The organism is Spongiactinospora sp. 9N601, assembly GCF_044326295.1.
Classification (GTDB): Bacteria; Actinomycetota; Actinomycetes; order Streptosporangiales; family Streptosporangiaceae; genus Spongiactinospora; species Spongiactinospora gelatinilytica.
On sequence record NZ_JBIRBB010000011.1, the window covers coordinates 226,839 to 321,409 of the forward strand.

Here is a 94,571-nt window from a genome sequence, read left to right on the forward strand (position 1 = left end):
TCGCCGTCCGGCGGGCCGAGGGTCACCTTCTCGGCGCGTACGCCGATCAGGACGTCGTCCCCCGCCCCGTCGAACACCGGGGCGAGCGCCGGGCCGGGCAGCAGGTTCATCGGCGGGCTGCCGACGAACCGGGCCACGAACGTGTTCGCCGGGGTCTCGTAGACCTCGCCGGGCGTGCCGTACTGCTGGATCATGCCGTCGTTGAGCACGATGACGCGCGTGGCCATGCTCATCGCCTCGTCCTGGTCATGGGTGACGTAGACGAAGCTCGTGCGCGTGGCGTGGTGGAGCGCGCCGATCTCGGCGCGCAACTGCGTGCGCAGCGGGCCGTCCAGGCCGGCCAGCGGCTCGTCCAGCAGGTAGAGCGACGGCTCGCGGATCAGCTCGCGGGCGAGGGCCACCCGGCGGCGCTGGCCGCCGGACAACGCCCGGGGGCGGCGGTCCAGGAACTCGGTGACCCGCATCGACGCGGCCGCCCGCTCGATCCGCCGGTTGACGTCGGCGTCGCGCAGGAAGGCCCGGTGCAGCGCGCGACCGGCCACCGGCAGGTGGTGGTACCAGCGGAAGCGGCCGACCAGCAGCGGGAAGGCGATGTTCGCCCGGACCGACAGGTGCGGATAGAGGGTGGCGGACTGGAAGACGAAGGCGACGTCGCGCTGGTCGGGGGCCAGGTCGTTCACCTTCCTTCCGTCGAACTCCAGGGTCCCGCCGGTGAGGCCGGTCAGCCCGGCGATCATCCTGAGCATGGTGGACTTGCCGCTGCCGGACGGGCCGAGGAGCACCAGGAACTCCCGGTCGGGGATCTCCGCGTCGAACCGTTTGATGACCGTGACGTCTCCGAACGACTTGGTGACCCCCGCGAAGCGAATCCTCGGCATCGCCGCGACCTCTATCCGTTGGATCGTTGGCTAGTGTGTTCAATCGATTGACAACTCGTCAATGGGGTTAACAGAATTTCTTCCAACGGATGTGAGGCCGGACGGTGAACCTGCCACACTGACCACAGGCGGCCGCTGGAGCCGCCGCCCCGGTCCGCAGAAGGAGTCGCGATGCCTGCCGAGCGTGCCCCCGGGCGCACCGCCGCCACCGGGCTCGATGACCTCGCGCCGATCCTGCGCCCGGTGATGAAGGCGGTCGCCGCCGCGGTGGGCCCGCACTGCGAGGTCGTGCTGCACGACCTGACCGGCCACGAGATGGAGAGCACCATCGCCGCGATCGAGAACGGCCACGTCACCGGCCGCTCGGTGGGCGGCCCGTCCACCAACCTCGGCCTTGAGACGCTGCGCACCGAGGAGGAGGACCACGACGAGTACGGCTACCGCGCCCGCACCGCCGACGGCCGCGACCTGCGATCGTCGTCGGTCTTCATCCGTGACGCCGACGGCCGGGTCATCGCGTCGCTGTGCGTCAACGTGGACATGACGCCTTTCCAGGCCGCCAGGGCGGGCATCGACGAGATCCTCGGGTCCGCCGACGCTCCCGCCCGCGAGGAGATCTTCGCCCAGGACATCTCCGAGGTGCTGGACAACCTCATCGAGTCGGCGATCGCCGCCACCGGCAAGACGGTGGCCCTGATGGGCCGCGAGGACAAGATCGCGGTCCTGCGCTTCCTCGACGACAAGGGCGCCTTCTTCGTCAAACGCTCGGTGGACCGCGTCGCCCGCCGGCTGGGCGTCTCCCGCGTCACCGCCTACAACTACCTCGACCAGATCCGCGCCAGGACGCCGTGACCGGCCACGACCACGCTCGGCCCGGCCCGAACAACAGGTCGGCGACGCTGCCGGGATCGTCGCTGAGGTAGAACTCACGGGCCGGCCTCCACAGTTCGGCGCGGCCGATCAGCCCGTCGCCGTCGCCGTGGCGATCGAACGTCCGCTCCGCCCCCGCCGCCTAGATCCCGAACGACGTGAGCGCCACGATGTACTCCGCGTACTTCGCCCTGGGCACCCGGCCGTCACCGTCCAGGCCGATCAGGCCGAAGACGGCGTCCACGACCGGGCCTGGCGCGGCGGCGAACCGCTCCCGGTCGATCGGCTCCGGTCCGCCCAGCGGCCCGGCCACCGGCTTCCAGAAGCGGATGCGCGAGCCCGGCCGGCTGTGGGGGGTCCGCCGGACGAGGGCCCGGCCGTCTCACACCGGGCTGGTGGACGGGCTCGCCGTCCGGCCGGCCACGGGGTCGATCCTGGTGAGCAGGTCGAGCATATGGTCGATCTGCGCGGACAGCCCCTGGCTGAGCTTGCGGGCCTGCTCGACCGTCGCGGGGTTGGCCCCGGTCGAGACCTCGGTGTTGGACATCTGCACGCCGTCGTCGTGGTGGGCGATCAGCATCTGCAGGAAGTCCCGGTCGAACTCGCCGGGGGGCGCCTTGCGCAGCTTGGCGATCGCCTTCTTGGCGATCTCCGGCATTCCGCCGTGTGCGGCGTGGGCGTCCTTGCCCACGGTGAGCGGCTGGTTCCAGCCGTACAGGCGCTCGCTCATGGCGAAGACCTCGGCCGCCTGGGTGACCGCGATGGCCTCGGCCATGGTCTTGACCGCCGGGTCGGCGGCCTGCTTGCCGGCCAGTCTGGCGATCTCGATGCTCTGCCGGTGATGCGGGATCATCATCTGCAGGAACATCACGTCGGCGGCGTTGACCGGGCCGGTGGCCTCCGCGCCGGACGTGGGCGCGGTGGGCTGCGCGGGCGAACCGGCCACCGCGCCGCCCGCACACCCGGCGAGCAGCAGTGTAGTGGCGGCGCTCAGCGCCGTGACCAGGCGCTTCATACAGGCTCCCGGGGGGTGGGGGCGGTGGGTCCCGGTCGGAGCGTCCGGGCGGGCGGGGAGGGGATCCGCCCGCCCGGACGGGTCAGAGGCGCTGCCAGAGGGTGGCGGCGTTCGGCGGTTCCCAGCCCACGAGGGCGGTGTGCGCCAGGCGGCACTGGTAGGTGAGCCCGCCATAGGTGACGCGGTCGCCCGACCGGTAGGCCGTGCCCGCCGCCCATGAGCCGCCCGGGTCGGTGACCGTCGGCGTGGGGGTGGGCGTGCTCGTCGGGGTGGGCGTCGGAGTCGGGGTCGGGGTGGGCGTCGGGGTCGGCGTGGGAGTGGGCTGCGCGCCACCGCCGAAGTCGACGTCCGAGCAGGTGTAGAACGCCTCCTGGCTGCCGAGGACGCGCTGCCAGATCGAGTAGACCAGGTGGCGGCCGGTGCGCTGCGGGAGGTTGATCGTCCAGTTGGTGAAGGTGGTCGGGTTCTGGTTGTTGAAGTTCTTGATGGGCACCAGGTCGGACCACCGCAGCGGCATCGTCGGGTTCCAGCCCTCACGGGTGATGTAGAACTCGAAGTTGCTGTTGGCGTGCGGCGCGGTCGCGTGGTAGGTGATCGTCAGCGGGCCGGGGGAGACGCGGGTGGCCGGCCAGTCGGCGCGGTTCAGGTCGAGCCCACGGTACTTCTCCCGCCCCGCACTGCACAGCTTCCCGTCCGGGATCAGCTCGCGGTGCCTGCCGCCGGCGGTGAGCAGGGAGACCTCGTGCCAGTCATAGAACGCCTGGGTGCCGCCCGCGGCGCGGGCGGCCTTGCACGCGTCCGACTTGGGGGTCTCCGGGCCCTCGGTCTTGCACACGTAGGCGCGGCTGGGAGGATTGGACATCGAGCCGTGCGCGGCGGCCGGGGTCGCCGGCAGCGCGACGGCGACGGCCACCAGGGGGACGGTGGTCGCCAGCGCGGTCTTCAGACGGACGTGCAATGGAGCTCCTGCGTGAATGGGGGGTGTGGAGCGCAGGTTATTAAAAGGAAACCTTACTAAGAATTAAACTAAACACAGCGGCCCGCCCTAGCGCAAGCGGTTCGGCGGGGTTGGCGGCGGTCGTCGTCCGATCGCGGGGCGCAGAGCCGCCCATCCGGGTGTCCAACCGGACAATCAGGACATCGCGCCACCACGCCGACTCCCGGGAACGGCCGATCGGCCCGAGGTACGGGACAGGACGGTGGAAAGACGGCAGACTGGTGCCATGGCTACCGGAGTTGTCGGGGTGACGGGCGCGAGCGGACAGCTCGGCGGGAGGATCGCCAGGAGACTGGCCGAGCGCGGCGAATCCACGCGGCTGGTGGTCAGGGACCCGGCGCGGGCCCCTTCGCTGCCGGGCGCCGAGGTGGCCGTCGCCTCCTACCAGGACCCGGCGGCGCTGCGCACGGCGCTGGACGGGGTGGGCACGCTGCTGCTGGTCTCGGCGACCGAGGCCGCCGACCGGCGCGAGCAGCACGTGGCCGCGGTGGACGCCGCCGTGGCGGCGGGTGTGACACGGATCGTCTACACCTCGTTCACCGGAGCCGCCCCCGACGCCACGTTCACCTTCGCCCGCGACCACTGGCACACCGAGGGCCACATCCGCGAGACCGGCGTCGGCTTCACGTTCCTGCGCGACAACCTCTACCTGGACGTGCTGCCCGCGTTCGCCGGTGAGGACGGCGTGATCCGCGGACCGGCCGGCCAGGGCCGGGCGGGCGTGGTGGCCAGGGACGACATCGCCGACGCGGCGGTGGCGGTGCTGCTCGGCGAGGGGCACGACGGCGAGACCTACGACCTCACCGGCCCGCAGGCGCTGACCATGGGCGAGGTGGCCGCCGAGATCACCCGCGTCACCGGCAGGAAGGTCACCTACCAGGCCGAGACCCTGGAGGAGGCGTACGCCTCGCGGGCGGGCTACGGCGCCCCCCAGTGGGAGGTGGACGGCTGGGTGACCTCCTACTCGGCCATCGCCGAAGGCGAGCTCGACCTGGTCACCGACGCGGTGGCCACGCTCACCGGGCACCCGCCGATCTCGCTGGCCGACCACCTCGCCGCGCACCGGGGTTAGCCCGCGCCGAGCGCGGCTCACACCGAGGCGGGGCGCTTGCCGTTGACCTCCATGGCGTGCTTGACCAGCGTGATCAGCACTTCCTTGCCCGACTCGCGGCGGCGCGCGTCGCACAGCAGGATCGGCAGCGGGGCCGGCAGCCCCAGGGCCAGCCTGACCTCGTCCACCTCGTACTGCCGCGCGCCGTCGAAGCAGTTGACCGCCACGATGAACGGCGTGCCCCGCCGCTCGAAGTAGTCCACGGCGGGGAAGCAGTCGGCCAGCCGCCTGGTGTCGGCCAGGATGACCGCGCCCAGCGCGCCCGCCGACAGCTCGTCCCACATGAACCAGAACCGCTCCTGGCCCGGCGTGCCGAAGAGGTAGAGCACGTAGTCCTCGCCGACGCTGATCCGGCCGAAGTCCATGGCGACCGTGGTGGTGTTCTTGGCCTCCACCCCCGCCACGTCGTCGATGCCGAGGCTCCGGTCGGTCAGCAGCTCCTCGGTCCGCAGCGGCCTGATCTCCGACACCGCACTGACAAGCGTCGTCTTGCCGACCCCGAAGCCCCCGGCGACCAGCAGTTTGATCGCGGTCGGGAGCTTCTTGGCGGATCGGCCGCGATCAGAGCGCTCGTAGTCCATCCAGCACCGCCTCGTACATTCTCCGGTCGCGCATGTCGACCTCGGGTTGTGGGTCCTGCACCGTGACGTAGCCCCGGTCCAGCAGGTCGCCGAGCAGCACCCTGATGGTGCCCGCGGGCAGGTCCAGGTGCGCCGCCACCTCCGCCACCGAGAGCGGTTCCTGGCAGAGCCGCACGATGGCCAGATGCTCGGGGTTGAGGCCGACCTCCTTGGCCCCGACCGGCCGGATCGAGGCGATCAGCGAGATCAGGTCGAAGTCGCCCCTGATCGGCTCGGTGCGTCCCCGCGTCATCACGTACGGGCGGACGATCGGCCCCGCCTGGTCGTCCAGCCAGGACTCCTCCGGCAGCTCGTCGTTGAAGTTCATCGTGAAGCGTCACCCCTGGCGGCGTCGCCGTTGCGCGCGGGGGAGACGAGGTACTGCCCGACGCGGGTCACCATCATCGCCATCTCGTAGGCGACCACGCCCACGTCGGCGTCCTGGCCGCACAGCACGGCCAGGCAGGTGCCCTGCCCGGCCACGGTGACCAGCAGGTACGCCTGGCGCATCTCGATGATGGTCTGCCGCACCGACCCGCCGCCGAACCGCTCGGCGACCCCCTTGGCCAGGCTCTGGATCCCGGCGGCCACCGCGGACAGGTGCTCGGCGTCGACCTGGCCCAGGTCGCGTGAGCAGGCCATCAGCAGGCCGTCGTTGGACAGCACGATTCCGTGTCTGGCCTCTCTGGTCCGATCCACCAGATCGTCGAGCAACCAGGCCAGGTCGGCGGGTGAAGCGGTCTTCTGGGACACTCGTCGTCCTCTTTCTGCTGGCTCGTGCGTTCCGCGGGTGCCGCGGCCGGTGGGGTTCGGGGATGAGGGGCTGGGTTCAGGGGGCGGGTCAGCGGGGATCGCCGGGGTCGCGTCCGTGCCGGGGGGCGCGGCCGGGATCCTCCACGTGGGCCTGTTCGGCGGCCATCCGGCCGCGCATGGTGCCCGCCTGGTAGGAGCCCATGATGCGGCGGATCTCCTCGGGCGAGCGCAGGTCCTCCTCCGGCTCCTCGGCGGGCTCGGGGGCCGGCTGCTCGGCGCGCAGCGCCGGGGCCAGGCTCGCCTGCGGCACCCGGAACGGCAGGCCGCCGGGGGTGAAGCCGGCCTCGTCGGGGAGCTCCTCCCGCACCGGGCCCGCGGCGAGCGGATCGTAACCGCGCGTGGGCGGGTCATCCTGGGGCAGCGCCCGCCGGCTCGCCGGCCGGCCGTTCACGTCCGGTACGGCGAGCGCGCCGTTCCTGCGCGGAAGAGGGGGGAGGCCGTTCGTGCCCGGCTCGGGCAGGGTGCCGCCACCGGTGGTCGCCGTCAGGGCGGGCTTCGCCGATGACTCCGACATGCTGCTTGTCTCTCCCAATACGGCCGCGGTCCTGCGTGCGATCTCCGGATCACCGCCCCACGGCTCGGCGGTGATGGCCGGCATCGGCCCGGATTCGATCTCCCGCCTGGCGGGGCCGTCCTCTTCGGCCAGCACGATGTCCGGCGGAAGCAGGATGACCGCGGTGGTGCCGCCGTAGGGGGAGCCCTTCAGCGACACCTTGATGCCGTGCCGTTCGGCGAGCCGGCTGACCACGAACAGGCCGAGCCGGGAGGTGTCCCTGAGGTCGAACTCGGGCGGGTCGACGATCCGGTCGTTGGCCGCGGCGAGGTCGGCGGCGCTCATGCCGAGGCCGCGGTCCTCGATCTCGATCACGTAGCCGTTGGCCACGATCTGACCGTGGACCTCCGCGGTGGTGTAGGGCGGGGAGTAGGAGACGGCGTTCTCGATCAGCTCGGCGAGCAGGTGGATGACGTCACCGACGGCCCGGCCGACCAGCGCGACCTCGCCCATCGGCGGGACGCTCACCCGCGTGTAGTCCTCCACCTCGGCCAGCGCGCCGCGCACCACGTCGATCATCGGGACCGGCCGCCGCCAGGACCGGGCGGGCGACGAGCCGGACAGCACGATCAGGTTCTCCGCGTTGCGGCGCATGCGGGTGGCGAGGTGGTCGACCCGGAACAGGTCCTTCAGGTCCGATGGGTCGCTCTCCCGGCGCTCCATGGTGTCCAGCAGCGCGAGCTGGCGGTGTACCAGCGACTGGGTGCGCCTGGCCAGGCTCAGCAGGATCTCCCTGATGCTGCGGCGCAGCTCCGCCTGCTCGACGGCGACGCGGATCGCGGTCTCCTGCACCTCGTTGAACGCCTGGCCGACCTGGCCGATCTGGTCGTCGCCGAACCGCAGCGGCGGCGCCTCGGTGGCGACGTCCACCTTCTCGCCGTGGCCGAGCCGTTCCACCACTCCGGGCAGCCGCTCCCTGGCGAGTTCGGTGGCCGAGGTCCGCAACCGGTCGAGCTGGCGCACGAGGTCGCGGGCGGTGGTGATGGACAGCACGATCGACGCGATGACCGCGAGCAGGCCGAGGCCGCCGGCCAGGGCCAGGCGGATGATGACTCCGGTCGCGATCGGCGTGGCCTGCTCGACGATCCGGTCGCCCGCGGCGTTGACCGTCTGCTCCAGCTCGGCCAGCGCCGGAGTCGTGGCCGAGCGCCACTGGTCTCCGCTGACCGGGAACGGCCGGGCGCCGTTGTTGGCGATGACGACGTCCTCCACCGTCTGGAGGCGGACGAGCGCCCCACTGTCGCTGAGGCTGTCGAAGGCGACCGGGTCCACCTCGCGCACCTCGGTGAGGGAGTTGCCCATCAGGTGCCGCCGGGCCCCGACGAGCTGGACGAGGGCGTCGCGCCGGTCGGGGTCGATGCGGCCTCCGGCGAGCATGCCCCCGAGCATCGCGTCCTCGCGGGCCAGCAGTTCACGCGCCCGGTTGAGGTTGATGATCGCCCAGGTCTTCTTCGCGAAGCCCTCGTCGTCGAGCGTCGCCATGGCGTCGTACATGCGAAACAGCGAGTCGATGACCTCTGAGTACATCCCCGCGGCGGTGTTCTGGTCGGTCATCCCGTCGCGGGCCGTCTTGCGCGACTTCTTCAGCGACTCCAGCCTGCGGAACGCCTCGTCGAGCCGGGCGAGCAGCGTGTCGCTGGCCGCCCAGCGGACGGTCGTGCTCCGGGCCTCCGTCTCGAACGCGGCGATCGCCGCGTCGGTGCGGGCCTGCTGGATGGTCAGCGCCTCGCGCTGGCGAGCGCCGGGCGCGCCCAGCCGGACGAGCGTGAGCCGCCGCTCGCGTTGCAACTCGGCGAGCAAGGGCTCGCTGGGCGCGGCGATGGCCTGGTCGAGCCGCGTCACCCACAGCAGGTTCAGGCCGTCGCGCATGGTCACCCAGGCGGCGAAGGCCCACAGTGCGGAGAGGGAGACCAACAGGGCGACGACCTTGGTGCCCAACCGGGTTTTGCGCAAACGCATACGTAGCCATTCTGCGGAGGACGGGCGGAAACCCGCAGCTCAGATCACGGTGATGCGAAATCACCGAAGGACCGGTCGAACGAGCACACGGCAGGCAGCCGACACCGGCCTCAGGAACCTTAGCAATCACGCTAAAGCTACTCAAGTCAACATTGCAGATGGCGGCTAATGTCCATTTATGTCGTTTTGCAGAAACCTTGGGTGGTAAGTCCCTTTACTGGGGGTTTGACGGTGAGTTGCGCCCGGAGCATGGAGGGCGGCCAGCGCCGCCGCGCGTATGATCGCGGGCGGCGCGTACAGGTCCTTGTCGTGCCACAGCGGAGTGTCGTCCGGCGAGTCCAGCCGCGCCCGGATGTACTCCCGCCCGCGCGCGGCGGCCACGGAGCCGCGGGCGTCCGGCACCGGACCGGTCATGGCCAGGGTCAGAACGGCGTAGGCGGTCTCCTCCACCGTCCCCGACCACCTGCCCCACGAGCCGTCGGGCCGCTGGGTCGCCATGACCCAGTCCGTCGCACGCCGTACCGCCCCGGCCGACCGCGCCCCGCCGAACCCGGCCAGGGCCAGGGCGCAACAGGCCGTCGCATAGTAGGGCGAGGCATGCCACCGGTCGGACCAGGCCCCTTCCGGACTCTGCTGTTCGCGCAGCCAGTTCGACACTTTCTCGATCGCGGCCCGGTATCGGCCGTGCGGTTCCGCCCTGCCTGTGACGTACGTGCCGAACGCGTCAAGGACATGCGCGTTAACGGTGGGCGAATCTCCCTCCTCGCCCTGCCAGGTACAGAAATGCGTGTCCGTCTCGTAGGCCCAAAGACCCGCCGGTTCATAGGACATGCCGAGCAGGGACAGCGAGTAGAGCGCGACGGCCGTGGTGTCGGCGTCGGCGGGCAGTCCCGGTCCCGCGGCGGTGCCGGCGTGCCCGCTGGCCGCGCCCAGGCTCCACAGCACCTCCTCCGGGATCTGTGGCCTGATCCCCGCCCGGACCAGGGAACTCAGCACCCATCCCCGCTCGAAGACGGTCACCGGCATCCCGCAGGGCACCGGCCCTCCGTGCCTGCGCACGACCGACTCCAGGTGCCGCCGGGCGGTGTCGCTGGGCTCGATGACGGGCTGCGCCGACAGCCAGGCGGCCGTCGCCGCCGGAGAGGCCCCGACCGACCCGATCGACGTGGGCCGCACGCCGAGGCCGCCCGCCGCCTCGCCCGCCACCTCCAGCGCGTGCAGCAGTTTCTCCGGCAGCGCGGGCCGCCCGGCCAGCGAATCGCGGAAGCGGGCGAGCCGGGCCAGGCTCGCCCGCGCGGGCGGGGCCAGGCTCGCTCCCCGCCAGCGCGCCAGGGGCGCTTCCGGACCGCCGCCCAGCCCGCTCAGGTGGCGGTCGAGACGTTCGACCAGCGAGGCCACGATCAGCTCGATCGCGGGCATGTCCGGGATCGGGAACGGATAGGAGGCGGCCGACCAGGCGAAGAGCAGCCGCAGCCCGCGGTCGATCGCCTCGGCCAGACGGCCGCCGCTGCCCCACCGCCCGGCCTCGGTCAGCAGCGCCTCGGTGGCGCCCAGCGTCGGCACGAGCGCGTAACCGCCGGGACCGCCCCACCCGCCGTCGGCCCGCTGGACCTCCAGCAGGTAGTCCACCCGTTCGGCGTGCCCGATCAGCCAGGGCGCGAGGGTCACCAGCCGGCTGGTCTCGTACACCGACGGCGAGACGCGGCCCCAGGGTTGGGTGACGAGTTCGGTGACGAGCTTGCCCGCCTCCGCGGCGAGGTCCATCCGGGGCGTCAAAGTCGCCCCCAGTAGTCGGCGAGCCGGTAGAACCCGGCGCAGAAGTCCATCTGGCGTTCCAGGTAGTCCGCCAGGTCGGGGCGGCAGGCCCGTACCGGGACCAGCAGTTCCCGGGCCCGGGCGGCCAGCTCGGCGGAAAGGGCCAGCACCTGCTCCCGGTCGCGGCCGAGCATCAGCGCGTTGAGGTCGCCCCAACTGGTGTCCCGCTCCTGGCTGCCCAGGTCGTTGAGGAGCCGGATGACCCGCTGCACGGCGGCGCTCGCCGTCCGCACGGCCTCGATCTCCGCCTGTGAGGGCGTGGCCGAAGGCGTGGTGGCGATCCAGTGCGTGGTGAAGACGAAGGAGAAGCCCAGATTGTCGGCATTGTCGAGATATTGGGGGAAGTCCGGGACGACGCCCTCGGTCTTCCAGGTGAGTTCCAAGGTCATCGCGTCGAGCATGTGCCGCAGGTCCTCGCGCCACACGTGATCGAGGGCGGCGAAGGCGGGCAGGCCCGTGAGTTCCGCCCGGATCCCGGCCAGGAAGCGGGCGAGGTCGTCGCCCGCGCCGGGCGGCGCCCCCTCCGCGACGGCCAGGCAGCGCCGCGTCGTCTCGCGGCCCTCCTCCGGCCCGGTGGCCAGGTAGTCCATCAGCCAGTCCAGCGCGAAGCACCACAGGCACGCCCGGTTGGCCATGCGCAGGTCGGCCGCCTGCGACCATGGGCCGCTGAACGCCGAGGCGAGGGTCAGCGTGCTGTACAGGGCCGCGTCGAACGGCTTGGCGGAGAACAGGCCGGGGTACTCCTCCGACCACGCGCGCATCTCGCGCTGGAGCATCCCGGCGACCGCGCACACCCGCCCGATCTCGGCGGAGTCCAGAGGGGCCGCCTGGAGGGCGCCAACGGCCTGCCCGCCCACCGGGGCGCTCACCGGGCCGCCCGCCGGGCGCCGTCCCGCCGGTGCAGGGTCATCCACACGCGCCCGCGGGTGCGCAGGGACGCGGCGGCGCGCGGGGTCACCCGATCCCCCTCCCGCAGCCGGGGGCGGAAACGGCTCAGCAGGCCGGCAACGATGAGCTGCGCCTCGATCTCGAAGACGTGCGTGCCCAGGCACTGGTGCGGGCCGCCGCCGAAGGGGAAGTACGCGTAGCGGTGCCGGGTCCCGGCGTGCGCCTCGGCGAACCGCTCGGGATCGAACCTCAGCGGGTCCTCCCAGAACTCCCCGAGCCGATGGGTGAGATAGGGGCTGATGAGCACGTTCGCCCCGGCCTGCAGGCGCACCCCGTCCATGACGTCGTCGGCCACCACCATCCGCGGGAGCAGCCAGCCGACCGGATACAGCCTCAGCAGTTCCTGCACGACCATCCGTGTGTAGCGCAGGGCGGGCAGGTGGTCCGGGGTCACGCGCTCGCCGCCGACCACCTCGTCGATCTCCTCGTGGAGCCGGGCGGCGATCTGCGGGTTCTCGGCGAGGACCGGCCACAACCAGGTCAGGGCGACGGAGGTGGTCTCCGTCCCGGCCGCGAACATCGCGACCATGTTGTCGCGAACCCACTGGTCGCCCAGTTCGCCGCCGCTCGCGTCCCGCGCCCGGCACAGTACGGCGAGGATGTCGTGACCCTCCGGCGGCGCGTCCGGGTGCCGGGCGACGAGCGGGCGCATCACGCTGTCGAACGTCCGCACCGCCTGGTGGAACGCCCGGTCACCGGGCAGCGGCACCTGGTGCGGCACCAGCGGCAGCAGCAGCCGCGAGACGATGGACAGAGCGATCTTGTCGTGCGCCGGGATGAGCCGGGTGCTCTCCTCGTCGGTGATCCTGCGGTCGAAGAAGGCCGCGATGACGGTCCGGTTGACCAGGTGCGCCATGAAGTCGCCCGCGTCGATCGTGGCGGGGGAGGCGGGGACCAGCTCGTCGATCGCCTCGGCCACCGTCGTGGCCATGAGCCCGGTGAGGGAGTCCACGTTGCGCGCGGTGAAGACGGGTTGCAGGACCTTCCTGCTGGTGTGCCACGCCGGGCCGTCGGACAGGACGCCGTTGCCGAACAGCCGGTGCAGTGGCCGCCAGAAGACCCCCTCGCGTGTGTAGTTCATCGCGTTTCCCCGGAAGACCTGCTGCACGTGGTCGGGATGGGTGACCAGATAGGGCCGGAACGTTCCGAGATCCAGCCGCACTATCTCGCCTGCCGCCTCGGCGGACATCGCTTCAAGGGCGGCGATCGGGTCGCGGACGAGGCGTGGCACGATGCGATGGAAGGGGAGCGTCCGGGCCGGGCGAGCGGGCCGCGTGGCAGAGGTCGGCATAGTCGGGAGTCCCTCACCTGGTGCGATTACGTGGCGTGCGAATATGGGCGCGCTTTGTGACTGAACCTGTGCGTGGAAATGCCGAAGAGGTGCTCGGGAGGCGGGGGTGGCAGGCGGCGGATGGGGCCGGGTCGTCCAGACCCTCACCCTCGACTGGTAGTTCACGGTTGTTTGCGTGAAGTATCACATGATCTACCAAAGTTAAACAAGATCTACCAAGCTGGTGTTCTGAGGCTAATAATCGGGATTAGGGTCTTTGATAACTGTGTGTAGCTATATGGCCACGCGCGCATATGCGGGGTACGTTGGGGATCTTCGGTAGCAGAGCGCACGTCGAACGTGAGGTTGCTTCGTGGCACTAGACGCCTCTCCGGCCTTTCCCGGGTCAGTCGCCCGAACCCAGGCCCTGGTGCGGCCGGCGCTGCGCGAGGCGGTACGCACTCTGCACCCGTGGCAGGCGGAGATCGCCTCCTACGCCTTCGGCTGGTCGGGCGAGGCGGAAGGACGGACCGGATCGGGCGGGAAGGGGCTGCGGCCCGCGCTCGTGGTGCTGTGCGCGCAGGGCGTCGGCGTGCCCGCGGCCACGGCCGTCCCCGCGGCGGTGGCCGTCGAACTGGTGCACGCCTTCTCGCTGATCCACGACGACATCATCGACGGCGACGAGCGCAGGCGGCACCGCGAGACGGTGTGGAAGGTGTACGGCGTCGGCCCCGCGCTGCTGGTGGGGGACGGCCTGCTGGCGCTGGCGATGCGGACCCTCGCGATGGCGCCCGGGTCCGAGCGGGCCACCCGCCACCTGTCCGCCGCGCTCATGGAGATCGTCCACGGGCAGGCCGACGACGTGCTGTTCGAGGAGCGCGCCTGGACCGGCGGGGAGGCGGTCAGCGTCGAGGAGTACGCCCGGATGGCGGGCAGCAAGTCCGGCGCCCTGTTCGCGTGCGCCGCGGCCCTGGGCGCGGTGCTCGGCGGCGTGCGGCCCGCCGTGGTGGAGCGGCTGACCGCGATGGGCCGGCATCTGGGCATCGCGCTGCAGATCGTGGACGACCTGCTCGGCATCTGGGGCGAGCAGGAGGTGCTGGGCAAGCCGGTGCTCAGCGACCTGCGGCGGCGTAAGAAGACCTTGCCGGTCGTGGCGGCGCTGACCGCGCCGGGCGCGCCCGCGCGGCGGCTCGCGGGCCTGCTGGACGACGCGCCGCGTGAGGGCGGTCAGGAAGCGCTGCGCGCCGCGGCGCGCCTGATCGAGCAGGCGGGCGGCAGGAGGCTGGCGGAACGGCAGGCCGACGAGCACGTCAGCGCCGCACTGCGGATCGCGGGCGAGGTGCTGAACCCCTCCGTGGCGGCCGACCTGCGAGCATACGCCGCGTACCTGGTACGTCGCGATAGGTAACGCAGCGTACAGGATTTCGGACATTTCACCCATCGCCGTCACTATGAGTAAATTCGGCAGTTTGTCCGGCTAGAAGTGTTTCCGCAGATCAGACAGAACTTCGTCAAGTTTTGTACGGACCCATGTGGTCATGGTTTATGATCCATCACTTATTGCGGCATTAGCCGCCGCGCCCGCAGCCTTACGAGGGGGGAGTGCGAGTGGGGCACGACACGCGAACGGACGACTGCAACCTGCCCGGATCACACGGAGAGCACGTGCTGCAGTCCTTGTTCGCCACCGGGGAACGGGCCGAGAACTTCTACCGCCGCCAGTTCACCGAGCGCCTGACGCACGAGATGCGGGAGTTCATCGCCCGCCAGGAGATGGCTTTCGTCGGCACCTCCGACGCGGCCGGCAACTGCGACACCACCTTCCGATCGGGCCCGGCCGGCTTCGTGCGGGTGCTCGACGACAGCACGCTCGTCTACCCCGAGTTCCGCGGCAACGGAGTGCTGGCCAGCCTCGGCAACATCCTGGAGAACCCGCACATCAGCCTGCTTTTCATCGACTTCTTCGACGACCTCGCCGGCCTGCACGTGAACGGCAGGGCCACCATCACCACCGCGCTGGACGCCGCCCGCCGCTACGGCCTCGCCGACGACGACCGCACCTCGCCGGGCCGCCGCGTCGAACGCTGGGTCAAGGTGGACGTGGAGGAGGCCTACATCCACTGCTCCAAACACATCCCCCGGCTGGCCAGGAAGGACCGCAAGGACGGCCCCCGGCCCGCGGCGGGCGACCACTTCGGAGTGGCGAGGGCGCGCGCCGGGGCGTCGCCGCGCGACGGAAACGGGCCGCACTGACGCCATGGCCATCGACACCGCCCTGATCCGCCGTAGCTGGTCCCTGGTCGAACCGCGCTCGGGCAAGGTCGCCGCCGACTTCTACGCCCTGCTGTTCTCCCGCTATCCGCAGGTCAGGGGCATGTTCCCGGCCGCGATGGACCTTCAGCGCGATCGTCTGCTGCACGCGCTCACCCGCGTGGTGCTGAGCCTCGGCGAGATCGAGGGGCTGACCACCTACCTGGGGCAACTCGGCCGCGATCATCGCAAGTACGGTGTGGTGCCCGAGCACTATCCGCTGCTCGGCGCCTGCCTGATCACCGCCATGCGGGTGAACGCGCAAGGGGTGTGGCTGCCCGCCTACGACCAGGCGTGGGCGGCGGCCTACGACCTCATCGCCCGGGTGATGAGCGAGGCGGCGGAGCGGGACTCGCACGCGTCCCCGCCGTACTGGACGGCGACCGTGGTCGGGCACGAGCTGCGCTCCCACGACCTCGCGGTGATCGTGCTGCGGCCGAGCCACCCGTACCTCTTCCAGGCCGGGCAGTACACCACCGTGCAGACCAGGCAGTGGCCCAGGGTGTGGCGGCCCTACTCGATCGCGAACCCGCCCCGCGAGGACAACCTGATCTCCCTGCACGTGCGGGTGGTCCCCGGCGGCTGGGTCAGCACCGCGCTCGCCCACCGCACCGCCGTGGGCGACACCGTGTTCCTCGGAGCGCCGCGCGGCTCGATGGTGCTCAGCAGGTCCACCGCCTCCCACCTGGTCTTCATCGCGGGCGGCACCGGCCTCGCGCCGCTCAAGGCGATCATCGAGGAGACCGCGTGGATGCACGAGCGGCCCTCGGTGGACCTCTTCCACGGCGTACGGCTGCGCAGCCAGGCGTACGACCTGCCCGACCTGCTGCGGCTGCGCGAGCAGCACGGCCGGATGAGGTTCGTGCTCGCGGTCTCCGACGATCCGGCCCACCCGCCGAGGGAGAGCGTCGCCGACACCGTGGCCAGGCACCGCCTCCCGGCCGACAGCGAGGTCTTCATCTGTGGTTCCCCCGGTATGGTCCAGGCGTGCACCGCGCGGCTGCTGCGCATGGGCGTATCGGGGCATAACGTGCATATGGAGGCTGTGGATGAGGGCGGGCTCGCGCTGCCCTGGGCCGCGCCGTCGGTCGGCCGCTAACGCACAGGTGCAGTTAACCCTCCGGTAACCGGCGCTTTCTACTCTGCATGGCCATGAGCTGGAAGCGTAAGGTCAACGCGACCCTGGAAGGGATCACCGGTTACAACCTCACGAGGGCCGAGCGCCTGGCGCGCAAGCCGCCGCCCGTCCCGCGGGTTCCCCGGTCGGCCCTGCTGCCGCCGCGGATGGCCGGCGACGAGGTGCGCGGACCGGCCGACGCCGCCGACCGGCTGATCCCCGACCCGGTGTTCGTGCTCTCCGCGGTCAGGTCCGGCTCGACCTTGCTGCGCGTCATGCTGAACAGCCACTCCCAGATCCACGCGCCGCACGAGATGCACGTGCGGCGGATCACCGTGAACCTCCCCACCGAGCCGGTCCAGCAGGCCATGCGCGCGCTCGGGCACACCCACAGCGACGTGGAGCACCTGGTCTGGGACCGCATGCTGCACCGCGAGCTGGCCAAGAGCGGCAAGCGCATCCTGGTGGAGAAGACGCCGAGCAACGTGTTCGCCTACCGGCGGCTGGCCGCCGCCTGGCCCGAGGCGAAGTTCATCTTCCTGCTGCGCCACCCGCTGTCCATCGCCACCTCCTGGCACGAGGCCGACCCGGAGGCCCGGCCGATGCCCGAGGCCGTCCGGCACACCTACCAGTACATGAAGTACCTGGAGGAGGCCATGGCCGAACTCCCCGGCCTGCGCCTGACCTACGAGCAGCTGACCGGCGACCCCGCGACCCACACCAGGCGCATCTGCGCCTTCCTCGGGGTGGAGTGGGAGCAGGGCATGCTGCACTACGGCGACCACACGCACGGCGACTTCGTCAAGGGCATCGGCGACTGGCGGGACAAGATCCGCAGCGGGACCGTGCAGCCGGGCCGCCCGCTGCCCGCCGAGGACGAGATCCCGCCCGAACTGATCGATGTGTGCCGGAGCTGGGGGTATCTCTCCGCGTAGCGGGAAATCGGGGTTACCCAGGCAACGCTCAGGATCCGTTGTTAACCTCCCCGTTCATGAATTGGAAGCGCAAGGTCAACGAAACCGTCGGTGGACTGACCGGTTTCCGCTTCAGCCGCGTCCAGGGCACGGCCGCGGCCGTCCCTGAGCACGCGGCGGCGACCCTGCCCGCACGGCCCGCCGCCGCGGCGGACGAGCTCGTGCGCCCGCCCGCCGATCCCGAGCACGACCGCCTGGTCGCGCCGGTGTTCGTGCTGTCGCCGGTCCGGTCGGGATCGACGCTGCTGCGGGTGATCCTGAACGCGCACACCCGGATTCACGCCCCGCACGAGCTGCACGTGCGGCGGCTGACCGTGGGGTTCGGCACCTCGCTCGCGGAGAAGGCCATGGACGCCCTCGGGCACAACCAGGCCGACCTGGAGCACCTGCTCTGGGACCGGCTGCTGCACCGCGAGCTGGTGCGCTCGGGCAAGAGCATCATCGTGGACAAGACCCCGGCCAACGCCTTCGCCTACAAGCGGCTGCGCGCCTGCTGGCCCGGGGCCCGGTTCATCTTCCTGCTGCGCCACCCGGTGTCCATCGCCACCTCCTGGCACGAGGCCGCCCCCGACCGGCGGGACATGGACGCCGCGATCGCCGATGCACTGCGCTACATGAAGGCGGTGCAGCGCGCCCGCACCGCGCTGACCGGCCTGACCGTGCGTTATGAGGACCTGACCGAGGACCCCGCGCGGGAGACCCGGCGCATCTGCGAGTTCCTGGACGTCGAATGGGAGGCCGGGATGCTCGAATACGGCGGGGAGACCCGGTTCGTCAAGGGCCTCGGCGACTGGAAGGACAAGATCCGCTCGGGCGCCGTGCAACCCGGGCGGGAGCTTCCCCGGCGGGAGGACGTCCCCGCCGCGCTGAAGGAGATCTGCCTCGCCTGGGGTTACGCCGCATGACCGAGCGCATGACCGAAGGGGACGAGCAGCCGGCCCCGCACGCCGAGGTGGAGCAGGTCTGGCCCGAGGACGGCGAGATCCGCGTGCTGGGCCACCTGCACGGACTGACCGCCGCCGCCCCGCAGCAGGGCTGGCTGGTGCAGTGCGCGCTGCGCGGGCCGCGCGGCCTGTCCCTGGAACACCCGGCGTCGGTGTCGGGGGAGACGTTCGAGGCCGTCGTGCCCATCGCCGCCCTGGCCCCGCCCGAGGCCCCCGGCAAGGGCGTCTGGGACCTCTACCTCGTCCACGGCGGCGAACGGCTGCGCGTGGGACGCCGGCTGGACGACATCCGCGCCAAGAACACGATCATGATCTACCCCGCGCAGACCTTCCCCGCGGACGGCGGGCGGGTCGAGGTGCGCCCCCGCTACACGGTGCACGAGAACCTGTCGGTCGACTATGAGCGGGTGACGGAGACCGCATGAAGATCCGATACCTGCTGCTGCACGCCTACGGGATGGGCGGCACCATCCGCACGGTGATCACCCAGGCCAACGCGATGGCCGCGGCCGGGCACGACGTCGAGGTGGTCAGCGTCGTACGGCGGCGCGAGGAGCCCCAGTTCGCGATCGACCCGCGGGTCCGGCTGGCGGCCCTGGTCGACCAGCGCGCGGGGGTGCGGGAGCCGAGCCTGGCCGCCCGGCTCGCGCGCAGGCTCCGTGGCGGGGCCGTGCCGAGGGGCGAGTTCGCCGCCCACTACTTCACCCCGGCCGTCGAACGTGCGGTCGCGTCCTATATCGCCGGGCTCACCGGCGGTGTGCTGGTCACCACCCGCCCGGCGCTCAACCTACTGTCGGCCAGGCACGCCGGCCGCGGCGTGGTACGGGTCGCCCAGGAGCACATGAACCTCTCCACGCACCGGCCCGCCGTACGGGACGCGGTGCTGCGCAACTACGCGAAGTTCGACGCGGTCGTGGTGCTCACCGAAGGCGACCGCAGGGAGTACCAGGAGGCCATCCCCGGCGCGCGGGTGGAGCGCATCCCCAACTCGGTGCACTCCCTGGAGCAGCCCTTCTCCGACCAGAGCGGCAAGATCGTGCTGGCCGCCGGCCGACTGTACCCGCAGAAGGGCTTCGACATGCTGCTGCCCGCCTGGGCCGAGGTCGTGCGCGACCACCCGGACTGGCAGTTGCGGATCTACGGCACCGGCCCGCGCAAGGACCGGCTGCGCGGCCAGATCGAGCAGCTCCGGCTCTACAACCACGCCTTCCTGATGGGCCGCTCGGAGCACTTCCACGACGAGTTGACCAAGGCGTCGGTGTTCGTGCTCAGCTCCCGGTTCGAGGGGCTGCCGATGGTGATGATCGAGGCCATGTCGCACGCGCTGCCGATCGTCAGCTTCGACTGCCCGACCGGCCCCGCCGACGTCGTCACCCACGGCGAGGAGGGCCTGCTGGTGCCGCCCAAGGACGTGCCCGGCCTGGCCGCGGCGCTGAAGACGGTGATCGGCGACCGGGCGCTGCGCGAGCGGATGGGCGCGCGCGCCGCCAAGACGGTCGCGGCTTACGCCCCGGCCTCGGTCATGCCACGCTGGGAGGCGTTGTTCTCCGAGCTGAGCGCGGCGCGATCCGGGCGGTGACCGCCGCGCCCCGGCCGTCACGGGGGTAGGTGCGCATGCTGACCGGCATCGACGTTTCCGACTGGCAGAGCGCGGTGGACTGGGCCGCGCACACGCGGGCGGGCGTCGCCTTCGCGTTCGCCCGGGCGAGCGAGGGCGCCGCCGTCACCGACAGGCGGTTCGCGGTCGAGTGGGCGGCGATGCGCGAGCACGGCCTGGTGCGCGGGGCCTACCACGTCGCCCGGCCCGATGCCGATCCGGCGGCCCAGGCCGGGCACTTCCTCGGCGTCGTGGCGGCGGCCGGCGGAGCGGCGCGAGGCGACCTGCTCGCCCTCGTCGTGGACCGCGCCGGCGGCGTCGAGCCCGCCGGGGTGTCCGCCTTCGCCCTGGAGTGGTGCCGCGCGGTGGAACGCGAGTGCGGCGTGCGTCCTTTCGTCCACACCCACGCCGCCTTCGCCAAGGAGGGCAACTGCGCCGGGCTCGGCGGCCACCCGCTGTGGATCTCCTCGCCCGGCAGGCCGCCGGGCGATCCGGAGGTCCCCGCGCCCTGGCGGGAGTGGCGGATCCACCAGTACGCGCACAGCCCGGTGGACCTGAACGTGTTCGCCGGTACCACGGACGACCTGACCGCGCTGGGTCTTCGCCACCGGTAACATGCGGTGTACTCAGTCGTCTCGAAGCGATCTAGGAGAAACCGTGTCTGCCGTGGCGCACCTTCGCATCACCCTCGCCGGAGCCGAGCGTGCGGTGGCGGCGGGCACGACGTACGGCGAGGCGCTGTCGGCCGACGGGACGACGGTGATCGCCGCCCGCGCCGACGGCGAGCTGAAGGACCTCGCCGCCGAGGTCGGTGACGGCGAGACCGTCGAGCCGGTGGAGATCGGCAGCGACGACGGCAGGGCGATCCTGCGCCACTCCACGGCGCACGTCATGGCCCAGGCCGTGCAAGACCTGTTCCCGCACGCCAGGCTGGGCATCGGCCCGCCGGTGGAAAACGGGTTCTACTACGACTTCGACGTCGAGCAGCCGTTCACCCCCGACGACCTCAAGCGCATCGAGAAGCGGATGCGCGAGATCGTCAAGCAGGGCCAGGCGTTCTCCCGGCGGCCGGTGACCGACGGCGACGCGCGCGAGGAACTGGCCGCCGAGCCGTACAAGCTGGAGCTCATCGGGCTCAAGGGCGGCGCGGCCGACGCGGGCGAGGGCGCGAGCGTGGAGGTCGGCGCGGGCGAGCTGACGATCTACGACAACCTCGACCCGAAGACCGGCGAGCGCCGCTGGCGCGACCTGTGCCGCGGCCCGCACCTGCCGACCACCCGGGTCATCCCCGCCTTCAAGCTGATGCGCACCGGCGGCGCCTACTGGCGCGGCAGCGAGAAGAACCCGCAGCTCCAGCGCATCTACGGCACCGCCTGGGAGTCCCGCGAGGCGCAGGACGCCTACCTGACCATGCTGGCCGAGGCCGAAAGGCGCGACCACCGCAAGCTGGGCACCGAGCTCGACCTGTTCAGCTTCCCCGCCGAGATCGGCGGCGGCCTGGCCGTGTGGCACCCCAAGGGCGGCCGGGTGCGGCGGGTGATGGAGGAATACTCCAGGGTGCGGCACGAGGAGGCGGGTTACGAGTTCGTGGTCACCCCGCACCTCACCAAGTCCTCGCTGTTCGAGACCTCCGGCCACCTGGAGTGGTACGCCGACGGGATGTACCCGCCCATGGAGATGGAGGGCGCGAAGTACTACCCCAAGCCGATGAACTGCCCGTTCCACATCACGATCTTCAAGGCCCGCGGGCGGTCCTACCGTGAGCTGCCGCTGCGGATGTTCGAGCTGGGCACCGTCTACCGCTTCGAGAAGTCCGGCGTGCTGCACGGCCTGACCAGGGCGCGCGGCTTCACCCAGGACGACGCGCACATCTTCGTCACCCCCGACCAGCTCGCCGACGAGCTGGCCTCGCTGCTGCAGTTCGTCATCGACCTGCTGCGCGACTACGGCCTGACCGAGTTCGAGGCGGAGCTGGCCACCCGGCCGGAGAAGTTCGTCGGCGACCCCGCCGAGTGGGACGAGGCGACCGCCGCGCTGCGGCACGCGCTGGACAAGTCCGGCGTGCCGTACATCGTGGCGGAGGGCGAGGGCGCGTTCTACGCACCCAAGATCGACGTCCACATCCGCGACGCCATCGGCCGCCGCTGGCAACTGTCCACCCTTCAGGTCGACTTCCAGCTCCCGCAGCGCTTCGACATGGAATACCAGGCCGCCGACGGCACCCGCAGGCGGCCCTACATGATCCACCGGGCGCTGTTCGGGTCGGTGGAGCGGTTCTTCGCGATCCTGCTGGAGCACTACGCGGGCGCGATGCCGCCGTGGCTGGCCCCCGTCCAGGTCGTCGGCATCCCCATCGCCGACGCCCACGTCCCGCACCTCAAGGCGGTCGCCGAGCAGCTCGCGGCCCGGGGCATCCGGGTCGAGGTCGACGAGGGCGACGAGCGCATGCAGAAGAAGATCCGCAACGCCCAGAAGGCCAAGGTCCCGTTCATGTTGCTGGCCGGTGACGACGACATCGCCGCGGGCGCGGTGTCCTTCCGCTACCGCAGCGGCGAGCAGAAGAACGGCGTGCCCGTGGACGAGGCGATCGAGGAGATCACCGACGCCGTGGCCCGGCGCGTCCAGGTCTGACACCCTCCCGGCCCGAGCCCCCGCCGGCACGCCCTATGCTGCTTGGCATGCACGACAGCGACCCGATCGAACAGGCGGGCGCGGGCGCCCCGGACGCCTTCCAGCGGCTGTGGACCCCGCACCGCATGGCCTATATCAAGGGCGAGGGCAAACCCGCGGGCACCGGGCCCGGCGACGGATGCCCGTTCTGCGAGATCCCCAAGCTGGACGACGCCGAGGGGCTCATCATCGCCCGCGGCGGGTCGGTGTTCGCGGTGCTCAACCTCTATCCGTACAACTCCGGCCACCTGATGGTCTGCCCCTACCGGCATGTCTCCGACTACGCCGACCTCGATGACCAGGAGACCGCCGAGCTGGCCGGCTTCACCAAGAACGCGCTGGTCGCGCTGCGCCGGGCGAGCGGCGCGCAGGGCTTCAACGTGGGCATGAACCTCGGCGGCGTGGCCGGCGCGGGGATCGCCGCCCACCTGCACCAGCACATGGTGCCCCGCTGGGGCGGCGACACCAACTTCATGCCGGTCGTCGGCCACACCAGGGTGCTGCCGCAACTCCTGGCCGACACGCGCGACATGCTGGCCCGGGCCTGGCCCACCGACGACGAGGGGGTCTGAGGCCCCCCGGGGCGCCCCAGACCGTCAGGGCCCGGCGACGGTACGGCATGATGGCCGCCCGGAGCGCAATCCCGGTGGCGGGACGGCCTTACGGCCGTCCGGAGCGCGACTCCCGGCGACGGTACGGCGTGATGGTCGCCCCGAGTGCGATCCCGGTGGCGGGGCGGCGTGGTGGTCGCCTGGAGCGCAATCCCGGTGGCGGGACGGCCTTACGGCCGCCTGGAGCGCGACCCCCGGCGGGCTGGGCGGCGTGATGGCCGCCCCGGAGCGCGACTCCCGGTGGCTGGGCGGCGTGATGGCCGCCCCGGAGCGCGACTCCCGGTGGGCTGGGCGTCGGGGGCCGCCCGGGTTTCAGGGGCCCGGCGGGGGCGGGTGCTAGGCCGGTTTGGGGGTGACGGGCGGCGTGGCCGGAAGTAGCGGGCCGGTGGTCTCCCGGCCGCCCGAGGGCAGCGCGGCCACCCCGGCGGCGATCACCAGTGGCACGGCCAGCGCCAGGGCCATCGACAGCACCGCCGCCCCCGAGTCGTTGACCAGCATGCCCACCACGCCGCTGACCAGCGTGCCCACCAGCCCGGCGCGCAGCGCGGGGGAGTGCTCGAAGGCGGCCGGCACCACGCCCGCGCTGGCCTGCCCCGGGTGGCGGACCGCGTACACCAGGAAGACCGCGGCGGCGATCAGGATCGGCATCAGGATCGGGTTGGCCATGGTGCCGATCATCGCGGCCAGCTTGCGCAGGATCACCTCGATCGCCTCGCCGGTCAGCACCTGGCCGACGAACCTGCCGAGGTGCGTCTGCGACGCGGGCGGGCGCAGGTAGTCCAGGAACGCGATGGCCATCACCACGACCCCGCCGATGACGCAGAACACCGCCAGCTTGACCAGCGAGACCCGGCGGCCGGCGATCATGAGCGCGGTCACCGCGATGCCCGGAATGAACGCGATCACCCCGCCGAAGTCGCTGCCGATGCCCGGCCAGCCGCCCAGGATCATCGCGATGCCGCCGAGCACCGCCACCGCCGCCACGGCCGCCGTCCGCCGGCCGCGCTCCAGCAGCCGGTGCGCCACCACGGTCGAGGTCAGCAGCACACCGGTGGCCAGCAGCGCGAACGGGATGTTGCCCAGGCCGTAGTAGCGCGAACCGACCACGGCGGTGTAGCCCATCACGCTGTTGAGCTGCAGGGAGGTGCCGGTGAGCAGGTCGGCGGCCAGGGCGCAGCCGGTGATCCCGGCCACCACCGCGAGCGGGCCGAGCGGGCTGCGCCGCCACGGGCCGGCCAGCGCGACCGCGGCGATCAGCGCGGCGATGGCGACGATCACGCCGACGTGCGCCAGCAGCGGGCTGCCCGCCGCCGACCAGGGAACGAGGTTCACCAGCAGGCTGGCCACCGGCACCGAGGACAGCGCGACCGCCGCGGTGCGGACCCGGCCGAGGGCCTTCCTGCGCCGCATCAGCACGAACGCCGCCAGGTAGAACGCCACCTGCAACACGGCCAGGCCGAAGAAGAAGCCGGTCAGCATGTTCCTGATGGTCTGCCCCGCCGCGTCGTCGTCCTCGAAGGCACCGGCGGCCTGCTGGACCGGCCCGGTGCCGTCCTGGCCGGGCGCCCAGGGGGTGCCCACCACGTTGGGCGGCGCGGCGACGCCCGCGGCGTGCAGCAGGGTGGCGGTGATGTCGGGGATGATCGTGACGTCGTCGAGCCGCGTGGAGGTCGTGCCCAGGGTGTGGCCCGCGGCCCCGGGAGCGCGCAGCATGGCGGCGCGCAGGTGGGGTACCGAGCCGTGGTCGGACAGGCCCGCCACCAGCACGGTGGCGCCGGGCGGCAGCGCGGCCAGCACGGCCCCGGCCTTGGCGTCGGCGGCCCGGACCGCGGCGGCGCGCGCCTCGGGCGCGACGGGCTCCGCCTCGCGCGGGATGTAGCCGCCCGCCATGTACGGCCGGGCGATGTCGTCGATGTCGGCGGCCACCACGGGACACCCGCCCAGCGAGGCGGTGGTGAGCCCGTCGGCCGACGGCAGGTAGACGTCCACCGCGCCGGAGCGGTCGGCGAGGGCCAGCGCCCCGCCGGGGCCGATCGCGGCGGTGCACCGCCCGGCCGCCCGCAGTGCCTCGCCCAGCGCGCCCGCATGCCGCTGCCCGGCGACGGCGTGCAGGTAGCCGTAGTCGGGGATGACCGCGCCCGCGCCGCGCCGCTCGGGCACCGGCGGCAGCCCGCACCGGTAGCCGACCGCCGAGCGGATGCCCGCCGAGACCGTCAGCCACCCGTCGTAGGGGCAGGTGACCGGGCCGACCGTGCGGATCGACAGCGATCCGAGCGCGCTTTCGGCGGCCACCTTCCAAAGATTCGGCGTCTCCCGCGCGCTCAGGTCGCTCCAGCGCAGCCCCGGAACCCCGAGCAACGCCACGACGCCCTGCGCCCCTTCGGCGGCGCTCTGGGCACCCGTGGCACCCGCATCGGTGGCCTGCGTGTCGGTGGCCGCCCATGCGGGAGCGGCCGTGCCCAAGACGAGCGACGCCAACAACGCGAGCAGTGTCCGCCTCACCAGAACCTCCCCCTTGCCGCACAACATTCTGCCGGGTCTGATCCGCGGCACTGTACGCTGACGGGCACGGTAGGGGAGGCTGGGGCCGCGCGTCCAGGATTCACCGGATTCTGTGGAAAACCCCGGCCCCGCAGTAGTTCATCGGTGGCTCAGTGTTGCCTCAGTGGTAGCTCAGACCTTGATCCGGGCGGCCTCGGACTCGTTGTGCAGGCGGTCCAGCGCGGTGACCAGGTAGGTGCCGGGCGTCTTGGCCGCGATGGCGTTGCCGTCGGAGACGACCGCGACGAGGTTGGTCGCGTCGGCCGTGGCGCAGCGGCCCGGTTCGCCGTCCACCCGGTAGACCGCGTACGCTCTGGCCCCCTGCGACGGCTTCCAGGTCAGCTCACCGCCGGAGACGCGCAGATCGGCCGGCACGGGCGGGGCCTCGCCGCCGCGGTCCTTGATCAATGGAAGCAGCGCCGGGCGCGTATAGTGCTCTGAGCCCAGCCGGCCGAGCACCCCGAGCGGGTCGGCCAGCAGTGACTTGGCGCTGAAGTAGACATCGCCGCTGATCTGCTTGTGCTTGCGGCCGAGCGTCAGGTGCGCGGGGAGCTCGCCCGGCTTGCGCCAGGCCCCCGTGGTGCCGACCTGGTAGAGCGCCTGCCCGATGTACAGGTGGACGCCGCTGCCCTTGACCTCCTCGGCCCACCACGGGGCGAGCGCCGAGTAGTCGGCGTTGGCCTGCCCGCGCGGCCAGTAGAGCTGCGGGATGATGTAGTCGACCGTGCCGTTCTTGATCCAGTGGCGGGAGTCGGCGAAGATCTGGTCGTAGGCCGACATGCCGCTGGTGCGCGACCCCGAGGCGTCCTGGGCCTTGTTGCGCCAGATGCCGAACGGGCTGATCCCGAACTTCACCTCGGGCCGCGCCTCGTGCACGGCGGCGTCGACCTCGGCGACCAGCTTGTTGACGTTGTCCCGCCGCCAGGCGGCCAGGCTCTTGCCCTTGCCGTACTTCCGGAACGCCGCCTCGTCGGCGAACCTCGTGCCCTGCCCCGGATAGGGGTAGAAGTAGTCGTCGAAGTGCACGCCGTCCACGTCGTAGCGGGTGGTGACGTCGGTGACGACCTTCACCACGTGCTCGCGGACCTGGGGCAGGCCGGGGTTGTAGTAGAGCCGGCCCTCGTGCCTGACCACCCAGTCGGGGTGCCGCCTGGCCGGGTGCGCGGCGGGCAGCTTGCCGCCCTTGTCGTCGGCCGCGCGGTAGGGGTTGAACCACGCATGGAACTCCAGGCCGCGCCTGTGCGCCTCGGAGATCAGGAAGGGCAGCGGGTCCCAGCCCGGGTCCTTGCCGGGGGTGCCGGTGAGGAAGCGCGACCACGGCTCGTGGGGCGACTTGTAGATCGCGTCGGAGGCGGGGCGGACCTGCACGAAGACCGCGTTGAACCGGCGCTTGGCGGCGTTGTCCAGGATGCGGGTGTACTCGGCCTTTTGCCGCTGCTGCGACAGGCCGCTCTTGGAGGGCCAGTCGAGGTTGTTGACGGTGGCGATCCACACCCCGCGAAGCTGGCGCTTGGGCCGGGCCTTGTCGACCTTGCAGTCGGGGGCGGAGGTCACGGCGTGCGCCTGACGGCCGGTCTCGCCCGTGGCGACGGACTCGGTGCCGGACCCTGGGCCGGATTTGACGGCGGTGCGTGCCTCGCCCGCCCGCTTGTCCCGCTGCCCGGCCTCCGCGTCGGGGCCGAACGCGTAGGCGGTGGCGGTGGCGGCCACGGCGACGACCGCTGAGGCGAGAAGCGCCTTCCGCATGACGCTGGTCTCCTGGTGTCCGGTACGCATGGTTCCCCAGTCTTACATCGTGGGCGGAATGCTTTGACCGGAAGAAAGAAATCGTTTCGTGATGCTTGTGTGATGAAAGTGAACCCCCGGGGCGGCGTCCGGGCGGGGCGCCGCCTGAGGGCGTTCGGGCCGGTGCGACGGGTGGTGCGGGAGTCAATCGTCGTGCTGGGCGGACACCACCTTGTCGGCGAGGTGCCCGGGCAGCGGCTCGTAGCGCAGGAAGGTGCGCTGGAAGGCGCCGGTGCCGTGGGACATCGACCTCAGGTCGATCGCGTAGCGGGTGATCTCCAGTTCCGGTACCTCGGCCCGGACGAGCGTGCGGCCGGCACCGACCGGCTCGGTGCCGAGCACCCGGCCGCGCCGCGAGGAGAGGTCGGACATCACCGACCCCACGTAGTCGTCGTCCACCAGCACGGAGATCTCATCGACGGGTTCCAGGAGCAGGGTGGCGACCTTGCCCGCGGCCTCCTTCAGCGCCAGCGAACCGGCGATCTGGAAGGCCATGTCGGAGGAGTCCACCGAGTGGGCCTTGCCGTCGTACAGGGTGACCTTGACGTCGACCATCGGGTATCCGGCGAGCACCCCGCGTTCCATCTGGGTGCGCACGCCCTTTTCCACCGACGGGATGAACTGCCGGGGCACGACGCCACCGACGATCTTGTCCACGAACTCGAACCCGCCGCCCGAGGGCAGCGGCTCCACCTCCAGGTGGCAGATGGCGTACTGGCCGTGCCCGCCGGTCTGCTTGACGTTGCGGCCCATGGCCTGGCACCGGCCGCCGAAGGTCTCGCGCAGCGGCACCCGAAGGTCCACCCGCTCGACCTCCACGCCGTACCGTTTGGCCAGACGGTCCAGCAGCACGTCGGCGTGCGCCTCGCCCATGCACCAAAGGACGAGCTGGCGGGTCTCGGCGTTGTTCTCCAGGCGCAGCGTCGGGTCCTCGGCGACCAGCCGGGCGAGGGCCTGGCTCAGCTTGTCCTCGTCGGCCTTGGATTTGGCGCGGATCGCCACCGGCAGCAGCGGGTCGGGCATCGTCCAGGACCGCATCAGCAGCGGGCGCTCCTTGTCGGACAGCGTGTCGCCGGTCTCGGCCCGGGACAGCTTGGCCACGGCGGTGATGTCGCCGGCCACGCACTTGCCGGCGAACCGCTGGGTCTTGCCGAGCGGGGAGGACAGCGTGCCGATCCGCTCGTCCACGTCGTGGTCCTCGTGACCGCGGTCGGCCAGCCCGTGCCCGGAGACGTGCACGGTCATGTCCGGCCGCAGTGTGCCGGAGAAGACCCGCACCAGGCTGATCCGGCCCACGTAGGGGTCGCTGGTGGTCTTGACCACCTCGGCCACGAGCGGGCCGTCGGGGTCGCAGGCGAGGTCGCGCACCGGCCCGCCGTCGATCGTGGTGACCTCGGGCAGCGGGTGCTCCGGCGGGGACGGGAACCCCTGTGTGATGATCTCCAGCAGCTCCTGCGCGCCGATCCCGGTGCCCGAGGCCAGCACGGGGTAGAAGCCGCCCCTGGCCACCGCCTTCTCAAGGTCCTCGATGAGGACCTTGGGGTCGATCTCCTCGCCCGACAGGTAGCGGTCCATCAGGGACTCGTCCTCGGATTCCTGGATGATCCCCTCGATGAGCATGCCGCGGTACTGCTCGATCGTGTCGAGCGTGTCGGGCGACGGGTCGCATACGGCGGGCGTGCCGCCGGAGTAGTCGATGAACCGCTGCGAGAGCAGCGCGATGAGCCCGCCGTCGTGCGGGAGGTACAGCGGCGCCACCCCGTCGCCGAAGGCGCTCTGGCAGGAGGTGAGCACCGCGTCGAAGTCGGCCCGCTGATGGTCGATCTTGGTGATCACCACGGCCCTGGGCATGCTCACCGACGCGCACTCCTCCCACAGCAGCTTGGTGAGGCCGTCGATGCCCTCGGTGGCGGAGACGACGAACAGCGCCGCGTCGGCGGCGCGCAGCCCCGCCCGCAGGTCGCCCACGAAGTCGGCGTAGCCGGGGGTGTCCAGGAGGTTGATCTTGATGCCGTTGTGCACCAGCGGGGCGAGGGTCAGGTTGACCGAGCGCTGCTGGCGCACCTCGACCTCGTCGAAGTCGCTGACGGTCGTCCCGTCCTCGACGCGTCCGGTGCGGGAGATGGTGCCGGTCGCCGCGAGCAGGGCCTCGACGAGCGTCGTCTTGCCCGCTCCGGAATGGCCGACCAGCACCACGTTGCGCACCATCTCAGGCAGGTCGGCCGCCGGTGCCCTGCCCGCGGCTCCCGCGGTCGCGCCGGCCGTCTTGTCAGCCATTTCGCCTCCAGCGTCGTCTCGTCCACCGCGGCGCAGGGCCGCGTCCGGTCCGCCACCGCGTTCTGACGCGCCGTTGTGCCGAACTTGCTGGGTCACCGACAAGACGCGGTGTGTTCACCAAATACCTAGACGCTAGACCAAAAGCCACCTGAAGGCCATGCAGGTGAACGACCTGCGAGCAAGACTGCCTCCCAAGATCATCAAGGCCGACGGATGACCTGCACGATCAAGCGCGCCGCCCGCGGCGGTGAGGACCGCTGGACCGGCAACTGGTACTTACCCCGGATCAGGACCGTTGAGCGTGCCGGACCCCTGGCCGCCCTCTCATCAGTAAGAGGGGTTCTTGCGAAGCAGGTGGCGGTGGTCGATGATCTCCGGCTGGTACACCAGCTCGTGCCACGACTGCGCCGGCACCGGCTCCAGCGCGATGGAGACCGCCCCTTCGTCGACTCCGAAGGCGCTGGTCACCGCGTCGGTGACCCTGGCGAGCAGCGTGTCCTCCTGCTCCTGGGTGAGGTCGGCGGGGAAGTGCTTGATGGAGATGTGCGGCATGGGAGACCTCCTGGAGATTCATGCGTTGGTGTGGTGGGGCTGGGCGAGTGCCGGATCGCGCAGTACCAGCCCGTCCATGAACCACGCCTCGACCTGGCGCAGCCGGGCGACGCAGGTCGCCCGGTCGGGCCCCGACACCAGCGTGGTGAGCAGGAAGTCCGCTGAGAAGGTGGCCGCGCGCATGGTCTGTCCCGGCTGGACGAAGACCTGGTACTTCTCGATCCACGGGAACGGCGGCGGGCCATCGGGCACCGAGACCACCCTGCCGGGCCGCTTCATCAGCACCAACTGCCCGGTCATCCGGGCGGGCCGGGGCCGTCCTGAGCCGGTCCCGGTGAGCGCCGCGGGCAGCGGGAGGCCGAGCTGCGCCCGTACCCAGGACTCGGTCGGATCGACACCGAACAGGATCCGGATGACGTCGCGGACCGAGGCGCCGCCGGTCCGGCAGGCGATCTCGCACAGCACCAGTTCGTCGCCGGGCGTGTGGAAGATCTCGGCGTGGAAGGCGAAGTCCCGGGGGCCGGGCAGAGCCTGGAGCGCCCGCTCGGTCAGCTCGACCAGGCGGCCGGTGAGCGGGTCGTCCACGTCGAGCGTGACATCCATCCTGCCGCCCCGATCCTCACGGAAGGACGACAGGGAGTAGAGATACTGCGACGGCCAGGCCAGCACCACCCGGCCGCCCACCACGAGCCCGTCCACATGGCACATCGGCCCCGGCACGAACCGCTCGGCGATCAGGTTGGGCGGATGCTCGCCGTACAGGTCCAGCTCGTCGGCCAGGTACGTCTCCAGCTCGCCCGCGGAGCGCAGGATCCGCAGCCCCACCGAGCCGGCGCTGTCGCGGGGCTTGACCACCACCGGGAAGCCGTGCTCCCCGGCGAAGGCGAGCAGGTCCGCGGCGCACTCGATCTCCCGGTACGGAGCCACCGGCAGGCCCGCGGCGATGAACCGCTCCTTCATGAGGACCTTGTCGCGGAACGGCAGCACGCCGTCCAGCCGCTGGCCGGGCAACCCGAGGATCTCCCGAAGCTGGGCGGCCCGCTCCAGATCCCGCTCCTGACAGGCCACGACGTGCCGGACGCCGTGCTCGCGGGCCAGGTCGAGGCAGAGGGCCTCGACCCGGCCGCCGGTCTCGTAGCCGGGCACCGCCGCCGCGTGCCGGTAGCCGGCGGCGGCCGGGGTGAGATTCTCCTCCTCGGCGGTGAGCAGCAGGACGTCGCCGCCGTACTCGGCGACCCACCGGTCATAGGGTGTCGCGGCGATCGAACCGCGGTAGTGCAGAACCAGGACGCTCATCGTGCGGCCTCCTGCGCGACGGCGGGCAGGGCCGCCTGGGCGCGTACCGCGGCCCGGGTGGACGCGCCGCGGGGATCGTAGTGGACGGTGTCGATCAGCCAGTCGCCGGTCGCGGTGCGTACCGCCTCGACGGCGCGCGGATGGCCCGGGGTGTCGGGTAGCAGGGCGAGGGCGGCGTCGGTCACGGCGATGCCGGGGCCGCGATGCCGCGCCCCGCCCACCGGGGACTCCACGGTCAGGTCGGGCACCAGGGAGGGGTCCTCCGGCAGCCGTCCTGCGGCGAAGGCGCGCAGCCCCGGCTCGTCGCGCAGTTCGGCGACGACCGGCCTGCCCGGCGCGCGGCGTCGCCGGACGAGCAGCGGGTAGCCCCAGCGATGGGCGTACCAGTACAGGTCGCACACCCGGCGCACCCCCGCCCGCCGTACGACGGGAATGCCGGCCCGCCGCAGCAGCGCCCGCGCCGCCACCGGGTCCGCCAGCGGCAGCGCCGCGTCCCGGGACTGACCCGGCAGGCCGAGCAGGTCGCGCAGGCCGCCCGCCCTGACCTGGTCGGCGGGATCGACCGCGACGATGGCCGTGATCTGGCCGCGTGCGGCCAGGTCGCGCACCGCCGTTTCCGCCGCGGCGAATCCGAGCCCGGTCAGGTACCGCAGGCCGCCGTAACCCGTGCCGTCCACGGACGACTCCGGCCGGCCGGTCAGCAGCACCGGCGCCGCGTCCAGCCACTGCGGATAGGGGAGCAGCGGCCGGCCGGGCCGGTCCAGGATGACGATGCTCACCGGTCGCCCTCCATCCTGACGGTCACCGTCTCGATCAGCTCCTCGCACAGCCGCACGGCCTTGTCGGTGTCAGAGGCGGCGACCGCGACCAGGCCCAGCCGGTCCCAGTTGTCGCGCATCCGGCGCACCACCGCCCCCGGCCGGGCGCTCACATCGACGGCGAGCACGTCCGGGTGCGCCCGCAGTTCCTCGACGCCCTCGACGGCGGCGATCCGGCCCGGCCTGCCGACCAGCCCGCGGGCGCACGCGGCGCCGATCGGCTCCGGCGGCCCCGGCAATGCGCTGACCAGGCCGAACGGCCAGGCGAGCGTGTAATGGGTCAGGTCGATGCCGTAGGCCGCCCGCACCAGTGCCCCGATGCGGCCTCCGCCGATCCGGTTGTGGGACTCGATGACAAGCGGGCCGCGCGGCGAGATCCGCAGCTCGGTGTGGGCCGGTCCGTCCGCGACCCCGATCACGTCAAGGAACTCGGCCGTCGCGGCCGTGATCGCGGCGGCGGTGCCGGCGTCCACCCGGGCGGGCATGGCGTGGCCGAGTTCGGCGAAGTGCGCCGCGCCGACCAGCTTCTCGGTGATCGCCACGACCACGTGCCGCCCGGCGAAGCTGAAGCTCTCCACGCTGTACTCGGGCCCGGAGATGTACTCCTCCATCAGGTAGTCCTGGACCTCGTACAGCGTGGTGCCCCGGTCCACCCCGTCCGCGCGCGTCTCCCGCACCCGCTCCCACACCGGTCCGGCGTCCTGCGGTCCGCGGACCAGCGAGATGCCGAAGCCGGCCGTCAGATCGGTGGGCTTGACCACGAAGGGGTAGCCGTGCCGGTCGCCGAACGCGCGCAGGTCCTCCCGCTCCCGCAGCGGCTCCGCGGCGACCGTGGGCGCGCCCGCCGCGGCCAGGTGCCGGCGCATGGCCAGCTTGTCGCGCAGCAGGTGGGCGGCCCGGTGGCCGGTGCCGCCGAGCCCGAACAGGTCGTTGATCCGGCCGGCGGGTTCCAGCCCGGGCTCGGTCAGCGACAGCGCGGCGGAGAAGTTCCAGATCCGGTGCGCCGCCTCGGCGAGCGGCCGGAGCACCGCCCAGTCGGTGTAGTCGGCGATCAGCGTGACGTCGGCCAGCTCGGCCTGCTCGGGCTGGAACTTGTCCTTGTGCTGGATGAGGATCACGTTCAGGCCCAGCGACTTGGCCAGCCGGATCGGCTCGGTGAGGTGGCCGATCAGCAGCAGGGTACGGGCCGGATCCGGCGTCGCCGCCGCGATCCGCCGCACCGCGTTGACCGGCGTGCCCTCGGGTTCCACCCACAGCAGCGCCTTGGCCTCGGCCGCCCGGTCGCGCGCCGCCTCGGGGGTCGGCCCCTCGGTGACGACGTAGCCGTGCCGGCTGCGCGAGTGCCGGGTGACCGGGAGCACGTCACCGGGCCCGAAGCGGAACTTCACCTCGCGCACGAAGGGCAGCGCGGCGATCTGCTCCACCCCGCCGGCCGCCGCGATCGGGCCGGGCGGCAACTGGAAGAAGGACACGCAGCCCGTCGCGCGCGCCGGTCCGGGCAGGGCCGGCCGCCCGGCGAGCGCCTCGAAGACGGCCGCCTCGATGTCGAACCCGGTGGCGATCCTGATCAGCGATGGGATGCGGTCGCCGCCCAGCCGGGCCTGCGACTCGACGATCCGGGGGCCGTCGCCGGTGAGGATGACCTCGGTGTGCGCGGGGCCGAAGGTGAGTCCGGCCGCGTCCAGGAAGGCGGTCACCAGGCCGGCGATGGCCGCCGCGTCCGCCTCCGGCAGCGGCGCCGGGAACACGTGCCCGGTCTCCACGAACAGCGGCGGCGGCATCGTCTCCTTGGCGGTGATGCCGATCACCTGGTGACGCCCGCCCGCGGACAGCGTCTCCACGCTGAACTCCGGGCCGCGCAGGTACTCCTCGGCCAGCACCGGGCCGTGGTAGCCGAGGGCGGCCAGTTCAGCGGTCCAGTCGGCCAGCTCGCCGGCGGCGTGCACCAGCCGTACCCCGGCGCTGCCCTGGAGGCCGCAGGGCTTGACGATCACCGGCAGGTCGAAGCCGGTCAGCAACGGGGCCAGCTCGCCGGGCGCGCCGGCCCGGACGGACCGCACCGGCGACAGGCCGTGCCCGGCCAGCAGCTCGCGGGTCGCGGCCTTGTCGTTGAGCGCGCGGATCGCCGCCGGGGTGTTGGGCGCGAGGCCGAGGGCGTGCGCCTCCTCGGCGACCGGCAGCATGGTCTGCTCCTTGCCCAGGTGCAGCACATGGGCCACGTCGCGGGCGACCGCCGTCTCGCGGACCAGCCGCCGCAGCTCCGCCACGTCGGAGAAGTCGGTCAGCAGCAGCTCGGCGGAGTGCTCGGCCACGTCCCGCAGGTACTCGGGGGTCTCCAGCGCGGGATCCCAGATGGAGTACACGGTGAAGCCGGCGGCGACCGCCTTCTGCACCAGCTGGCTGTACGGCTGCACCATCAGCAGCCTGTTGTCGTCAGTCACGGGACCGTGCTCCTTCCAGCAGTGCCGTGCGGTCGCCCAGGTCCCGGAAGAGCGATCGGTACAACTGGATGGCGGTGGCCCCGAAGACCACGTAGAGCGCGGCCATCCCCCAGGAGGGCAGCACCGACCCGAGCGACACGCACACCGAACCGACCACCAGGCCGAGCCGGATGGCCAGGCCGTACGCGGCCATGTACTTGGTGCGATCGGACGCGGGCACCAGGTTGGCCAGCAGGGTCTGCTTGACCGGCGCGTTCATCAGCTCGCCGACGGTGACCACCACGGCCGCCCCGATCAGCACCCAGACGTCCCCGCTCACCGCCCACACCGCGTATCCGGCGGTGAACACCACGATGCCGGCCATCAGCCGCCGCTCCTCGCTCAGCCGCCCGAACAGCCGGCCCGCGAACAGGCCCAGGCAGACGACCAGGAAGGTGTTGACGGCACGCAGGATGCCCAGCGTGTTGACGCCGTCCACGGTGAGGTGCCACGGGCCGATGTCCAGCAGCCGCTGCGGGGTGAAGTCGCTGCTCAGCCGTACCGCGATGTAGGTGGAGATCTGCACCTCGATCGCCCGGACCAGCAGCGCGGCCAGCACCAGCCGCAGGAAGATCCGGTCGCGGGCCACCGAGACGTAGCCGGCCAGCATGGCGGTCAGGCCACTGGCGGTGCCGCCGGGTGAGGTCTCGCCGATCGCGAGCAAGGTCACCAGGAAGATGCCCAGGTTCACCAGCGCCCCGGCCAGCAGCAGGTGGAAGAAGAAGCCGGTGTAGAGGAAACCGCCGGTCAGCGAGCCGAGCATGAAGGCCACGTTGATCGACCAGTACTTGAGCGTGTAGACCGTGGTCCGGTTCTCCGGGGTGGAGACGTCCACGATCATCGCCTCACCGGCCGGGAGGGCGATCGCCGCGCAGCCGGCCGCGCCCAGGTACAGCAGGTACGTGAGCACGCCCGAGCCGCCGCCCAGCGGCGAGTTCACCAGAGCCAGCCCGGCGAAGCAGAGCACGCCGCCGAGTTCCCCGAGCAGGAGTATCGGGCGGCGCCCGTGGACGTCCGCCAGATGGCCGCCGGCCAGGGTGCCGCCGATCGCGACGACCGCGGTCCCCAGGGTCATCAGGCCGGCCAGGGCCGCACCGTACAGGCCGGAGAAGTGGATGACCATCAGCGGGACCAGCATGATGTCCAGGAAGCGCTGGCAGAAGCCCACGCCCAGGCGCAGCTTGACGGTGCGGTGCAGTTCCCGGTAGCCCATCAGACCGGCCACCAGCTCAGGTACCGCTCACCGCTGTCCGGGAAGATCGTCACGACGGTCCGGCCCGACAGGTCGTGGCGGCGGGCGAGTTCGGCGCAGCCGTGCGCGGCGGCTCCCGAGGAGATGCCCACCAGCAGCCCGGTACGGGCGGCGATGGCCCGGGTCATCTGCGCCGCGGCCTCGTCCGGCACCGTGATCACCTCGTCGATGCAGCTGATATCGGTGACGGGGCTGGTGAAGCCGCCGTTCAGGCCCGGGATCCGGTGGGGTCCAGGAGAGCCGCCGGACAGCAGCGGCGAGCCCGCGGGCTCCACCGCCACGATCCGCAGGTCCGGGTTGCGCTCACGCAGGTAGCGGCCCGTGCCGGTGAGGGTGCCACCGGTGCCGACCCCGCACACCAGCACGTCCACCGTGCCACCGGTGTCCGCCCAGATCTCCGGGCCGGTGGTCGCGTAGTGCGCCCGTACGTTGTCCGGGTTCTCGTGCTGGCGGGCGTACCACGAGCCGGGGATGGCGGCGTGCAGTTCCTCCGCCCGTTCCACGCACCCCAGGAAGCCCAGGGCGTGATCGGTCAGCTCGACCCTGGCGCCCAGCATGCGCAGGGTGAGCACCCGCTCCCGCGACGCGTTGTCCGGCAGCACGATCACGCAGGGATGGCCACGGGCGGCTGCCAGCGAAGCCAGCGCGATGCCGGTGTTGCCCGAGGTGGACTCGACCACGGTGGCGCCGGGCGCCAGCGCCCCGGACTCCTCGGCCGCCCGCAGCATGTACGCCGCGGCGCGGTCCTTGACGCTGGACAGAGGGTTGGCCGCTTCCAGCTTGGCGAGCACGGTGGCGGCCGGCGGCACGCCATCGAGCCTGAGGCGGAGCAGCGGGGTCCCGCCGATGAGGTCCTCGACCGTCTCGACGCCGCCGGACCGGGCCGGCGGCGGAGCGGGGGGCGTGATGGGGAAATGCTCGACTGAGGTGTTCGGCATCGGAGGCCTCTCGGGGGATCTATGCGTTGGCGTGGGCAGGCTGGGCGAGTCGTGGACGGCGGACGGCGGGTAGGTCAGGACACCGCCGCCGACCGCCGGACCGGCGAAGGTCCACAGCGCGGCACGGGCCCCACGGGCCGATCAGCGGTCCCGGCAGAGCCACGGCGACTCATGCGACGAAGGAGCCGGACGTGCGGATGGGCGAATCCGCATGGGAAGGCCAATGGCGTACCTGGATGATCCGGCTTCGGGACCGGCCGGTGCAGCCGTTTCCCGGCGTGCCGCAGTGCTCAGGTGACACGCGGGTATTCGGCCCTACCGCCTCGGCTCGCCCGGCGCGGTTCGACGAACACCGCCCCCGGAGAGCCGGCGGCGCGTCGCCGCGGCTCGATTCGGGCGCAGGAGTTCCACGCGGAAAGAGTGACACTTTATTCATATGAGGGTCAACCCTTTTGCCGTATTTTTCGGGAGATATTCGTGCGGCCCGGGAAATGCAGGAAGCCCGCTCGACTTCAACGTCGATCGGGCGCACCCGGCATCGCCGGACTAACGTCTCATTGGCGTTCCGGGCGACGTCACGGTCGAGCCGCGAACGGAGACCGAGCCGGACTTCGTGGCCGGACCGTCCCAATCTTCGACCGAAGGGCTTTCTTCTCTCTTCTCGTTCGCTTTCCGATGGCGAGAAGCATGCGAGAAGCGGCGCCGTCGATATCCGCTTGCCCTTTGAGCCTGGATCGCTTTCGCGTTCTGAGTCAGGCCCGCCACGAAGCCCACGTCCATATGACCGGACCGGCGGGCCGCGCGGATGATCTCGGATGGGGGAGGGTAAAGCTCGGCTCACGTGCGTTCCAGGGCGGTCTTGGCGCCACGTGTCCTACGATCGGACCGCGATGCTCAAACTTCTGCGCCCCGCAGTCACCCGGATCCTGACCCCGCTGGGCACGGCGCTGGCCCGCCGTGGCGTCAGTCCGAACACGGTGACCGCCCTGGGCACCCTCGGCACGGCGGCCTCGGCCCTGTTCTTCTTCCCGCAAGGGATGCTCTTCCCCGGCACCCTGGTGATCACCTTCTTCGTGCTCGCCGACCTGCTCGACGGCGTGCTGGCCCGGCTGGGCGGCACCGGGGGCAGTACCTGGGGCGCTTTCCTGGACTCCACGCTGGACCGGGTCGGCGACGCGTCGATCTTCGCGGGCCTGACCTTCTGGTGCGTGCTCAGCGGCCAGATGGTGCTCGCGTGCGTGGCGATGTTCTGCCTCGTCGCCGGCGCGATGGTGTCCTACGTCAAGGCGCGGGCCGAAGGTCTCGGCCTGTCCTGCGACGTCGGGCTGGTCGAGCGGCCGGAGCGGCTGCTGATCGCACTGGTCGCCGCCGGGCTGTCCGGCCTCGGCGTGCCGTACATTCTGGGCGTGGGCCTGTGGCTGCTCGCGCTGGGCAGTGCGGTGACCGTGGTCCAGCGCGTGCTGCATGTCCACCGCCAGACCACAGCGGACGGCGTGCCCGCCGGTTCCGCGGCAGACCGGGAGAGCGATGAGCGCTGAGCGCGACAAGGCGAGCCTGACCGAGCGCCTGGTGGCGGCCGGCTTCGCGGCGGGCTGGACCCTGCTGCCCAGGCTGCCCGAGCGGCTGACGTCGGCCGCCTTCCGCATGGTGGCCGACCAGGTGTGGCGCCGCCGCGGCAAGGGCGTGCTGCGCCTTGAGGCCAATCTGGCCAGGGTCACCGGGATGGCCCCGGGCAGCCCCCAGATGCGTGAGCTGAGCAGGGCGGGGATGCGGTCCTACCTGCGTTACTTCCACGAGATCTTCCGGTTGCCCGCGATGTCCCCGGACGAGGTGGTCGCGCGCAGCCACGTCATCGGCCTGGAACACGTACAGGCCGCGGCGGAGGCCGGGCGCGGCGCGGTGCTCGCGCTGCCGCACATGGGCAACTGGGACCAGGCGGGCGCGTGGCTGGCCGCGGTGGGCCACCCGTTCACGACGGTGGCCGAGCGGCTGCGTCCCGAGTCGCTGTACCTGCGCTACACGCGGTTCCGCGAGGGCCTCGGCATGGAGGTGCTGCCGCTGACCGGCGGCGACGGGCACAGCTACGCCACGCTGGCCCAGCGGGTACGGCGGGGCGGCGTGGTGTGCCTGCCCGCCGAACGCGACCTCACCGCCAAGGGCGTGGAGGTGCGGTTCTACGGCGAGGCCAGCCGGGTGCCCGCCGGGCCGCCGCTGCTCGCGGTGCAGACCCGCTGCGCGCTGCTGCCGGTGATCTTGTGGTTCGAGGGCGACGACTGGGGGATCCACATCCACCCGGAGGTCCCCGTCCCGCAGGAGGGCACCCGGCAGGAGAAGGTCGCCGCGGTGGCGCAGAGCCTGGTGGACGTCTTCGAGAAGGGCATCGCCGAGCATCCCCAGGACTGGCATATGTTGCAGCGGATGTGGCTTTCCGACCTGGAGCCGCGGCATGGGTGACGGGTGTGGTCCATGAGGGTCGGCCTGGTCTGTCCCTACGCCTGGGACGTGCCCGGCGGAGTGATGGCGCACGTCCGCGACCTGGCCGAGGCGCTGATCGCCGACGGGCACCACGTCTCGGTGATCGCCCCGGCCTCCGATGACGCGGCCGTCCCCGGGTACGTGGTGCCCGCGGGGCGGGCGGTGCCCGTGCCCTACAACGGCTCGGTGGCGCGGATGGCGTTCGGCTTCCTGTCGGCGGCCCGGGTGCGGCGCTGGATCCGCGAGGGGCGCTTCGACGTGCTGCACATCCACGAGCCGCTGGTGCCCAGCCTGGGCGTACTGGCCTGCTGGGCGGCCAGGGGGCCGATCGTGGCGACGTTCCACGCCTCCTGGGTGCGCTCGCGGGCCATCGCGGTCGCCGAGCCGATGCTGCGCAGCGCGCTGGAGAAGATCAGCGGCCGGATCGCGGTCTCCGACGCGGCCAGGAAGAGCCTGGTGGAGCAGTTCGGCGGGGACACCGTGCTGATCCCCAACGGCGTGACCGTGGGCCGCTACGCCGAGGGCGAGCCACTGGACGGCTGGGGCCCGGACGGCCACACGCTGGGCTTCCTCGGCCGGATGGACGAGCCGCGCAAGGGCCTGCCGATCCTGCTGGACGCGTTCGCCGCGCTGGCCGCCGAGCGCCCGCGGACGCGGCTGCTGATCGCGGGTCCCGGCGACGCCGGCGACGTCTACGAGCGGGTGCCCGCCGAGTTCCGCGACCGGGTCACGCTGCTCGGCATGGTGAGCGAGGAGGAGAAGGTCCGCGCCTACCACTCGGTGGACGTCTTCTGCGCCCCCAACACCGGCGGGGAGAGCTTCGGCATCGTGCTCGCCGAGGCGATGTCGGCCGGGGCCACCGTGCTGGCCAGCGACATCCCGGCGTTTCGCCGGGTGCTGGGCGACGGGGAGGCGGGCGCGCTGTTCCGCAACGGCGACGCCGGGTCGCTGGCGCGGGAGGCCGGGCGGCTGCTCGACGACCCCGGGCGCAGGTCCCGGCTGGCGGAGGAGGCACGGCGCGCGGTGCGCAAGTACGACTGGTCCACGGTGGCGCGTGACGTGGTGCGGGTGTACGAGACGGTGACCCAGCACCAGGCAGGGGTCGTCGAGGACAGGTCGGACGCCCCATGACGTCCACGGTGGTCATCTTGGTGGTGGGCGTGGTGCTGGTGCTCACCGCCGTCTACATCTCCTGGCGGGCCGGTCGGCTGGACCGCCTGCACATCCGCCTGGAACTGGCCAGGGAGGCGCTGGACGCGGCCCTGGTGCGGCGCGCCGCCGTGTGCCTGGAACTGGCCGCCTCGCGGATCTTGGACCCGGCCACGTCGCTGGTCCTCGCCTCGGCCGCCCACGAGGCCCGTACCGCGGGTCCCGACGAACGCGAGCACGCCGAGAGCGACCTGTCCGGCACCCTGCGGGCGGCGGTGGAGCAGGAGCGCTTCCGGGAGAAGCTGGCCGAGGCCCCCGGCGGGGCCGGGCTGCTGGAGGAACTGGACGAGGCCGTGGCCAAGGTGGTCTACGCCCGCCGGTTCTACAACAACGCGGTCGGGGTCACCCGTACCGCCCAGCGCCGCTGGCTGGCCCGCACGCTGCGGCTGGCCGGCCGTACCGAGTACCCGAGCTTCTTCGAGATCGACGACACCCCGCCCGCGTCGATGGCGGCCGAGTGAGGTGTCGTGATCCGAGCTGTATGGTGCGAAGTGGGGGTTTGTTGACCTTCGTTACCCGTTTTTGAGCTTCTTCGCAGGTCGCATCGGTAAGCTCTTCCCGATTCACGGCAAAACCGAAGGGGATGACTCGTGCGGGCATATCGGGTGATGACGGTCGCGCTGGCCGGAGTGGCCGTTCTGGTTCCGAGCGTGGCCTGCTCCTCGGGCGGCGGTGGCGGATCGCCGGCCGGTCAGCAGAGCGCCGCGCCCCCCTCGGCCACGCCCACACCGACCCCCCAGCCCGAGCACCCCTTCACCGGCCGGCCGTCCCCCCAGCGCAAGCCGGTGCTGGCCGTGAAGATCGAGAACACCGCCGCGGGCAAGCCGCAGATCGGGGTGAGCAGCGCGGACATCGTCTACGTCGAGCAGGTCGAGGGCGGCCTGACCCGGCTGATGGCGGTCTTCTCCTCCAAGCTGCCGTCGAAGGTCGGCCCGGTCCGCTCGGCGAGGATCTCCGACCTGCACATCCTGCCGCAGTTCGGCAAGCCGGCGCTGGCCTACTCCGGCGTCCAGAGCAAGATGGTGCCCTACGTCCAGCAGGCGTCGCTGTTCGACGTGTCCGACAGCGCGGCCGGGTCGGCCTACACCCGGGAGCCGGGGCGGTCCGCGCCGTACAACCTGGTGGCCAGCCCGCGCAAGCTGCTCGCCCAGGCCCCCAAGGCGACCAAGGCCAAGGACGTCGGCTTCACCTTCGCCGACGAGGCTCCGCAGGGCGGCGCCGACCGGAAGACCTTCCGGGTGCGCTATCCGGCCGCGAACTTCGAGTTCAAGTGGTCGCCGACGCAGAAGCGGTGGCTGGTCTGGCAGGACGGCGAGAAGGACATGGGCGCGGAGGGCCGCCAGCTCGGCGCGCCGACGATCGTCGTCCAGTACGCCAAGACCACCCGCTCCCAGTTTCACGACTTCACCGGCAGCTACACGCCGCTGATCCACACGACCGGCAAGGGCAAGGCCGTGGTGCTGCGCGACGGCAAGGCGTACAAGGCCAGGTGGGAGCGTGAGTCGGAGGAGGAGGGCACGGCATTCACCACCGAGGCGGGAGAGCCGCTGCCGTTCGCCAGGGGCCAGGTCTGGGTGGTCATCGCCGCGCCCAAGCCGGTGCAACCCTGACGCGGTGTCCAGCGAGGTCAGGTGCCCTGCTCCGAATTGGCGTGCCACCTTGAGTTCGGTGCTTTGGGGTCAGGACCTATCCTTGAGTGGATAGATACGCCCGCCTTGTGAGGTATGCACCCGTGTCGAGCAGCACTCCTGAAGTAACCGAATCCCCCGCCACCGGCACCGCCAGGGTCAAGCGCGGCATGGCCGAGATGCTCAAGGGCGGCGTCATCATGGACGTGGTGACCCCCGAGCAGGCCAAGATCGCCGAGGACGCCGGGGCGGTCGCCGTCATGGCCCTCGAGCGGGTTCCCGCCGACATCAGGGCCCAGGGCGGCGTGTCCCGGATGAGCGACCCCGACATGATCGAGGGCATCATCTCCACGGTCTCCATCCCGGTCATGGCCAAGGCCCGCATCGGCCACTTCGTCGAAGCGCAGGTGTTGCAGGCGCTCGGTGTGGACTACGTGGACGAGTCGGAGGTGCTGACCCCGGCCGACTACGCCAACCACATCGACAAGTGGAAGTTCACCGTGCCGTTCGTGTGCGGCGCGACCAACCTGGGCGAGGCGCTGCGCCGGATCACCGAGGGCGCGGCGATGATCCGCTCCAAGGGCGAGGCCGGCACCGGCGACGTCTCCAACGCCACCACGCACATGCGGCAGATCAGGGCCGAGCTCAAGCGGCTGACCAACCTGCCCGAAGACGAGCTGTACGTCGCGGCCAAGGAGCTTCAGGCGCCCTACGAGCTGGTCGCCGAGGTCGCCAAGCTGGGCAAGCTGCCGGTGGTGCTGTTCACCGCGGGCGGCATCGCCACCCCGGCGGACGCGGCGATGATGATGCAGCTCGGCGCCGAGGGCGTGTTCGTCGGGTCGGGCATCTTCAAGTCCGGCGACCCGGCCAAGCGCGCGGCGGCCATCGTCAAGGCCACCACCTTCTACGACGACCCCGACGTCATCGCCAAGGTCTCGCGCGGGCTGGGCGAGCCGATGGTGGGCATCAACGTCGACGAGATCCCGCAGCCGCACCGCCTGGCCGAGCGCGGCTGGTGATCGCGAGCCCTGACCGGCGGACCGCGGTCGGTCCGCCGGAGGCTTCGCGCGTCGTCTGCCCGAACGGTTACCGTCGGGTCAAGTTGGGTCAATAGCCACCGTAATTGCACCTTCAAGACATCGGGTTTCGTCAAGCTGCGGACGTCCCTGAGCTTGATCGCTCCTCCCGATCGTCTTGGAGGTCCCCCCATGTCCCCGTTCACCAGGCGGTCCTTTCTGGTGACCTCCCTCGCCGCGGGAGCCGTCGCCGGCGCCTCCGAGGCCGCCTCCGCCGAGCCCGCGCCCGAGCCGGCCGTGCCGTCTCCCGGCGAGCTGCGCTCCGACCCCTTCACCCTCGGCGTGGCCTCAGGCGACCCGGCCCACGACGGTTTCGTGATCTGGACCAGGCTCGCGGTGCAGCCCATGGCCGAGGACGGCATGGGCGGGATGCCCGCCCGGCCGGTGCCGGTGCAGTGGCAGGTCGCCACCGACGAGCGGTTCCGCAGGATCGTGCGGCGCGGCACCTCGGTCGCGACGCCGGAATGGGGGCACAGCGTCCACGTCGAACTGGACGACATGCTCTCCGACCGGGAGTACTGGTACCGCTTCAAGGCCGGCCGGTACGTCTCCCCGGTGGGCCGGGCCCGTACCGCGCCCCACCCGCTGTCCTACGGCGGCGCGCTCGCCATGGCGTTCGTGTCGTGCTCGCAGTACGAACACGGCTACTTCACCGCCTACCGCCGCCTCGCCGAAGAGGCCCCCGACCTGATCCTGCACCTGGGCGACTACCAGTACGAGTACAAGCGCGACACCTACACCATCCCCGGCGGCAACGTCCGTCACCACGAGGGGCCGGAGACCGAGACGCTGGCCGGCTACCGCCAGCGGCACGCCCAGTACAAGACCGACCCCGACCTGCGCGCCGCGCACGCCATCACCACCTGGGCGGTGGTCTGGGACGACCACGAGCTGGACAACAACTGGGCCGATGAGGTGCCCGAGCGGCCCGACATCCCGCAGCCGAACTTCCGCGCCCGGCGCGAGGCCGCCTTCCGGGCCTACTACGAGAACATGCCGCTGCGCCGCTCGTCCGTCCCGCGCGGCATCGACATGCAGCTCTACCGGCGCATCAGGTGGGGCCGCCTCGCCACGTTCCACATGCTGGACACCCGGCAGTACCGTGACGACCAGGGGTGCGGCGACGGCTACCGCAACTGCCCCGACGCGGTGGACCCGGCTCGTTCCATCACCGGCTCGGCGCAGGAGGAGTGGCTGCTGCGCGGCTTCCACCACTCCCGGGCGCACTGGGACATCCTCGGCCAGCAGGTGTTCTTCGCCCAGCGCGACAACAACGCCGGCCCGCTCAAGGTGACCAGCCAGGACGCCTGGGACGGCTACGTGGCCTCCCGCGAGCGGATCACCCGGGGCTGGATCGACGCCAAGGTGCGAAACCCGGTGGTGCTCACCGGCGACGTGCACGCGCACTGGGCGAGCGACCTCAAGCTCGACTACGACGACCCCACCTCGGCGACCGTGGGCTCGGAACTGGTCGCCTCCTCCATCACCTCCGGCGGCGACGGGGCCGACTCCGACCCGGCCACCCACCCGTTCCTCAAGATCAACCCGCATCTGCGCTTCTTCAACAACCAGCGCGGATACGTGACCACGAAGATCACCAAGTCGGAGATCAGCGCCGACTTCCAGGTGCTGCCCGCGGTGAGCGTCCCGGACGCGCCCGCGCACACCAAGGCGAGCTTCGTCATCGAGGACCGGGTGCCCGGCCCGCGCCTGACGTACCTGCGGCCGGTGGACCCGGCGGCCAGGCGCGACGGCGGGGACCCCGTCCAGGAGACCATCGACCGGGAGACCAAGCGACCCTGACCTCGTAAAAGGGGGGGCGGTGGCCTGAGCCACCGCCCCCCTTTTCTTTTGTCGGCTCCTTTGTCGGCTCACACGGGTCGCGCAGGAGGGGATGCGCCGGGTCCGGCATGATCTGGGAAGATTGATAACCATCCAGGCGTTCAGTCGAGATGCCGTCCTGCGACCCGAAGGAAGTCCTGTGACCAATGCGCCCGTCATCGGTGTGCTCGCACTACAGGGAGACGTCCGCGAGCACCTGAAAGCCTTGCGCGAGGCCGGCGCCGACGCCCGTGCGGTACGGCGTCCCGCCGAGCTGGACGAGGTCGGCGCACTGGTCATCCCCGGCGGGGAGTCCACGACCATGTGGAAGCTCGCCGAGACCTTCGAGATCCTTGACCCGCTGCGCCTGCGGATCAAGGAGGGGATGCCCGCCTACGGATCCTGCGCCGGCATGATCATGCTGGCCGACCGCATCGAGGGCGGCGTGACCGGGCAGCAGACCATCGGCGGTATCGATATGGTGGTGCGCCGCAACGCCTTCGGGCGTCAGGTCGACTCCTTCGAGTCCGACATCGAGTTCGCCGGGCGGGGAGACCTGCGCGCGGTGTTCATCCGGGCGCCGTGGGTGGAGTCGGTGGGTGATCGGGTCGAAGTGCTGGGCCGTACGCACGCGGGGGATAGGATCGTCGCGGTCCGCCAGGGCCCGCTGCTCGCGACGTCCTTCCATCCCGAGCTGACCGGTGACGGCCGCGTGCACGCGTACTTTGTCGAGATGGTTCGTAGAGACACTAGGGAGCGCTAGGCGATGTCCGGCCACTCCAAATGGGCGACGACCAAGCACAAGAAGGCCGCGCTGGATGCCAAGCGGGGCAAGCTGTTCGCCAAGCTCATCAAGAACATCGAGGTCGCGGCGAGGACGGGCGGCCCCGACCCGGACGGCAACCCCACGCTCTTCGACGCCATCCAGAAGGCCAGGAAGAACTCGGTTCCGCTGGACAACATCGAGCGCGCCAGGAAACGCGGCGGCGGGCTTGAGGCCGGCGGCGCCGACTGGCAGACCATCATGTACGAGGGCTACGCCCCCGGCGGCGTCGCCGTGCTGGTGGAGTGCCTCACCGACAACCGCAACCGCGCGGCCTCCGAGGTCAGGGTGGCGGTGACCCGCAACGGCGGCTCGATGGCCGACCCGGGCTCGGTCTCCTACATGTTCAACCGCAAGGGCGTCGTGATCGTGCCCAAGGCCGGCGACCTGTCCGAGGACGACGTGCTCACGGCCGTGCTCGACGCGGGCGCCGAGGAGGTCAACGACCTCGGCGAGTCCTTCGAGGTGGTCTCGGAGGCCGGTGACCTGGTGGAGGTCCGCAAGGCGCTGCAGGCCGCGGGCATCGACTACGAGTCCGCCGAGCAGTCCTTCCTGCCCTCGGTGAGCATCGCCCTGGACGAGGACGGCGCGCGGAAGGTGTTCCGCCTGATGGAGGCCCTGGAGGACAGCGACGACGTGCAGAACGTCTGGGCCAACTTCGACGTCTCCGACGAGATCATGGCCAAGCTGGACTAAATGGGTTCGCGCGCGCCCGGGAATAATGCGTAGTTTTGGTCCTTATGGACATTCGTGACCTTACGGCAGACGACCTGGACGCCGTGCTCGACAACCGCAAGCGCTCGTTCGGCCCGGTGCCGCAGGGCGACGTGGAGTCCTGGCGGGAGGGCATGCTCGCGCAGATCCCGCAGGGCCGCTGCCTCGGTGTGTTCGACGGGCCGAGGCTGGTCGCCTCCGCCCGGATCGGCGACTTCCGGCAGTGGTGGCACGGCCGCCCCGTCTCGATGGGCGGCGTGGGCGGCGTGGCCGTCATGCCCGAAGAGCGTGGCCGCGGTGTCGGCGGCATGCTCATGCGCGCCGTGATCGAGCGCTGCGCCGAACTGGGTCACTCGACCTCCGTGCTCTTCCCCGCCACCACCCCGGTCTACCGGGCCGCCGGCTACGAGCACGCCGGTGGCCACTACGTCGCGACCTTGCAGTCGGAGGCGCTGCGCACGCTCGGCGCGCCCCGCGAGCCGGTCAAGCTGCGCAGGCTCGGCCCCGACGACGCCCCCGAGGTGATGGCCATCTTGGACCGCGCCTACGCGGCGGGCCGGGCGAGCGGCCCCGTCTGCTGGAACGAGCAGGTCTGGCGCCACTGGCTGGGCGAGGAGGACGACCTCATCTACGGCGCTGAAGACGGCTTCGTGATCTACCGCTGGGCCGGTGACGACATCGACGTGGACAACCTCGTCGCGGGCTCGGAGGCCACCGCACGGGCGCTGTGGTCCCTGGTGGGCACCGCCTCCTCCGTCGCCAAGTCCGTCCGCGCGTGCATCGCGCCGGACGACCCGGTGCTGTGGATGCTGCGCGAGCGGTCGCGAGAGGACTGGCGGCACATCCGCTGGATGCTGCGGCTGATCGACGCGCCGGCCGCCGTGGCCGGGCGCGGGTTCCCCGCGAGCGTCGCGCTCGACACCCTCCTCACCGTGGACGACCCCCAGCGCCCCGCCAACTCCGGCACCTGGCGGCTTCGCGTCGAAGGCGGCGAGGGCGCCTTGACCCGGGCGGCCTCGGGGGAGGGGCCGCGCCTTTCGATCGGGGCCCTGTCGGCCCTGTTCGCGGGGGTGCCGGCGGTGGTGCTGCGGCGTTCGGGCCTGATGACGGGCGGCGACCCCAGCGCGGACGAGGCACTGGAATCGGCCTTCGCCGGCGCGGCGTACATGGTGGACTACTTCTGAGCGGACCGTGCCAACGCGGGGTGTCACGGATGCGCGCCGGGGCCGGGACGCGATAGAGTCGCCCCGAACTGGTGTTCGGCCATAGGGGAGGGGTGCCCGTGCGCGTGCCCGGCCTGCGGGTGCTCGGCATCGATCCCGGGCTGACCCGATGTGGGGTCGGCGTGGTCGAAGGGCGTCCGGGGGCACCTCTGTCGCTGGTGGCCGTCGGAGTCGTCCGCACTCCCGCCGACGACGACATCGGCTCCCGGCTGGTCGCCATCGAGGCCGGGATCGAGCACTGGCTCGACGAGGTCAAACCCGACTCCGTCGCCGTGGAGCGGGTGTTCGCCCAGCACAACACCCGCACCGTGATGGGCACCGCCCAGGCGTCCGCGGTGGCGATCGTCTGCGCCGCGCGGCGCGGCCTGCCGGTCGCCCTGCACACGCCGAGCGAGGTCAAGGCCGCCATCACCGGCAGCGGCACGGCCGACAAGAAGCAGATCGGGGCCATGGTCACCCGCCTGTTGCGGCTGTCCGCCACGCCCAAGCCGGCCGACGCCGCCGACGCGCTGGCCCTGGCCATCTGCCACGTGTGGCGCTCCGGCGCCCAGAACCGCATGGCCGAGGCGCTGGCCAGGGCGCGGGCCGGGAAGGGAGCAGGCCGATGATCGCTTCGGTGTCCGGGCGCACGTCCGCGATCGGGCCGGGCACGGCCGTGGTCGAGGTGGGCGGCGTCGGCGTGCTGGTGCACTGCACGCCGGGCACGCTGGCCGCGCTGCGGCTGGGCGAGCCCGCCCGTCTGGCCACGTCCCTGGTGGTGCGCGAAGAGTCGCTCACGCTTTTCGGGTTCGCCGACACCGAGGAGCGCGACGTGTTCGAGGCGGTCCAGAAGGTCGCCGGGGTCGGGCCGAAGCTGGCCCTGGCCATGCTGGCCGTCCACGCTCCGGGGCAGTTGCGGCTGGCCGTCGCGAGTGGCGACGTCAAGGCGCTCACCATGGTCCCCGGCATCGGCCCCAAGGTCGCCCAGCGGGTCATCCTGGAGCTGAAGGACAAGCTCATGCCGGGCGCCGCGCCCGACGCCGTGCCCGGGGTGCCCGGACTCGCGCCCCCGTGGCGCGAGCAGGTGCACACCGGCCTGGTCGGGCTGGGCTACTCCACGCGCGACGCCGACGAGGCGGTCGCCACCGTGGCCCCGCAGGCCGACGCCGAGCTGGCCGCCGGACGGGTGCCACAGGTCGCCGCGCTGCTGAAGGCCGCGCTACGCGCGCTGAGCGTTCGTTAGGTTGGGGCGGTGTCTTCCGAGGTTCCCGAGTTCCCCGAGTTCCCCGAGTTCCCCGATCCCCCCGGCCTGGACCGCGAGCTGGTCTCACCCGACGCCGACATCGACGAACACGTCGTCGAGGCGGCCCTGCGTCCCCGGCGGCTGGGCGAGTTCATCGGCCAGACACGCGTGTGCGAGCAGCTCTCCCTGGTCCTGGAGAGCGCGCGACGGCGCGGCAAGGCCCCCGACCACGTGCTGATGAGCGGCGCCCCCGGGCTCGGCAAGACCAGCCTGGCCATGATCATCGCCGCCGAGCTGGCCGCGCCGCTGCGGCTCACCTCCGGCCCGGCGCTGGAGCGCGCGGGCGACCTCGCGGCGATCCTGTCCACGCTCGCCGAGGGCGAGGTGCTGTTCATCGACGAGATCCACCGCATGGCCAGGCCCGCCGAGGAGATGCTCTACCTCGCGATGGAGGACTTCCGGGTCGACATCGTGGTCGGCAAGGGGCCGGGCGCGACCGCGATCCCGCTCGAAATCGCCCCCTTCACCATGGTCGGGGCCACCACCAGGGCCGGGCTGCTGCCCGCGCCGCTGCGCGACAGGTTCGGCTTCGTCGCGCACATGGACTTCTACGACGCGGCGGAGCTGGAGCTGGTCCTGTTCCGCTCGGCCCGGCTGCTCGGCGTGGCACTGCCGGAAGACGCCGCGCGCGAGATCGCCCGCCGCTCCCGGGGCACCCCCCGCATCGCCAACCGCCTGCTGCGCAGGGTCCGTGACTTCGCGGAGGTCCGCGCCGACGGAGTGGTCTCCGCCGACATCGCCGCCGCCGCGCTCAACCTGTACGAGGTCGACGGCGAGGGCCTGGACCGCCTGGACCGCGCGGTCCTCGGTGCGCTGCTGCGCAAGTTCGGCGGCGGCCCGGTGGGCCTTTCCACGCTGGCCGTGGCCGTGGGGGAGGAGCCGGAGACGGTCGAGGTCGTGGCCGAGCCGTTCCTGGTGCGCCAGGGGCTGCTGGCCCGCACCCCGCGCGGCCGGGTGGCCACCGCGGCGGCCTGGATCCACCTGGGCCTCACCCCGCCGCCCGACGCCTTCGGCGCGACGGCCTCCACACCGCCCGCCGCCCCCTGACCGCCGGCGAACGCGCAGGACCATAACGCGCAATAGGGCATGGCGTGCGCTTTGTTCTGATCACAGATCGGTGACAACGATCTCGAAGTGGGAACTTTCCCGCGCGCCGCCTCGTGGGTTCGTTGCCGGGCCTCTCAACGCTCGCCTACACTCCCTGGCTTGTCCGGCTGTGTAGGCTGACGTGCTGAGCGGCGAGGCCGCACACATCGCACGACACGGCCGGCCGTGCGCCGGTCTCATTCACAGGGAAGGTGGCCCATCGTGGGCGGCAGCAACCTGACTTCTTTCATACCGCTGATCCTGCTGGTGGTGGTCTTCTACTTCCTGCTGATCAGGCCGCAGCGCAAGCGCCAGCAAGAGCAGCTCCGCATGCAGAACTCCTTGGCGCCCGGGTCGCGCGTGATGACCACGGCGGGCATGTTCGCCACGGTGGTCGCGATCGACGACGAGGACGTGATCCTGGAGATCGCCCCCGGCGTCGAGGGCCGGTTCGTGAAGGCCGCGATCGGCCGCGTGATCACCCCGGTGACCGAGGAGCACGACGAGAAGGACGTTGACGGGGAGGACGAAGACGGCCGGGAGAGGGCGGCCGACGACGTGGAGCCCGTGAACGGCGACGAGAAGGGCTCCAGTACCGGCAGGCCCTGACTAGGCTACGAGAAACCCTTTACCCGAAGGAAACAGGCGACCAGTGGCCCGACGACCGACCAGCAGCCACAGCAGGCCGGGGCGCATGCTCCTGCTGCTCGTGGCCCTCATCCTCGCCCTGGGCGGGACCATGTTCCTGCAGCGGGCGTTCGCCCCCCTCTTCGGCCTCGACCTGGCCGGCGGCACCATCGTGACGCTGTCCCCGGTGACGTCGAACAACAAGGCGCCTTCACAAGAGAGCCTCGATCTCGCGGTCAACATCATCCGTGACCGCGTCAACGGCACAGGGATCTCCGACGCCGAGGTCACCAAATCCGGTGACAACATCGTGATCTCCGTGCCCGGCGTAGGCCAGGAAGACGTCGTGAAGCTGGTCGGCACCACCGCGGAGCTGCGTTTCCGCCAGGTGCTCGGGGTCGCCGCGGCGGCCCCGCCGATGCCCACGGCCGCGCCGACACCGAGCGCGTCGCCCGGCGACGCCTCCACTCCGCCCACCGCCACCCCGGCGGCCACGCCCTCGCAGAGCGCGGGCACGCCCGGCCCCGGGAGCACGCCCGCGGCCCAGGGCGGGGTCACGGTCGGCAAGCGCGCCTTCAGCACGCTGACCAACCCGTCCCCGGCCCCCACGCCCACCGGCACCGGCAAGGAGCCGGGAAAGGGCGACAGGGGCGACAAGGACGGTGAGGAAAAATCCGGCGACAAAGCGGGCGACGACAAATCGGGCGACAAAGCCGGTGACAAGCCCGGCGACAAGGGCAAGGGCACGCCCGAGCCGTCCGTGCCGCCCACCGCGCCCCCCAGTGACGACCCGCTGGCCGGCATCGACCCGAACGGCATAGACCCCGCGGTCCTGGAGCAGTTCAAGAACCTCGACTGCACGAAGGCCAACCGCGGCCAGGGCGCACAGGACGACCCGGCCAAGCAGATCGCGGTCTGCGACGCCGACGGCGCGGCCCGCTACATCCTGGACAAGGCCGCGGTGGTCGGCACCGAGATCTCCAGCGCCGACTCCGGCGTGGCCCAGGACACCGGCGAGTGGCTGGTCCAGCTCAGCTTCAAGAGCAAGGGCGCGCAGGAGTGGGGCCAGGTCACCACGACCGCCTTCAACTCCCAGGCGCCGCGCAACCAGGTCGCGATGGTCCTCGACGGCGTGGTGATCTCCGCGCCGGTCATCCAGGAGCCGATCACCGGCGGCCGGGCCCAGATCTCCGGCACCTTCAACCAGGAATCCGCCAACGAGCTGGCCAACCAGCTCAAGTACGGCGCCCTGCCGCTGAAGTTCGTGCGCAGCTCGATCTCCGAGATCTCCTCCACTCTGGGCGCCGACCAGCTTCGGGGCGGCCTCATCGCGGGCGGCATCGGCCTGGCCCTGGTCGTGATCTACTCGCTGCTCTACTACCGGGGGCTGGGCGTCGTGTCGGTGCTGAGCCTCACGGTGGCCACCATCTTGACGTACCAGTCGGTGGTGGTGCTCGGCGCGGGCGCCGGTTTCCGCCTGTCGCTGCCGCACATCATCGGCCTGGTCGTCTCCATCGGTATCACCGCAGACTCCTTCATCGTCTACTTCGAGCGCATCCGAGACGAGATGAAGGAGGGCAGGCGGTCGCTCCGCGCGGCCGTGGAGGTGGCGTGGGTGCGCGCCCGCCGTACGATCCTGATCGCCGACGCGGTCATGTTCATCGCCGCGGTGGTGCTCTACTTCCTGGCGGTGGGCGGTGTGGCCGGCTTCGCCTTCGCGATGGGCCTGACCACCCTGATCGACATCGTCGTGGTGTTCATGTTCACCAAGCCGTTCGTGGCGCTGCTGGCCAGGCTGAAGTTCTTCGCCAAGGGCCACAAGCTCTCCGGCCTGGACGCCGAGCGCATGAGCGCCGACCCCGTCCGCACGACCGCCCCGCGGGAGGCCTGACATGGCTGGTTTCGGTTCCGGGCTCGCCCGACGCCTCTACCGGGGCGAGGTCAACGTCGACTTCGTCGGCAAGCAGAAGCTCTGGTACAGCCTGTCGGCCCTGCTCCTGCTGCTGTCGATCGCCGGCCTGGTCGTCAAGGGCGGGCTCAACCTCGGGGTGGAGTTCACCGGAGGGTCGGTGTTCTCCTTCCAGGCGCCGAAGGCGGGCATCGAGGAGGTCCGCGGCACCTTCCTCGAAGAGGATGTGCACCAGGTCATCCCGCAGACCGCGGGCGACTACTGGCGGGTCACGACCGAGCCGCTGTCCGAGGGCAAGGTCACCCAGCTCCAGAAGGCCATCGCCGAGGAGTACGACCTGGCCCAGAACGAGGTCAACGTCGACCTGATCGGCGCGACCTGGGGCGGCCAGGTCTCGGAGAAGGCGATGATCGGCCTGGCGGTGTTCATGCTGGCGATCATCCTCTATCTGACCATGGCCTTCGAGTGGAAGATGGCGCTGGCGGCGATCGTCGCCCTCCTCCACGACCTGATAATCACGGCCGGTGTCTACGCCTGGACGGGCTTCGAGGTGACCCCGGCGACCGTGCTGGGCTTCCTCACCATCCTCGGTTACTCGCTGTACGACGCCGTCGTGGTCTTCGACATGATCAAGGAGGTCACCGCCAAGCTCGGCCTGGGCTCCAAGGTGACCTATGCGCAGGCCGCCAACGACGCGCTGAACCACACGCTGATCCGGTCGCTCAACACCACGCTGGTGGCGATCCTGCCGGTCGCGGCGATCCTGTTCATCGGCACCACGCTGCTCGGCGCGGGCACGCTGAAGGACCTGTCGCTGGCGCTGTTCGTGGGCATGCTCGTCGGCACCTACTCCTCGCTGTGCGTGGCCACGCCGATGCTGGTCACGATGAAGGAGCGGGAGCCGAAGTATCAGCAGCTCGCCAAGCGGCTGGGCGCTCGCGGCGGGCAGTCCAAGGAGCCGCGCGACGCGCCCGCCGACAAGCGCGAGCCGGTCAGCGCCAACGCCGCGACGACCACCAAGCGGCGCAAGAAGTAGCATCCGGATGCGCGCCTCCGCCACGGCAGGGCCGGGCGGGGGCGCGTACGGCTGTCCAGGCCGTTCCACCGCCCCCGGCACCCCCGCTTTTCCGATCTCCCCTGCGACGACGGGCCGATAATGAGCGAGCTGAGCGAGCTGATCCTGCGACGGATCCGCGACGTCCCCGACTACCCGCGGCCGGGTGTGGTGTTCAAGGACATCACCCCGTTGCTCGCCGACCACACGGCCTTCGGCGCGGTCGTGGACGAGCTGGCCGGGCTGTGCGAGGGGATCGACAAGGTCGTCGGCATCGAGGCGCGCGGCTTCATCCTGGCCGCGCCGGTGGCCTACCGGGCGGGCGCGGGCTTCGTGCCGGTACGGAAAAAGGGCAAACTGCCCGCCGAAACCCTGCAGAGGTCCTACGATCTGGAGTACGGCTCCGCAATCGTGGAAGTGCATCGAGACGCCTTCGAGCCCGGTGAACGGGTTCTCATCGTCGATGACGTACTCGCCACCGGCGGGACCGCGCGGGCGACCGTGGACCTGGTCCGCGAGGCCGGAGCCGAGGTCGTCGGCGCGGCCGTGCTGATGGAACTCGCCTTCCTGGCCGGCCGCGACCAGCTCGCCGGTCTCGACCTGCGATCTCTTGTGATCGTCTGATCCCCCGGGGACGCCACCTCGGTGAACCGCGTGGATACACTGAGGGATCTAGACTCGAACGTGAGGAGTCTGCGTGCCCCGTGACGTGGTGGTGCCAGAGTCGACCGCAGGCGGTGCGGCCCCCGGGCCCGCCGCCCCGCCAGGCGGTCCCGGTGGCGGTGCGCCGGAGGCCGGGCAGGAGCGCCCCGCGGCACCGCCGCGGCGCGGCAGGCTCTCGCGGTTTGGGGGAGGGGCCATGAACCCGGTGCTCGAACCTCTGTTCCGCACCGTGAAGGCGACGCACCCGAAGGCCGACCTGCGGCTCATCGAACGCGCCTACGAGGTCGCCGCCCACCACCACCGCGACCAGAAGCGCAAGAGCGGCGACCCCTACATCACCCACCCGCTCGCGGTCGCGACCATCCTGGCCGAGCTGGGCACCGACGACGAGACCCTGTGCGCCGCGCTGCTGCACGACACCGTCGAGGACACCGCCTACAGCCTGGAGGAGCTGCGCCGCGACTTCGGCGACAGCGTCGGGCTGCTGGTGGACGGCGTGACCAAGCTGGACAAGGTGAAGTTCGGCGACGCCGCCCAGGCCGAGACCGTGCGCAAGATGGTCGTGGCCATGTCGCGCGACATCCGCGTGCTGGTCATCAAGCTCGCCGACCGCCTGCACAACATGCGCACGATGCGTTACCTGCCGCCGCACAAGCGCGAGCAGAAGTCCCGCGAGACGCTGGAGATCTTCGCCCCGCTGGCCCACCGCCTGGGCATGAACACCATCAAGTGGGAGCTGGAGGACCTCGCGTTCGCGCTGCTCTACCCCAAGCGCTACGACGAGATCGCCAGGATGGTCTCCGAGCGCGCGCCGCGCCGCGACCTGTTCCTCCAGGAAGTGATCGAGAAGGTGGCGGTCGACCTGCGGGACGCCAAGATCCGCGCCACCGTGAAGGGCCGCCCCAAGCACTACTACTCGATCTACCAGAAGATGATCGCCAGAGATGTCGCCTTCGACGACATCTACGACCTGGTGGGCATCCGGGTGCTCGTCGACACGGTTCGCGACTGCTATGCCGCCCTCGGAACGATCCACGCCAGGTGGAACCCGGTTCCCGGGCGGTTCAAGGACTACATCGCGATGCCCAAGTTCAACATGTACCAGTCGTTGCACACGACGGTCATCGGGCCCGAGGGCAAGACGGTCGAGCTGCAGATCCGCACACACGCGATGCACCACAGGGCCGAGTACGGCGTGGCCGCGCACTGGAAGTACAAGGAAGACCTGACCGCCACCGGACCGGGCGGGGCCAAGGTCAAGCCCGGCAGCGACATGGCCTGGCTGCGGCAGCTCCTGGACTGGCAGAAGGAGACCTCCGACCCCGGGGAGTTCCTGGAGTCGCTGCGCTTCGACCTTTCGGTCTCGGAGGTCTACGTCTTCACGCCGCGCGGCCAGGTGATCGCGCTGCCCGAGGGGGCGACCCCGGTCGACTTCGCCTACGCGGTCCACACCGAGGTCGGCCACCGCTGCATCGGCGCGCGGGTCAACGGCCGCCTGGTGCCGCTGGAGTCGCGGCTGGGCAACGGCGACACGGTGGAGATCTTCACCTCCAAGTCACAGGACGCCGGGCCGTCGCGCGACTGGCTGAAGTTCGTCAAGAGCGGCCGGGCCCGCAACAAGATCCGTCAGTGGTTCTCCAAGGAGCGCCGCGAGACCGCGATCGAGGCGGGCAAGGAGGCCATCGGCCGGGCGATGCGCAAGCAGGGGCTGCCGCTGCAACGGCTGATGTCGGGGGAGGCCCTGCTCGCCCTGGCCCGCGACCTGCGCTACCCCGACGTGTCCGCGCTGTACGCGGCGGTCGGCGAGGGCCACGTCTCGGCCCAGTCCGTGGTCGGCAAGCTGGTCGAGTCGATCGGCGGCGTGGACAGCGCCCAGGAGGACATCGCCGAGGCGTCCGTCCCGACCCGGCTGCGCGGGCGGCCGCGCACCGGCGCCAACGCAGGTGTGATCGTGGCCGGCGACCAGGACGTCTGGGTACGGCTGTCGCGCTGCTGCACGCCGGTCCCGGGCGATGACATCCTCGGGTTCGTCACCCGCGGCCACGGCGTCTCGGTCCACCAGGTGAACTGCCCCAACGTGGAGCAGCTGCGCGCCCAGCAAGATCGCCTGGTCGACGTGAGCTGGTCGCCCGGCGACGACTCGGTCTTCCTGGTGGCCATCCAGGTCGAGGCCCTGGACCGGCCGCGGCTGCTGTCCGACGTCACCCGCACGCTGTCGGACCACCACGTCAACATCCTGTCGGCGTCCGTGGCGACCTCCCGCGACCGGGTCGCGGTGAGCAGGTTCACCTTCGAGATGGGCGACCCCAAGCACCTCGGGCACGTCCTCAAGGGGGTGCGCAACGTGCAGGGGGTCTACGACGTCTACCGGGTGAACAACTGACGCCCTCTGGCGGTCCGTACGGCGCGCGAAGCCGCCACCCGTGTTCGGGGTGGCGGGTGGCGCGCCGGACCGGCACAGGCCCTTCCGGGGGCTCGGAGAGGCCCGCTGGGCGGGCCGGGGCGCCACCGGCGCACGCCGGGCCCTTCAGGAGAACTCCCCGAGCGTGCGCTCGGCCTCCTCCAGCCAGGACCTACGGGCGGTCAGCGCGTCCTCGTGCTCCCTGACGTCCTTCTCCCGGCCCGCGGCGCGCGCCTGGGACAGGCGGGCCTCAAGCTGGTCGATGGAGCGGCGCAACTGGTTGACCGTGTCCTGTGCCCGGGCGCGGGCCTCGGGGTTGGAGCGCTTCCACTCCGCCTCCTCGGCCTTGCGCACCGCATCGTCCACCCGGCGCAGCCCGCCTTCGAGGCGGTCGCGCAGCTCGCGGGGCACCGGCCCGGCCGCCTCCCAGCGCTCCAGCAGGTGTCGCAGGGCGGCGCGGGCGGTGCGCGCGTCGGTCACCGGCAGGATCTTCTCGGCCTCGGCCAGCAACTGCTCCTTGACCTCGGCGTTCTCCCGCAGGGACGCGTCACGCTCGGCGAAGACCGCCGACCGCGCCTGGAAGAACTGGTCCTGGGCGCCCTTGAAGCGCGTCCACAGCTCCTCCTCGACCTCGCGGGAGGCCCGGCCGGCCGCCTTCCACTGGCGCATCAGCTCGCGGTAGGCGGCCGCGGTCGCCCCCCAGTCGGTGGAGCCGGCCAGGGCCTCGGCCTCGGCCACGATGCGGTCCTTCTCCGCGCGGATGCCCTCGCGCTGCTCGTCGAGCCCGGCGAAGTACACCTTGCGCCGCTTGGCGAACGCCGTGCGGGCCGCCGACAGCCGCTTCCACAGCGCCGCCTCGGTGACGCGGTCGATGCGGTCGGCGGCCTTCCACTCCTCGACGAGCTGGCGCAGCCGTTCGCCGCCGGACTTCCAGTGGGTGGTCTCGGTGGCGATCCGCTCGGCCTCGCCGACGATGCGCTCCTTGACCGACCGCGCCTCCGCGCGGGCCTGGTCGCGGGCCGCCTTGACCTCCTCGCGCCGCTTGGCCACCAGGTCGGTCAGGGTGTCCAGACGGGTCAGGAGGGTGTCGAGGTCGCCCACGGCGTGGGCGTCCGTGATCGCCTCGCGCAGCTTCGTGATGCCCGCCTCGGCCTGCGCGGGGGGCAGGTCGGTGCCACGTAGCCGCTGTTCGAGCAGCTCGACCTGGGTGGCGAGCTCCTCGAACTTGCGATGGAAGTAGGCCAGTGCCTCTTCGGGCTCACCGGCCTGCCAGGACCCGACGGCTCGCTCTCCCTCAGCCGTACGCACGTAGACGGTGCCGTCGTCGTCTACCCGGCCCCACGGGTCGGTGCTCACCGTGTCCTCCACTTGATAGTCCCTGACCTATGTGGCTATTACGTCAGCTCTTGCCAGAGATTGTCACGTCTTTGATTTGGACTTTCACCTTCGGGGCGGTGTTGTCCGCCAGGAACCCACCTTTGGCCACCTTGTCGAGGATGTCCATTCCCTTGCTGACGGTACCGAATGGGGTGTACTTCGGGGGGAGAGACTTGGTCTCGTCCCCGAAGATGAGGAAGAACTGGCTGCCGTTGGTGTTCTCGCCGCTGTTGGCCATCGCCACGACGCCCCTGCCGTAGGGCATGCCGCCCAGGTTCTCGTCGGCGAAGCTGTAGCCGGGACCGCCCTGGCCGTCCGTCGTCCCCTTGCCGTCGGCCGTGGCCTTCGGGTCGCCGCACTGCAGGATCGCCAGGCCGCCGGTCTCCGGGGTGACCAGCCGGTGGCAACTGGTGCCGTCGAAGTAGTCCTTGCTCGCCAGGAAGGCGAAGGAGTTGACCGTGCAGGGCGCCTTCATCGGCAGCATGTCCACGACGATCTCACCCTGGCTGGTGTTGAGAGCCATCTGGGTCGCGGTCAGATCGGGCTTGCTCGGGGGAGTGCCGACTTTCTTGGTCACCCCCTTGGCGTCCTCCGGATAGGAGCAGCTCACCTTCGTCGCGTCGAAGGGAGAGGGAGAGGGGCTGGACGCCGCCTGAGGCCGGGAATCGCCTCCGCCTATCAGCGTGACCGCGGCCACCACGCCCCCGATCACCACCACGACGCCGATCGTGGAGCCGATGACCGCGTTGCGCTTGGTCTTGGCCTGACGCTCGATCCGCCGTTGCATCTGACGCTCGTAGTGCTCACGCGCGAGCTGTCGCTGCCGCTCCTTGCCGGTTGCCACTGCCGTCCACCCTTCGAGTGTCACGCCGATGAACTAACTGAGGTGGGCGAATCGTATCGGCCAACACCTAATGGTTCGCAGCCCGGCGACCGGCACCGGTACCCTTCGGTTACATTCCCATCCGCATTCTTGACGAGATCAACTGAGGCAGATGCTGATCGCCGGCTTTCCCGCAGGGGCCTTCCAGGCCAACTGTTACGTCGTCGCTCCCGCCGCGGGCGAGGAGTGCGTGGTCATCGACCCTGGCCAGGACGCCGTCGGCGCCCTCGACGACGTCCTGCGCGAGCATCGGCTCAAGCCGGTCGCGGTGCTGCTCACCCACGGTCACATCGACCACGTGTGGTCGGTGGCGCCGGTGTGCGGGGCGCGTGACATTCCCGCCTGGATCCACCCCGAAGACCGCGAGCTGCTCAGCGACCCCGGCAAGGGCTTCTCGGCCGCCTCCGCGCAGATCTTCGGCGGGCTCACCCTGAGCGAGCCCGACGACGTGCGGGAGCTGGCCGACGGCGCGGTGATGGAACTGGCCGGCCTGTCGGTCACCGTCGACCACGCTCCGGGCCACACCCCGGGATCGGTCTGCTTCAGGCTCGCGGGGGAGCAGGTGATGTTCTCCGGCGACCTGCTGTTCCAAGGATCCATCGGCCGTACCGACCTGCCCGGCGGCGACTACCGGCAGATCCTGGCCAGCCTCGCCGGCAAGTGCCTCCCCCTGCCCGATGAGACGGTGGTCCTGCCCGGCCACGGACCACAGACCACGATCGGCCGGGAGCGCGCCGCCAACCCGTATCTGGCGGAGGCGGTGTCCCTCGCCGGTCCCACCAGGGGGATCTGAATGGCCTTCCAATCGCCCAAGGGCACCTTCGACTGGCTGCCGCCGCGCTCGGAGCGCGCGCTGCGGGTCCGCGAGGCCGTGTCCGCGCCCGCCCGCCGGGCCGGCTACGGCTACATCGAGACGCCGACCTTCGAGGACACCGCGCTGTTCGCCCGGGGGGTGGGCGAGTCCACCGACATCGTGTCCAAGGAGATGTACACCTTCGACGACAAGGGCGGCAGATCCATCACGCTGCGCCCGGAGGGCACCGCGCCGGTCGTGCGCGCGGTGCTCCAGCACGGCCTGCACAACGGCAGGCTGCCGGTCAAGCTGTGGTACTCGGGCAACAACTTCCGCTACGAGCGCGCCCAGCGCGGCCGCTACCGCCACTTCTCGCAGGTCGGCATCGAGGCCCTGGGCGCCGATGACCCGGTGCTCGACGCCGAGGTGATCCTGCTCGCCGCCGAGGGCTACGCCGCGCTCGGCCTGACCGGCGTCACCCTGCTGCTCAACACCCTGGGCTGCAAGGAGTGCCGCCCCGCCTACCGGGCGGCGCTGCAGGGCTTCCTGGCCGGCCTGGACCTGGACGAGCCGACCCGGCGGCGGGCCGAGATCAACCCGCTGCGCGTGCTCGACGACGGCCGGCCGGAGCTCCAGGCCAGGCTCGCCGCCGCACCGCTGGTCACCGACCACCTGTGCGAGACGTGCAAGGCCTACCACGAGGAGGTCCGCTCGCTGCTGTCGGCCATGGGGGTGGCCTACACCGACCAGCCCCGCCTGGTCCGCGGGCTCGACTACTACATGCGCACCACGTTCGAGTTCGTCCACGACGGGCTCGGCTCACAGTCGGCCGTCGGCGGCGGCGGCCGCTACGACGGGCTGAGCGAGATGATCGGCGGGCCGCCGCTGCCCGGGGTCGGCTGGGCCATCGGGGTCGACCGCACGGTCCTCGCCATGGAGGCCGAGGGGCTGTTCGGCGGCGAAGACCCGGCCGGGGGCGTCCCGGTCCAGGTGTACGGCGTGCCGCTCGGCGAGGAGGCGCGCCGCCGGATGTTCCGGCTGCTGGCCGAGATCCGCGCGGCCGGGCTGGTCGCCGACATGGCCTTCGGCGGCAAGGGCCTGAAGGGCGCCATGAAGGGCGCCGACCGCTCGGGCGCGCGGTTCGCGCTCATCCTGGGCGAGCGCGACCTGGCGGCGCAGGCCGTACAGGTGAAGGACCTGACCACCGCGGAGCAGACCGAGGTGCCGCTGGCCCAGGTCGTCCACGTCTTGAAAGGGAAGATTCAGTGATCCGCACGCATACGGCCGGCTCGCTCCGCAGGGAGCACGCGGGCCGGCAGGTGACGCTGGCCGGATGGGTGGCCCGTCGCCGTGACCACGGCGGCGTCGTCTTCATCGACCTGCGCGACGCCTCGGGCAGCGCCCAGGTCGTGTTCAGGGAAGACGAGGTCGCCCACGACCTGCGCTCCGAATACTGCCTGCGGGTGGTCGGTCAGGTGCGCGTGCGGCCCGAGGGCAACGAGAACCCCGACCTGCCCACCGGCGAGGTCGAGGTCGTGGCCGACGAGGTGGTGGTGCTCAGCGAGGCGGCGCCGCTGCCCTTCCCCATCGAGGGCGGCACGGGGGTCTCTGAGGAGGCCCGGCTGAAGTACCGCTACCTCGACATCCGCCGCCCGCAGGTGGCCGAGGCGCTGCGCATCCGCTCCAAGGCCACCTACCTGGCCCACCAGGTGATGGACGAGCACGGGTTCGTCTACGTCGAGACGCCCTCGCTCACCCGTTCCACGCCCGAGGGCGCCCGCGACTTCCTGGTGCCGGTCCGCCTGCAGCCCGGCCACTGGTACGCGCTGCCGCAGTCCCCGCAGCTCTTCAAGCAGCTTCTGATGGTCTCCGGGCTGGAGCGCTACTACCAGCTCGCCAAGTGCTACCGCGACGAGGACCTGCGCGCCGACCGGCAGCCCGAGTTCACCCAGATCGACGTGGAGATGTCCTTCGTCGACCAGGACGACGTGATCGCGCTGGGCGAGGCGCTGGTCGGGCGGCTGTGGAAGGAGATCGCCGGTCACGAGCTGCCCACGCCGCTGCCCCGGATGACCTACGCCGACGCCATGGCCCGCTACGGCTCCGACAAGCCCGACCTGCGCTTCGGCTGCGAGCTGGTGGACATGACCGGATACTTCTCCGGCACCTCCTTCCGGGTCTTCCAGGCCCCCTACGTCGGCGCCGTGGTGATGCCGGGCGGGGCCGGGCAGACCCGCCGGGAGCTGGACGCCTGGCAGGACTGGGCCAAGGCCCGCGGCGCCAGGGGCCTCGCCTACGTGCTCGTGCAGCAGGACGGCACCCTGAGCGGGCCGGTGGCCAAGAACCTCTCAGAGGCCGAGCTGGCGGGCCTGGCGGGCCAGACCGGGGCACGGCCGGGCGACGCCGTCTTCTTCGCGGCGGGCAAGCCCTCCGATTCGCGTGAGCTGCTCGGCGCGGCCCGCCTGGAGATCGGCCGTCGCTGCGGGCTGATCGACGAGTCGCAGTGGTCGTTCCTGTGGGTCGTGGACGCCCCCATGTTCGAAGACGACGGCGAGGGCGGCTGGACGGCCGTCCACCACCCCTTCACCGGCCCCAAGCCCGAGTGGGCCGACAACTTCCAAGACCACCCGGCCGAGGCCCTGGCCTACGCCTACGACATGGTCTGCAACGGCATGGAGATCGGCGGCGGCTCCATCCGTATCCACCGGGCCGAGATGCAGCAGCGGGTCTTCGACGTGCTGGGCATCTCCAAGGAGGAGGCGGAGAGCAAGTTCGGGTTCCTGCTGGAGGCGTTCAAGTACGGCCCGCCGCCGCACGGCGGCATCGCCTACGGCTGGGACCGCATCTGCATGCTGCTGGCCGGCGGCGAGTCGATCCGGGACGTGATCGCCTTCCCCAAGACCGCCTCCGGCTTCGACCCGCTGACCGGCGCGCCCACCCCGATCACCGCCGACCAGCGCAAGGAGGCCGGCGTGGACGCCCGCCCGCGCGAGGAGGAGGGCGCCGCGACCGCGTGACGGCCCGCGGCCCCCGCTGACGACGGAAGGCCGCCGCCCCTCACCGGGGCGGCGGCCTTCCGCATCGCGTCCGCTACCTGGCCAGGCGCAGGTCCTTCACGATGACCGGGAGTTTGGGGGCGTGCGAGCCGCCCTCGTCCCGGGCGTCCCCCTCGTTGGTGATCCAGCCACCCCTGACGATCTTGTCGATCACGTCCATCCCCTTGCTGACCTTGCCGAACGGCGTGTAGGCCGGCTGGGCGTCGAGAGCCGTCGTGTCATTGGCGTAGGAGATGGCGAACTGGCTGCCGTTGGAGTTGGCGTCCTCGGCGCCCTGCGCCATGAACACCGTGCCCCGGTCGTAGGACATCCCGCCGAGGTTCTCGTCGTTGAAGAGGTAGCCGCTGCCGCCCGCGCCGTCCGTCTTGGACTTGCCGTCCCCCTTGGCGAACGGGTCGCCGCACTGGAGCAGCGCCAGGCCGGTGGTGGCGGGCGCGGCCAGCCGGTGACACCGGGTGCCGTCGAAGAAGTTCTTCTTGGCCAGGTGGGCGAAGGAGTTGACCGTGCAGGGCGCCTTGTCGGTTACCAGATCGATGACGATGTCGCCCTGGTTGGTCTCGATCGTCATGGTCTTCCACTTCAGGTTGGGCTTGCTCGGCGGCCTGCCCACGTCCTTGGCCGGGCTCCCGCTGTCGTCCTTGCGGTATTCGCAGGTGCCCGGCTTGCCGCCGGCGGTCGGGCCGATGGACGGAGTGGTCACCGGCGTCGAGGGCGATGGGGACTTCGCGGCGGTGGTCGCCGCCTTGCCCGCGTCGCCCCCGCCGAGCAGCGTCATGGCGGCGATGACCCCGCCCGCCACGACCACGACTCCGATCCCCGCCCCGACGGTGACGTTCCGCTTCGCCCTCGCGCTCGCCCTGCGCTCCTCGGCGGCCCGCTGAGCCTGCCGCTGTTTGTGCTGCTGCGCCAGCTCGCTCTGACGGTCGTCGCCGCTCACCGCTGTTTCCTCCAGGATGGATTGCTTGACGTACAACTCGGCGAATCGTACCGGCCCTGAGATGTGGAATACGTAAGAGCCGCAATTTGCCCGATGTGCCGGAGAGATCCGGGAGACCGGGAACCGATGGCGGCCCTGCATCCGTATTGCTGGAAACGGCCTGTACACCACGGCGCACTCACCGTGTCCCCGCTCGCACCAGGAGCAGTCGCATGTTCGAACAGCTTTTCGGCCTCCCGGCCCACCCCCTGATCATCCACGCCGCGGTCGTCCTGGCCCCGCTGGCCGCGCTCCTCAGCGCCGCCTACGCGCTGGTCACCGCCTGGCGCCCGCGGCTCGGCTGGGCCGTGGTGGCGCTGTCCATCGCCGCCCCCGCGTCCGTGTTCGCCGCCAGGCAGAGCGGCCTGGCGCTGAAGGACCACCTGTTCCCCGACGGCGTCCCCGGCCCGATGGCCGCGACCATCGGCGACCACGAGGGCTTCGCCACACCGCTGCTGTGGACCACCACGGGGCTCGGCCTGGCCGGGCTGCTGATGGTCCTCGCCGGGCCGCGGCTGGGCAAGGTCCCCGCGGCGGCGCTGTCCGGCGTGACCGTGCTGCTCGCCCTGGCGGCCGGCTTCTACGTGATCCGCGCCGGTCACACGGGCGCGATCGCCGTCTGGGGCTGACCGCGAGGAGCGCGGACGCCGGTAGGCTGCTGCCAGTGGACAGTCTGTTCGATTCGGCGGCAGAGGAGGCGCATCGCGGGCAGGAGCCGCTCGCGGTGCGCATGCGTCCGCGCACCCTCGACGAGGTGCTGGGCCAGCGTCATCTGCTCGGCCAGGGCACCCCCCTGCGCCGGCTGGTGGAGAGCGAGGCGCCCATGTCGCTCTTCCTGTGGGGGCCGCCGGGCACCGGCAAGACCACCCTCGCCTACGTCGTCGCGGGCGTCACCAAGCGCCGCTTCATCGAGGTCTCCGCCGTCTCGGCCGGGGTCAAGGACGTACGCGCCGCCATCGACTCGGCGCGGCGCGAGCTGGGCATGACCGGGCGGCAGACGGTCCTGTTCGTCGATGAGGTCCACCGCTTCAACAAGGCCCAGCAGGACGCCCTGCTGCCCGCGGTGGAGAACCGATGGGTCACCTTCATCGGCGCCACCACCGAAAACCCGTTCTTCTCCGTCATCTCGCCGCTGCTGTCCCGCTCGCTGCTGCTCACCTTGGAGTCGCTGTCCGACGACGACGTGCGCGCGGTGCTGGAGCGTGCCGTCGGCGACCCGCGCGGCCTCGACGGCCGGGCCCGCCTCGCGCCCGAGGCGCTGGACCAGCTCGTACGGCTGGCCGGCGGCGACGCCCGCCGCTCCCTCACCTACCTTGAGGCCGCCGCCCTGCTGGCCGACGACATCACCGTCGAGGTCGTCGAACGCGCGGTGGACAAGGCGGCGGTCCGCTACGACCGCCAGGGCGACCAGCACTACGACGTGATCAGCGCCTTCATCAAGTCGATGCGCGGCTCCGACGCCGACGCCGCGCTGCACTACCTGGCCCGCATGGTGGAGGCCGGGGAGGACCCGCGGTTCATCGCCAGGCGCATCGTCATCTTCGCCTCCGAAGACGTCGGCATGGCCGACCCCACCTGCTTGCAGGTCGCGGTTGCCGCGGCGCAGGCGGTGGAGTTCATCGGCCTGCCCGAGGGCCGGCTCAACCTGGCCCAGGCGGTGATCCACTGCGCGCTCGCGCCGAAGTCCAACGCCGTGATCAAGGCCATCGGCGAAGCCTGCGCGGACGTCTCGCGGGGGTCGATCGGCCAGGTCCCCGTCCACCTGCGCGACGCGCACTACCCGGGGGCCGGCAAGCTCGGCCACGGGCAGGGCTACAAGTACCCGCACGACTTCGAGCACGGCCTGGTCCGCCAGGACTACGCCCCCGCCGAGCTGCGCGACCGCCGCTACTACGAGCCGACCTCCCACGGCGCCGAGGCCGGGTTCGCCGACCGCTGGGCCAGGATCCGCGCCTTCCTGCGGGGTGGCGGTCAGGGGTGATCCGGCCGGAGCCGTACCATCGACGGATAGGCGCCGGGGTGTCGTCCCGGCACGATAGGGTCTTTCCACTCCGCTCGACAGTGAGCCGGGTCGCCAACGAGGGGATCTGAACCACAGATGCTTACCGCGGGAGAGGTCGCGGGCCTGGTGGTCGCCATGTTCTGGGCGATCCTGGTCTGCTTTCTTGCCATGGTGCTCGTCAAGGTCGCCCGGTTGCTGAACGAGACCACCAAGATGGTCTCCGAGCTGGGCGACCGGGTCGCGCCGCTGCTCGACGACGTCACGGCCACCGTCGGCGAGGCCAACCGGCGGCTCGTCGCCGTCGAGGCCATCTCCACCGACGTCAAGCAGGTCAGCGGTCACCTCGCGCGGCTCAGCGCCATCGCCTCCACACTGGTCACCGGCCCGCTGATCAAGGTCTCCGCGCTCGGCCACGGGGTGCGCCGCGCCGCCGCCGCGCGCCGCGATCCGCACCGGCGGCCCCTGGAGGCAGGGCGGCGGCGGCGATGATCCGCAGGCTGTTCTACCTCTCCCTGGGCGCGCTCGCCGCCGTCTGGGTGATGCGCAGGCTGCGCGCCCTGCAACCCGACCACATCGCGCACCGCGCCGCCGGCCGGGTCACCGGTGCCATGGCCGGGCTGCGCGACTTCGCCGGCGACGCCATGGAGGCGGCGGCCAAGCGCGAGATCGAGCTTCGGGCCGAATACGGCCTGGACACGGGCATCGACCCGACCCTCCCTGCAAACCACTACCTGAAGGACGGCCGCTGACATGGAGTCGGCAGAGATCGCCCGCCGCTTCCTGCGCTTCTTCGAGGAGCGTGGGCACACCATCGTGCCCTCGGCCGGCCTGGTCGCCGAGGACCCGACGCTGCTGCTCGTCAACGCGGGCATGGTGCCGTTCAAGCCCTACTTCCTCGGCCAGCGCAAGCCCCCCGCCAACCGGCTCACCACCGCCCAGAAGTGCGTCCGCACCCCCGACATCGACGAGGTCGGCAAGACCACCAGGCACGCCACCTTCTTCCAGATGCTCGGCAACTTCTCCTTCGGCGACTACTTCAAGGACGGGGCCATCCCGTTCGCCTGGGAGCTGCTGACCCGCTCGGAGTCCGACGGCGGCTTCGCCTTCCCCGAAGAGCGGCTGTGGGTCACCGTCTACGAAGACGACGACGAGGCCGTCGCGCTGTGGCACGGCAAGGTCGGCGTCCCGATGGAGCGCATCCAGCGCCGCGGGCTGGCCGACAACTACTGGCACATGGGCGTTCCCGGCCCGGGTGGTCCCTGCTCGGAGATCTACTACGACCGCGGCCCCGAGTACGGCCGTGAGGGCGGCCCGGTCGCCGACGAGAACCGCTACCTCGAAGTGTGGAACCTCGTCTTCATGCAGGCGCAGCTCTCCGAGGTGCGCACCAAGATCGACTTCGACGTACAGGGCGAACTGCCGGCCAAGAACATCGACACCGGCATGGGCCTTGAGCGCATGGCGGCGATCCTGCAGGGCGTCGACAACATCTACGAGATCGACACCACCTACAAGATCCTGGACCGCGCGGCCGACCTCACCCGCACCCGCTACGGCCGCGACCCGCGCGCCGACGTCAGCCTGCGCGTGGTCGCCGACCATGTCCGCACCGGCACGATGCTGGTCGCCGACGGGGTGATGCCGGGCAACGAGGGCCGCGGCTACGTGCTGCGCCGCATCCTGCGCCGCTCGATCCGCAACCTGCGGCTGCTCGGCTCCGGCGACGAGCGCTACATGCACGAGCTGACCGCGGTCGCGATCGACGTCATGGGGCGCCAGTACCCCGAGCTGGTGGCCGACGCCCCGCAGATCCACGGCGTGATCGACGCCGAGGAGGCGTCCTTCCTGGGCACGCTGCGCACCGGCACCGCGATCTTCGACGTGGCGGTGGAGGAGACCAAGCGCAAGGGCGGCCAGGTGCTGGCCGGCACTCAGGCGTTCCAGCTCCACGACACCTACGGCTTCCCGATCGACCTCACCTTGGAGATGGCCGCCGAGCAGGGCCTGAAGGTGGATGAGGAGGGCTTCCGCCGGCTGATGCGCGAGCAGCGGGAGCGGGCCAAGGCCGACGCCGCCGCGAAGAAGACCGGCAACGCCGACATCTCCGTGCTCGGCCGGCTCCTGGAGCGCGCGGGCCAGGTCGAGTTCCTGGGCTATGACCAGACGGTGGCCGAGAGCGAGGTCGCCGGCATCATGATCGACGGTGCCGCGGTGCCGGCCGCGGGCGCCGGCACGACCGTCGAGATCGTGCTGAGCCGCACCCCGTTCTACGCCGAGGGCGGTGGCCAGCTCGCCGACCAGGGCGTCATCCGCACCGCCGGGGCCGAGGTCGACATCGTGGACGTGCAGTCCCCGCTCGCCGGGCTGATCGTGCACCGGGGCAAGGTGCGCACCGGCGAGGTCCGGGTGGGCGACCAGGCCCAGGCCGAGATCGACGTCGAGCGCCGCCGCGCCATCTCGCGCAGCCACACCGCCACCCACCTGGTGCACCGCGGCTTCCGCAACGCGCTCGGCGAGTCGGCCGCGCAGGCCGGGTCGGAAAACTCCCCTGGCCGCTTCCGGTTCGACTTCACCGCGGCGGGCGCGGTGCCGCCCAGCGTGCTGCGCGACGTCGAGGACGAGGTCAACGCCGTCCTGATCAACGACCTGGCGGTCAACGCGTTCTACACCACCCAGCGCGAGGCGCGGGCGATGGGCGCGCTGGCGCTGTTCGGCGAGAAGTACGGCGACGAGGTGCGCATCGTCGAGGTCGGCGACTACTCCCGCGAGCTGTGCGGCGGCACCCACGTGGCCAGTTCCGGCCACCTCGGGCTGGTCAAGGTGCTCGGCGAGTCGTCCATCGGCGCGGGTGTGCGCCGGGTGGAGGCCCTGGTGGGGCTGGACGCCTTCCGTTTCCTGGCCCGCGAGAGCGTGCTGGTCGCCCAGCTCAGCGAGCAGCTCAAGGCCCGCAGGGAAGAGCTGCCCGAGCGGGTCGAGGGCATCGTCGGGCGGCTGCGCGCCGCGGAGAAGGAGCTTGAGCGCCTGCGCTCGGCGCAGGTGCTCGCGGTGGCGGGTGAGCTGGCCGCGGGGGCGGCCGACGTCAGCGGCGCGTCCGTGGTGACCCACCGGGCGCCCGACGGCACCTCCGCCGACGACCTGCGCAAGCTGACGCTGGACGTGCGGGGCAGGTTCCCCGCCGACCGCGCCGCCGTCGTGGTGATCGCGGGCGTGCCCGCCGAGCGTCCGGTGGTGGTGGCCGCGGTCAACGAGCAGGGCCGCGCGCTCGGCCTGTCCGCGGGCCGCCTGGTCGGCGTGGCCGCCAAGGAGCTCGGCGGCGGGGGCGGCGGCAAGGACGACGTGGCCCAGGGCGGCGGAGCCCGCCCCGAGTCCATCGGCGACGCCCTCCACGCGGTGCGCTCCGCGGTGGCCCAGCGACTCGCGTGAGCGAAAGCAGGCGCGCCGTGTGCCACGATCCGGCGGCCGGGGGGCCGGAGGCACACGGTGCGTCCGTCTACGGACGGGGATCTTTCACCTGTGCCTGTGGCACGCGGCCCTGCACACGGGGCGCTTTCCCTCGTACGCACGCCACACGGCCCTGCACGCGGCGGGGTCCCACCCGTACACGCGGTACGCGGCCTGGCGCGCGGGGGAGTTGCGCCTGCGTGTGCGGTGTGTGGGCTTGTGAGGGTGTCGTGCGGGGGGCGCGATGAGGCGCGGTGTACGGCTGGGTGTCGACGTGGGGGCGGTCCGGGTCGGGGTGGCGCGGAGTGATCCCTCCGGGTTGCTGGCCACTCCGGTGGAGACCGTGCGTGCGGGCAAGGGCGACCTGGCCCGCATCGCGGAGATCGCCGCCGAGTACGAGGCCATCGAGATCGTGGTGGGGTTGCCCACCTCGCTGTCCGGCCGGGCCGGTAAGGCGGCAGAGCTGGCGACGGCCTTCGCCCGGCGGCTCGCCGTACGTCTGGCGCCGCTGCCGGTGCGGTTGTTCGACGAGCGGCTGACCACGGTGACCGCGCAGCGCGACCTGCGCGCGAGTGGAGTGCGCGCCAAGAGCCAGCGCGAGGTGGTGGATCAGGCCGCCGCCGTCGTGCTGTTGCAGGCCGCCCTGGACGCCGAGCGGGCCGCGGGCCGGCCGCCCGGCAGGCCCGTCGAGACGAGGTCCGGAGGCGCCCCTCGTTGACGCTATCCATCGTCCATAACACTTTTCCGAACTATGGACTATCGGCGGTTCCTGCGGGAAATTTCCCGGGGAAGGCACCTTCGTGACGGCCTCGGATCCAGACAAGGGTGTTCGGCAGGGGGTACGGGCATGGCCCAGCCAGGCTAGAATCACGAAATTTCCTGACAAAGAGAGCGAGTCTGTGAGATACCGGGAAGAGTCGCAGAATTACCTCGGGACGAATTGATGTCCGGTGGGATACCCCCCATCCCGTCGGGGCAGCCGAGCGTACCCGGCACTCCGGGACACCGTTCCGGCCGGCTCGGCCTCGCTACCGGTTCGGCTGATCTGCTTGACGCCGGGCCGTCCGTACCGGGAGATTGGCCAGCGCACCTATGAACGATCTCGATATGGACTTCCTGCTCGGCACCGATGACGACGACGAGCGGTCGCGACGCCGCGGCCGATCCTCCTCAGGGCGTGGGCGCAGGCGCGGCCGGCGTCGCCGGCGTCGCCGTAACCGCGGCGGCTTCCTGGCGCCGATGCTGGCAGTGATCATCTTGCTCGGCATCATCGGCGGCGGTGGCTACTACGGCTACCAGTGGCTGAACGACGTAATGGTGCCCGACGACTTCGTCGGCAAGGGCACCGGCGAAATCGTGGTGGAGGTGCGCCAGGGCGCGAGCGCCGCCGAGATCGCCGATCTCCTGGAGAAGCAGGGCATCGTGGCCAGCGCGCGGGCGTTCACCAACGCCGCCGACGCGGCCGGCAAGAGCGGCTCCCTGCAGCCCGGTGAGTACAAGATGCGCAAGCGCATGGCCGCCGCGGAGGCGGTCACGCTGCTCGACCCCTCCAAGCGGCTGCTGGCCAAGATCACCATCAGGGAGGGCCTGCGCGTCTCCCAGATCCTCGACGAGCTGTCCAAGCGGACGAAGATCCCGGTGGAGGAGTTCGAGGCCGCCGCCAAGACGCTCGAGCTGCCGCGCGCCGCGAAGGGCAAGCTGGAGGGCTACGCGTTCCCGGCGACCTACGAGATCACGCCGAAGACGACGCCGACCGAGATCCTTTCGGCGATGGTGGACCGCTACGGGGCCGCCGCCGAGCAGGCCGGCATGCAGGAGGCGGCCAAGGAGCTCAGGCTGACCCAGCACCAACTGCTCACCATCGCCAGCATCGTGCAGGCCGAGTCCGGACGGGCGTCCGACATGCCGAAGGTCGCCAAGGTGATCTACAACCGGCTGGCCCAGAAGATGCCCCTGCAGATGGACAGCACCACCATGTACGGCCTGAACAAGTACGGCATCGCCGCCAGCAACGCCGACCTGAAGAGCAAGTCGCCCTACAACACCTACCAGATCAACGGTCTGCCGCCCGGGCCGATCAGCAACCCCGGCGACCACGCCATCCAGGCGGCGCTCAACCCGGCGGACGGCGACTGGCTCTACTTCGTCACCACCGACCCCAAGCAGGGCATCACCAAGTTCACCACGAACTACGATGAGTTCCTGCGGTTCAAGAGCGAATTCGAGAAGAACTACCAGGGCGGATGACACAGGCACCCGGTACGGCGAGGGCGGCGGTGCTCGGCTCCCCGATCGCCCATTCGCTCTCGCCCGTCCTGCACCGGGCGGCCTACGCGGCGCTCGGCCTGTCCGGCTGGAGCTACCAGGCGATCGAGTGCGATGAGGCGGAGCTGCCCGGCCTGCTGGCGGGGCTCGGCCCGGAGTGGGCGGGGTTGTCGCTGACCATGCCGCTCAAGCGGGCCGTCCTGCCGCTCCTGGACTCGGTCTCCGAGCTGGCCGTCGAGGTGGGCGGGGTGAACACCGTCCTGTTCGACGGGGGCGGGGGCAGGCACGGCGACAACACCGACGTCCACGGCATCGTGGCGGCATTGGGGGAGGCGGGCGTGCGCGCCCCCGGTTCGGCGGCGGTCCTCGGCGGCGGGGCCACCGCGGCCTCCGCGCTGGCCGCCCTGCGCGACCTCGGGCTGGACACCGCCACGCTGGTGGTCCGTGACCCCGGCCGCGCGGCGGACACGCTGCGGGTCGCCGAACGGCTCGGCGTCAAGCTGTCGGTGCGGGGCTTCGACGCGCTGCCCGACGCCGCCGCGACCGACCTGGTGATCAGCACGCTGCCCTCCGGGGCGGCCGACCGGATGGCCGGCGCGCTGGCCGGGGTGCCGGCGCTGCTCGACGTGGCCTACTCCCCGTGGCCGACCGCGGCGGCGGAGACGGTGGCCGCCAAGGGCGGCACCGTGGTGAGCGGCTTCGCCATGCTGCTCCACCAGGCGGTGCGCCAGGTGGAGCTGATGACGGGCCGTGGCGACGTGCCCGTTGCGGCGATGCGCGCCGCGGGCGAGGCGGAGCTGGCGCGCCGCGCCGCGGGATGATTCTGCGGCCCGCGCGCGTTGTGATAACGTAAGTACTCGATCGGTCCGGCATGCCTGCCGGATGCGCAAGCGGAGGTCTTCCTCCCACCTGACCGGCCATACGGCCAGCGGGTCAAGGATCACACCGGATTCGAGTTCCGGAGGGCCTAGCAGGCCCGGTGGCCCCGCATGCGCGACGTGCGGGGCATTTCGTATCGCCAGCGAATGGCGCCACGGTATGGACCCCGGCACGATCGAGCACGTGGCGGCCGCCCGGAGGCGGCCGAGGATCGTAAACCTAGGAGGTCCCATCAGCGCCGAACCCCGCATCAACGAGCGTATCCGCGTACCCGAGGTCCGCCTCGTCGGTCCCAACGGTGAGCAGGTCGGCATCGTCTCCATCCACGATGCGCTGAAGCTGGCCCAGGAGGCCGACCTGGATCTGGTGGAGGTCGCGGCTACCGCTCGGCCGCCTGTGTGCAAGCTCATGGACTACGGAAAGTTCAAGTACGAGTCCGCGATGAAGGCGCGCGAGGCGCGCCGCAACCAGGCGCACACGATCATCAAGGAGATCAAGCTCCGGCCGAAGATCGACCCGCACGACTACGAGACCAAGAAGGGTCACGTCGTGCGCTTCCTCAAGGCGGGGGACAAGGTCAAGGTCACGATCATGTTCAGGGGCCGTGAGCAGTCCCGGCCCGAGCTCGGCTCCCGGCTGCTGCGGCGGCTGGCGGAGGACGTGACGGAGCTGGGCTTCGTCGAGTCGCAGCCGAAGCAGGACGGCCGTAACATGATCATGGTGATCGGGCCGCACAAGAAGAAGGCCGAGGCCAAGGCCGAAAAGGCCGCCGCCAAGGCCCGACGCGGCGATGACGCGGCGAACGAGGCTGTCGAGGAAGGTTAGCCGCCGGTAGGCCCCTTCGCAGGGGCCTCGGCCGCCGACCAAGCCGAGACCGGTACGGTCTCGATGTCAGGCATGCCCTTGACTCGGGTGACCGGCCCGGGGCATCGGCACGAGGAACGAGGGAGAGACGGCTGCCATGCCGAAGATGAAGACGCACAGCGGTGCCAAGAAGCGGTTCCGGATGACCGGATCCGGCAAGATCATCCGTCGCCGGGCCAACCGCGCGCACTACAACGAGCACAAGCCGTCCACCCTGACCCGGCGTCTCGCTCCCGACGTGGTCATGTCCGCCGCGGACACCAAGAAGATCAAGAAGCTGCTCGCCAAGTAAGCGATTCCCGGGGAGATAGATACAGATGGCACGCGTGAAGCGGGCGCTCAACGCCAAGAAGAAGCGCCGGGTCGTTCTCGAACGGGCGAGCGGTTACCGGGGTCAGCGGTCGCGCCTGTACCGCAAGGCCAAGGAGCAGATGCTCCACTCGATGACCTACGCCTACCGCGACCGCAAGGATCGCAAGGGCCAGTTCCGGCGGCTGTGGATCCAGCGGATCAACGCCGCGGCCCGGCAGAACGGCATCACCTACAATCGGTTCATCCAGGGCCTGAAGCTCGCGGGCATCGAGGTCGACCGCAAGATCCTCGCGGATCTCGCCGTCACCGACGCCCAGACCTTCGCGACGCTGGTCGAGGCCGCGCGCAAGGCGCTGCCCGCCGACGTCAACGCGCCGGTCGCCTGACGGCGCCACCGTCCGCCGTGATCGCGCGGCTCCGCGCGGACCCCGATCCGAGGGTTCGCGCGGCCGTGAGGTCACGGCGGTTTCGTATGTACCGACCTGTTCGTCCCAGTGGCGGGAGAGCGCGATGGCCACGTCCGAGCTGACCAGCATCAGGTCACAGAAGGTGAAGGCGGCCAGGCGACTGGCCAAACGGGCCTTCCGCGACCGCGACCGGGCGTTCCTGGCCGAGGGACCGCAGGCGGTGCGCGAGGCGCTGCGCCTGCCCGGCGTCACCATCGAGCTGTTCGCCACGGCCGACGCCGGGTCCAGGCACCCGGAGATCATGGCCGACGCCGCGGCGGCGGGCGTACCGGTCCACCTGGCCAGCGGCGAGGTCATGGCCGAGCTGGCCCAGACGGTGACCCCGCAGGGCGTGCTCGCGGTGTGCCGGCTGCTGCACGTGCCGCTGACCGAGGCCGTGCGTTCGGACGCCCGGCTGGTCGCCGTGCTGGCGCACGTCCGCGACCCCGGCAACGCGGGCACCGTGCTGCGCACGGCCGACGCCGCGGGGGCCGACGCGGTGGTGTTCACCGACGCCTCGGTGGACCCCTACAACGGCAAGTGCGTCCGGGCCAGCGCGGGCAGCCTGTTCCATCTGCCGGTCGTCACCGGCGAGCCGTTCGCGCGCGCCGTGGCCCGGCTTCGCGAGAGCGGGCTGCGGGTGCTCGCCGCGGACGGCGCGGGCGAGCGCACGCTCGACGACGTGGACCTGTCCGGGCCGACCGCGTGGGTCTTCGGGAACGAGGCGTGGGGCCTGCCCGAAGAGATCCTCGCCGAGGCCGACGAGGTGGTCCGCGTGCCCATCTACGGGGGTGCGGAAAGTCTCAATCTCGCGACCGCCGCAGCGGTGTGTTTGTACGCATCTGCCCGGGCTCAGCGGGAAAAGTGAGGCTGCCGTAGGGGGCCGGAAACCCGCTATTGTCGCCTTGTAGGTCGAGGAGGCGGGGTCGTTGCAGGGCGAGAACACCGATACGCCGCACCCTGGTGCCGCATGCCCGGTCAGCGCCGACGAGCTGCCCGACGGCCTGATCGTCATCGACCACGAGGGCCTGATCCTGCTGGTCAACCGGGCGGCGGCGCGGCTCACCGGCGTGCGGCCCGAGGCGGCGGTCGGCAGCGACATCCGCGACATGTTCCCCTTCAAAGACCCCGACGGGCGCGAGTGGTGGAAGTGGCTCGACCCCGCGGGCGGGCTGCGCACCCGCACCCGCCAGCCCGAGTGCTACGTCCAGGTCCCCGGCGGCCAGGAGCTGCTGCTCGCCGCCCGGCTGGTACGCGAGCCCGAGCGCGGCGGCGAGGTCGTCCGGGTGGTGGTGACCCTGCGCGACGCGGGCGCCCGCGCCCGCCTGGAGCGCAGCAGGGCCGACCTGGTCTCGACCGTGGCCCACGAGCTGCGCTCCCCGCTGACCAGCGTGAAGGGGTTCACCGCCACGCTGCTGGCCAAATGGTCCCGCTTCACCGACGACCAGAAGCGCGTCATGCTGGAGACCGTCAACTCCGACGCCGACCGGGTCACCCGGCTGATCACCGAGCTGCTCGACGTGTCCCGCATCGAGTCCGGCCGGCTTCAGTTGCACCGGCAGGTGGTGGACATCCCGGCGCGGGTCCGGCGGCTGATCGCCGGGCGGGTGGCGGCCGGTGAGCGGGACGGCCGGTTCCGGCTGCACGTGGAGGGCGAGCTCCCCGAGACCTGGCTCGACCAGGACAAGATCGATCAAATCCTGGCGAACCTGCTGGAAAACGCCGTGCGGCACGGACGCGGTACGGTGACAATAGTCGTGGAACCGATCGAGTGGGGAGTGGCCGTGTCCGTCCGGGACGAAGGCGAGGGCATCGCGCCCGAGCTGGCCACGCGCGTGTTCCGGCAGTTCTGGCGGGGGCAGGGCCGCCGCCGCGGCGGCACCGGGCTCGGCCTGTTCATCGTCAAGGGTCTCGTGGAGGCGCACGGCGGCACGATCACCGTGCAGCGTGCCCCGGAGGGTGGCGCGGATTTCCGATTTACCGTGCCCACCGGCAGGCCCGACTTCGCCTGACCGAACCCGCGGTCGTCCTCCCGGTGGGCTCCAGCGCGGAAAGCACTAGACTCGTGCCGCTCAAGCCCTGAATCGGAGCTCTGTCTTGTCAAACTACGACCCGGTCGAGGTAACCCCGCTGCACGCCGATGAGGTGGCGCGCATGCGGGACGATGCCCTGGCCGCCATCAAGGCGGCCGGCGACCTCGACGAACTCAAGAAGGTACGGCTGGCGCACGCCGGCGACCGGTCCCTGATCGCCCTCGCCAACCGGGAGATCGGCGCGCTGCCCCCACAGGCGCGCGCCGAGGCGGGCAAGCGCGTGGGCGTGGCCCGCAAGGCGGTCGCCGAGGCGCTCGCCGCCCGCCAGGCCGAGCTCACCGACGAGCGCGACGAGCGCGTCCTGGTCGAGGAGGCCGTTGACGTCACCCTGCCGTGGGACCGCCTGCCACGCGGCGCCAGGCACCCGCTGACCACGCTGCAAGAGCGGGTCGCCGACGTCTTCGTGGCCATGGGCTACGAGGTCGCCGAGGGGCCGGAGCTGGAGGGCGAGTGGTTCAACTTCGACGCCCTCAACATCGCGCCCGACCACCCCGCGCGCTCCGACCACGACACCTTCTTCGTGGAATCGGTCGACTCGGGCAAGGTGTTGCGCACGCAGACCTCGCCGATGCAGGTCAGGGCGCTGCTCGCGCGCGGTGTGCCGTGCTACGTGATCTCGCCGGGCAAGGTGTTCCGCACCGACGAGCTCGACGTCACGCACACCCCGGTGTTCCACCAGATCGAGGGGATCGCCGTGGACGAGGGCCTGACGATGGGCCACCTGAAGGGCACCCTCGACCGGTTCGCCGAGGTGATGTTCGGCGAGGGCATGACGACCCGGTTCCGGCCCAACTACTTCCCCTTCACCGAGCCGTCCGCCGAGATGGACCTCAAGTGTTTCGTGTGCCGGGGCGCCTCCGCGGTCCCGGGCGGCCCGCCGTGCCGCACCTGCAAGTCCGAGGGCTGGATCGAGTGGGGCGGCTGCGGCATGGTCAACCCGCGGGTGCTGGTCGCCTGCGGCGTCGACCCCAAGCGCTACTCCGGGTTCGCGTTCGGCATGGGCGTCGAGCGCACCCTGATGTTCCGGCACAACGCCGAGGACATGCGTGACATGGTCGAGGGAGACGTGCGGTTCACGCTCCCGTTCGGGATGGAGGTCTGATGAGGGTCCCGCTCTCCTGGCTGCGGGAGTTCGTCGACCTGCCCGCGGTCACCGCGCACGAGATCGCCGACCGGCTCACCGCCGCCGGGCTGAAGCTGGAGTCGATCACCGCCTACGGCCACGAGATCAAGAACGTCGTGGTCGGCGAGGTCCTCGACATCGAGGAGCTGACCGGGTTCAACAAGCCGGTGCGCTACTGCCAGGTCGAGGTGGGTGAGGCCGCGCCGCGCGGCATCATCTGCGGCGCGTCCAACTTCTCGGTCGGTGACCGGGTTCCGGTGGCGCTGCCGGGCGCGGTGCTGCCCGGCGGGTTCGAGATCGGCGCGCGCAAGACGTACGGCAGGCTCTCCGACGGCATGATCTGCTCGGAGCAGGAGCTGGCCATCGCCGAGACCTCCGCGGGCATCCTGGTCCTGTCGCCCGGCTCGCCGATCGGCGCCGACGTGGTGGAACTGCTGTCCCTGCGCGATGAGGTCATTGAGCTGGAGGTCACCCCCGACCGCGGATACGCCCTGTCCATCCGGGGCGTGGCGCGCGAGGCGGCGACCGCCTTCGGCGTGCCGTTCCGCGACCCGGCCGACCTCGACCTGCCGGCCTCGGCGGATTCCGGTTACCCGGCCTCCATCGCCGACCCCACCGCCTGCGACCGGTTCGTGCTGCGCGAGGTCGGCGGCTTCGACCCGGCCGCGCCCAGCCCGCTGTGGATGCGCATCCGGCTGCTGCGAGCCGGCATGCGCCCGGTGTCGCTGGCCGTCGATGTCACCAACTACGTGATGCTGGAGCTCGGCCAGCCGCTGCACGCCTTCGACCGCACCCGGCTGACCGGCGAGATCGTGGTACGCCGGGCCCGCGAGGGCGAGACGCTGGAGACGCTCGACCACGTCGTGCGCAAGCTGCACACCGACGACATCCTGATCACTGACGAGTCGGGCGCGATCTCGATGGCCGGCACCATGGGCGGCCTGGAGACGGAGATCTCCGACGGTTCCACCGAGCTGGTGATCGAGGCGGCGCACTTCTCGGCCACCGGTACCGCCCGCATGTCCCGCAGGCACGGCCTGGTCAGCGAGGCGTCCCGGCGCTTCGAGCGCGGCGTGGACCGCGAGCTGCCGCTGTACGCCTCCTGGCGTGCCGTCCGGCTGCTGGTCGAGCTGGGCGGCGGTACGGCGGGCCCTGGTGTGACCCACGCCTCGATCGACGTCGAGCCGGTCAGGATCACCATCCCGGCCTCCTACCCGGGGCGGGTGGCCGGTCTGAGCTACCCGCGCGAGGCCGTCATCCGGCGGCTGGAGCAGGTCGGCTGCACCGTCGCCGAGGGCGCCGACCCGCAGGGCGGCGGCGGGCCGGTGACCGGTACCGGCACCGTGACCGGCGGCGACCTGCGCGAGCAGCTCGACGTGAGCGGCACGGAGACCGACCTGCTGACGGTCACCCCGCCCACCTGGCGGCTGGACCTCACCGACCCCAACGACCTGGCCGAAGAGGTCATCCGGCTGGAGGGCTACCAGCGCCTGGACTCCGTGCTCCCGGCCGCCCCGGCGGGCGGCGGGCTCACCGAGGGGCAGCGGCTGCGCCGCCGCGCCGGGCGGGCGCTGGCCGCGGCCGGATACGTCGAGGTGCTGGCCTACCCGTTCATGGGCCAGCGCGACCTCGACAACCTGCGGCTGGCCGCCGACGACCCACGCCGGTCGGCGGTGCGGCTGGCCAACCCGCTCAGCGAGGACGAGCCGCTGCTGCGCACCACGCTGCTGCCCGGCCTGCTGAAGACGCTGGTCCGCAATGCCGGCAGGGGAGCGGGCGATGTGACGCTGTTCGAGAACGGGCTGGTCTACCGGCCCGCTCCCGGCGCGCCCGCCACCGCTCCGGTCCTCGGCGTGGACCGCAGGCCCACCGCCGATGAGCTGGCCAGGATCGAGGCGGCGCTGCCCGCGCAGCCCTACCGCGTCGCCGCCGTGCTGGCCGGCGAGTTCGAGCGGTCCGGCTGGTGGGGGCCCGGCCGCCCGGCGACCTGGGCCGACGCCATCGAGGCGGCGCGGATCGTGGTGCGCGAGGCCGGGTTCGAGCCGGTGGTGGCCGCCGCCACGCACGAGCCGTGGCACCCGGGCCGCTGCGCGTCCGTCCACGTCGGCGACGTGCTGATCGGGCACGCCGGCGAGCTGCACCCGAGGGTCGCCGAGGCGTACGGCCTGCCGCCGCGCACCTGCGCCATGGAACTGGAGCTGAGCCGCCTGGAGAGCGCGATGAGCGGCCTGGCCCAGGCTCCCACGGTGTCGTCCTACCCGGTCGCCACCCAGGACGTCGCGCTCATCGTGCCCGCCGCCACCCCGGTGGCGGACGTGGAGGCGGTGCTCCGCGAGGGGGCGGGGGAGCTGCTGGAGTCCATCCGGCTGTTCGACGTCTACACCGGGGCCCAGGTCGGCGAGGGCGGCAAGTCGCTCGCGTACGCCCTGCGCTTCCGGGCCCCCGACCGCACCCTGACCGTCGAGGAGACCAGCGCGGCCCGCGACGCCGCTGTTGCGCTGGCCGCCGAGCGGCTCGGGGCCCGGCTGCGAGGTTCGTGAGCCCTGAAGGGCCGAGCAGGGGCCGGTGCGAAGGACTCGCACCGGCCCTTTCGCATGCCGCCGTGCTAGGTGGCCGCGGCCTCGCGGCGGGCGCGTTCGGTCAGCGCGTGCTCGTCGGTGCGCGCGTCGTACCTGCGGAACTTCGGCAGCGCCGCCGCCATCGCCGCCACCGCGCCCACGCACAGCAGGCCGCCCGCGCCCAGGGAGAAGCGGGTGCCGCCGAGGTCGGCCATCAGCCCGGCCCTGCCGTTGCCGAGCATCGGCCCCGAGGAGTAGGACAGCAGCTCGATCCCGGCCAGCCGGCCGCGCAGCTCGTCGGGGATGGTCTGGTTCCAGATCGTGGAGCGGAAGATACCGCTGATCATGTCGGCTCCGCCCGCGATGGCCAGGCAGGCGAACACCAGCCACAGGCTGGGCGCGAACGCCGCGGCCAGCACGGCGAGCCCCCACACCCCCGCCGCCAGGATCACGCCCATGCCGTGCCGGTGCACGCTTCTGGTCCAGCCGGAGGTGACCGAGGCGAGCAGCGCCCCGACGGCCGCCGCGGAGTAGAGCAGGCCCACCGCGTGCGGCGCGCGCAGCTCGTCGGCCAGGAACGGGTACAGCGCGTTGGCCATGGCGAAGAACATCGCGGCCATGTCCACCAGGTAGGTGCCCATCAGGTCGGGCCGGCGCACCGCGTAACGGACGCCCTCGGCCAGGCTGCGCAGGGTCGCCGGCGGGGCGTCCTCGCGCGGCGGCGTGGCCCGCACCCGCCACAGCAACAGCAGCGACAGCAGGTAGGTCAGCACGTCGATGCCGTAGGTCACGGCAGGTCCGGCGGCGGCCACGATCAGCCCGGCCAGGGCGGGCCCGGCGATGGCGCCGAGGTTCCAGCGGAAGCTGATCAGGGCCGCGGCGGCGGTGAGCTGGTCGTGCCGTACCACGCGCGGCACCATGGCGTCCAGGCTGGGGCGCTGCAGACTGTCCAGCGCCGCCAGCAGCGGGGCCAGCACGAACAGCACCCACACCTGCGGGTCGGGCAGCAGCGCGTTGAGCGTCAGCAGGGCCGCGACCAGCGCCAGGCCCGCCTCGCAGATGAGCACGATCCTGCGCCGGTCGAGCGCGTCGGCGATGGCCCCGCCCCACAGGCCGAACACCACCATCGGCACGAACTCGGCCAGGCTGATCAGGCCGACCGCCACATAGGACCCGGTGAGCTGCTTCATCTGCAACGGCACCGTGACGTACGTCAGGAAGCTGCCGAACATCGTGATGAGCCCGGAGCCCATGAGAAACCGGAAATCGCGGGACTCGCGCAGCGGGCCGAGGTCCATCCGCAGATGGCGGATCAGCGCGCGCAATGACCGTTCCGAATCAGGCACGAATGAAGATTGTCACCGCGCCACGCCGCGCGAAGCAAACCGTTTTCCGCCCGGCCCGCCCGCGCGGCCGGTCAGGTGGCGCCCAGGATCTCCCGGCGCAGGAGATCCTTCACGATCTTGCCGCCGGGGTTGCGGGGCAGCTCGCCCTGCCGGAACCAGTAGTGGGCCGGGATCTTGAAGGGGGCGATCCTGCCCGTGAGGAAGCCGGTGAGGTCGCCCGCCGCGAGCGGCGCGCCGGGCGCGGTACGGATCACCGCGCCCACCTCCTCGCCCAGCTCGTCGTGCGGAACGCCGATCACGGCCGCGTCGCGCACCGCCGGATGCTCGAACAGCGCGGCCTCGACCTCGGCGCAGTAGACGTTCTCGCCGCCGCGGATGACCATGTCCTTGACCCGGTCCACGATGTAGACCAGGCCGTCCTCGTCCACGCGGGCCAGGTCGCCGGTGCGGAACCAGCCGCCGGCGAAGGACTCGGCGGTGGCCTCGGGCCGGTTCCAGTAGCCGCCGACCACCGGGGCGCCGCGCACGCACAGCTCGCCCACCTCGCCGGGCCGGGCGTTCGCGCCCCCAGGGGCGATGATCCGCACGTCCACGACCGGGACGGGCCTGCCCACGCTGTCCGGGCGGTCGGAGTAGGCCCCGCCGCTGTTGTCGATGATCAGTGCGCTGGTCTCGGTCATGCCGTACACGTTGGACGGCGCGCGGCCGGGCAGCCGGTCACGGATGCGGGCGAGCAGCCTCGGCGGGGCCGGGGCGCCGCCGTAGAAGAGCGTGCCGAGGCTCGCGACGTCGTGGTCGCCGAAGCCGGGGTGGGCCATGAGCTGCCAGGCGTTGGTGGGGGTGCCGGTGACCCCGGTGATCCGCTCCCGCTCGATCAGCCGGAGCGCCTGCCCGGCGTCCCACTTGTACATGAGCACGACCGTCGTGCCGCCGAACATGGCCGAGAGCATGGTGCCGAAGCAGCCGGTGACGTGGAAGAGCGGCACGGTCAGCAGGGTGACCCGGCGGCGTCCGGCTCGCCGCGGGTCGTGGCCCCGCATGGCCGCGCCGCGCGACAGCGAGTAGCCGACGGTCAGCGGGGCCTGCCCGAGGTTGCGGTGGCTGCCCAGCGCGCCCTTGGGCCGTCCGGTGGTGCCGGAGGTGTAGAAGATGGTGGCCGGGTCGTCCGGCGTCAGGTCCACCTCGGGGAGGGCCACCTCGGCGGTGGGCTCTCCGATCAGGTCGGTAAGGACGGCGGCGCCCGGCGGCGGGCTCCCGTCCGGCCGGGTGACGATGATCCGTACGTCCGCGCCCGCCATCAGCCGGGCCCGCTCCCCGTCGGCGATCAGCACCGCCGCCCCCGAGTCGGCCAGCCCGAAGGCCAGCTCCCGCCTGGTCCACCAGGCGTTCAGCGGCACCGCCACCGCCCCGGCGGCCAGGATCGCGGAGAATGCGACCACCCATTCGGGGTAGTTGCGCATGGCGATGGCGACGCGGTCGCCCTTGGCCACGCCGTACTCCCCGGCCAGCCGCCCGGCCAGCGCGGCGGCGCGGCGGAAGTGGTCTTCAAAGGTGACCCGCTCGTCCTCGTAGCGCAGGAACACCCGCTCGCCGTGCCTGCGGCTGGCCGTCAGCAGCGCGCGGAAGTGCGCGGGAGCGTTCTTCCAGGTGCGGATCCGGTGCCCGCCGGCCTCGGCCTCGGTCATCTCGAACAGCCGCCCCGGCGCGGTGAGCAGCGCCTCCACCTCGTCATGGGTCAACGTGATCTCCTCGGCATGGGCGGCGGGAACCGGCGGGCCAGCGCAAGGATACCGACCGGTATGTGCGCGGGGGCAGCCGAAGGTGGCCGTCCCGGGCGTTCGGAAGTGCGCTTGCATGGGCATGCCTGCTGATGCATACTCTTTAGCAAGCTCATGCAAGGTGATGCATGAATATGCGAACAGCAGAGGAGCTGAGTCGAATTGGGAGCGCGCGCGGCCGTCGCCGGAGCGAGCGGATACGCGGGGGGTGAGCTGCTGCGCCTGCTGCTGGGCCATCCCGAGCTGGAGATCGGCGCGCTGACCGCCGGGTCCAACTCCGGCGCCCTCCTCGGCGACCACCAGCCCCACCTCGCCGAGCTCGCCGACCGCAGACTGCTGGACACCACCCCCGAGACCCTGGACGGCCACGACGTCGTCTTCCTGGCGCTGCCGCACGGCAAGTCCGCCGCGCTGGCCGCGAGCCTCGGCTCGGCGACCCTGGTGGTCGACTGCGGCGCCGACCACCGCCTGACCGACCCCGCCGCCTGGGAGCACTTCTACGGCGGCCCGCACGCGGGCGCCTGGCCGTACGGCCTGCCCGAGCTGCCCGGGCAGCGCGAGCGCCTGCGCGCCACCCGCAGGATCGCCGTCCCCGGCTGCTACCCGACCGCCGTGACCCTCGCGCTCACGCCCGCCTTCGCCGCCGGCATGGCGGGCCCCGACGTGGTGGTGGTCGCGGCCAGCGGCACCAGCGGCGCGGGACGATCGCTGAAGCCCCACCTGCTCGGCAGCGAGGTGATGGGCTCGGTCAGCGCCTACGGTGTGGGCGGCGTCCACCGCCACACCCCCGAAATGGAACAGAACCTCACCGCCGTGGCGGGCGGCGCCGTGCGGGTCTCCTTCACCCCGACCCTCGCCCCGATGAGCCGCGGCATCCTCGCCACCTGCACCGCCCCGGCCGCTCCCGGCGTCACGGCGGGCGCGCTGCGCGAGGCGTACCACGCGGCGACCGCCGCCGAGCCGTTCGTGCGCCTGCTGCCCGAAGGCACCTGGCCCGCCACCGCGATGACGACCGGATCCAACACCGCGGCCCTCCAGGTGGCCCTGGACGAGCGGGCGGGCAGGATCATCGCCGTGATCGCCATCGACAACCTCACCAAAGGCACCGCCGGAGGCGCGATCCAAAGCGCCAACCTCGCTCTCGGCCTGCCGGAAGAAGCCGGCCTTCCCCGCAACGGAGTCGCTCCATGAGCGTTACCGCACCACTCGGATTCAGGGCGGCGGGCGTCGTCGCCGGGCTCAAGTCGGGCGACCAGCGCGACCTCGCGCTCGTGGTCAACGACGGGCCCTCCCACGCCGCCGCGGGGGTCTTCACCGCCAACCGGGTCCAGGCGGCCCCGGTGCTGTGGTCCCGCCAGGTGCTCGCGGGCGGGCGGGTCACGGCGGTCGTCCTCAACTCCGGCGGGGCCAACGCCTGCACCGGCCCCGAAGGCTTCCAGGACACCCACGCCACCGCCGAGAAGGCGGCCGGGCTGCTCGGCGAGTCCGCCGGGGAGATCGCGGTGTGCTCCACCGGGCTGATCGGCGAGCGGCTGCCCATGGACGCGCTGCTGGCGGGCGTCGAGTCCGCCGCCGGGCAGCTCAGCAGGGACGGCGGGCTCCCCGCCGCCGACGCGATCCGCACCACCGACACGGTCTCCAAGATCTCCTTCCGCCGCGGCGACGGATACATGGTGGGCGGCATGGCCAAGGGCGCGGGCATGCTCGCCCCCGGCCTGGCCACCATGCTGTGCGTGATCACCACCGACGCCGACGTGCCCGCAGACCGCCTCGACGCGGTGCTGCGCGCGGCCACCGCGGTCACCTTCGACCGCCTCGACACCGACGGCTGCATGTCCACCAACGACACCGTGCTGCTGCTGGCCAGCGGCGCCGCGGGGGTCACCCCGGACGAGGCCGAGTTCGCCGAGAAGGTCACCGAGGTCTGCGCCGATCTGGCCAGGCAGCTCCTGGTCGACGCCGAGGGCGCCACCAAGGCGGTCGCCATCGAGGTCATCGGCGCGGCCACCGTGTCCGACGCGGTCACCGTGGGCCGGGCCGTGGCCCGCAGCAACCTGTTCAAGTGCGCCGTGCACGGCGAAGACCCCAACTGGGGCCGGGTCCTTTCCGCGGTCGGCACCACCGACGCGGTGTTCGAGCCCGAGCGGGTCAACGTGGCGATCAACGGCATCTGGATCTGCCGCGGCGGCGCGGCCGGCGACGACCGGAGCAAGGTGGACCTGCGTCCCCGCGACGTCACGGTCACCATCGACCTGTCGGCCGGCAGCGAGTCCGCCACGATCCACACCACCGACCTGACCGCCGCCTACGTCCACGAGAACTCGGCGTACTCCACATGAGCGACCTCACCGCCGCCACGAAGGCCACGACGCTGATCGAGGCGCTGCCGTGGCTGGCCGAGTTCCACGGCGCCACCGTCGTCGTCAAGTACGGCGGCAACGCCATGACCGACGACGCCCTCAAGGCCGCGTTCGCCGAAGACGTGGTGTTCCTGCGCTACGCGGGCCTGCGGCCGGTGGTCGTACACGGCGGCGGCCCGCAGATCAGCGCCCACCTCGACCGGCTCGGCATCGAGTCCAGCTTCACCGCAGGGCTGCGGGTCACCAGCCCCGAGGCCATGGAAGTGGTCAGGATGGTGCTGGTCGGCCAGGTCAACCGGGATGTCGTGGGGTTGATCAACGACCACGGCCCGTTCGCCGTCGGCATGTCCGGAGAAGACGCCCACCTGTTCACCGCCGCCCGCAAGTACGCCGTCGTAGACGGCGAGCAGGTCGACATCGGGCAGGTCGGCGACATCGTCAAGGTGGAGGCCGGGGCCGTGCGCGCGCTGCTGGACAACGGGCGCATCCCGGTGATCAGCAGCATCGCCAGAAGCGACGACGGCACCGTCTACAACGTCAACGCCGACACCGCCGCCGCCGAGCTCGCGGTCGCGCTCGGCGCGCAGAAACTGGTGGTGCTCACCGACGTCGAGGGCCTGTACGCCGACTGGCCCGCGAGCGACGACATCATCGGCAGCATCACCGACGACGAGCTGGCGGAGCTGCTCCCGTCCCTGTCCAGCGGCATGCTGCCCAAGATGGGGGCCTGCCTCACCGCGGTGCGCGGCGGAGTGCCGCAGGCGCACGTACTGGACGGGCGGGTGCCGCACGCCCTGCTCCTGGAGATCTTCACCGACGAGGGCGTGGGCACCATGGTGGTCCCCGCCGGAAAGACCGGCCGCCCCCAAGACACAGACGACACAGACGACACAACAGACCCCGCCGACAAGGAGGCCCGAGCGTGAGCCCGCACGGCGACGCCGCATCCGCCGATTCCCTGGACCTGAAGGGACGCTTCGAGGCGGCATTCATGCCCAACTACGGGGTACCGCCCGTCGTGCTGGCCCGCGGCCTGGGCTGCCGCGTCTGGGACGTGGACGGGCGCGAGTACCTCGACCTGATCGGCGGCATCGCGGTCAGCTCCCTCGGCCACGCCCACCCCGCCCTGGTCCAGGCCGTCTCCGACCAGGTCGCGACGCTGGCGCACACCTCCAACCTGTTCGTGCACAAGCCCGAGGTGCTGCTCGCCGAGCGGCTGCTCGACCTCCTCGACGCGCCGGGCAGGGTGTTCCTCGCCAACTCCGGCACCGAGGCCAACGAGTGCGCGCTGAAGCTGGTGCTCAAGTACGGCAAGGCCAGGGGCCGCAACTACGTGGTGGCCGCGGAGAACGGCTTCCACGGCCGCACGCTCGGCGCGCTGTCCCTCACCGGCAAGGCGTCCATCCGCGACCAGTTCGGGCCCTTCCCGCTGGATGTCCGCTTCGTGCCCTACGGCGACGCCGACGCGCTCAAGAACGCCGTCACCGACCAGTGCGCCGGCATCTTCCTTGAGCCGACCCAGGGCGAGGCGGGCGTCCTCACGCCGCCGGACGGCTACTTCGCCGCCGCCAGGGAGATCTGCGACGCCACCGGCGCGCTGCTGGTCGCCGACGAGATCCAGTCGGGCATCGGCCGCACCGGCTACTGGTTCGCCCACCAGGCCGAAGGCCCGCTGCCCGACATCCTCACCCTGGCCAAGGGCCTCGGCGGGGGCATGCCGATCGGCGCGTGCATCGGGCTCGGCGACGCGGGCACGCTGTTCGCCCAGGGCGACCACGGCTCGACGTTCGGCGGCAACCCGGTCTCGTGCGCGGCGGCCCTGGCCGTGCTGGACACGATCGAACGCGAGGGCCTGCTGGAGCAGGCGTACTCGGCCGGGCTGGCGCTGGCCCGCGGCATCGCCGCGATCCGTCACCCGCTGCTCGCCGGAGTCCGCGGGCGCGGCCTGTGGCTCGGCGTCCTGCTCACCGCCGACCTCGCCTCCCAGGTCCAGGCCGCCGCCCTGCGCGCCGGATTCCTCGTCAACGCGGTACAACCCGGTGCGCTCCGGCTGGCCCCGCCATTGGTGATCACCGAGGCCGAGATCGCCTCCTTCGTCGCCACACTGCCCGCGATCTTGTCGGAGGCGCAGCCATGACCAGGCATTTCCTACAGGATGACGACCTGTCGCCGGCCGAACAGGCCCAGGTCCTCGACCTGGCCGACGCGATGAAGAAGGACCGCTTCGGCCACCGGCCGCTGGCCGGTCCGCAGACGGTCGCCGTGCTGTTCGACAAGCACTCCACCCGGACACGCGTCTCCTTCGCCACCGGCATCGCCGATCTCGGCGGTCACCCGCTGATCATCGACGCGGGCAGCTCCCAGATGGGCCGGGGCGAGCCGATCGAGGACACCGCGCGGGTGCTGTCCCGCCAGGTCGCGGCCGTGGTGTGGCGCACCTACGGCCAGGAGCGCATCGAGGCCATGGCCGCGGCCGCCACCGTGCCGGTGGTCAACGCCCTCACCGACGCCTTCCACCCCTGCCAGGTCCTCGCCGACCTGCAGACCATCCGGGAGCGGACCGGCACACTGGCCGGGCTCAGCCTCGCCTACCTGGGCGACGGCGCCAACAACATGGCCCACTCCTACCTGCTCGGCGGCGCCACCGCCGGGATGCACGTGCGGATCGGCGCGCCTCCCGGCTACCAGCCGGACGCGTTGATCCTCGACAGGGCCGCCACCATCGCGGCCGGTACCGGCGGGTCCGTCGTGGCCCTCTCCGACCCGGCCGCGGCCGTGCGCGGCGCGCACGTCATCGCCACCGACACCTGGGTGTCGATGGGCCAGGGCGACAAGGACGAGCGGATCGCCGCGCTGATGCCCTTCCAGGTCTGCGCGGAGCTGCTGGGGTACGCCGCCCCCGACGCCGTCGTACTGCACTGCCTGCCCGCCTACCGCGGCCTGGAGATCACCGCCGAGGTCATCGACGGACCGCACAGCGCCGTCTGGGACCAGGCCGAAAACCGGTTGCACGCGCAGAAGGCGCTGCTCGCGTTCTTACTGGGGAGCGCGTCATGACCATCCCGGCGACCAAGGCGGCCAGGCAGGCCCGCATCACCGAGCTCCTGCGGCGCGAGGCCGTCCGCTCCCAGCCCGAACTGGCCAGGATGCTCGCCGAGAGCGGCGTGGAGGTCACCCAGGCGACCCTTTCGCGCGACCTGGACGAACTGGGCGCACTGCGGCTGCGCGCCGAGGACGGCTCGCTGGTCTACGCGCTGCCCGGCGAGGGCGGCGCGCGCATCCAGCCGCGCCGCCTGGGCGCGGGGGAGAGCCCCGCCGCCCGGTTGCGCCGCATCGCCGAGGAGCTGCTGGTCTCCGCCGAGGCGTCGGCCAACCTGGTGATCGCCCGCACCCCGCCCGGGGCCGCGCAGTTCCTCGCCTCGGCGATCGACCACGCCGACTGGGAGACCATCCTCGGCACCGTCGCGGGAGACGACACGATCCTCGTCATCAGCCGGGACCCACAGGGCGGCCAGGCGGTCGCCGAGGCCCTGCTGAAGGCGGCCGATCGACGTACCTGGCCCGCGTCTTCCTGACGCGGGCCCACCCGACCGCCCATCCGGAAGTTCTGACATCGGGAAGCTGATTCGCCATGAACGACCGCGTCGTACTCGCCTACTCCGGTGGCCTGGACACCTCCGTCGCCATTCCGTTCCTCGCCGAGAAGATGGGGGCCGACGTGCTCGCCGTGGCGGTGGACGTCGGTCAGGGCGGCGAGGACATGGAGGTCATCAGGCGGCGGGCCGTCGACTGCGGCGCCGTGGAGTCCATCGTCGTCGACGCCCGCGAGGAGTTCGCGGCCGGGTACTGCGTGTACGCGCTCCAGGCCAACGCCCTCTACATGGACCGCTACCCGCTGCTGTCCGCGCTGTCGCGGCCGCTGATCGTCAAGCACCTGGTGGCCGCGGCCAGGGAGTTCGGCGGCACCCATGTCTCGCACGGCTGCACCGGCAAGGGCAACGACCAGGTCCGCTTCGAGGCCGGCCTCGCCGCGCTGGCCCCCGAGCTGCAGGTGATCGCCCCGGCCCGCGACCACGCCTGGACCCGCGACAAGGCCATCGCCTTCGCCGAGGAGAAGGGCCTGCCGATCGACGTCACCAAGAAGTCCCCGTACTCCATCGACCAGAACATCTGGGGCAGGGCCATCGAGACCGGCTTCCTTGAGGACATCTGGAACGGCCCGTCCGAGGAGGTCTACGCCTACACCGCCGACCCGGCGCGGCCCCGCGAGCCCGACGAGGTCGTGATCGCCTTCGACCGCGGCGTGCCGGTGGCCCTCGACGGCAGGGCGCTGACGCCGTTCGAGATCATCGCTGAGCTGAACGACCGCGCGGGCACGCACGGCGTCGGCCGCATCGACCTGGTCGAGGACCGCCTGGTGGGCATCAAGTCGCGGGAGATCTACGAGGCGCCGGGCGCGATCACGCTGATCACCGCCCACATGGAGCTGGAGAACGTCACCGTCGAGCGCGACCTCGCCAGGTTCAAGCGCGGCGTCGACCAGCGCTGGACCGAACTCGTCTACGACGGGCTGTGGTTCTCCCCGCTGAAGAGGGCCCTGGACGCCTTCATCGCGGAGGCCCAGCGCCACGTCACCGGCGAGGTCAGAATGATCCTGCACGGAGGCAGGGCGGTCGTCACCGGACGCCGCTCAGAAGCCTCCCTGTACGACTTCGGCCTCGCCACGTACGACACCGGCGACACATTCGACCAGTCGTCGGCCAAGGGCTTCGTGGAATTGTGGGGCCTGCCATCGAAGATCGCCGCGGCCCGCGACACCCGCCGGTGAACCACCTCGCCGCGCCGGTCACCTCGGCTGGTGACCGGCGCGTCGCATGGACGCGCTCAAGTGGTGCGCGGGTCGGAGTAAGGTCGCGGAAGGAAAAGGGAGGGAGACACGGTGAGTGACGGTGGCAAGCCGATGCGGTTGTGGGGCGGCCGGTTCGAGGGGGGTCCCGCCGACGCGCTGACACGCCTGTCGGTGAGTGTTCAATTCGACTGGCGGCTCGCGCCGTACGACCTGCTGGCCTCCCGGGCGCACGCCCGGGTCCTGAACCGGGCGGGGCTGCTGGACGACGACGAGCTGAGCCGCATGATCGGCGCGCTCGACGACCTGGAGCGCGCCTGCGTGTCCGGGGACTTCCGCCCCACCGTGGCCGACGAGGACGTGCACACGGCGCTGGAGCGCGGGCTGCTGGAACGGCTCGGCGCGCTCGGCGGCAAGCTGCGGGCCGGCCGCAGCCGCAACGACCAGGTGGCCACCGACCTACGGCTCTACCTGCGCGACCACGTCAGGCACATCGTCTCCAGGCTGGTCGAGCTGGAGACGGCGCTGATGAGCCAGGCCGAGAAGCACACCGAGACCGCCGCGCCGGGCATGACCCACCTGCAGCACGCCCAGCCGGTCGCCTTCGGCCACCAGCTCCTCGCGCACGTCCACGCCTTCGCCCGCGACATCGACCGGCTGCGCGACTGGGACCGCCGCGCCGCGGTCTCCCCGCTCGGCGCCGGCGCCCTCGCCGGGTCCTCCCTGCCGCTCGACCCGCAGACCGTGGCCGAGGAGCTGGGCTTCGGCTCGGCCGCGCCCAACTCGATGGACGCCGTCGCCGACCGCGACTTCGCCGCGGAGTTCCTGTTCTGCGCCGCGATGATCGGCGTCCACCTGTCCCGGCTGGGCGAGGAGATCGTCCTGTGGGCCTCCCAGGAGTTCCGCTGGATCGAGATGGACGACGCCTACTCGACCGGCTCCTCGATCATGCCGCAGAAGAAGAACCCCGACGTCGCCGAGCTGGCCAGGGGCAAGTCCGGGCGGCTGATCGGCGCACTGACCACACTGCTCACCGTGCTGAAGGGCCTCCCGCTCACCTACAACCGCGACCTGCAAGAGGACAAGGAGCCGGTGTTCGACGCCGTCGACACCCTGCTGCTGGTGCTGCCCGCGGTCGCCGGGCTGGTCGCCACCATGCGGGTCAACACCGCCCGGCTGACCGCCAGCGCCCCCGACGGCTTCGCGCTCGCCACCGACCTGGCCGAGCTGCTGGTCCGCAAGGGCGTGCCGTTCCGCGACGCGCACGAGGCGGTCGGGCACCTGGTGGTGTGGTGCCAGGTCCACGACAAGACCCTCGACGAGATCACCGACGAGGAGCTGGCCAAGGTCTCCCCGCACTTCACCCCCGACTCGCGCGACGTCCTCAACGTGCCGGGCGCCCTGGCCGCCCGCAAGGCCCACGGCGGCACGGCCCCCGACCGGGTCCGCGACCAGCTCATCTCGCTGCGCGAGGTCGTGGACGCCCAGGCGGCCTGGGCCGCGGGCGCGTAGGGTGCCCGCCGTACCGGGCCTCGGCCGCGGCTTCTTCGCCCGTCCCGCCGAGGAGGTCGCGCCCGACCTGCTCGGCAAGGTGCTCGTCCACGGGCCGGTGGCGCTCCGCCTGACCGAGGTCGAGGCGTACGGCCTGCCGGGCGAAGATCCCGCCTCCCACACCTACCGGGGGATGACCCGGCGCAACGCGGTGATGTTCGGGCCGCCCGGCCACCTGTACGTCTACTTCACCTACGGGATGCACTTCTGCGCCAACCTCGTCTGCCGCGGCGAGGGGGAGGGCTCGGCGGTGCTGTTGCGCGCCGGTGAGATCATCGAGGGCGCGGCCGAGGCACGCGAGCGGCGCGGCCCCGCCGTACGCGACCGCGACCTCGCCCGCGGCCCCGCGCGGCTGGCCACCGCGCTCGGCTTCGGCCGCGAGCACAACGGCCTGGACGCCTGCGACGGCGGCCCGCTGAGCGTCCGCCCCGGCGGGGCGGACGAACTCGTGGTGCTCTCCGGCCCGCGCACGGGCATCTCCACGGGGGTGGACACGCCGTGGCGCTTCTGGATCGACAAGGACCCGACGGTCTCGCCGTACCGGGCGCATGTGCCCCGCCGCCGCGCGGCGGTCGCCCCGCGCGGGTGAGGGTTTCGAGTGGCGGACCGGGCGCCCGATCGGGCAGGCTTTGCCGTACCGGGTCATGCGCGTGGATGCGCATCGGCTTCGTATCAGTGACCGAACGACGAAAGTCAGGAACGTGACGGACATCCTCGATGAGCTCGAATGGCGCGACGTGCTCGCGCAGACCACCGACGCCGACGCCCTGCGCGCGGCGCTGGCCGAGGGTCCGATCACGGTCTATATCGGCTTCGACCCGACCGCGCCCTCGCTCCACCTGGGCAATCTCGCCACGCTGCTGATCCTCACCCGCTTCCAGCGGGCCGGCCACCGCCCGATCGGCCTGGTCGGCGGGGCCACCGGCCTGATCGGCGACCCCAGCGGGCGCAGTACCGAACGCGCGCTCAACTCATCCGACCTCGTCGCGGAGTGGGTCGCCCGGATCCGCGTGCAGGTGGAGAAGTTCCTGTCCTTCGAGCCCGGGCCGACCTCGGCCGAGCTGGTCAGTAACCTGGACTGGACGGCCGGCCTGTCGGCCATCGACTTCCTGCGCGGCGTGGGCAAGCACTTCCCGATCAACCGGATGCTCGCCCGTGAGTCGGTCTCGGCGCGGCTGGCCGGCGAGGGGCTCAGCTACACCGAGTTCAGCTACCAGATCCTGCAGGCCAACGACTACCTGGAGCTGTACCGCAGGTTCGGCTGCGCGTTGCAGGTGGGCGGCAGCGACCAGTGGGGCAACATCACCGCGGGCGTCGACCTCATCCGCCGGGTCGAGGGCGCGCACGTACACGCCCTGACCGGCAAGCTCATCACCAAGGCCGACGGCACCAAGTTCGGCAAGACGGCCGGCGGGGCGGTGTGGCTGGACCCGGAGCTGACCTCGCCGTACGCGTTCTACCAGTTCTGGCTGAACGCCGACGACCGCGACGTGGTGCGCTTCCTGAAGGTGTTCACCTTCCGCGGCCGTGAGGAGATCGAGGCGCTGGAGAAGGCCGTCGCCGACCGGCCGGCCGCCCGTGAGGCCCAGCGGACCCTCGCAGAGGACGTGACGGCGATGGTCCACGGCGCGGACGAGCTGGCCCGCGTGGTCGCCGCCTCCAAGGCGTTGTTCGGCCAGGGCTCCCTGTCCGAGCTGGACGAACGCACCCTCGGCTCGGCCCTGGCCGAGGTGCCCCACGCCACGGTCCCGGCCCTGGGCGCCGCCTACGTCGACCTGCTCGCCGAGAGCGGCCTGGTCGAGTCGAAGTCGGCGGCGCGGCGCGCGGTCAAGGAGGGCGGGGCCTACCTCAACAACACCAAGGTGACCGACGAGGCGTACGTGCCCGCCGGCGACGACCTCCTGCACGGCCGCTACCTGGTCCTGCGCCGGGGTAAGCGATCGATCGGCGGGGTCGAGGTCACCGGAGCCTGATCCGGGCTCGTCGTCCCGATGTCCCGGGGCCTTGGGCACTTCCCAGGGTTCCCGGGGCGTTGTCCGAGGTCGCGGCGGGTGTGGTGGGTGTTGCCGTTGGGTCGCGATGTGTTCGGCGCAATGTAACGTTCCGGTCGCAAAGGCGGGCGCCCGTGGCGGGCAGGTCGTTGACCTGCACATCCGCCAGAGCCGCGATTTGACTGGCCCCGGAGCGCCGCCTAATCTTCATTGCACCCGGGAGCGAACCGGACGCCGATCGCGGCGGACGGGCCCCAGGGTGAGCTTCTTGACTCGGTCGCCTGCAGCGGCATCTGTCAAGATCGCAAGTGGTGTTGAACTCTCGGTGATCCGGTCGAGTTCAACGCGCTGCGGATTGCACGGTAAGTTCACGGGGCCACCCTGGAGACAGGGTGTCCCAAAGATCTCTGCTTGATCGTCGGATACGGCGCTTGACGCGGTTCTGGCAAACTGGTAGAGTCTGGACTGAAGAGGTATGCCCCGGAGGGCTGGATCGGTTCGACTGGTCTGGTTCGACGGTGTACGCGCCCGTTTCTTGAGAACTCAACAGTGTGCTAAAAGCCAGTGCATGTACAACATGTATGACCCCGTCACCCCGCCTATCGGGCTGGGGTGGTGGATTCCTTTGA

At 71.6% G+C, this 94,571-nt stretch carries 83 protein-coding genes (1 of these 83 only partly in view); 58 read left to right on the forward strand and 25 right to left on the reverse strand.

Annotated elements, in window-relative coordinates; translation table 11 throughout:
* A protein-coding gene (locus ACH34R_RS26760) for an ABC transporter ATP-binding protein (protein ID WP_397564277.1) crosses the window boundary here: on the reverse strand, positions 1–878 show its 5' portion. The gene continues 244 nt to the left of window position 1, outside the view; the window shows 878 of its 1,122 coding nt (coding positions 1–878); it begins with the start codon at positions 876–878; its stop codon lies beyond the left edge, outside the window.
* A gap of 171 nt (positions 879–1,049) precedes the next feature.
* Here ACH34R_RS26760 and ACH34R_RS26765 point away from each other — a divergent pair, with 171 nt between their 5' ends.
* Positions 1,050–1,730 carry a transcriptional regulator gene (locus ACH34R_RS26765; protein ID WP_111169241.1) on the forward strand — a complete coding sequence of 227 codons (681 nt, stop codon included), beginning with the start codon at positions 1,050–1,052 and terminating at the stop codon, positions 1,728–1,730.
* A 160-nt stretch (positions 1,731–1,890) separates the two neighbouring features.
* Here the strand turns inward: ACH34R_RS26765 and ACH34R_RS26770 are convergent, their stop codons facing one another.
* The 3 genes from ACH34R_RS26770 to ACH34R_RS26780 all read right to left on the reverse strand — a co-directional run bounded on the left by ACH34R_RS26770 (position 1,891) and on the right by ACH34R_RS26780 (position 3,721).
* Positions 1,891–2,061, reverse strand: a complete 171-nt coding sequence (locus ACH34R_RS26770; protein WP_397564278.1) for a hypothetical protein — start codon at positions 2,059–2,061, stop codon at positions 1,891–1,893.
* A 69-nt stretch (positions 2,062–2,130) separates the two neighbouring features.
* Entirely contained in the window at positions 2,131–2,763 is a 633-nt protein-coding gene (locus tag ACH34R_RS26775; RefSeq protein WP_397564279.1) for a DUF305 domain-containing protein, read from the reverse strand.
* An 82-nt stretch (positions 2,764–2,845) separates the two neighbouring features.
* Positions 2,846–3,721: a lytic polysaccharide monooxygenase gene (locus tag ACH34R_RS26780; protein ID WP_397564280.1), complete on the reverse strand. Its 876-nt coding sequence runs from the start codon at positions 3,719–3,721 to the stop codon at positions 2,846–2,848.
* A 265-nt stretch (positions 3,722–3,986) separates the two neighbouring features.
* On the opposite strand from ACH34R_RS26780, the gene ACH34R_RS26785 reads away from it, so the two are divergent.
* Positions 3,987–4,832, forward strand: coding sequence for an SDR family oxidoreductase (locus tag ACH34R_RS26785; RefSeq protein WP_397564281.1), 846 nt, complete (start codon positions 3,987–3,989; stop codon positions 4,830–4,832).
* 17 nt (positions 4,833–4,849) lie between these two features.
* On the opposite strand, the gene ACH34R_RS26790 is transcribed toward ACH34R_RS26785, so the two are convergent.
* From ACH34R_RS26790 to ACH34R_RS26820, 7 genes are all read right to left on the reverse strand, one after another.
* Entirely contained in the window at positions 4,850–5,452 is a 603-nt protein-coding gene (locus tag ACH34R_RS26790; RefSeq protein ID WP_111171910.1) for an ATP/GTP-binding protein, read from the reverse strand.
* Positions 5,433–5,819 carry a DUF742 domain-containing protein gene (locus ACH34R_RS26795; protein ID WP_111171909.1) on the reverse strand — a complete coding sequence of 129 codons (387 nt, stop codon included), beginning with the start codon at positions 5,817–5,819 and terminating at the stop codon, positions 5,433–5,435. Before ACH34R_RS26795 ends, ACH34R_RS26790 begins: the two co-directional genes overlap by 20 nt.
* Positions 5,816–6,244 (reverse strand): roadblock/LC7 domain-containing protein, encoded by a 429-nt coding sequence (locus tag ACH34R_RS26800; protein WP_111171908.1) that lies wholly within the window; start codon positions 6,242–6,244, stop codon positions 5,816–5,818. The genes ACH34R_RS26795 and ACH34R_RS26800 overlap by 4 nt, the downstream gene beginning before the upstream one ends.
* A gap of 88 nt (positions 6,245–6,332) precedes the next feature.
* Entirely contained in the window at positions 6,333–8,816 is a 2,484-nt protein-coding gene (locus ACH34R_RS26805; RefSeq protein ID WP_397564282.1) for a nitrate- and nitrite sensing domain-containing protein, read from the reverse strand.
* Between the two features lie 165 nt (positions 8,817–8,981).
* A complete protein-coding gene (locus ACH34R_RS26810) occupies positions 8,982–10,580 on the reverse strand; it encodes a prenyltransferase/squalene oxidase repeat-containing protein (protein ID WP_397564283.1) in 1,599 nt (532 codons plus the stop codon).
* An 8-nt stretch (positions 10,581–10,588) separates the two neighbouring features.
* Positions 10,589–11,500: a hypothetical protein gene (locus ACH34R_RS26815; RefSeq protein ID WP_397564284.1), complete on the reverse strand. Its 912-nt coding sequence runs from the start codon at positions 11,498–11,500 to the stop codon at positions 10,589–10,591.
* Positions 11,497–12,810: a cytochrome P450 gene (locus tag ACH34R_RS26820; protein ID WP_397564285.1), complete on the reverse strand. Its 1,314-nt coding sequence runs from the start codon at positions 12,808–12,810 to the stop codon at positions 11,497–11,499. Before ACH34R_RS26820 ends, ACH34R_RS26815 begins: the two co-directional genes overlap by 4 nt.
* Before the next feature lie 412 nt (positions 12,811–13,222).
* Between ACH34R_RS26820 and ACH34R_RS26825 the strand changes: the two genes are divergently transcribed.
* The 10 genes from ACH34R_RS26825 (at position 13,223) to ACH34R_RS26870 (ending at position 23,033) form a co-directional block, all read left to right on the forward strand.
* Positions 13,223–14,257: a polyprenyl synthetase family protein gene (locus ACH34R_RS26825; RefSeq protein WP_397564286.1), complete on the forward strand. Its 1,035-nt coding sequence runs from the start codon at positions 13,223–13,225 to the stop codon at positions 14,255–14,257.
* Between the two features lie 257 nt (positions 14,258–14,514).
* Complete coding sequence (locus tag ACH34R_RS26830) at positions 14,515–15,102, forward strand: pyridoxamine 5'-phosphate oxidase family protein (RefSeq protein ID WP_397564287.1); 588 nt, start codon at positions 14,515–14,517, stop codon at positions 15,100–15,102.
* Positions 15,103–15,106: 4 nt separating this feature from the next.
* Positions 15,107–16,258, forward strand: a complete 1,152-nt coding sequence (locus ACH34R_RS26835; protein ID WP_397564288.1) for a globin domain-containing protein — start codon at positions 15,107–15,109, stop codon at positions 16,256–16,258.
* Positions 16,259–16,311: 53 nt separating this feature from the next.
* Positions 16,312–17,211, forward strand: coding sequence for a sulfotransferase family protein (locus ACH34R_RS26840; protein WP_397564289.1), 900 nt, complete (start codon positions 16,312–16,314; stop codon positions 17,209–17,211).
* Positions 17,212–17,267: 56 nt separating this feature from the next.
* Positions 17,268–18,155: a sulfotransferase family protein gene (locus ACH34R_RS26845; protein WP_397564290.1), complete on the forward strand. Its 888-nt coding sequence runs from the start codon at positions 17,268–17,270 to the stop codon at positions 18,153–18,155.
* Entirely contained in the window at positions 18,152–18,619 is a 468-nt protein-coding gene (locus ACH34R_RS26850; protein WP_397564291.1) for a hypothetical protein, read from the forward strand. The genes ACH34R_RS26845 and ACH34R_RS26850 overlap by 4 nt, the downstream gene beginning before the upstream one ends.
* Positions 18,616–19,773, forward strand: coding sequence for a glycosyltransferase family 4 protein (locus ACH34R_RS26855; protein ID WP_397564292.1), 1,158 nt, complete (start codon positions 18,616–18,618; stop codon positions 19,771–19,773). The genes ACH34R_RS26850 and ACH34R_RS26855 overlap by 4 nt, the downstream gene beginning before the upstream one ends.
* Positions 19,774–19,808: 35 nt before the next feature.
* On the forward strand, positions 19,809–20,405 hold the full coding sequence (locus ACH34R_RS26860; protein ID WP_397564293.1) for a glycoside hydrolase family 25 protein: 597 nt from the start codon (positions 19,809–19,811) through the stop codon (positions 20,403–20,405).
* A gap of 43 nt (positions 20,406–20,448) precedes the next feature.
* Complete coding sequence (gene thrS, locus ACH34R_RS26865; RefSeq protein WP_397564294.1) at positions 20,449–22,422, forward strand: threonine--tRNA ligase; 1,974 nt, start codon at positions 20,449–20,451, stop codon at positions 22,420–22,422.
* A 47-nt stretch (positions 22,423–22,469) separates the two neighbouring features.
* Complete coding sequence (locus ACH34R_RS26870; protein WP_397564295.1) at positions 22,470–23,033, forward strand: HIT family protein; 564 nt, start codon at positions 22,470–22,472, stop codon at positions 23,031–23,033.
* A 375-nt stretch (positions 23,034–23,408) separates the two neighbouring features.
* On the opposite strand, the gene ACH34R_RS26875 is transcribed toward ACH34R_RS26870, so the two are convergent.
* The 9 genes from ACH34R_RS26875 to ACH34R_RS26915 all read right to left on the reverse strand — a co-directional run bounded on the left by ACH34R_RS26875 (position 23,409) and on the right by ACH34R_RS26915 (position 37,011).
* On the reverse strand, positions 23,409–25,574 hold the full coding sequence (locus tag ACH34R_RS26875) for a hypothetical protein (protein ID WP_397564296.1): 2,166 nt from the start codon (positions 25,572–25,574) through the stop codon (positions 23,409–23,411).
* Between the two features lie 171 nt (positions 25,575–25,745).
* Positions 25,746–27,359, reverse strand: a complete 1,614-nt coding sequence (locus tag ACH34R_RS26880) for a glycoside hydrolase family 10 protein (RefSeq protein ID WP_397564297.1) — start codon at positions 27,357–27,359, stop codon at positions 25,746–25,748.
* Positions 27,360–27,542: 183 nt separating this feature from the next.
* The gene (locus ACH34R_RS26885) at positions 27,543–29,675 is read right to left on the reverse strand and encodes an elongation factor G-like protein EF-G2 (protein WP_397564298.1); all 2,133 of its coding nucleotides are present in this window, start codon (positions 29,673–29,675) and stop codon (positions 27,543–27,545) included.
* 327 nt (positions 29,676–30,002) lie between these two features.
* Positions 30,003–30,227, reverse strand: a complete 225-nt coding sequence (locus ACH34R_RS26890) for a tautomerase family protein (protein ID WP_397564299.1) — start codon at positions 30,225–30,227, stop codon at positions 30,003–30,005.
* Positions 30,228–30,245: 18 nt separating this feature from the next.
* Entirely contained in the window at positions 30,246–31,523 is a 1,278-nt protein-coding gene (locus ACH34R_RS26895; protein WP_397564300.1) for an acetyl-CoA carboxylase biotin carboxylase subunit family protein, read from the reverse strand.
* Positions 31,520–32,302, reverse strand: coding sequence for a hypothetical protein (locus ACH34R_RS26900; protein ID WP_397564301.1), 783 nt, complete (start codon positions 32,300–32,302; stop codon positions 31,520–31,522). The genes ACH34R_RS26895 and ACH34R_RS26900 overlap by 4 nt, the downstream gene beginning before the upstream one ends.
* Complete coding sequence (locus tag ACH34R_RS26905) at positions 32,299–34,782, reverse strand: ATP-grasp domain-containing protein (protein WP_397564302.1); 2,484 nt, start codon at positions 34,780–34,782, stop codon at positions 32,299–32,301. Before ACH34R_RS26905 ends, ACH34R_RS26900 begins: the two co-directional genes overlap by 4 nt.
* The gene (locus ACH34R_RS26910) at positions 34,775–36,046 is read right to left on the reverse strand and encodes an MFS transporter (protein ID WP_397564303.1); all 1,272 of its coding nucleotides are present in this window, start codon (positions 36,044–36,046) and stop codon (positions 34,775–34,777) included. The genes ACH34R_RS26905 and ACH34R_RS26910 overlap by 8 nt, the downstream gene beginning before the upstream one ends.
* On the reverse strand, positions 36,034–37,011 hold the full coding sequence (locus ACH34R_RS26915) for a PLP-dependent cysteine synthase family protein (protein WP_397564304.1): 978 nt from the start codon (positions 37,009–37,011) through the stop codon (positions 36,034–36,036). Before ACH34R_RS26915 ends, ACH34R_RS26910 begins: the two co-directional genes overlap by 13 nt.
* 890 nt (positions 37,012–37,901) lie before the next feature.
* Between ACH34R_RS26915 and pgsA the strand changes: the two genes are divergently transcribed.
* From pgsA to ACH34R_RS27005, 18 genes are all read left to right on the forward strand, one after another.
* Positions 37,902–38,549 carry a phosphatidylinositol phosphate synthase gene (gene pgsA / locus ACH34R_RS26920; protein ID WP_111166719.1) on the forward strand — a complete coding sequence of 216 codons (648 nt, stop codon included), beginning with the start codon at positions 37,902–37,904 and terminating at the stop codon, positions 38,547–38,549.
* Positions 38,539–39,465: a phosphatidylinositol mannoside acyltransferase gene (locus ACH34R_RS26925; protein WP_397564305.1), complete on the forward strand. Its 927-nt coding sequence runs from the start codon at positions 38,539–38,541 to the stop codon at positions 39,463–39,465. The genes pgsA and ACH34R_RS26925 overlap by 11 nt, the downstream gene beginning before the upstream one ends.
* Positions 39,466–39,477: 12 nt before the next feature.
* Entirely contained in the window at positions 39,478–40,617 is a 1,140-nt protein-coding gene (locus ACH34R_RS26930; protein ID WP_397564306.1) for a glycosyltransferase family 4 protein, read from the forward strand.
* Complete coding sequence (locus tag ACH34R_RS26935) at positions 40,614–41,156, forward strand: hypothetical protein (RefSeq protein WP_111166700.1); 543 nt, start codon at positions 40,614–40,616, stop codon at positions 41,154–41,156. The genes ACH34R_RS26930 and ACH34R_RS26935 overlap by 4 nt, the downstream gene beginning before the upstream one ends.
* Positions 41,157–41,285: 129 nt before the next feature.
* Entirely contained in the window at positions 41,286–42,305 is a 1,020-nt protein-coding gene (locus ACH34R_RS26940; protein ID WP_397564307.1) for a DUF3048 domain-containing protein, read from the forward strand.
* 122 nt (positions 42,306–42,427) lie between these two features.
* A complete protein-coding gene (pdxS, locus tag ACH34R_RS26945) occupies positions 42,428–43,342 on the forward strand; it encodes a pyridoxal 5'-phosphate synthase lyase subunit PdxS (protein ID WP_397564308.1) in 915 nt (304 codons plus the stop codon).
* Positions 43,343–43,531: 189 nt separating this feature from the next.
* Complete coding sequence (locus tag ACH34R_RS26950; RefSeq protein ID WP_397564309.1) at positions 43,532–45,202, forward strand: alkaline phosphatase D family protein; 1,671 nt, start codon at positions 43,532–43,534, stop codon at positions 45,200–45,202.
* A gap of 178 nt (positions 45,203–45,380) precedes the next feature.
* Positions 45,381–45,983, forward strand: coding sequence for a pyridoxal 5'-phosphate synthase glutaminase subunit PdxT (gene pdxT, locus ACH34R_RS26955; protein WP_397564310.1), 603 nt, complete (start codon positions 45,381–45,383; stop codon positions 45,981–45,983).
* A gap of 3 nt (positions 45,984–45,986) precedes the next feature.
* Entirely contained in the window at positions 45,987–46,739 is a 753-nt protein-coding gene (locus ACH34R_RS26960) for a YebC/PmpR family DNA-binding transcriptional regulator (RefSeq protein WP_397564311.1), read from the forward strand.
* Between the two features lie 44 nt (positions 46,740–46,783).
* Complete coding sequence (gene eis / locus ACH34R_RS26965) at positions 46,784–47,941, forward strand: enhanced intracellular survival protein Eis (protein WP_397564312.1); 1,158 nt, start codon at positions 46,784–46,786, stop codon at positions 47,939–47,941.
* A 113-nt stretch (positions 47,942–48,054) separates the two neighbouring features.
* Positions 48,055–48,588 carry a crossover junction endodeoxyribonuclease RuvC gene (ruvC, locus tag ACH34R_RS26970; RefSeq protein WP_397564348.1) on the forward strand — a complete coding sequence of 178 codons (534 nt, stop codon included), beginning with the start codon at positions 48,055–48,057 and terminating at the stop codon, positions 48,586–48,588.
* Positions 48,585–49,202: a Holliday junction branch migration protein RuvA gene (gene ruvA / locus ACH34R_RS26975; RefSeq protein ID WP_397564313.1), complete on the forward strand. Its 618-nt coding sequence runs from the start codon at positions 48,585–48,587 to the stop codon at positions 49,200–49,202. Before ruvC ends, ruvA begins: the two co-directional genes overlap by 4 nt.
* Positions 49,203–49,268: 66 nt before the next feature.
* The gene (ruvB, locus tag ACH34R_RS26980; protein WP_397564349.1) at positions 49,269–50,309 is read left to right on the forward strand and encodes a Holliday junction branch migration DNA helicase RuvB; all 1,041 of its coding nucleotides are present in this window, start codon (positions 49,269–49,271) and stop codon (positions 50,307–50,309) included.
* 261 nt (positions 50,310–50,570) lie between these two features.
* Entirely contained in the window at positions 50,571–50,957 is a 387-nt protein-coding gene (yajC, locus tag ACH34R_RS26985) for a preprotein translocase subunit YajC (RefSeq protein ID WP_397564314.1), read from the forward strand.
* A gap of 43 nt (positions 50,958–51,000) precedes the next feature.
* Positions 51,001–52,866 carry a protein translocase subunit SecD gene (gene secD / locus ACH34R_RS26990; protein WP_397564315.1) on the forward strand — a complete coding sequence of 622 codons (1,866 nt, stop codon included), beginning with the start codon at positions 51,001–51,003 and terminating at the stop codon, positions 52,864–52,866.
* Position 52,867: 1 nt separating this feature from the next.
* Positions 52,868–53,920: a protein translocase subunit SecF gene (gene secF / locus ACH34R_RS26995; RefSeq protein ID WP_397564316.1), complete on the forward strand. Its 1,053-nt coding sequence runs from the start codon at positions 52,868–52,870 to the stop codon at positions 53,918–53,920.
* A gap of 117 nt (positions 53,921–54,037) precedes the next feature.
* Complete coding sequence (locus ACH34R_RS27000) at positions 54,038–54,562, forward strand: adenine phosphoribosyltransferase (protein WP_397564350.1); 525 nt, start codon at positions 54,038–54,040, stop codon at positions 54,560–54,562.
* A gap of 235 nt (positions 54,563–54,797) precedes the next feature.
* The gene (locus tag ACH34R_RS27005) at positions 54,798–56,984 is read left to right on the forward strand and encodes a RelA/SpoT family protein (RefSeq protein WP_397564317.1); all 2,187 of its coding nucleotides are present in this window, start codon (positions 54,798–54,800) and stop codon (positions 56,982–56,984) included.
* 144 nt (positions 56,985–57,128) lie between these two features.
* Here ACH34R_RS27005 and ACH34R_RS27010 read toward each other — a convergent pair whose 3' ends face one another.
* Together ACH34R_RS27010 and ACH34R_RS27015 are read right to left on the reverse strand one after the other, a co-directional pair.
* A complete protein-coding gene (locus ACH34R_RS27010) occupies positions 57,129–58,358 on the reverse strand; it encodes a DUF349 domain-containing protein (protein ID WP_397564318.1) in 1,230 nt (409 codons plus the stop codon).
* A 43-nt stretch (positions 58,359–58,401) separates the two neighbouring features.
* Positions 58,402–59,223: a peptidylprolyl isomerase gene (locus tag ACH34R_RS27015; protein ID WP_397564319.1), complete on the reverse strand. Its 822-nt coding sequence runs from the start codon at positions 59,221–59,223 to the stop codon at positions 58,402–58,404.
* 151 nt (positions 59,224–59,374) lie between these two features.
* Between ACH34R_RS27015 and ACH34R_RS27020 the strand changes: the two genes are divergently transcribed.
* The 3 genes from ACH34R_RS27020 to aspS are packed head-to-tail and all read left to right on the forward strand — an operon-like array spanning position 59,375 to position 63,072.
* On the forward strand, positions 59,375–60,055 hold the full coding sequence (locus ACH34R_RS27020; RefSeq protein ID WP_397564320.1) for an MBL fold metallo-hydrolase: 681 nt from the start codon (positions 59,375–59,377) through the stop codon (positions 60,053–60,055).
* Positions 60,056–61,324 (forward strand): histidine--tRNA ligase, encoded by a 1,269-nt coding sequence (hisS, locus tag ACH34R_RS27025; RefSeq protein WP_397564321.1) that lies wholly within the window; start codon positions 60,056–60,058, stop codon positions 61,322–61,324. It abuts the gene before it with no gap.
* Entirely contained in the window at positions 61,321–63,072 is a 1,752-nt protein-coding gene (gene aspS / locus ACH34R_RS27030; RefSeq protein WP_397564322.1) for an aspartate--tRNA ligase, read from the forward strand. Before hisS ends, aspS begins: the two co-directional genes overlap by 4 nt.
* A gap of 73 nt (positions 63,073–63,145) precedes the next feature.
* On the opposite strand, the gene ACH34R_RS27035 is transcribed toward aspS, so the two are convergent.
* The gene (locus ACH34R_RS27035) at positions 63,146–64,048 is read right to left on the reverse strand and encodes a peptidylprolyl isomerase (protein ID WP_397564323.1); all 903 of its coding nucleotides are present in this window, start codon (positions 64,046–64,048) and stop codon (positions 63,146–63,148) included.
* Between the two features lie 212 nt (positions 64,049–64,260).
* Here ACH34R_RS27035 and ACH34R_RS27040 point away from each other — a divergent pair, with 212 nt between their 5' ends.
* The 15 genes from ACH34R_RS27040 to ACH34R_RS27110 all read left to right on the forward strand — a co-directional run bounded on the left by ACH34R_RS27040 (position 64,261) and on the right by ACH34R_RS27110 (position 80,052).
* On the forward strand, positions 64,261–64,716 hold the full coding sequence (locus ACH34R_RS27040; RefSeq protein WP_397564324.1) for a DUF2231 domain-containing protein: 456 nt from the start codon (positions 64,261–64,263) through the stop codon (positions 64,714–64,716).
* A gap of 35 nt (positions 64,717–64,751) precedes the next feature.
* A complete protein-coding gene (locus ACH34R_RS27045) occupies positions 64,752–66,068 on the forward strand; it encodes a replication-associated recombination protein A (protein WP_397564325.1) in 1,317 nt (438 codons plus the stop codon).
* 117 nt (positions 66,069–66,185) lie between these two features.
* On the forward strand, positions 66,186–66,578 hold the full coding sequence (locus ACH34R_RS27050; protein WP_397564326.1) for a DUF948 domain-containing protein: 393 nt from the start codon (positions 66,186–66,188) through the stop codon (positions 66,576–66,578).
* A complete protein-coding gene (locus tag ACH34R_RS27055) occupies positions 66,575–66,838 on the forward strand; it encodes a hypothetical protein (RefSeq protein WP_111166688.1) in 264 nt (87 codons plus the stop codon). The genes ACH34R_RS27050 and ACH34R_RS27055 overlap by 4 nt, the downstream gene beginning before the upstream one ends.
* A 1-nt stretch (position 66,839) precedes the next feature.
* Entirely contained in the window at positions 66,840–69,512 is a 2,673-nt protein-coding gene (gene alaS / locus ACH34R_RS27060; RefSeq protein WP_397564327.1) for an alanine--tRNA ligase, read from the forward strand.
* A 262-nt stretch (positions 69,513–69,774) separates the two neighbouring features.
* Complete coding sequence (ruvX, locus tag ACH34R_RS27065) at positions 69,775–70,248, forward strand: Holliday junction resolvase RuvX (RefSeq protein ID WP_397564328.1); 474 nt, start codon at positions 69,775–69,777, stop codon at positions 70,246–70,248.
* Positions 70,249–70,622: 374 nt separating this feature from the next.
* Positions 70,623–71,777, forward strand: coding sequence for an endolytic transglycosylase MltG (gene mltG, locus ACH34R_RS27070; protein ID WP_397564329.1), 1,155 nt, complete (start codon positions 70,623–70,625; stop codon positions 71,775–71,777).
* Complete coding sequence (locus ACH34R_RS27075) at positions 71,774–72,616, forward strand: shikimate dehydrogenase (RefSeq protein ID WP_397564330.1); 843 nt, start codon at positions 71,774–71,776, stop codon at positions 72,614–72,616. Before mltG ends, ACH34R_RS27075 begins: the two co-directional genes overlap by 4 nt.
* 217 nt (positions 72,617–72,833) lie before the next feature.
* On the forward strand, positions 72,834–73,499 hold the full coding sequence (gene infC, locus ACH34R_RS27080; protein ID WP_199536879.1) for a translation initiation factor IF-3: 666 nt from the start codon (positions 72,834–72,836) through the stop codon (positions 73,497–73,499).
* Between the two features lie 136 nt (positions 73,500–73,635).
* Complete coding sequence (gene rpmI / locus ACH34R_RS27085; RefSeq protein WP_111167197.1) at positions 73,636–73,830, forward strand: 50S ribosomal protein L35; 195 nt, start codon at positions 73,636–73,638, stop codon at positions 73,828–73,830.
* A 25-nt stretch (positions 73,831–73,855) separates the two neighbouring features.
* A complete protein-coding gene (rplT, locus tag ACH34R_RS27090; protein ID WP_397564331.1) occupies positions 73,856–74,236 on the forward strand; it encodes a 50S ribosomal protein L20 in 381 nt (126 codons plus the stop codon).
* A gap of 124 nt (positions 74,237–74,360) precedes the next feature.
* The gene (locus tag ACH34R_RS27095) at positions 74,361–75,164 is read left to right on the forward strand and encodes a TrmH family RNA methyltransferase (RefSeq protein ID WP_397564332.1); all 804 of its coding nucleotides are present in this window, start codon (positions 74,361–74,363) and stop codon (positions 75,162–75,164) included.
* Between the two features lie 61 nt (positions 75,165–75,225).
* The gene (locus ACH34R_RS27100) at positions 75,226–76,308 is read left to right on the forward strand and encodes an ATP-binding protein (RefSeq protein WP_397564333.1); all 1,083 of its coding nucleotides are present in this window, start codon (positions 75,226–75,228) and stop codon (positions 76,306–76,308) included.
* Between the two features lie 142 nt (positions 76,309–76,450).
* The gene (gene pheS, locus ACH34R_RS27105) at positions 76,451–77,491 is read left to right on the forward strand and encodes a phenylalanine--tRNA ligase subunit alpha (RefSeq protein WP_397564351.1); all 1,041 of its coding nucleotides are present in this window, start codon (positions 76,451–76,453) and stop codon (positions 77,489–77,491) included.
* A complete protein-coding gene (locus tag ACH34R_RS27110) occupies positions 77,491–80,052 on the forward strand; it encodes a phenylalanine--tRNA ligase subunit beta (RefSeq protein WP_397564334.1) in 2,562 nt (853 codons plus the stop codon). The genes pheS and ACH34R_RS27110 overlap by 1 nt, the downstream gene beginning before the upstream one ends.
* 65 nt (positions 80,053–80,117) lie before the next feature.
* Here ACH34R_RS27110 and ACH34R_RS27115 read toward each other — a convergent pair whose 3' ends face one another.
* Both ACH34R_RS27115 and ACH34R_RS27120 read right to left on the reverse strand, forming a co-directional pair.
* Positions 80,118–81,416 carry an MFS transporter gene (locus ACH34R_RS27115; RefSeq protein WP_397564335.1) on the reverse strand — a complete coding sequence of 433 codons (1,299 nt, stop codon included), beginning with the start codon at positions 81,414–81,416 and terminating at the stop codon, positions 80,118–80,120.
* A gap of 71 nt (positions 81,417–81,487) precedes the next feature.
* The gene (locus ACH34R_RS27120) at positions 81,488–83,155 is read right to left on the reverse strand and encodes a class I adenylate-forming enzyme family protein (RefSeq protein ID WP_397564336.1); all 1,668 of its coding nucleotides are present in this window, start codon (positions 83,153–83,155) and stop codon (positions 81,488–81,490) included.
* 201 nt (positions 83,156–83,356) lie between these two features.
* Here ACH34R_RS27120 and argC point away from each other — a divergent pair, with 201 nt between their 5' ends.
* The 10 genes from argC to tyrS all read left to right on the forward strand — a co-directional run bounded on the left by argC (position 83,357) and on the right by tyrS (position 93,924).
* Positions 83,357–84,385, forward strand: a complete 1,029-nt coding sequence (gene argC, locus ACH34R_RS27125; protein ID WP_397564337.1) for an N-acetyl-gamma-glutamyl-phosphate reductase — start codon at positions 83,357–83,359, stop codon at positions 84,383–84,385.
* Positions 84,382–85,533 (forward strand): bifunctional glutamate N-acetyltransferase/amino-acid acetyltransferase ArgJ, encoded by a 1,152-nt coding sequence (gene argJ / locus ACH34R_RS27130; protein WP_397564338.1) that lies wholly within the window; start codon positions 84,382–84,384, stop codon positions 85,531–85,533. Before argC ends, argJ begins: the two co-directional genes overlap by 4 nt.
* Positions 85,530–86,480, forward strand: coding sequence for an acetylglutamate kinase (gene argB, locus ACH34R_RS27135; RefSeq protein WP_397564339.1), 951 nt, complete (start codon positions 85,530–85,532; stop codon positions 86,478–86,480). Before argJ ends, argB begins: the two co-directional genes overlap by 4 nt.
* Positions 86,481–86,545: 65 nt before the next feature.
* Positions 86,546–87,691, forward strand: coding sequence for an acetylornithine transaminase (locus ACH34R_RS27140; RefSeq protein ID WP_397564352.1), 1,146 nt, complete (start codon positions 86,546–86,548; stop codon positions 87,689–87,691).
* Positions 87,688–88,611 carry an ornithine carbamoyltransferase gene (gene argF, locus ACH34R_RS27145; RefSeq protein ID WP_397564340.1) on the forward strand — a complete coding sequence of 308 codons (924 nt, stop codon included), beginning with the start codon at positions 87,688–87,690 and terminating at the stop codon, positions 88,609–88,611. Before ACH34R_RS27140 ends, argF begins: the two co-directional genes overlap by 4 nt.
* Positions 88,608–89,129, forward strand: a complete 522-nt coding sequence (locus ACH34R_RS27150; protein WP_111167206.1) for an arginine repressor — start codon at positions 88,608–88,610, stop codon at positions 89,127–89,129. Before argF ends, ACH34R_RS27150 begins: the two co-directional genes overlap by 4 nt.
* Positions 89,130–89,185: 56 nt before the next feature.
* Positions 89,186–90,382 carry an argininosuccinate synthase gene (locus tag ACH34R_RS27155; RefSeq protein ID WP_397564341.1) on the forward strand — a complete coding sequence of 399 codons (1,197 nt, stop codon included), beginning with the start codon at positions 89,186–89,188 and terminating at the stop codon, positions 90,380–90,382.
* 132 nt (positions 90,383–90,514) lie between these two features.
* Positions 90,515–91,912 (forward strand): argininosuccinate lyase, encoded by a 1,398-nt coding sequence (argH, locus tag ACH34R_RS27160; RefSeq protein WP_397564353.1) that lies wholly within the window; start codon positions 90,515–90,517, stop codon positions 91,910–91,912.
* A gap of 1 nt (position 91,913) precedes the next feature.
* Entirely contained in the window at positions 91,914–92,540 is a 627-nt protein-coding gene (locus ACH34R_RS27165; RefSeq protein WP_397564342.1) for a DNA-3-methyladenine glycosylase, read from the forward strand.
* A 112-nt stretch (positions 92,541–92,652) separates the two neighbouring features.
* The gene (gene tyrS, locus ACH34R_RS27170; protein ID WP_397564343.1) at positions 92,653–93,924 is read left to right on the forward strand and encodes a tyrosine--tRNA ligase; all 1,272 of its coding nucleotides are present in this window, start codon (positions 92,653–92,655) and stop codon (positions 93,922–93,924) included.
* The last annotated feature ends 647 nt before the right edge of the window (positions 93,925–94,571 follow it).

Excerpts from the sequence above, each read along its gene's own strand:
- ACH34R_RS26835 (WP_397564288.1), top strand. The coding sequence starts at position 15,107 with ATGGCCATCGACACCGCCCTGATCCGCCGTAGCTGGTCCCTGGTCGAA.
- ACH34R_RS27150 (WP_111167206.1), top strand. The coding sequence starts at position 88,608 with ATGACCATCCCGGCGACCAAGGCGGCCAGGCAGGCCCGCATCACCGAG.
- secF (WP_397564316.1), top strand. The coding sequence starts at position 52,868 with ATGGCTGGTTTCGGTTCCGGGCTCGCCCGACGCCTCTACCGGGGCGAG.
- infC (WP_199536879.1), top strand. The coding sequence starts at position 72,834 with ATGGACCCCGGCACGATCGAGCACGTGGCGGCCGCCCGGAGGCGGCCG.
- argH (WP_397564353.1), top strand. The coding sequence starts at position 90,515 with ATGCGGTTGTGGGGCGGCCGGTTCGAGGGGGGTCCCGCCGACGCGCTG.
- ACH34R_RS26890 (WP_397564299.1), bottom strand. The coding sequence starts at position 30,227 with ATGCCGCACATCTCCATCAAGCACTTCCCCGCCGACCTCACCCAGGAG.
- ACH34R_RS27005 (WP_397564317.1), top strand. The coding sequence starts at position 54,798 with ATGAACCCGGTGCTCGAACCTCTGTTCCGCACCGTGAAGGCGACGCAC.
- ACH34R_RS26950 (WP_397564309.1), top strand. The coding sequence starts at position 43,532 with ATGTCCCCGTTCACCAGGCGGTCCTTTCTGGTGACCTCCCTCGCCGCG.
- ACH34R_RS27155 (WP_397564341.1), top strand. The coding sequence starts at position 89,186 with ATGAACGACCGCGTCGTACTCGCCTACTCCGGTGGCCTGGACACCTCC.
- pgsA (WP_111166719.1), top strand. The coding sequence starts at position 37,902 with ATGCTCAAACTTCTGCGCCCCGCAGTCACCCGGATCCTGACCCCGCTG.
- ACH34R_RS26855 (WP_397564292.1), top strand. The coding sequence starts at position 18,616 with ATGAAGATCCGATACCTGCTGCTGCACGCCTACGGGATGGGCGGCACC.
- ACH34R_RS26795 (WP_111171909.1), bottom strand. The coding sequence starts at position 5,819 with ATGAACTTCAACGACGAGCTGCCGGAGGAGTCCTGGCTGGACGACCAG.
- ACH34R_RS26790 (WP_111171910.1), bottom strand. The coding sequence starts at position 5,452 with ATGGACTACGAGCGCTCTGATCGCGGCCGATCCGCCAAGAAGCTCCCG.
- ruvX (WP_397564328.1), top strand. The coding sequence starts at position 69,775 with ATGAGGCGCGGTGTACGGCTGGGTGTCGACGTGGGGGCGGTCCGGGTC.
- ACH34R_RS26785 (WP_397564281.1), top strand. The coding sequence starts at position 3,987 with ATGGCTACCGGAGTTGTCGGGGTGACGGGCGCGAGCGGACAGCTCGGC.
- argF (WP_397564340.1), top strand. The coding sequence starts at position 87,688 with ATGACCAGGCATTTCCTACAGGATGACGACCTGTCGCCGGCCGAACAG.
- ACH34R_RS26850 (WP_397564291.1), top strand. The coding sequence starts at position 18,152 with ATGACCGAGCGCATGACCGAAGGGGACGAGCAGCCGGCCCCGCACGCC.
- ACH34R_RS27040 (WP_397564324.1), top strand. The coding sequence starts at position 64,261 with ATGTTCGAACAGCTTTTCGGCCTCCCGGCCCACCCCCTGATCATCCAC.
- ACH34R_RS27055 (WP_111166688.1), top strand. The coding sequence starts at position 66,575 with ATGATCCGCAGGCTGTTCTACCTCTCCCTGGGCGCGCTCGCCGCCGTC.
- ACH34R_RS26885 (WP_397564298.1), bottom strand. The coding sequence starts at position 29,675 with ATGGCTGACAAGACGGCCGGCGCGACCGCGGGAGCCGCGGGCAGGGCA.
- mltG (WP_397564329.1), top strand. The coding sequence starts at position 70,623 with ATGAACGATCTCGATATGGACTTCCTGCTCGGCACCGATGACGACGAC.
- hisS (WP_397564321.1), top strand. The coding sequence starts at position 60,056 with ATGGCCTTCCAATCGCCCAAGGGCACCTTCGACTGGCTGCCGCCGCGC.
- ACH34R_RS27020 (WP_397564320.1), top strand. The coding sequence starts at position 59,375 with ATGCTGATCGCCGGCTTTCCCGCAGGGGCCTTCCAGGCCAACTGTTAC.
- ACH34R_RS27050 (WP_397564326.1), top strand. The coding sequence starts at position 66,186 with ATGCTTACCGCGGGAGAGGTCGCGGGCCTGGTGGTCGCCATGTTCTGG.
- ACH34R_RS27095 (WP_397564332.1), top strand. The coding sequence starts at position 74,361 with ATGGCCACGTCCGAGCTGACCAGCATCAGGTCACAGAAGGTGAAGGCG.
- ACH34R_RS27110 (WP_397564334.1), top strand. The coding sequence starts at position 77,491 with ATGAGGGTCCCGCTCTCCTGGCTGCGGGAGTTCGTCGACCTGCCCGCG.
- rplT (WP_397564331.1), top strand. The coding sequence starts at position 73,856 with ATGGCACGCGTGAAGCGGGCGCTCAACGCCAAGAAGAAGCGCCGGGTC.
- alaS (WP_397564327.1), top strand. The coding sequence starts at position 66,840 with ATGGAGTCGGCAGAGATCGCCCGCCGCTTCCTGCGCTTCTTCGAGGAG.
- ACH34R_RS26880 (WP_397564297.1), bottom strand. The coding sequence starts at position 27,359 with ATGCGGAAGGCGCTTCTCGCCTCAGCGGTCGTCGCCGTGGCCGCCACC.
- ACH34R_RS26775 (WP_397564279.1), bottom strand. The coding sequence starts at position 2,763 with ATGAAGCGCCTGGTCACGGCGCTGAGCGCCGCCACTACACTGCTGCTC.
- pheS (WP_397564351.1), top strand. The coding sequence starts at position 76,451 with ATGCGGGACGATGCCCTGGCCGCCATCAAGGCGGCCGGCGACCTCGAC.
- eis (WP_397564312.1), top strand. The coding sequence starts at position 46,784 with ATGGACATTCGTGACCTTACGGCAGACGACCTGGACGCCGTGCTCGAC.
- ruvA (WP_397564313.1), top strand. The coding sequence starts at position 48,585 with ATGATCGCTTCGGTGTCCGGGCGCACGTCCGCGATCGGGCCGGGCACG.
- ACH34R_RS26840 (WP_397564289.1), top strand. The coding sequence starts at position 16,312 with ATGAGCTGGAAGCGTAAGGTCAACGCGACCCTGGAAGGGATCACCGGT.
- rpmI (WP_111167197.1), top strand. The coding sequence starts at position 73,636 with ATGCCGAAGATGAAGACGCACAGCGGTGCCAAGAAGCGGTTCCGGATG.
- ACH34R_RS26845 (WP_397564290.1), top strand. The coding sequence starts at position 17,268 with ATGAATTGGAAGCGCAAGGTCAACGAAACCGTCGGTGGACTGACCGGT.
- argB (WP_397564339.1), top strand. The coding sequence starts at position 85,530 with ATGAGCGACCTCACCGCCGCCACGAAGGCCACGACGCTGATCGAGGCG.
- ACH34R_RS26810 (WP_397564283.1), bottom strand. The coding sequence starts at position 10,580 with ATGGACCTCGCCGCGGAGGCGGGCAAGCTCGTCACCGAACTCGTCACC.
- ACH34R_RS26805 (WP_397564282.1), bottom strand. The coding sequence starts at position 8,816 with ATGCGTTTGCGCAAAACCCGGTTGGGCACCAAGGTCGTCGCCCTGTTG.
- ACH34R_RS26915 (WP_397564304.1), bottom strand. The coding sequence starts at position 37,011 with ATGCCGAACACCTCAGTCGAGCATTTCCCCATCACGCCCCCCGCTCCG.
- ACH34R_RS27075 (WP_397564330.1), top strand. The coding sequence starts at position 71,774 with ATGACACAGGCACCCGGTACGGCGAGGGCGGCGGTGCTCGGCTCCCCG.
- ACH34R_RS27140 (WP_397564352.1), top strand. The coding sequence starts at position 86,546 with ATGCCCAACTACGGGGTACCGCCCGTCGTGCTGGCCCGCGGCCTGGGC.
- ACH34R_RS26870 (WP_397564295.1), top strand. The coding sequence starts at position 22,470 with ATGCACGACAGCGACCCGATCGAACAGGCGGGCGCGGGCGCCCCGGAC.
- ACH34R_RS26860 (WP_397564293.1), top strand. The coding sequence starts at position 19,809 with ATGCTGACCGGCATCGACGTTTCCGACTGGCAGAGCGCGGTGGACTGG.
- ACH34R_RS26960 (WP_397564311.1), top strand. The coding sequence starts at position 45,987 with ATGTCCGGCCACTCCAAATGGGCGACGACCAAGCACAAGAAGGCCGCG.
- argJ (WP_397564338.1), top strand. The coding sequence starts at position 84,382 with ATGAGCGTTACCGCACCACTCGGATTCAGGGCGGCGGGCGTCGTCGCC.
- ACH34R_RS26935 (WP_111166700.1), top strand. The coding sequence starts at position 40,614 with ATGACGTCCACGGTGGTCATCTTGGTGGTGGGCGTGGTGCTGGTGCTC.
- ACH34R_RS26925 (WP_397564305.1), top strand. The coding sequence starts at position 38,539 with ATGAGCGCTGAGCGCGACAAGGCGAGCCTGACCGAGCGCCTGGTGGCG.
- ACH34R_RS26765 (WP_111169241.1), top strand. The coding sequence starts at position 1,050 with ATGCCTGCCGAGCGTGCCCCCGGGCGCACCGCCGCCACCGGGCTCGAT.
- ACH34R_RS26895 (WP_397564300.1), bottom strand. The coding sequence starts at position 31,523 with ATGAGCGTCCTGGTTCTGCACTACCGCGGTTCGATCGCCGCGACACCC.
- ACH34R_RS26930 (WP_397564306.1), top strand. The coding sequence starts at position 39,478 with ATGAGGGTCGGCCTGGTCTGTCCCTACGCCTGGGACGTGCCCGGCGGA.